We start from the raw sequence: 111,126 nt of genomic DNA, 5'->3' as shown, positions 1-111,126 counted from the left end.
AGGTCCGGGTGAACGACCGCCAGGGCGAGTGGACCGGCAGCGCCGGCATCGGCGAGCTCGGCTCCGACGCCCCGCCACCGACCGACGGGCACTTCCGGATAGGCAGCAACACCAAGACCTTCACCGCGACCCTGGTCCTGCTCCTGGTCGCCGACGGACTGCTCGGCCTGGACGACCCGGTCGACGACCACCTGCCCGGGTACGGGCTGGACCGCCGGATCACGGTGCGGATGGTGCTCCAGCACACCAGCGGCCTGTTCAACCACACCGGCGAGTACTACGAGGACGGCACCACCGCCCCCGGCATCCCCTGGCAGGGCCAGGAGTGGGTGGACAACCTCCTCCTCACCTACCGCCCCGAGGAGTTGCTCCGCCTCTCCCTCGCCAAGCCGGCCCGGTTCGAGCCCGGCACCGACTGGAGCTACTCCAACACCAACTACGTGCTGGCCCGCCTGCTGGTCGAGCGGCTGGCCGGCCGCCCCTACGCGGAGGAGATGCACCGCCGCCTGCTCGGCCCGCTCGGCCTCACCGGCACCCTGGTCCCGGACGCCTCGCCCGAGCTGCCCGGCCCGCACGCCCACGGCTACTACACCTACCGGGACGGCGAGGAGTGGCGGACCGTCGACGTCACCCGCTCCAACCCCTCGTGGATCTCCGCCGCCGGCGACATGATCTCCACCACCCGCGACCTGCACGTCTTCTTCTCCGCCCTGCTGGGCGGCCGCCTCCTCCCCGCCGAACTGATGGCCGAGATGCGCACCCCGCACACGAAGTTCGCCTACGGCCTGGGCCTGATCGTCGAGGAGACCGAGGCCGGCACCCTCTACACCCACAACGGCGGCTTCTGGGGCTGGGGCGCCCTGATGTACGGCTCCCCCGACGGCGGCACCACCCTGATCGCCTCGCTCACCACCGGCGACGCCCGGCTCGAGTTCGCCGAGACCGCCGCCGCCTTCGCCAAGGTCCAGCGGACCCTCCTCCCGCTGGTCTTCCCCCCGCGGTCCTGACCCGCCTCCCGCCGGTCCTCCCCGCGCAGTCCTGACCCGCCTCCCGCCGGTCCTCCCCACGCAGTCCTGACCCGCCCCCGATCCACCCCTACGGCCCCGGGCCGCGCCGGGCCTCCAGCCCGGCGCGGCCCGCCGACGCGTCGTCAGCCGCCGATCCCCTCCCGCAGTTCGGCCTCCACCAGCCGCGCCATGACCTTCTCCCGGTACGGGTGCCCGGGCTCGATCCGCTCGGCCCACTCCCTGGCCTCCGCCAGCAACGCCCGCCGCCGCCCGGGAAGTCCGGCCACCCGCTCCGAGCCGCTCGCCTCCACCAGCACCCGCGCCAGCCTCGACCCGTACGCCTCCGGGCTGACCTGCACCAGCGTCCGGTAGACCCACAGCCCGTCGGTCCCGCGCAGCAGCCTGCGGTCCAGGCTCAGCAACCTCATCCGGGCCCGCAGCACCCGCTCCTGATCCACCATCACGTCCCCCTTCGTCACCGCACGCCCGATCGCCGGACCCGACGGGGCCCGGTGGGAAAGGACGTGGAATGCGTCGAGTCTGGGCCCGCACCCCCGGCCCGGACAAGATCGGAAAAGGGTGTTCCGTGTCCTACCGGATCGATGGTCCGACGGGATACATTGGGGTCGCCTCACACCCCGCTTCGCGGACGTAGTACCCCGGTGACCACCGCCCGGGGCCCACGGGGCAGGATCCCCCGTCACACACCCCCCGCCGCGGATGCCGGTTTCGCATTGGTGTATGAATTCTCTGTCGCACTCAAGACATACACACTTTCTTTACCTTTCCTAGGGGGAACCATGCGTAAGAGCACGTACCAGCGTGCCGCCGCGCTCCTGGTCGGCATCGGCGCCGTCCTGGCCACCGCCGGGCCCGCAGCCGTCGCCGCCCCGGCACCGGGCCTCACCGGCAAGCCGGAGCCGATCACCCGCACCATGCCGAAGGCGCCCGCCGCCAAGGCCCTCCGGTCGGCGCCCTCCACCGCCCAGGCCGCCCCGGCCGCCGCCGCGCTCACCGCGGTGGTGCGCCCGGGCCAGGTGCTCGCCCCCGGCGACAGCGTGACGGCCGGCAGCACCACCCTGGTGATGCAGGCCGACGGCAACCTGGTGCTCTACCTGGTCGCCTCCAACGGCTCCCGGATCCAGGCCCTTTGGGCCTCCGGCACCTGGTGGAGCCCCGGCGCCCACGCCGAGATGCAGGCCGACGGCAACCTCGTGATCTACCGTCAGGGCGGCAGCGACGCCACCGGCGGTGCCATCTGGCACAGCAACACCTGGAACCACCCCGGCGCGGTCCTGGTGCTCGCCTGGGGCGGCCTGATGATCGGCGTCCCCGGCTCCGACGCCCCGCTGTGGGACGCCCGCACCGGCTTCGTCCCGACCGAGGTCAACGGCGAGTACACGGAGAACCCGTCGGACACCATCGGCACCGAGCAGGGCCTCGACCCCAACACCTGGGTGGAGTCCCGCAGCACCATCCTGATCATGCAGAACGACGGCAACCTGGTGCTCTACCGCAAGTCCGACGGCCGGGCCATCTGGGCCTCCGGCACGTGGAACCGTCCGGGCTCCTACGCCTACATGGACGAGGACGGCGTCCTCTTCGTCGCCGACGACAACAACCTCCACTGGCGCACCTACACCGAGGGCAACCACGGTGCCTACGCCATCGCCCAGGCGGACGGCAACTTCGTCGTCTACCGCCAGGGCGGCGGCCACGCCGCCGGCGGCGCCCTCTGGTCCTCCGGCACCTGGGGCAAGGCCTGAGCCACCGCGGCTCCGGAGCCCTCCCCCCACCTCGGTGATTCCCCCCGGCCCACCCGCCGGGGGGAATCACCCCTGGACTTCACCCCCTGGTCCCGAGCCGTTCTCCCGGCCCCGGGCGCCGGGAAAATCCCGTCCGGTTGTCACTCGGGTGGTGTAGAAACTCTCTGTCGAACACCAGTCTTCGACAGCTTCTTCACCTTTTTCCTAGGGGGACCCATGCGTAAGAGCACGCTTCAGCGTGCCGCCGCGCTCCTGATCGGCGCCGGCGCGATCCTGGCCACCAGCACCACCGGATCCGTCGCCGCACCCGCCGCGGGCAAGTCCGAGAAGCCCGCGCCGGTCGTCCGCACGATGCCGAAGGCGCCCGCCGCCAAGGCCCTCAAGTCCGCTCCCAACGCGGCCCCGTCCGACTCCGAGGCGCCTCAGGTCGCCTTCCTCATGCCGGGCCAGCGGCTGGAGTCGGGCAGCAGCCTGAACGCCGGCAGCACCACCCTGGTGATGCAGACCGACGGCAACCTGGTGCTCTACCTGGTCGCCACCGACGGCTCCCGCATCCAGGCCCTGTGGTCCTCCCGGACCTGGAACAACCCCGGCGCCTACGCCACCATGCAGACGGACGGCAACTTCGTCGTCTACCGCCAGGGCGGCGGCCCCACCACCGGCGGCGGCCTCTGGTCCACCAGCACCTGGAACCACCCCGACTCCTACTTCGCCCTCGCCCTCGGCGACCTGCTGGTCGGCCCCCGCACCGGCGGGGACCCGTTCTGGAGCAACGGGACCGGGGCCCTCCCCGAGGTCGTCAACGGCGCGTACACCGGCAAGCCGTCCAGCAAGATCGAGTCCGACCTGGGGCTCCTCGGCGGCATGTGGGTGGAGTCCCGCACCACCGTCCTGCTCAAGCAGAACGACGGCAACGTGGTGCTCTACCGCAAGTCCGACGGCCGGCCGATCTGGTCCACCGGCACCTGGAACCAGCCGGAGAGCTTCGCCTACATGAACCCGGACGGTGCCTTCGAGGTCCTCACCGAGTTCGGCACCCCGTGGAGCACCAACACCCACGGCAACCCCGGCGCCTACGTCATCGCCCAGGAGGACGGCAACTTCGTCCTCTACCGCCAGAACGGCGGCCCCAACGCCGGCGGCGCCCTCTGGTCCTCCGGCACCTGGGGCAAGGCCTGACCCACCCCGGGCCCCGGCACCGGGCCGTGAGGACTCGAACGGGCCGGAGGGCGCACTCCTCCCAACGGCCATGAGAAAGGCCCCCTGACCTGCGTATTAGCAGGTCAGGGGGCCTTTCCCCAGCTTGGCGGCGGACGAGTCGGCCTATACGCCGGGCACAGTCTCCGCAGATGTACTGACCTGCGAAAACGCCCTTGGCAGGGCCTCGATCGCCACGCCATCGCCACACCTCGGCGGAACGCCACGCTCATGCGGCCAACTCCACGTCGTCGTCGCCCACACTATCGGGGATCACCACGTCGGCGGTCTCCTCGAAGAACACCGCTTCCAGGGCGACGCGGTCGCGGGCTGCGGCCCCCTTCACCTGGTGGTGGTAGGTGGCGTCCAGCTCGGCTTCGGAGGCGTGGCCCATGTAGAGCTGCACCGTGGACTTGGAGAGCCCCTGGTCCAGCGCACAGGAGGCGAAGGTGTGCCGGAGGTCATGGAAGCGGAAGTCCGCTGGGAGCCCAGCCGCCGCCAGCGCCCTCTTGAAGGTCTTGTAGAAGGAGTCCCGACGGAAGAGCTGAGCCCGGGACGACCGGAACAGAAGTCGCTGTCCCCCTGGCAGCACGACCACCGAGTGGGCGTCCAGGTGATCGAGCAGTGCCCGGTGGACGAAGGCCGGGAGGGGCACCTCCCGCTCGTGCGACCTCTCGGTCTTGTTGTAGTCGACCAACACCGCCTGGGACTTCACCTTGATGACCTGCCGCCGAACCGTGACAGTGCCGGCTGTGAAGTCAACGGCATCCTGGCAGAGGCCGAAGGCCTCCCCGGAGCGAAGGCCGCAGCCAACTCCCACAAGGATCATCGCGCGCGAGTGCGAAGGCATCGCTCCGCACAGGGCCCACACCTGCTCTCCAACAGTGCGGCTCTCGAACCGAGTTGGAGGTGGATCACAAGATTCCGGTGGCCCAGGGCGGAACCTGGGAGCTGGAAAATCTGGTGACACTGTGCCGCTCGTGCCACAAACTCAAGACCTACGACCGCTCGTAGCTCAGATGCCAGAGCGCCGTCCTCAAGGCGGTGGTCACCGGTTCAAGTCCGGTCGAGCGGATCGTGCGGGTATAGCTCAATTGGCCAGAGCAGCCGCCTCCAAAGCGGCAGGCTGGGGGTTCAAGTCCCTCTGCCCGTGCTTCAACTACGGCTCCACGTAGCCGTTTCCAGGCCCGCCCCACCTCTGGGGCGGGCCTTCTTCATGCCCTCTTCCCTCTGGAGATCACCATGCTGGTGGACTGCGCCGGCCGCTGCGGCGACTGCCCGTCCTGCTCTGGCCCGGTACCGGGCCCTCTTCCGAACCGAGCTGCTGACCGCCGGTGGCGCCACGAAGCGAGCGCGGACCTGTACGACCTGGCCGACCTCTACGGCGTCGAGGTGCACCTGGCGGTGCTGCGGAATGAATTCATCTCCCGCCACGGCGTCCGTCTCTTCGCCGTCCTCGCCGCCTTGGTCTCGCTGCTGATCACCCGTCTGCCGGCCGTCCCATGGGAGGCCCTTCTCGCCGTGGCCGCCGCCGTGCTCGGTGTCGGTGAGGCCGCACAGCGGCACGAGGACACCAAGACCACTGTGGCCCTGCACAAGGCGTCTCCGTGGGACCGGGCTGCTGCCCGTCAGGTCGAGCTCACCGAGCAGGAGGCTGAGCTGACCGTGTGAGAACGGTAGGCTTCTGACGATCCGAAGGGGGCTTACTGTTGTCGCGAGCGCGACCCCTTCGGGCCCCAACTCGCCGCGAGGATCGGCCTGTCGGGCCTATGTCTTACCATGTGGCACATGGGGGATCATGCAGCGCGCCTATTGAAGTTGAGTCGGCATCTGCATGCCCTTCGCCCTGACTCGCAGGTCGCCATCAGGCCTTTAGCCCTGCGTGGACAAAAGCGCTCCTGACCTATGGCCATCAGCCGCACGTCGATCTGAAATTTGCCTCCTACGAGTTTGAGTCGTGGGTCGTCCAGTACACGCGTACTGCGGTCATGGCGGACTCCTCCGCCACACAGCACGGCCACCTAGACGGCGTAGAGCTCGACTGGGACCGCATTCGCACCGCCGATGCAGGCCCTGACGACCTCCTCACCACTTCCGTGGGGGTCACCTCTGCGGTAGACGCCCTCCGGGTCCACTCCTGCTGTGGCTGGTGGTCCGTTCAGGACTCCCTGGTGATCGACACGGTTGCGCTTGGCCATTGGGGCCTCTTCGACTACGTCGTTGAGTTCAAGACCTTCTCGCCCCCGCAGGACCCCCGTAAGGCACTCCAAGAGCTCCTCAGTCTGCTGACCCTGGCCCTGTTCAGCACGCAGGCGGGGCTCCGCCTTCTCGTGTCTGGGGCACGTCCAGCTTCCGTGGGTTACGTGCCTCCCGCGTGGGTCTGCGTCTGCGGTAGCGAACGACTGGCCGGCCCTGTGGTGCCCCGGGGACCGGGCTCGCTCCTGACGGCGTCCCGACGCCAGCCGGGGATGGCCCGGCTGACGTCCCGTCAGGGGCACTTCCAGGGCTTCGCTCTCGCCGCGTAGCTCGTGCCCCCCTGGGGACGGTGTAGTGCGTAGCTTTTTTGATCTTCTTCTGACCTTGGTCACCGTGATCCCCTGGTGGGGCTGGCTGATCTTGATCAGCCTGTTCATCGCCGCCTGGGTGGCTGACCGGTTCTTCGAGAAGTCCATGCCCACCGAGTCCGAGCACCGGCTCACCTGGTGGCAGGACCGCAACCGCTCGAAGCAACAGAAGCACGAGCAGAAGCGGCTGGAGCGCAAGCAGCGGCGCGACCAGAAGGCCCGTCAGAAGCGGTACGAGCTGCGGAAGTAGCCCGACAGCAAGCCCCCTCCCTCACGGGAGGGGGCTTGCTGTCATCGCGCGGATGCCCCTCTGGGCCTCAACTCGCTTTCATTGAAGTAGGTTTGTCTGACGGATGCCCTATCATCGGTCCCATGGGAGTTGGAGGCGTGGGCCACCTTGTGGAAGCAGTGCGGCGCGCTGGTCTCCTCAAGTACGCGCGCTCGGCGGTGAGCTTCGGCGGGACCAATGCAAACGTCGTAATTCTGGACAGCAGCGTCTACAACGGCATCCTCGACTCGTTCGACTCCGGGGCACCTGCCAGTGTCGAACGTTTGGTTCATCACCATCTGCGTGAAGCGGCCGCGGCCTCTGCCGTTGCCCCTCGGCACAGCTATCGGCGCGACCTCCTCCGCCAAGGTGCACAGCAGCTTGCCGAACTCCTGGCGGGTTCCCCCTGCCTAGAGCCCGCCGGCTTCGAGAGGGACGGTTCGTTCGATCCACTGGCAACCACCTCGGCGGTGGAGGCCTCGAAGCTGCTCTCCTGCTGTGACGTAGAAGCGCGACTTGGGCTGATCATCCGATCAGAGTGGCCTCAGGAGCTGATCATCGAGTTCCAGGGAGGAAGCGGCCCTCGTCCGCCACGAAATCCCATCGACGACCTGGCAGCCCTTCTGACTCTGCTGACGCTCGCCCTGTTCAGCGCCAGAGCGGCCTTCCGCTTGTTCGTCGTAGGGGCTCACCCCGCTTTCGTTGGCTACGTCCCGCCCACGTGGGCGTGCGTGTGTGGAACCGAACGACTAGCCGGCCCCGTCGTGCCCCGAGGGCCTGGCTCAGCCCTGACGGCGCTCAGGCGTCAGCCGGGTCCGATCCGGCCGACGCCCCGTCTGGGGCACGTCGACAGCTTCGTTCTCGCCGCGTAGCTGGTGCCCTCTCACCGAGAGGGTTCAAGATCATGTTCAACCTCCCGCCCGACACCCCTTGGGTCGCCGTGCTCTGCCTGGCCGGCCTCGCACTCTTGGGGGCTATCGTCCAGCGCATCCTTCGCGAGGTGCTCCCCGGCAACTCCAGGGACAAGTTGTCCTGGTGGCGTGACCGGCGCGAGCACAAGCAGCTTCGCCGCGAGGAGAAGGCGCGTGCCAAAGAGCTGAAGAACCGCCAGCGGCAGCTTGAGCGTAAGCAGAAGGAGCGTCAGAAGCAGTTCGAGCTCAAAAAGTAGCTATACAGAAGGCCCCCTCCCGTGGCGGGAGGGGGCCTTTCTGCGTTCCCGACCTATGCCGCCTTAGTGTTGTCGGAGTACCAGGTCGCCACCTTCCGGGTCCACCAAACGCGGGCGGACTCCGTGTCTGCTTCTTGCGCCATCTCCACCCAGTTCGCGGGAGCTGGGCCCCGCGCGCCAGCCGCAGGCCGCTCAGCGGCCGGCACGGCCTCCTCCTGCTCCTCAATCAAGTTCAGTAGCGAGGCGTCATCGCTGGCTGGTTGGCTCGCCTGGGACATGGGCGACTACGGGTCCGCTCGCTCTTGTACGGTCAGGCCGTTAAGGCCGCGCAGTCCGCCGGTGACCCTCTCCTGATCGCCTATCAGATTGGTTCGCTGGCCCAGTTCGAAGGCCAGGCGGGCAACGCCGCTCAGGCCCTCAACCTCGCCGAGCGGGCACGCAAGGCTCTCGGGACCAGCGGCCCTCAGATCGCGGATGCATGGCTTGCCAGCGTCGAAGCTCTGGCTCACGCCGCAGGCGGGGACCCACGGAAAGCAGATCGCTCTCTTGTTCACAGTCGCACCGTGGCGGCTGGCCTCAGCTCGGAGGAGCCTCCGCCTTGGCCTTGGGTCTTCGTCTTCAACGAGGAGAAAGTGGCGGCTGCGCGAGTCACTTGCGGGACGCAGCTCGGCCTGTCCGATTGGGTCCTGGGCGAGGACGTAGCAGCGCTCACCACCGGCCATGCTACGCAGCGAGCGCTACTGATCTTGGATGTAGCCCGGGGGCACATGGCTGCCGGCCACGTTGAGGCAGGCTTCGCCCCGGCGTCCAGCGCACTCGACGTGGGGCTGGAGTACCGGTCCGGTCGAATCGTGGAGAGGGCCCGAGCATTTCGGAGATCCTTCACGAGCTCGTCTCTGCACAAGGACTGTGCGCGACTTTGACGAACGCCTTCACGACGTCTACCTGCAGGAGGGGCACATGCGAATCGGGATCACTGGCCATAGGGGCCTCAACGCCGATGTGGAGGTCCAGGTTCGCAGGCTCCTGGCGGAAGCGCTCCGCGGCCGTGAGTCGGAGTTGGTCGGCGTGTCCTGCATCGCCGACGGACCCGACGCCTGGTTCGCCGAGATGGTCCTTGCCGCGGGCGGTCGGCTTGAGGTCGTACTCCCGGCGGACGAGTACCGCGAGTCTCTCCCCACAGAGCACCACCCGATGTACGACCGACTGATGCGGAACGCGTCCGAGGTCCACCGGACGGGGATGGTCGCCTCTGACTCTGCTGCGCACATGGCGGGCAGCGAGGTCTTGGTGGGCTTGGTGGGCTTGGTGGACGAGGTGTTCGCCGTCTGGGACGGCCTCCAGAACCAGCCCCCTGTGACGGCCATGAGAAAGGCCCCCTGACCTGCGTATTCGCAGGTCAGGGGGCCTTTCCCCAGCTTGGCGGCGGACGAGTCGGCCTGTACGCCGGGTTCTGTCTCCCGGGGTGCTTGCGCGGCCCGGGGAGGCGGCCATCCATCTAGGGCTGCCGTTGCCGACAGCCTCGTGCGGTCTACCCGCGGACTCGGGCGAGCAGCCCTCGTGCATCCGCGCACGGCGCCCGGGGGCGCCGATCTTGACCTTGCTCCAGGTGGGGTTTACCTAGCCGGCCGAGTCACCTCGGTCGCTGGTGGTCTCTTACACCACCGTTTCACCCTTACCACCGACCGGAGTCGGTGGCGGTCTGCTTTCTGTGGCACTGTCCCGCGGGTCACCCCGGGTGGGCGTTACCCACCACCCTGCTCTGTGGAGCCCGGACGTTCCTCGGCGAGCCCCCGAAGGGACCCGACGCGACCGCCCGGCCGGCTCGTCCGCCGTACTGGTCATCGTAGCCGGTCGGGCCGGGCGGTCAGGACAGCGGCTCGGGGGGCAGAGCGGCGTCCCGGGCGGCCATCACCTCGTCGCCGTGCTCGAAGGCCCACCCGCCGACCGCCTCGATCGGGGCCAGGAAGCTGCGGCCGAGCTCGGTGAGGCGGTACTCCGGGCGGGGTGACGGGCCGTCAGCGGCGTGCCGGTCGACCAGACCGTTGACGTGGAGACGGCGGAGGGTCTCGGTGAGGACCTTGGACCTGATGCCGCCGATGAGCTCGCGCAGTTCACCGTGGCGCCGGGGGCCGTCCCGGAGGGCCCGGAGCACCACGGGGTTCCAGGTGTTGGCGAGCAGGTCGAAGCCGAGCCGCGCGCGGCAGTCGGCGAGGAAGGGGTCGTCCGGCACGTACCGAATGGTGCCCGACCGGGTCCCTAGCGTGGTGGTGAACGGTCGAACCCACGTCGGAGAGGGAGCGGTTGATGAGGATCGGGGTGCTGGGTACGGGCGGCATGGCGGACGCGCTGGCGGCCCACTGGGTGCGGGCCGGGCACCGGGTGACGGTCGGCGGGCGGGACGCGGGCCGGGCGCGGCGGCTGGCGGAGCGGACCGGGGCGGCCGCGGACGGGCTGCGCGGGGCGGCCGCAGGTGCCGAGGCGGTGCTGGTGGCGCTGCCGTTCGGGGCCGGGGCGGAGGTGGTCGGCGGGCTGCGGGCGGAGCTGGCGGGCACGGTGCTGATCGACTGCTCCAACCCGGTCGGGCCCGGCTTCCGACTGCTGACCGAGGGCGGGGCCTCGGCCGCGCGGCTGTTGGCCGGGGCGGCGCCGGAGGCCCGGGTGGTGAAGGCGTTCAACCTCTGCCACCGGGACGTGTGGCGGATGCGGCCGCCGGTGTTCGACGGCCGTCCGCTGGCCGTGCCGCTCTGCGGGGACGACGGCGCGGTCGCGCTGGTGGCCGGGCTGGTGCGGGACGCGGGGTGCGAGCCGTTGCCGGCCGGTGGTCTGGAGCGGGCGGGGCTGCTGGAGGCGACGGCCGCGCTGTTCATCGGGCTCTGGGTCGGGGAGGGGGCCGACGTGCAGGCCATCGCGCCCCCGGCGGCGTACGCGGCCGGGCCTCCCGCGCGTTCCTGAGGGGTCGTCAGGCCGGGGCGAAGGCGACGGTGCGGGTGGTGGGGTCGGCGAGGGTGAGCCGGACCGTGAGGCGTTCGCCGAGCGGGAGCGGGCCGGGGCCCTCGCAGCGGCCGACCACGGCGGGCTCGCGGAGCTGGACGGTGCCCTTGGCCGGGTGGCGCTCGTCCACGTCGACGACCACGGCGTCGAAGCGCTCGCCCTCGCGGCCGTGCAGCAGCTCGGCCTCGACCAGGTCGACGCAGGCCCGCTCGATCTCCCGGGCCCGGCGGTCACCGCCCTCCAACAGGGCCGGGAGTTCTAGGAGTTGGTCGCGCACCCAGGCCGGGGGCTCGGTGCCGCCGGCGATCGCCAGGCAGAGCTCCTGGACGTAGCGATCGCCCAGCCGCCGCAGCGGCGCGGTGCAGTGCGCGTACGGCGCGGCCAGCGCGGCGTGGCCGGGGTCGGCCGGTGGCGCGACGCCGCGGGCCGCGTCGAAGGCGTGGTAGCCCGCGCCGCGCAACAGGCCGGTGCACTCCTTGAGGAAGGCCGCGTGGTGGGCCCGGGCCGGGTCGAGGGAGCGGATCAGGGCGGGGTACGGGGTGCCGGGCGGCCATTCCACGTCCAGCGCCTTGGCGGTCCGGCGCAGCCGCTCGTACGCGGACTCGGGGGCGGCGGGCAGGGTGCGGAGCAGGCCGACGCCGGCGTCCAGCATCAGCTCGGCGGCGGCCATACCGGTGAGCAGGGAGATCTGGGCGTTCCAGCCGTCGGCCGGGCGGGGCGCGCGGTAGGCCAGGCGGTAGCCGCCGTCGGCCGGTTCGACCTCCTGCTCGGGGATCGGCAGGCTGACGCCGCCGCGGTCCGCCTCGCGCTGCTCGCGCAGGCGGCCGACCTCGGCGAGCAGCCGGAGCTGTTCGTCGGCGGCACCGCGGTCGACGGCCTCCTGCACGCCCTGGTAGTCGAGGCGGCGGCGGGAGCGGACCTGGGCGCGGCGGACGTCGGCGAGCAGCACCACGCCGTCGGCGTCGAGGTCCAGCTGCCAGAGAAGGGCCGGGCGCAGCTCGCCGGGGAGCAGGCTGGCGGCGTCCTCGGAGAGCCGGGCGGGGTGCAGCGGGATGCGCAGGTCGGGGAAGTAGAGGGTCTGGGTGCGGCGGTGGGCCTCGGCGTCGACGGCACCGCCGGGGCGGACGAAGGCCGAGACGTCGGCGATGGCGTAGTGCACCCGGTAGCCGCTGCCGCGCCGGCCGAGGCCCATCGCCTGGTCGAGGTCGCGGGAGCCGGGCGGGTCGACGGTGAACAGCTCCAGGTCGGTCGCGTCGAACTCCGGCAGCCTCGGCACCCCCGCCGCCCGCTCCGCCTCCTCGGCGGCCTCGGGCGACCAGCCGCTCGGCAGCTGGAGCCCTTCGCGCAGCTCGGCCAGCTCGCGGTTGATCCGCGCGGAGTCGGCGGCCCTGATCCTCAGCTGTTGACGCGGCATGCTCGCAGCGTACGGCGCCGCCGACCTGACGGCCCGTCGGACCGCCCCGGGCACTCCCCCGGAGGGCGGCCCACCACCCGGGAGACAGAACCCGGCGTACTGGCCGACCCGCTGCCTGACGCCCCGTCGAGCGGGCGGACCCGCCGGACGGACTTACCCGCAGGGGGGTGGTGACCGGACCCGGCGCGCCGGGTCCTGCCACCACCTGAGGACCCTTCGGGGCCACCCCGGCACCCCGGCGGGCAGACCTCCGAACGGACACGCCCCCGCCAGGAGGCCCCGCCCGTCGCGATCCCCCCGCCTGACGACCCGTCGGAGCGCCTCCGGTGCGCCGCACGGCGGGCGGGATGCGGGGCGGCGGGCGGAGACTGGGGGCGTGGAGCTGGTGGAGCGGCGGGCCGTCCTCGCCGGGCTGGCCGGGTTGTTGGAGGCCAGGGCGGCGGAGCTCGGGCCGGCCGGGGCGGCGGAGGCGGCGGACCGGTGGCGGCAGGGTGGTGCGCTGCGGCGGGTGCTCGGCGACCGGGCCGGTGAGGGCGAGGACCTGCGGCGGGCGGCGCGTGCGCTGTGGCGGTGCGGGCGGGGTGAGGAGGCCGGGCGGGCGGGGCGGCGGGCGGCGGAGCTGCTGACGGGAGCGGCGGCGGCCCGGGCGTACCTGGATCTCGCGGAGGCGGCCGGGGCCGCGCAGGACCTCGTGGCGGTGGCGGCCTGGTCCCGGCGGGCGGTCGCCGCGGACGGGAGGGTGGCGGCGCGGGCCCGTTGGGAGCTGGCGCTGGCCCGGGTGGTGGCCGGGGGCGGGGAGTGGGGTGCGGTCGAGGCGGGGTGCGGGGTGGAGGACGTCGAGGAGGCCGTCCGGAGGGGTCTGGCGGTCGGGGAGCTGGCCCTGCTGCAGGGCGATCCGGCCCGGGCCGGGCGGGCCCTCGAACGGGCGGTGGCCCACTGCCGAGAGCATGGCCTGACGTGGCAACTCCAGGAAGCGGAGGCGCAGTTGGTGCACCTTCGACTGTTCGAGGGCCACTGGCGGGAGGCGGTGCGGGCGGCCGACGAAGCGCTGCGCGTGCCGGGGCTGCCGCTGACCGCCAGGGTGCGGGCGCTTCAGGTGGTGGGCACCGTGCGGGCCAGGTGCGGGGAGCCGGGGGTGTGGGGGCCGTTGGACGAGGCGGTGGCGGCGGCCGATCCGGTGGACCTGCGGCTGCTGGGCCCGGTGTGGGTGGCGCGGGCCGAGGCGGCCTGGCTCGGCGGTGACGAGGAGCGGGCGGCGGCCGAGGCCCGGCACGGCCTGGCGATGACCGGCGGACGCGGCGCCCCCTGGCTGGCGGGGGCGCTCGCCGTCTGGGTGCGGCGCAGCGGCGGCCGCGTGCCGCAGCTCCGGGCGGCCGGGCCGTACGCGGCGGAGCTGGCGGGCGCCCGAGCGGCTGCCGCGCAGGCCTGGGAGCGGCGCGGCTGCCCGTACGAGGCGGCGCTGGCCCGGCTGGGTGGCGATGCGACGGCGGTCCGCCGGGCCTTGGCCGGCTTCGAGGCGGCCGGGGCGCGGGCAGCGGCCTTCCGTGCCCGGGCCCGCCTGCGGGCGCTCACCGCTTCCGGCGGAGTGGCGCACACACCCTGAACGCGCCGGACCGTCGGTCTCGCGCCGCGGCCTTCCGTGCGCTCCCCCGGGCGCTCGGCGCCCCCGGCGGTGTGCCGTCCAGGCCCCGCGCCCGTCGGAGCAGGGGCGTCGACCTCCCGAGGCCCGGCACGGGGGCGGGCGGCGGGCCCGTACAGTTGCAGGGTCCGCTGCCACAGACTGTTGAAGGGTGTCGCCGTGCTGGTGCTGTTGCCGCCGTCGGAGGGGAAGGCCGCTGCGGAGGCCGGGGTGCCCTTGGAGTTGGACGGGCTGTCGCTGCCGGGGCTGACGGCGGGGCGGCGGGCGGTGCTGGACGCGCTGGTCGGGCTCTGCCGGGGAGACGAGGAGACGGCGCGCCAGGTGCTCGGGCTGAGCGAGGGGCTGCGCGGGGAGGTGGCGAAGAACGCCGGGCTGCCGACGGCGGGGGCGCTGCCGGCGGGCGAGGTGTACACGGGGGTGCTGTTCGACGCGCTGGGGCTGGCGAAGCTGGACGAGGCGGCGTACGCGCTGGCCGAGCGTTCGCTGGTGGTCTTCTCGGGGCTGTGGGGCGCGGTGCGGATCGGTGACCGGATCCCGCCGTACCGCTGCTCGATGGGCGTGAAGCTGCCGCCGCTGGGGGCGCTCGGGGCGTACTGGCGGCGGGAGATGGCCGAGGTGCTGCCGGAGGCGGCGGGCGAGGGGCTGGTGCTGGACCTGCGCAGTGCGGCGTACGCGGCGGCGTGGAAGCCGGCCGGGGCGGTGGCGGCGCGGACCGCGACCGTGCGGGTGCTCCAGGAGCGCGAGGTGAACGGGGAGTTGAAGCGCTCGGTGGTGAGCCACTTCAACAAGGCCACCAAGGGCCGGTTGGTCCGCGACCTGCTGAACGCGGGTCAGGAGCCGGCCTCCCCGGGCGAGTTGGTGGACGCGCTGACCGGGCTCGGCTACCGGATCGAGGTCCTGGCGGAGGGCACCGCCCGCAAGCCCTGGCAGCTCGACGTGGTGGTCACCGAGATCCACTGAGCCGGGGGCATTTGAGCCTCCGTACTCAGGCGCACCTGTCGGTGCCGGATGAGACTGTGCGGGTACGTCGGGCCGTCGGGGCCCGGCGTCCGGTACGAGGGGGACGAACATGAAGCACGCGGGAACGGTCCTGGCGGCGGCACTCACGACGGTGGCGGCGGTCGCGGCGGTGGCCGTCCCGGCCGTGGCCGTGGCCTCGGCGGGCGACGGGGCCGGGCAGGCGCCGTCGGGGACGTACGAGCAGGGCACCCCGGGCACCGGCGAGATCCTGCCGTACCCGGGCGCGGAGGGGCTGATCTGGATCCCGGACTGGATCGGCGACGGGGGCGCCGTCACCGGCGGGGCGTACGCGGCGGGCCCGCCGGTGACCGTCACGGTCGGCTGCCGGGGCACGTCGGCCGGGAGCACGGTGGCGGTGACCTTCACGCCGTACTACGGCGACCTCACCCCGACCACCTTCACCGTGGACTGCCCGGTGGACGGCACGGGCATCGCCTCCGCGCAGGTGACGGCCGAGCAGGGCCGGTCCTTCCACGTCGGGGTGGACGCCTCCGCGCCGGACGTGCACTGGGGCCTGACGGTCACTCAGCCGGACGCGTGAGCCGGCCGGACGCCTGAGCGGGTGGGGCGGGGCCGAGGCCCCGCCCCGGCTCAGCGCAGGTGCGAGGTGTCGTTCAGCAGGCGCAGCGAGGCGTTGCCGTCCGCGTAGTACTGGACGGCGCAGAGCGAGGCGGCCGAGAGCTCCATCCGGTAGAGCGCGTCCGGCGGGGCTCCCAGCGCCAGCCGGACCAGGGTCTTGATGGGGCTGACGTGGGAGACGACCAGGACGGTCTTGCCGGAGTAGCGGGCCAGGATCTTGTCCCGGGCCGTGCCCACCCGGTGGGTGAGGGTGGTGAAGCTCTCGGTGGAGCCGGTCGGCTTGGCCTTGGCGGAGCCGAGCCAGGCGGTCAGGTCGTCCGGGTACTGCTCCTGGGCCTCGGCGAAGGTGAGGCCCTCCCAGGCGCCGAAGTCCAGTTCGCGCAGGCCGTCCTCGATCCGCACGTCCAGCCCGAGCCGGGTGGCGACGGCCTCGGCGGTCTGCCGGGTGCGCAGCATCGGGGAGCTGACGACGGCCTGGACGGTGCCGCGCGCGGCCAGCGCCTCGGCGGCCCGCTCGGCCTGCCAGCGGCCCTTCTCGGAGAGCGCCGGGTCGCTGCCGCCGCTGCCGGAGAAGCGCTTCTCCGGGGTGAGCGGGGTCTCGCCGTGCCGGAGCAGGACGAAGGTGGTCGGCGTGCCGAGGTCGGCGGGGGCGGCCCAGCCGGCCCGGGGCGCGGCGGGCTCGGGCAGCGGCTCGTCCGCCGGGGCGGTGCCGGTGACCGGAGCGGCGGCGGACGGGCGGGCCTTGGGCTCCCACTGGCGGCCGGCCTTGCCCGCGTCCATCGCCTCGTTGGCCAGCCGGTCCGCGTCCTTGTTGCGCTCGCGCGGGATCCAGCTGTAGTTGACCTGGGCCCGGGGCAGCACGGTGGCGGCCTCGGCGGCCAGCGGCCGCATGTCGGGGTGCTTGATCTTCCAGCGGCCGGACATCTGCTCGACCACCAGCTTGGAGTCCATCCGGACGTCCACCCTGGCTTCCGGGTCGAGCTCGGCGGCGGCCCGCAGGCCGGCGATCAGGCCCTTGTACTCGGCCACGTTGTTGGTGGCGTGCCCGATGTACTCGGCGGCCTCGGCGATGATCTGGCCGGTGTCGCCGTCCCGGACCACCGCGCCGTACCCGGCGGGGCCCGGGTTGCCCCGGGAGCCGCCGTCCGCCTCGACGATGAACCTGCGCCCCGTCCCCGTCACCGGATCAGATGCCCGACTCGCTGGTGCGGACCAGGATCCGGCCGCAGTTCTCGCAGCGGACCACGGCGTCGGCGGCCTCGGCCTTGATGGCGTTCAGGTCGGCCGCGGCGAACTCGACCCGGCAGCCCTCGCAGCGGCGCTGGAACAGGCGGGCCGCACCGACGCCGCCCTGCTGCTCGCGCAGGCGGGTGTAGAGCTTGATCAGGTCGGCCGGGATGACCTGGGCGACGGCCTCGCGGTCCCGCTTGACCTTCTCGGCCTCGCCGTCGATCTCGGCGAAGGAGGCGTCCCGGCGGCCCTCGGCCTCGGTGAGCACCACGGTGGAGTGGTCCAGACGGGCCGTCAGCTCGGTGACCCGGGTCTGCGCCGAGTCGAGGCGCTCCATCACCTCGAGGACGACGTCCTCCAGGTCGGCCTGACGCTTCGCCAGCGACTCGTTCTCGTGCTGGAGGTTCTCCAGGTCGCGCGGGGAGCCGGTGCCGGAGTCCAGGCGCTGCTGGTTGCGGGCGGAGCGGGCGCGGACCTGCTCGACGTCCTGCTCGGCCTTGGTCTGCTCGCGCTCGGTGTCGCCGAGCTGGGCCTGGGCGGCGATCACCAGGTCCTTGAGGGCGGTGTGGTCGGCGGTGGCCCGGTCGATCTCGGCGTGCTCGGGCAGGCTGCGGCGACGGTGGGCCAGCTGGTCGAGCTTGGAGTCGATGGCCTGGAGGTCGAGCAGGCGGATCTGGTCGGCGGGCGCGGCGTTCACTGCGGGGGCTCCTGTGGGTCTGTCAGCTGGCGGCCGTCGGTGCGGCCAAGGTCTTCGGTGCGGCGCCGGGTCCGGCGGGTGCCGTTACGGGGTCAGCGAGGTCGGCGGGGTCAACGAGGTCGGCGGGGTCATCGGGGCGTGCGCGGTCCACGGGTCGGTGACCAGGTGCGAGACCCTGGTCTCCACGGTCCAGCCGCGGCCGGCCGCCGCCTCGGCGAGGCCGCGCTCGGCCAGCCGCAGCCAGGGCCACTCGGTGGCCCAGTGCGCGGCGTCCACCAGCGCGACCGGGGCGGCCTCGACCGCCTCGGAGGCGGGGTGGTGCCGCAGGTCGGCGGTGACGTAGGCGTCCACCCCGGCGGCCCGGACCTCGGCGAAGAAGCTGTCACCCGACCCGCCGCAGACCGCGACCCGGGTGATCACCCGGTCGCCGTCCCCGGCGACCCGGACCCCGGTGGCGGTGGCCGGCAGCCCGGCCGCCACCCGTGCGCCGAACTCGGTGAGGGTGAGCGGGGGCTCCAGCACGCCGATCCGTCCGGTGCCGCGGCGGCCCTTCGGGTCGGTCGGGTCCGGGATCAGCGGGCCGAGCACCCGCAGGCCGACGGCCTCGGCGAGTGCGTCGGAGACGCCCGGGTCGGCGTGGTCGGCGTTGGTGTGCGCGACGTGCAGGGCGATCCCGGCGCGGATCAGCGAGTGCACCACTCGGCCCTTGAAGCCGGTGGCGGCGACGCTGGTGGTGCCGCGCAGATAGAGGGGGTGGTGGGTGACCACCAGGTCCGCGCCCCACTCCGCGGCCTCGTCCACCACGGCCTGGACCGGGTCGACGGCGAACAGCACCCGGCGGACCTCGGCCTCCGGGTCCCCGCAGACCAGCCCGACGGCGTCCCAGGACTCCGCCCAGCTCGGCGGGTACAGCTCTTCGAGCGCGTTGATGACCTCGGACAGTTTCGGCACCTGTCGAGACTACCGTGCGCGGGCGCTTCCCCCGGCCCGGGGACCGGCGGGCCCGGGTCCGCGCCGGGCCCGCCGGATGCGGACCGGTGTGCGTCAACCGGCGTGCGGGGGCAGTCGGTGGTGAACGAAGGGGTGCGCGACCCCCCGACGGCGCGACACCGCTGCTCACACCGCCCCGGTCGCGCGTATTCGAAAACGATTCGGGATCACCCTTACGAGTGAAGTGACCCGGTCGGCGTTGAGTCCGCCCGTTTCCGAAAGTAACTTCTGTGGTGCGAACGGGAGTTACCCCGACCGGGGGGTCTTCGGGGCGCACCGCCGAATTCACGGCGGCGCGGCCGGGGGTGATTTCCGAGGCATCCGGAATTACCGGCCGTGGCGATCAGAAGGGGTGTGGAGCAGATGGGGGCGGGCACACCGCTGCGCACGGCCGGGGGGCCGGAGCCGATCGAGGGCGGGCCGGTGGCACTCGGCCCGCTGACGGACGTGGCGCGGTCGGCCTTGGCCGGCACCGGGGCCCGGGGAGGCGGCGGTGACTGGCAGTTCACCGTCGAGGGCCTCTGGTGCACGGCCCGGCCGGCCGCGTCCACCACCCCCGAGCAGGGGTGGAAGCTGCACGTCAGTGCCGCCACCCCGGCCGCCGCCGAGGTGCTCGCCGCAGTGGCGGCGGTGCTGGCCGCGGACCCGTGCACGTTCAAGTTCACCGCCGACGTGGAGAAGCTCCACCAGGTGAATTCGCGGAACAGCGAGCGGGGTTCGGCCGGGAAATTCCTGACGGTCTATCCGGAGGACGAGGAACAGTTCCTGCGGCTGGCCGGGGAATTGCACCGCGCCACCGCCGGATTCCCCGGTCCCGGGATCCTCTCGGACCGGGCGTACGCCCCCGGCAGCCGCGTGCACTACCGCTACGGGGTCTTCGCCCGCCGGGCCGAGTTGGGCAACGACGGCGCCTACCGCTCGCTGCTGCACGGGCCGGACGGCGGCGTCACCGAGGATGTCCGCGGCCCGAGCTACCGATGTCCGCCGTGGGCGGTCGACCCCGTCGAGGGGAAGGGGTCGACCGTACCCGCCGGTGGGGCGAAGAAGGGCGGAGGCGTCCTGCTGGGCGGCAGGTACGCACTGACGGCCGCCGTCCGGCACGGCACCAAGGGCGGCATCTTCCTGGGCCGGGACGTCACCACCGGGGCCGAGGTGATCGTCAAGCAGGCCCGCGCCTTCATCGAGGTGGACCGGGCCGGCACCGACGCCAGGGCCGCGCTGCGGCACGAGGCCGCGGTGCTGGAGCGGCTGGCCGGTACGGGGCTGACGCCGCGTCCGCTGGAGCTGGTGGAGCAGGGGGACGCGCTCTACCTGGCCGAGGAGCGGATCGACGGTGTGCCACTGGGTGCCTGGGTGGCCGGGAGGCTGACCGACGACGGGGCGCCGGACGTGCCCTGGGCCGAGGCGCGCGGGGTCGCGCTCGGGCTGGTCGAGCTGGTCGGGCGGGTGCACCGCGAGGGGTTGGTGCTGCGCGACCTCTCACCGGGGAACGTCCTGGTGCTGCCGGACGGCACGCTGCGCCTGGTCGACCTCGAACTCGCCGCCGAGGCGGGCGCGGTGGTCGGCACGGCCGGCACACCCGGGTACCGCGCACCCGAGCACGGGCCCGCGCTGACCGAGGCCGTGGCCGCGTTCGCGGTGGACGCGTACGCCCTCGGCGGCCTGCTCTTCCTGCTCGCCACCGGGCACGACCCGCTGCTGCCGCCCGGCGAGGGCGGCCTGGACGCCTGGCTCGCGGCCGCCGCCGGAGCCGGGGTGACGGCCCGTCGGCTGGCACCCGCCGTGCTCGGCCTGCGCGCCGAGGACCCGGCGGAGCGCTGGCCGCTCGACCGGGTGACGCGCTCACTGGACGAGGAGGCAGCACCACCGCTCCCCCGCCCGGCGGCCCCCGCCCTCGACCGGCCCGTGGCCCACCCGCTCGACCGCGTGCTGGCCGACGGCCTGCGCCGGATCGTCGACACCGCCGAGCACGGCCGCCCGGACCGGCTCTGGGAGACCGTCCCCGGCGGCCAGTTGACCGACCCGTGCAACGTGCAGCACGGCGCCTCCGGGGTGCTCGCCCTGCTGGCCCGCGCCGCCACCACCCCGGAGGGCGACCTGACGGCCGTCCGCCGGGCCGCCGACTGGGTCGAACGCCGGGCGGCCGCCGAGCCCACCGTGCTGCCCGGCCTGCACTTCGGCCGCTCCGGCACCGCCTGGGCCCTGCTCGACGCGGCCGAGGCCCTGGGCGATCCCGCCCTGGGCGCCCGCGCCGCCGGGCTGGCCCGCCGGGTCCCGCTGAGCTGGCCCAACCCCGACGTCTGCCACGGCGCGGCCGGCGCCGGGATGCTCCAGCTCCGGCTGTACCGGGCGACCGGCGACACCGGCTTCCTGGACCGGGCCGCCGCCTGCGCCACCGCCCTGCTGGCGGCCGCCGCGCGCGAGCCGTACGGGACGGTCTGGCCGGTGCCCAAGACCTTCGACTCCAGCCTGGCCGGGATCGTCCACCTCGGCTACGCCCACGGCGTGGCCGGAGTCGGCGCCTTCCTGCTCGCCACGGCCGAGGCCACCGGTGACCGGGCCGCGCTGGCCGGGGCCACCGAGGCCTTCGAGACGCTGACCGTGACGGCCCGTCAGGGCGGGGACGGCTCGGTCTGGTGGCCGCAGAGCGCGGGCGACCCGCCGCACGTGAGGCTCGCCCACTGGTGCCACGGCTCCTCCGGGGTCGGCAGCTTCCTGGTCCGCTACTGGCGCACCACCGGGGACGAGACCGCGCGCCGGCTGGCCCTCGCCGCCGGGCAGGCGGTGCTGGACGCCCGTTGGCACAGCGGGACGAGCGCCTGCCACGGCCTGGCCGGGAACGGCGAGTACCTGCTCGACCTGGCCGACGCCACCGGCGAGGAGCGGTTCCGCACCGGCGCCGAGGAGTTGGCCGCGCTGATCGCCGCCCGCGCGGTGCGGCGCGAGGGCCTGCTCGTCCTGCCGGACGAGACCGGCCTCGGCTCGGCACCCGCCTACGGCACCGGCACCTCGGGGCCGCTCGCCTTCCTGCACCGCCTGCTGCACGGCGGCCCCCGCCTCTGGCTGGACCCGCTCGCGGACACCCCCGCCACCCTGACCGCCCGCACCTGACCACCCGTCACCGACCGACCCCGTCATCGACCGACCCCGTCGTCAACCCCCTGGAGGAGGTGAGCCCGGATGAACACCGCCACCCGCACCACCGCCCAGGCGCTGCGTCGCCTGAGCTTCACCTTCGCCCTCGACGGCTCGCACGCGGCCTGCCTGGCCGCCGGAGCCGACGGCGGCTGGTACACCGAGGGCTGGCGCCTGCCCGGCACCGGGCCGGCCGTGCCGACCGCGCTGCCGCTGCCCGGCGGCCGCTCGGAGAGCCTGCACTCGCAGCTGATCGCGCTGCCCGACGGCCGGGTGCTGGTCTGCCGCCACGACGCCGACCGGCACGCCCTGCTGCTGCTCACCCCCGGCCCGGCCGGACAGCCCGTCACCGAGACCGAGCTGGCCACCCTGCGCCGCCCCGGCCTGCGCCTGCTGCCGATGCCCGGCGGCACGGCCGACGGACCGCTCCCGGGAGCACCGGTCGCGGTGGCGCTCGGCACCGACACCCGGCCGGCCACCACGGTCTGGCTGGTCCCCGCCGACGGCACGCCGCCGATCGAGGTGGCCGAGCTGCCGGGGCTGCACGGCGGCGGCGTCTGGCTGGACCGCACCGGCCGGCTGCTGGCGCTCGACCGGGTACAGGGCGGCCTGGTCCGCACCGTGGTGCTGGACCTCGAACTCGGCCAGGTCACCCCGCTGTTGGAGATCGGCGAGCGGAGCAACGACCGGCTGGCGCTGTACGACCCGGACACCCGCTTCGCGATGGTGCGCAGCGACGCCCCCGGCACCGACCGCCTCGGCTGGGGCGAGCTCGGCGGCCGGCAGCCGCTGCGCTTCCCGGAGAGCCTGCACCTGCCCGGACTGTTCCTGCGCCCGATCGCCCTGGACACCGAGGCCGGCCCGGACGGGCGGCGGGTGGTGCTCCAGATCGACCACGGCACCACCTCGGCGCTGACCCTCTGGCAGCCCGAGCTCAACCGCCTGACCCCGCTGCCCGTGCCGCCCGGCCGCCTCGGCGCCGTCGGCCACTGGTCGGCGGCGGGGCTGCGGATGCCGTACTCGGCCCCCGACCACCCGGCCGCGCTCACCACCATGGACGTGGACGCGCTGCTCGCCCTCGGGCGTCCCGGTGCCCCAGCCGCCGCCCCGCTCCCGCTGCGGCTCGCCCCGCTCGGCACCGAGCGCCCGGCCAGCACCCCCTGGCAGCACAACCACGGCTCCACGCCCGTCGGTTGGCGCCTCGACGGCTCCACCGGCCCGGGCGACGGCGGGCGCTGGCACCCGGCCCAGAGCCTCGAACTGGCCGGTCCCGCCGGCCCGGTGGAGGCCGTGGTCTACGGCGGCGACGCCTGGCTGAGCGCCCCGCACCTGGTGCTCGCCCTGCACGGCGGCCCGGCCGACGCCTGGCGGCTGGAGTTCGACCCGGCCCTGCAGCGGATGGCCGCCGAGGGCCTGGCCGTGCTCGCGCCCAACCAGCGCGGCTCCACCGGCTACGGCACCGAGCACGCGATGGCCATCCGCAGTGCCTGGGGCGGCCCCGACCTGGCCGACGTCCTGCACCTGCTGGACGGCATCGCCGGGCAGCGCGCCGCACTCGGCCTGGAGCCGCCCGCCCTCTTCGGGGTCAGCTACGGCGCCTTCCTGGCGCTGCTGGCCGCCGCCCACGCGCCGGACGGGCAGGTGGCCCGCTGCGCGGTGGTCGCCCCGTTCCTGTCCGGCGCCCGCCTGCTGGCCGAGGCCTCCGCCCCGGTCCGGGCACTCACCACCCGCCTCGGCGGTGGCGATCCGGTCGACGACCGGCTCGGCCCCCGGGACGTGCTCCAGCTGGCGCACCGCCTGACGGCACCGCTGCTGATCGTGCACGGCGACCGGGACGAGGTGGTGCCGGTCGGTCAGTCCCGCACCCTGCGGCACGAGTTGCTGCGGATCGGACGGACCGAGGGGGCCGACTTCCGCTACGTGGAGGCGGCGGGGGCCGGGCACGAGGTGCTGGTGGAGGAGGGCGCGGCCGTGCTGCACGAACTGCTGGCCGGCTTCCTGCGCACCGGCCGGCCCACCTAGGACTTCCCGGGCCCGACGGGTCCGGGGGAGCGTCGTCCGCACGGTGCGGACGGCGATCGTGACAAGGGGAGGAACCCATCATGGAGAACTTCGAGACCGACCTGGCCGCCCTGCAGGAGCTGCCGGAGACCGAGGCCGTCGAGCTCGGCGGGCACGGCGGCGGCTGCCAGTTCACCTGTCTGATCCTGACCTGCCTGATCTTCACCGTCAGCTAGTAGGTCACCGACCGGGGCCGTGCCGCACCCACCCGGGGGGAGCGGCACGGCCCCGGCGCCTTTTCCGAGGTCGCGCGGAAGGGCAGCGCCCCGCAGGGGCGCGAGGAACTGCGCGCAGGGGAACGGCACTACCTGCAACTGGCTCGCCTGCCCCGACCTAGCGGTGATCCGCCTTCCGAGTTCGCGCAGTTCCTCGCGCCCCCGGTGTAACCAATGTGGAGGTCAGCGTGCGTGGTTGGGCGACAGCCCTGGTGGTGGCGGTGCCGGTGGAGGCTGCGGCCGTGCTGGCGCTGCCCGGGGTGGTGGGGCGGGCGATCGACGGGGGGCCGGCCTGGGTGCCCGGGGTGGTGCTGGGGGTCGGAGCGGTGGCCGGGGTGGTGGCGACGGCGGCCGGGCCGGCGGTGGCCGCCGGGGCCACGGTGGAGCTGCGCAAGCGGCTGCTGCACCGCGTCCTGGCCAGGGGCCCCGTCCCCGACGGCCACCCCGCCGGTGACCTGACGGCCCGTCTGGTCGGGGCCGCCGCCGATGCGGGCGGCGCCCTGCCGTCCCGCGTCACGGCCGTCACGGCCCTGCTCACCTCCCTCGGCGCGATCCTCGGTCTCGGCCTGCTCTCCCCCTGGCTCGCGGCGGCGTTCTTCGCCGGCGTCGTCCCCGGTGTCCTCGTGATCCGCCTGTTCCTGCGCGATGCCACCGAGGCGTTCACCCGCTACCAGCAGGTGCAGTCCGAGCTGGCCGCCCGGATGACGGGAGCCCTCGCCGGGCTGCGCTCGATCCACGCCGCCGGAGCCCGCCGCACCGAGACCGAACGCGTCCTCGGCCCGCTCCCCCGTCTCGCCGACGCCGGCCACGCGCTCTGGGAGGCGCAGCGCCGGACGGTCTGGCAGGCCACCCTGCTGGTCGCCCTGGTGGAGCTCTCGGTGCTCGGCGCGGCCGGTCTGCTGCTCTCCCGCGGCGGCCTCGCCCCGGGCGATCTGGCCGCGGCGGCCGGCTGGGCGGCCCTCGGCCTCGGCCTGTTCGAGCAGGTGGAGGCACTGGCCGGGATCGCCCACGCCAAGTCCGGCCGGGACCGGCTCTCGGAGCTCCTCGACCTGCCCGCCCCACCCTCCGGCACCCGCGAACTCCCGCCCGGCCCCGGCGAGTTGACCCTGATCGGCGTCACCGTCAACGACGCCGACGGCTTCCCCCTGCTCGGACCGCTCGACCTCACCGTGCCGGGCGGCCGGACGGTGGCGCTGGTCGGCCGCTCCGGCTCCGGCAAGACGCTGCTGGCCGCCCTGGCCGGCGGGCTACGCTCCCCGGACTCCGGACTGGTACTGGTGGACGGCGTGCCGCTGGCCGAGCTCACCACCGAGCAGCGCCGCCTCGCCGTCGGCTACGCCTTCGAGCGCCCCGTCCTGGTCGGCGCGACCGTCGGCGAGGCCCTGGAGGGCGCGGGAGCCCGGGAGACCGGAGCGGCCCGGGCGGACGGCTTCCTCTCCCGCCTCCCGCAGGGCGCCGCCACCCCGCTCGCCGAACTCCGGCTCTCCGGCGGAGAGTTGCAGCGCCTGGGGCTAGCCCGACTGCTCGCCCAGCGACCCCGGGCGGTGATCCTGGACGACGCCACCTCCAGCCTGGACCTGGCCACCGAGCACCAGGTGACCACCGCCCTGGCCGAGGCCACCCGCGGCCACACCCGGCTGGTGGTGGCCCACCGTCCGCAGGCCGCCGCCCGGGCCGACCTGGTCGCCTGGCTGGACAACGGCCGGCTGCGCGCCCTGGCCCCGCACAGCACCCTGATCACCGACCCCGACTACCGCTCCACCCTGGCCGGCTCCTCCACCACGGCCACCCCCGCCACCACCCCTGCCACCACCCCTGCCCCCGCCCCGATACCGGGAGACCCCCGATGACCCCGCGCCCCGGCGTCGCCCTGCTCCGGGCTCACCTGGCCACCTGCCGCCCCGCCCTGATCCGGGTGCTGGCCTGGTCGGCCGGCGAGGCGCTGCCCGCGCTGCTCTCCGGGCTGCTGCTGGCCGCCGCCCTCGACCGGGGCTTCCTCGCCGGACGGCCCGGGGTGGGCTGCGCCTGGCTGGCCGGCTTCGGCGCGGCCGTCGCCGTCCGGGCGTACGCGGCCCGGGCAGCGCTGCCGTACGTGGCCGCCGTGGTGGAGCCGCTGCGGGACGTGCTGGTGCGCCGGGTGGTGGGCGGCGCCCTGAGCCGCACCGAACCCTCCGGGGCCGGGCCCGCCGAGGTGGCCCGGCTGACCGAACAGGTGGAGTCCGCGCGGCAGTTGACCGCCACCCTGCTGCGCACCCTGCGGGGGGTCGGGATCACCGTGCCGGCCGCGCTGGTCGGCCTGGCGGTGCTGGCCCCAGCCACGCTGCCGCTGGTGCTGCCGCCGCTGCTGGTCGGCGGACTGCTCTTCACCCGGCTGCTGGGGCCGCTGGTGGCCCGTCAGCGGGCGGTGGTACTGGCCGACGAGCGGGTGGCGGCCGAGGCCGGTGCGGCGTTCACGGCCGTGCGGGACATCACCGCGAGCGGGGCCCGGCCCCGGGTGGAGCGTTCGGTCGGCGAGGCGGTGGACGCCCAAGGCGCGGCGGTCCGCGCACTCGGCCGGGCGGCCGCGCTGCGCACGCTGAGCGTGGCGCTGGCCGGGCGGGCCCCCGTCCTGCTGGTGGTGCTGGCCGCCCCCTGGCTGCTGCGCACCGGACATCTGACGCTCGGTCAGCTCATCGGCGCGGCCGCCTACCTGCTCCAGCAGTTGGAGCCGGCGGTGCGCAGCCTGGCCGGGATGGTGGGCAGTTGGCTGCTCGAACTCGCCGTCGTCCTCGACCGCCTGGCCGCCCTCCCCGCTGCCCTCCCCGCCGCACCGCCCGCCGCTCCCGGCCGGTCCGCCGACGCCGCGCACGCCGACCCCGGCCCCGGCCCCGTCCCGCTGGCCGTCCGCTCCCTCCACCACACCCAGGGAGCCGCCGCCGAGCCCCTGTTCACCGCCCTGGACCTGGACCTCGGCCCGGAGGAGCACCTGGCGGTGGTCGGCCCCAGCGGCGCGGGCAAGTCCACCCTGGCCGCCCTGCTCGCCGGACTGCTTCCGCCGCAGCACGGCACCGTCACCGTCGGCGCCGTCACCGCCCCGCACGCCCTCCCCGGCCCCGAACGGGCCCGCCTGGTGGCCCTGTTGCCCCAGGAGGCCTACCTCTTCACCGGGACCGTCGGGGAGAACCTGCGCTGGCTGCGCCCGGACGCCACCGATGAGCAGATCACCCGCGCAGCGGCCGAGGTGGGCGCCGCCGAGCTGCTGCACCGGCTCGGCGGCCCGGCGGCCGCGCTGCCCGATCCGGCCGCGCTGTCCGCCGGGGAGCGCCAACTGCTGGCCCTGGTACGGACGTACCTCTCCCCGGCACCCCTGGTGGTGCTGGACGAGGCGACCTGTCACCTGGACGCGACGGCCGAGGCGGTGGCCGAGGCGGCCTTCGTCCGGCGGCCGGGCGCCCTGGTGGTGATCGCGCACCGGATCGGGTCCGCGCTGCGGGCCGACCGGGTGCTCCTGCTGGACTCCGGGCGGGCCCTGACGGCCCGCCACGGTGACCTGCAGGTGTTGTCCCCGCTCTACCGGGAGTTGGTCGGGCACTGGCTCGGGTCCACCGCGCAGCCCTCCCTGAGTGGGGCAATCGTGCCCGGCCCGTGATCGTCCCGGCGGGTCCCCGTCGGATCCGCTGGATAGGGTGGCCCTCGTAGTCCGGCTCGGGCAGAGCCGGGACCCTCGCACGGAAGAACGAACGCATGTCCGAGAACCGCACCGACACCAGCGACCACGAGAGCACCGGGCCCGGCGCCGACAAGGCCCCGACCGAGGCCGCGCACGGCCGTCACCGGGGCGGCACCGCCGCCGACGACCACGCCGACGCCAGCCCGCACGGCCGCCACCGCCGCTGACCTGCGGTCAGGCCCGCACCACCGGACGGCCCGTCCTCCGCACCCCGGAGGGCGGGCCGTCCGCGTGCTCACTGCAGCGGCGCGCCGCCGGTCTTGACCTTGGTGCAGCCGGTCTCGTCCGCCTGATGGACCTTCACCTCGGTGGGCACCGCCGTCGGCACCGGTGCGGCGGACGGCGCGGCCCCGCCCGCCCGGAAGTCGGCCCCGAGCAGGACCACCACCCCGCTGCCGGTGCCGCCCGCCGCCACCGCCGCCTCGGGCAGGCCGAGTGCCGCCGCCACCGCCCGGGCCGCGTCCCGCTGGTCGGCGCGCGCGTACGTGACGCTGCTGGTGGCCACGTTCTTCGGCGCTCCGGTGCCGGGCACCGCCTTGTACCTGAGCTTGGCCAGGGTCTCGGCCGTGGCGGTGGCGAGGCCGGCCGCCCCGGTGCCGTTGAGCACGGTGACGGAGACGGTCGCCGGGTTCACCGAAGGCGCGGGCGGCGCGGTGCTCGCGGCCGCCGCCGGCGAGGCCGGGGCGGAGGCCTGCGGGGAGGCCCCGTGGTCCTCGCCGCCGCTGAGCGGCTTGTCGGCCCGGATCAGCGCGAAGAGCTGGTTGGAACCGGGCTGGTCCAGCCGGTTCTTCGAGCGGAAGTCCGGGTTGGGGTGGTCCCGGGTGAAGGAGGTCGGGGGCTGGACGAAGTCCACCTCGGCGGGCTTGACGTCCTTGAGCTCGGTGGCGAGCGCGACCAGCTTGGTGGTCCCCGCGATGTTGTCCGAGACGGTCAGTGCCTTGGTCGCGGCCTCGACCACCCCGAAGGCGGTGGCCGGGTTGAGCAGGGTGCCCTTGTCGGTGATCTTGCGCAGCAGCGAGGAGAGGTAGGCGCGCTGCATCGAGAACCGGCCGATCGCGGTGCCGTCCCCGACGGCGTAGCGGGTGCGGACGAACTGCAGGCCCTGCTCGCCGGAGAGCTTGTAGGGCCCGGCCGGAATGTTCAGGTGCGATTCCTCGTCCTTCACCGGACTGCACAGGTTGACCTCGACGCCGTCCACCGCGTCGGTGAGGTCCTTGACGCCCTGGAAGTTGACGATCAGCCAGGAGTCCACCCGCAGACCGGTGATCGCCTCGACGGTGTCCTTCACGCACCCCGGCCCGCCCCGGCCCATCGCGGCGTTGAGCGGCCAACCGGTCTTCGCCGAGGCCACCTTCCCGTCCTTGCCGGTGCACGCGGGCTGGTCGACCAGCGAGTCCCGGGGCAGGTCCAGCGCGACGGCCGCCTTCCGGTCCGGGTAGACGTGCAGCAGGATGTTGACGTCGTTGTTGCCCAGGCCGGTGTTCTCCCGGTCGCCGTACGCACCGCCCAGGCCCTTGCGGCTGTCGGTGCCGATCACCAGGACGTTCATCGCCACCCGGCCCTGCGCGTCGGCCTGGCCGGCCGGCGGCGGGGCGTTGCCCGCGCCGAGCCGGTCGGACTGGATGTTGGAGTCCAGGTGCCGCAGGTAGAGGAAGGCTCCCCCGCCTGCGGCCACCACCAGCGCACCGGTGGTGACCAGCACGGGCACCAGGACCCGGCGGCGGCCCTTCTTCTTCCGGCGGCGCCCGCTGCTCGCGGCCGCCCGTCGTGCGGCGGCCCGGCCCTCCGGCTTCGGCTCGGCAATGGTCATGGGAACAGACACGCACCGGCGGCCGGATCGGTAACGCCACTGGCCGAAAAAACTTGCCGGAGTGACGAAGGCCACGCGCGGACGCCGCCGGTGCGGGCGGCTCCGCCGGTGCGGGCGGGGTGGGTTCAGTCGAGGGTGATGACCGTCCGCAGGGCCTCGCCGCTGCGCATCTGGCGGATCGCCTCGTTCACCCCGTCCAGGCCGAGCCGGTGGGTGATCATCCCGGCCAGGTCCAGGCGGCCGGCCCGCCAGAGGTCGACGGCCCGGGCGGCGGTGCGCCGCACGTCGCCGCCGCCGTACATCGAGGGGAGCAGACGCTTCTCGTTGAAGAACAGTTCACCCATGCTGAACTGCACCAGGTCGTCCCGGGCCCCCGCCCCGATCACCACGACAGCGCCGCCCCGCCGGGTGGCGTCGTACGCCGCCCGCACCGTGGCCCCGCGGCCTACCGCCTCGAAGACGTAGTCGAAACCGCCCGCCTCCTGACCCTTGGCCGCCGCCTTCAGTCCCTCGGGGGCGATCGCCTCGGTGGCGCCGAAGGCGAGCGCCCGCTCGCGCCGGGACTCCACCGGGTCGACCACGGTGATCCGGGCCGCCCCGCAGATCCGGGCGCCCTGGACGGCGGCCACGCCGACCCCGCCCGCGCCGATCACCGCGACCGAACTGCCGGGCTCCACCCGGGCGGTGTTCACCGCCGCGCCGAGGCCGGTGGTCACCCCGCAGCCGATCAGCGCGGCCTGCTCGTACGGCATGTCGGCGGGCACCGGGATCACCGAGTCGGCGGTGACCACCAGCTCCTGGGCGAAGGTGCCGGTGCCGTAGAAGCCGGAGACCTCGGTGCCGTCGGCCAGCGCGAACCCGGGGGTGCCGAGCCGCCGCAGGCTGGTGACGCACAGGTGGCCCTGACCCCGGCGGCAGTGCGGGCAGCTGCCGCAGGGCGGCATCCAGCAGAGCACCACCCGGTCGCCGACCGCGACGCCCGTCACGCCCTCCCCGACCTCGACCACGTCGCCCGCACCCTCGTGCCCGGGCACGAACGGGGCCGGCTGCGGCAGCACGCCGCTCATCGCGGAGAGGTCCGAGTGGCACAGGCTGGTGGCCCGCAGCCGGACCCGGACCTTGCCGGGGCCGAAGCCGACCACCTCGACGTCCTCGCGGACCTCCAGCTTGTCCTGGCCGGTCTCGTGCAGGATCGCTGCGCGCATGGGGCTCGCTCCCGGGGTCGCCTGTGGGTGATGGACAGCAGCGTACGGCCGCCGCGATCTAGAACAAGTTCCAGAAATCGGCTCCCAGATATACCCCATCCCCCGGCACCCCGGTAGCCCCCGACTACCGTCGAGTAGGGTTCGCACCGGCAGACCCGCACCGCACCACAGGGAGCAGCACCATGACGGACCTCCGCCCGGCCCCCGAGGTGCTCGCCTCCTTCGAGGCCGCGACCGGTTTCATGCCGGTGGACGAGGGCCTCGCGCTGTACGCCGCCGCCGTCGGGGCGGCCCGGGCCACCGGGCGGCCGGTGCTGGAGATCGGCACGTACTGCGGCCGCTCCGCGATCCTGCTGGCCGACGCCGCCCGGGCCACCGGCACGGTCGCGCTCACCGTGGACCACCACCGGGGCTCGGAGGAGCAGCAGCCCGGTTGGGAGTACCACGACACCTCGCTGGTCGACCCCGAGGTCGGCCGGATGGACACCCTGCCGAACTTCCGCCGCACCCTCTTCCACGCGGGCCTGGAGGAGCACGTGGTCGCCCTGGTCGGCCGCTCGCCGCAGATCGCCGCGCTCTGGTCCACCCCGCTGGCCCTGGTCTTCATCGACGGCGGCCACACCGACGAGCACGCGACCGCCGACTACCTGGGCTGGGCCCCGCACCTGGCCGACGGCGGCCTGCTCGCCGTCCACGACGTCTTCCCGGACCCCGCGGACGGCGGACAGGCCCCCTACCGGGTCTACCTGCGCGCCTTGGAGGACGGTTTCGAGGAGCTCTCCGTCACCGGCTCGCTCCGCATCCTCCGCCGCCGCACCGCCTGACGGACCGTCGGCCGGCTCGCCGTCAGACCGCGGTTCCGGCGGCGGCCGCCCGCAGCACCTCCGCCGCCCCGCCGACCAGTGGGTCGCCGTGGCCGAACAGCACGGCCTCGCTCCCCAGCGCGGCCAGCCGGTGGAAGGACTCCACCGCGCGGCCCCGGTCGGTGTTGAAGACCCCCAGCATGGTGAGCCCGTTGACGTTGGCCACCGCGTCCCCGGTGAACAGCACCTTGGGCTCCGGCAGCCAGAGCGCCAGCGAACCGTCGGTGTGCCCGGGCGCGGCCACCACCACGGCACCGCCCGCGAAGTCGAGCGCGTCCCCGTCCGCCACCTCGCGGTCCACCCGGCAGGGCGGGGCCGGCGGAAGCTTCGGCAGCGACTCCCAGATCGGTGTCTCGAACTCCTCCAGCACCGGCGGCGGCCCCGGCACCTCACCCCGGATCACGGGCGCCTCCAGCCGGTGCGCCACCACCTCCGCCCCGTGCCGCGCGGCCAGCTCGGCGGCCGAACCGCTGTGGTCCTCATGGAAGTGCGTCAGCACGATCCTGCGCAGCCGCCCCCCGTCCAACGCCTCCTCGATCTCCCCGGCCCGGTCCGCCGACCCGGTGTCCACCAGCGTCAACTCCCCGCCGTCGTCCCACAGATACGCGGCCCCGACCTCGAACCTCAGCATCCGCAGCCGCGGCACCACCTCGATGATCTCCATGCCAGGCCCGACGCCCGGCCACCGCACCGCGTTCCCGCGTTCGCCCTGGGCTCAGCGCGCGTGCGCTCCCCCGTGCGTCCTCATGGGCCGGTCGGGGACGGTCGAACGGGTGAACGAGCCCCGAAGATCGTTGTCATCCTGCGGGCACGATCGGCGATGCTCTAACGTCATCCCGAATGCCGGGTGGACCGGGTGCCCGCGTTGGTGCGCCCGAGAACTGCCGGTACCGTGTCGCCGAACGAACGGACGATGCGAACCCAGGACGCACCACTTCCACAGCGGGGGCGAGGCCAGGAATGACCGAGCAGGACAGCACCGCGCCGGCGGTCTGGGACCCGACCGCCCGGAACGGCGCCGGCGGGTGGATCCGTCCCTCGCCCGCCCAGGCTGCCCCACCGGCCGCACAGCCCCCGCAGGCGCAGCAGCCCGCACCCCCGCAGGTGCCCTTCGGCAAGCCCGGCGCTCCCGGCGCTCCCGCCTCTCCGCTCGCACCCGGGCAGCAGCCGCTGGACGACGGGCCCAGCACGGCGATCTTCCAGCTGGCCGCCCCGGCCCCGGCCCCGCCGGGCGGTCAGCCCGGACCTGGGCAGCAGCCTCTGACGCCTCCTCAGCCGGGCCACCCCCAGCCGCCCGCCGCGCCGGGCAGCTACGGCTACCCGGCGCAGACCCCGCCCGGCACGGTCGGCGACCAGGGCCCCCCGATCGGCGGCCGCCCCTACCTCCCGCAGTCCGGGGCGGTACCCGGCGCACCCGGCGGCTACGGCTACCCCGCCGAACCCACCCCCGGCGCACCCGCCGCTCCGGGCGCCCCCGGCGGCTACGGCTTCCCGCAGGCCGCGGCCCAGCCGCAGCCCGGCGCCTTCCCTCCGGCCGCCCAGCCCCAGCAGCCCGGTTTCCCGCAGGCCGCACAGCAACCCCAACCCGCGCCCACCGCACCGCAGTTCGGCCCCCCGCAACCCCCGGCCCAGTCGCAGCCCGGCGGCTACGGCTTTCCGCAGGCCGCAGCCCCCGGTGCCTTCCCCCCGGCCGCCCAGCCCCACCCGCAGCAGGCGCACGCCCAGCCGCAGCCCGGCGCCTTCCCCGGCCCGGCCCCGGCCGGAGGTTTCCCGGCCGCCGCCGGTGCCGCCCAGGGCGCCGCCCCGGGCCAGTTCCCGGCGTTCCCCCAGCAGCCGCACCAGCAGCCGCAGTTCCCGCCCCGCTACCAGGACTACGACTACGAGGAGCTCCCCGAGGAGAGCCCGCGCCGCCGCGTGCCGCTGCTCGCGGCGATCGGCGTGGTGCTGGTCATCGTGATCGGCGTCGGCGTGGCCTGGGCGGTGCGCAACTCCGGCGACGAGGGCGGCGGCACCGCCAAGTCCCCCTCGAAGAGCGCCACCGCGCCGCAGCCCGCCCCGGCGCAGAGCGGGGACGGCTCCGCGGCGAGCCCGACCGCCCCCGCCGCCACCGACCCGAGCCCCTCTCCGAGCCCCTCGGCCGGCGGCGGCCCGCAGGCCGCCGCCCAGGCCAAGGCGCTGAACGACCTGCTGGGCCGGGGCGAGGGGGCCAAGGCGCCGATCGGCAACGCGGTGGCCAAGGTCAACAGCTGCCCGGGCAAGCCGGAGATCGACGCGGCGGTGCAGGTCTTCGAGACCGGCGCCGCCCAGCGCGACCAGTTGGTGGCCGATCTGGCCAAGCTCCAGTTCACCGACCTGCCCGGCGGGCCCGAGGCGGCCGCGCAGCTGAAGACCGCCTGGCAGACCTCCGGCGACATCGACCGGGCCTACGCGGCCTGGGCCAAGACCGTCGGCGCCCAGGGCTGCGTCAACAACGCCGCTCCCAACACCGCCGACCGCAAGCGGGCCAACGAGCTCAATCCTCAGGCGACCCAGGCGAAGAAGGACTTCGTGGCGAAGTGGAACGGCTTCGCCAACACCTTCGGCCTGACGCCGCGCACCTGGGACAGGATCTGAACCACCCGTGACCCGCACCACCATCCCCCACGCCTCCCCCACCACCGGCCGGGGCCGCGCCGCCGCGCTGGCCGTCCTCGCCTGCGCCACCGCCCTCGCCCTGACCGCCTGTCAGGGCGCCGAGGCGGAGAGCTCCCGGAAGGCCGCCCAGGCCGCCCCGCCCGTCTCGGACCCGGAGGCGCCGATGCCGAGCAGCTGGCCGACCGAGCTCCCGCCCTCCGCGACCCCGGCCCCCGGCACCGGCACGCCCACCCCGGCCCCGCCCGCCGGGTCGGCCGGGATCCCCACCGGCGCGGGCGTCCTGACGGGCCGTACGGTGCTGCTGGACGCCGGTCACAACCCCGGCAACGTCAAGCACACCTCCCAGATCAACCGCCAGGTGGACATCGGCAACGCCCGCAAGGAGTGCGACACCACCGGCACCAGCACCGACGCCGGCTACTCCGAGGCCGCGTACAGCCTGGACGTCTCGCGCCGGGCCCGGGAGATCCTCACCGCCCGGGGCGCCAAGGTGGTCTTCACCCAGGACGACGACCGCGACTGGGGCCCGTGCATCGACGAGCGCGCCCGGATCGGCAACGAGGCCAAGGCGGACGCGGCGGTCTCGGTGCACGGCGACGGGGCCCAGGCCTCCCGCAGCGGCTTCCACGTGATCATGCCCGCCAAGGTGAAGGCCGGAAAGGCCGACACCTCCGCGATCGTCGAATCCTCCCGCCGCCTCGGCACCCTGCTGCGCGACCGGTTCAAGGCCGCCACCGACGAGCCCTATGCCGACTACATCGGCGAGCAGGGCCTGGACACCCGCAACGACCTCGGCGGGCTCAACCTCTCCAAGGTCCCCAAGGTCTTCATCGAGTGCGGCAACATGCGCAACGAGGGCGACGCCCGGCGGATGACGGACCCCCAGTGGCGCCAGCGCGCCGCCCAGGGCATCGCCGACGCGGTCACCGCCTTCCTCACCACACCCGCCTCCGCCGCTACCAAGAGCTGACCCGGCAGGCAGGCGTCTTGGGCGTTTTGCCACGACACCGGCCGTTTTCCGGCACCCGCCGTGCAGCGCGGAACGGCTTGGCCCTAGGCTTTTGCACCGTCCAGAACCACACAGCCGTCCACGACACACACCGACGAGGGGAACGTTAGTGAATCTGCGCGCTCTCACCAGGGGAGACGCCGCCGTCGCAGGTGCGGCCGTCCTGCTCTTCATCTCCTCCTTCCTGCCCTACGTGACCGTCGAGTACTGCCTCGGCAACAGGGCCTGCAGCTCCTCCTCCCAGAGCGCCTGGTCGACCGCGCTCTTCCCGGTGCTGCCCTCGGTCTTCCTGCTCGGCCTCATCGGCGCGGCCCTGATCCTGGTCCAGCGCTTCCAGGGCGAGGCCGCCAACGGCCGCCAGATCCTCGGCCTGCGCCTGGACCAGTGGGGCACCGCGCTCTCCTTCGCCGCCCTCTGGTCCGGCCTGTGGGCCCTGGCCGGCGGCGGCGACAGCAGCGCGGTCGGCCACGGCTTCGGCGCCTGGCTCAGCGTGCTCGCCCTGCTGGTGCTCGCCGGGGCCGCCGCGGCCGCCCCGCTGGTGCCCGCCCTCCAGGCCCCGCTGCTGACGGACAAGCCGGCCACCCCCGCCGCCCCCGGATCCCCGTTCGCCCCCGGCGGCGCCTTCCAGCCGGGCCAGCCCGGTCAGGTCGGCCAGCCCGCTCCGGGTGCCCCCTTCGGCTACGACCAGGCGCAGGGCCAGGCGGGCCAGCCGGTCCCGGGCGGTGGCCTCCCCGGCTACGCCGCCCAGCCGCAGCCCGGTGGTTACGGCTACCCGACCCCGAGCGGCGCCGGCACCACCGCTCCGCTGCCGAACCCGGCCTCCCACCAGGAGCCGACCCAGGTCCAGCCCGCCGTCCCGGCCGCCGTGACCGCCCCGCTGCCGAACCCGGCCGCCCCGGTCGCCGACTTCGCGCCGTTCTGGTTCGCCGTCCCGGCCCCCCGCCAGCTCTCGCCCAAGGAGAACCCCGCCGGCCCGCCGGTCGGCGAGCTCCTTCCGGGCACCTGGTACCTGGCCGTCGAACAGCGCGGCACCGCCCTGGTGGCCCAGCTCCAGGACGGCTCCCACGGCCTCCTGAACGACGTCACCGGCATCCAGCGCGGCTGACCAAGAACGTCACACCGGGGGCGCGAGGAACTGCGCGAAGGGGAACGGCAGCACCGGCAACTGACTGATGGTGGCTCAGTTGCACGTGCTGCCGTTCCCCTTCGCGCCCCGCGGCGGAGCCGCAGATCAGCAGAGCCTCGCGCCCCTGCGGGGCGCAACCGTCCTCGCCCCCGGGTGATCAGCCCCGCTTCAGCAGCAGTCCTCGACGACCAGCCCCGCGGGCAGCTGGTCCCCGCCGAAGACGGCGACCGTCGCGTGGTCCCCGCCCAGCGCCGCCACCGCGAGCAGCAGCGCGCCCGCCGTCCAGGTGGTCCGCTCCTCCGGCCAGATCGCGTCGTCCTCGAAGACGTACCCGGTCCAGTAGGACCCGTCCTCGTGCCGCAGGTGCTGGATCCACCGCAGGATCTCCACCGCGCGGTCGGACTCGCCCACCGCCCAGAGCGCGAGCGCCAGTTCGGCGCTCTCGCCGCCCGTCACCCAGGGCCGGTCGCTGACGCACCGCACCCCCAGCCCGGGCACCACGAACTTCTCCCAGTCCTTCTCGATCCTGGCCACCGCCTCCGCACCGCGCAGCGCGGTCCCGAGCACCGGGTAGTACCAGTCCATCGAGTAGCGGTCCTTGTCGAGGAACCGCTCCGGGTGGTGGGCGACGGCGTGCCGCAGCCGCCCCGCCGCCAACTCCCAGTCCGGCTGCGGCTCCTCGAGGTAGTCCGCGATGGCGAGCCCGCACCGCAGCGCGTGCAGGATGCTGGAGGACCCGGTCAGCAGCGCCTCCTCCGGCGCGGTGCCGTCCTCGTCCTGCCGCCAGGCGATCGGCCCGCCGGGGAGCCGCAGCCCGACCGTGAAGTCCAGCGCCCGCCGGACGACCGGCCAGATCCACTCCAGGAAACCGTCGTCACCCGTCGAGAGGTGGTGGTGCCAGACCCCGACCGCCACGTAGGCGCAGAAGTTGGTCTCCTTCGCCCGGCTGGTGACCTCGCCGTCCACGTACGCGGCGTACCAGGAGCCGTCCGGGTTCTGACGCCCCGCCAGCCAGCGGTACGCGGCCTCGGCGGCGGCGTGCTCGCCGGCCGTGTCGAGGGCCATCGCGGCCTCGGTGTGGTCCCAGGGGTCCAGGTGCCCGCCGCCGAACCACGGGATGGCGCCGTCGGGCAGCTGGTCGGCCAGGATGGAGCGGACGGTGTCGGCGGCCTGCCGGGCGTCCAGCACCCCGTCGAGCAGCAGCGCCTCGGGGATCGCGGCCGTCATGCGCCGGCCTTCCGCGGCTTGCTCGCGTACACCACGAAGCTCTTGCCGATCACCGGGTTGAGCGCCTTCTCGGCGGCCTTGGTGATCTTCGAGATCACCGGCGTCCCGACGATGTCCCAGACCAGCAGCTGGTGGTAGGCCTTGACCGGCAGGGCCTTGTCGTTGTTGACGCCGACGGCGCACTTGATCCACCAGTACGGCGAGTGCAGCGCGTGCGCGTGGTGCTGGCCGTACGGCTCCAGGCCGGCCTCCCGCACCCGCTCCACCAGCTCGTCGCCCTTGTAGATCCGGATGTGCCCGCCCTCGACCTCGTGGTACTCGTCGGAGAGCGCCCAGCAGATCTTCTCGGGCAGGTAGCGCGGCACGGTGACGGCCAGCAGACCACCGGGCTTGAGCACCCGGACCATCTCGGCGAGCACGCCCTTGTCGTCCGGGATGTGCTCCATCACCTCGGAGATGATGATCTTGTCGAAGGTGTCGTCGTCGAACGGCAGGTTGAGCGCGTCGCCCTCCATGGCCACCGCCGAGGCGCCGGCCGGCGCCTCGCCGGCCTGCTCCATGGCGGCGAACCACTTGCGCACCTCGGCGATCTCCTCGGCGTTCTGGTCCAGGGCGACCACGTTCGCGCCGCGCCGGTAACACTCGAAGGCGTGCCGGCCCCCACCACAGCCCAGGTCGAGCACCCGGTCGCCGGGGGCGAGCGGGAAGCGGGAGAAATCGACGGTCAGCACTGCGGGGCTCCCATTCGTTGGTGCGGTGGTACGACGAGAAAGTGATCGGCCGTCAGCTCACGGCCGCGCCGGGGCTGCTCAGGCGACGTAGCGCCACCCGGCGCCGGCCCGGGCCCGCTGCCCGACTCCGGTGGCGATCGCCGCGCGGTACTGCTCGGCGGTGAGCTCGGCGGCCCGCTGCCAGGTGAACCGGGCCAGCACCCGCTCCCGCCCGGCCGCGCCGAGGCGGGCCCGCAGCGCGGGGTCGTCCAGCAGGCGCCCCAGCGCGGCGGCCAGCGCCCCCGCGTCGCCGGGCGGCACCGCGAGGCAGGTCTCGCCGTCCGGCCCGGCCACCTCGGGGATGGCACCGCCGGTGGTGGCGACCAGCGGGGTGCCGGTGGCCATCGCCTCGGCGGCGGGCAGCGAGAAGCCCTCGTACAGGGACGGGACGCAGGCCACCTCGGCCGAGCGGTAGAGGTCGACCAGCTCACGGTCCGTCAGCCCGGTGCGGAACTCGACGTGCGCCTCCAGGCCGAAGCGGCGGACGGCCTCGGTGACCGGCCCCTCGCCCTTCTGCGGCTTGCCGACCACCACCAGGTGCGCCGGGCGCTCGGTCCGCACCTTGGCCAGGGCCTCCACCAGGTGGACCAGGCCCTTCAACGGGACGTCCGCACTGGAGGTGGTGACGATCCGTCCGGGCACCACGGCGACCTCCTCGGAGGGCGACCAGAGCCGGGTGTCGGCGCCGATCGGCACCACCGCGATCCGGCCGGGCGGGGTGCCCAGGTGCTCGGCGATCTCGGTCTTGGAGCTGCCGGAGACGGTGATCACGTGGTCCAGCCGGGCGGCCACCCGGCGCTGCATCCGGACGAAGCCGTACCAGCGGCGCTTGCCGAGCCGCTCCAGCCGGGTGGCGGCCGCGTCGATCTCCAGCTGCCGGTCCACGGTGATCGGGTGGTGCACGGTGGTGACCAGCGGGAAGCCGTGCCGGGCCAGGCCGAGCAGGCCGTAGCCGAGGGTCTGGTTGTCGTGCACCACGTCGTAGCGGCCCTTGTGGGCGGCCAGGTACTGCCGGGCCCGGAGCGAGAAGGTGAGCGGCTCGGGGAAGCCGCCGGTGCGCATCCCGGCCACCTCCAGCACGTCCACCAGGCTCCGGTACTCGCGCAGCGCGGGGGTGCGGAAGGGGTCGTCCGCCCGGTACAGGTCCAGGCTGGGCAGCTCCACCAGCCGCACGCTGCCGGGGCCCTCGACCTCGTCCAGCACGGGGTAGGGCTGGGCGCCGATCACGTCCACGTGGTGGCCGAGGCGGGCCAGCTCGCGGGAGAGGTGGCGCACGTACACGCCCTGGCCGCCGCAGTACGGGTCGCCCCGGTAGGAGAGCAGGGCGATGCGCAGCGGTCGCGGCGGCAGCGCGGTCATCCGGGGCTCCTGTCCCCTACTCTCCGTCCGCGCGGGCGGCGGGAAGTAGATCACGTTTCATGCTTGTTCGGGCCTCGAAGATACCCGGCCCCGGACCCGGGAGCGGCCGGGCGGCCCCCGCCCGGGGAGACGCCGGCTACTGACGGGTACGTCAGCACCGGAGAGCTCCATTCTGACTGCTCCACGGGGCGCGCCGACCCGGCGTTCACTGTGACATAGCTCTCCCGACGCCTCCCCGCCGACGTGTCCTCACCTGCCGCCCCATGGTTCAATCACCCCCGTCCGGAACTACCGCGCACCCGTCCGGGGAGGCCCGCCTTGACCACCACCGCCGCCCCCGGCGCCGGGCTCACGCCCCGTCAGGCCGAGCGCCGCCGCCGCATCCTGCGGGCCTCCACCGCGCTGGCCGCCCGGGGCGGGTACGAGGCGGTGCAGATGCGCGAGGTGGCGGAGACGGCGGAGGTCGCGCTCGGCACCCTCTACCGCTACTTCCCCTCCAAGGTGCACCTGTTGGTCGCGGTGATGCAGGAGCAGCTCCAGCACCTCCACGAACAGGTCCGCCGTCACCCGCCGACCGGGGACGACCCGGCGGCCAGGGTCGCCGAGACCCTGACCCAGGCCTTCCACGCGCTCCAGCGCGAGCCCCGGCTCGCGGAGGCCATGGTGCGCGCCCTCTCCTTCGCCGACCGCTCGGTGAGCGCCGAGGTCGACGCCGTCTCCGCCGTCACCTCCGCCATCGTGCTGGACGCCGCCCAGCTCGGCCCCACCCCCACCCCCGCCCAGCAGGCCGCCCTCCGCGTGGTCGCCCACACCTGGCACGCCACCCTGCTCGCCTGGCTCTCCGGCCGCACCTCGCTGGCGGAGGTCCGCGCCGACCTCCACACCGCGGCCCGCCTGCTGACCCTCTGAGACCCTGACCGCCCGTCAGGGCGCGGTGTACCCCTTGGGCAGGACGATGCTCTTGGTCTCCAGGTACTCGGCGAAGCCCTCGGGGCCGAACTCGCGGCCGACGCCGGACTGCTTGTAGCCGCCGAAGGGGACGCCGCAGTCGAGGTTGAAGGTGTTGACCGCGTAGGTGCCGGTGCGGATCCGGCGGGCCACGTCCAGGCCGCGTTCGACGTCGGCGGTCCAGACGCTGCCGGAGAGGCCGAACTCGGAGTCGTTCGCCAGCCGGACGGCCTGCTCCTCGTCCTGGTAGGGCGTCAGGCAGACCACCGGGCCGAAGACCTCCTCCTGGGCGATCCGGCTGGAGTTGTCGACGTCGCCGAAGAGCGTCGGCTCGACGTACCAGCCGCGCTCCAGGCCGGCCGGCACCCCGCCACCGGTGAGCAGCTTGGCGCCCTCCGCCTGGGCCAGCGCGATGTAGTCCAGGCTGCGCTGCCGCTGACGCGCCGTCACCAGCGGGCCGACGGCCGTGCCCGGGTCGAGCGGGTCCCCGACCGGGAGGGCGGCGACGGCGGCCGTGAGGCGCTCGGCCAGCTCCTCGTAGTGGGAGGCGGGGGCGAGGATCCGGGTCTGGGCGATGCAGGCCTGGCCGTTGTTGAGGTAGGCGGCGGTGGTCAGGGAGCGGACGGTGCGGTCCAGGTCGGCGTCGGGGAGCACGATCGCGGCGGACTTGCCGCCGAGCTCCAGGGTGACCTTCTTGAGGGTGCGGGCGGCACCGGCCATCACCAGCCGCCCGGCGGCGACCGAGCCGGTGAAGGAGACCTTGTCCACGCCGGGGTGGCCGACCAGGTACGCCCCGGTCCCCCGGTCGGCGGGCAGGATGCTCAGCACGCCCTCGGGCAGCCCGGCCTCGCGGACCACCTCGGCCAGCACGTAGGCGTCCAGCGGGGTCTCCGGGGAGGGCTTGAGCACCACGGTGCAGCCCGCCAGCAGGGCGGGCGCCAGCTTGGAGGCGGCGGCGAACTGCGGGACGTTCCACGGCACCACCGCCGCCACCACCCCGGCCGGCTCGCTGCGCACCAGGGCCCGGCCGAAGGCCCCGTCCCGCAGCTCCTCGAAGGGGTGCGCCTCGGCCACCCGGATGTACGCGTCCCAGATCGCCACCGGCCCGTACGCCTGGGCGGGCACGCTCCAGGAGATCGGCGAGCCGTTCTGAGAGGTGATCAGCTCGGCCAGCTCCCGCGCCCGGGCGGCCAGGCCGTCCTTGATCCGGCGCACCACCGCGATCCGCTCGGCCGGAGAGGTCCGGGGCCAGGGGCCCTCGTCGAAGGCCCGGCGGGCGGCGGCCACCGCGCGGTCCACGTCCGCCTCGGCGGCGTGCGGCACCCGGCCGATCACCTGCTCGGTGTGCGGGGAGACCACCTCGATCACCGCGTCCCCGGCCGGGGCGCTCCACGCGCCTCCGATGAACAGCTCGCCGTGCTCCACTACCCCGGTCATCCCCGACTCCTCCGCCCGACGGACCGAAAAACTGGTACCAGTTCTAGTCCGTGGGGAGGGGTGGCGTCCAGACCGTGTCGGTACGGAGCGCGACGGCCGGAAGGTTAGAGTCTTGAACCGCTGGTACAACTTCATCCGCTCCTCGTCGGGGGAAGCCGGTGGTACTCCGGCACTGACCCGCAGCCGTGAAAGTCGGAATGCCCGTCCGGGAGCGAGCGGCCACGTCGAGGTCTACGGGCGGTTCCCCCACCGCCGCACAACCGCTCAGCGAAAGGTCCACCCACCGCCATGCTCACCACTGCCCGCGCGGGCGCCGCCGCCCTGGCCACCACCGCCTTGGCCACCGCCGCCCTGCTGGCCGGCACCGCCGCCCCCGCCCTCGCGGACACCCCGTCGGCCTCCCCCTCCCCGGTCGCCGCCCCCGCCGAGGTCTACGGCAAGGGCGACCCGACGTACGACGGCGTGTGGCGCCAGTCGCTGGCCCTCACCGCGCTCGCCGCCACCGGCGTGGTGCCCGCCGACGCCGCGGTGAACTGGCTGACCGGCCAGCAGTGCGCGGACGGCGGCTGGCCCTCGTTCCGCGCCGACACCTCCTCCGCCGCCGCGACCACCGGCGCCTGCGACCCCAAGGCCGAGGACACCAACGCCACCGCCATGGCCGTCCAGGCGCTGAGCAAGCTGGACGGACACCAGAACTCCGTCAGCCGGGGCGTCGAGTGGCTGAAGAAGGTCCAGAACGCGGACGGCAGTTGGGCCTACAACCCCGGCAACCCCGGCGACGCCAACTCCACCGGACTGGCCGTCAGCGCCCTGCTCACCGTCGGCACCGACCCGGCCGCCGTGGCCAAGGACGGCAAGACCGCCTACGACGGCCTGGCCCTCTTCCAGCTCGGCTGCGCCGCCCCGGTCGGCGAGCGCGGCGCCTTCGGCTACCAGCCCCTCCCGGACGGCTCGCTCGCCCCGAACGGGCTGGCCAGCGCCCAGGCCGCGCTCGCCGCGGCCGGCGGCAAGCTGCCGGTCACCAACACCAACCGGGCGGACGCCGCGCCCAAGCCGCTCGACTGCTCCGCCACCACCTCAGGACCGGTACCGCGGGCGGCCTCCGCCGAGGCCGTCTCCGCCCACCTGGTCGCGCAGCTGGCGGCCAACGGCCAGCACCTGATGCTCAACACCCCCGGCGCAGCGCCCACCCCCGACTACAACGCCACCGCCTGGGCCGCGCTCAGCCTGATCCAGGCCGGCCACCCCACCGAGGCCGCCGGTGCCGCCGACTGGCTGGCCGGCAACGGCTACGCCTGGGCCGCCAAGGGCGCCTCCGGCACCGACGCCTCGGCCGCCGCCATCCTGGTGCTGACCGCCCAGGCGTCCGGGCGCGACCCGCTCAACTACGGCGGCAGCAACATCCTCCAGCTGCTCATCGACGCCGGCCCGGCGCCCAAGTCCGTCCCGCCCGCCGCGAGCGCCGCCGCCTCGGAGTACCCCAAGGGCACCAAGGCCCCCGGCTCCTCCATCACCGAGGCCGACGACAACGGCGGCTTCTCCCCGTTCTGGCTGATCGGCGTCGGCCTGCTGATCGGCATCGGCGGCGGCCTGCTGCTCAGCCTCCAGCGCAAGCGCGGCGCCCACGCCCCGGGCGGTGGCGAGCCGGCCGCCGAGCCCGCTGCCGGCTCCGCCGCCGAGCCCTCCGCCGAGCCCGCAGAGAAGGCCACGGAGAAGCCCGCCTCCGAACCCACCGCGAAGGACCGGCCGGACACCGACGAGGGCGACGGGCAGAAGTGACGCCCCGTCGACCCGGCGCGGCGGTGACGGCCCCGGCCCTCACCGCCGCGCTCGCCCTCCTGCTGGCCGGCCTGCTCACCGTCCTGCTCCCCTCCCCCGCGCACGCCACCGGCTACCGCTACTGGTCGTTCTGGAAGGCGACCGGCTCCGGCTGGACCTACCAGCAGCAGGGCCCCGCCGTGTACGTGCCGCCGGACGGTGCCGTGGACGGCTGGCGCTTCGCGGTCAGCCCCGACGGCGGCCAGGACGCCGCGCGGCCCACCGGCTCCGGCGACTTCGCCGCGCTCTGCGCCGCCACCCCCGCCCAGCCCGGCAAGAAGCGGGTCGCCGTGGTGCTCGACTTCGGCACCCCCGCCGACGCCCCGTCCGGCGAGACCCCGCCCACCCCCTCGCCGCGCACCGGCTGCGCCGCCGTACCGGCCGCCGCCACCTCGGCCGAGGTGCTGGCCACCGTGGCCCCACCGCTGCGGTACGACTCGGCCGGCATCCTGTGCGCCATCTCCGGCTACCCGAAGGCCGGTTGCGGCGACGCGGTGAACGCCGCCGGGTCCGCCACCGCCTCCGGCGACCAGGGATCCGGCGACAGGGGATCCGACGGCTCCGGCCCGGCGCTGGGCGTGGTCGCGGGCGCCGCACTGGTGGCGGCACTGGCCGGGGCGGCCGTCTGGCAGGCCCGCCGCCGCCGTTCCTGACCCACCGTCACTCCCTCCCCTCCCCTCCTCGCGTCCCGAAGGTCCTCCCCGTGTCCCGAGCCACCACCCGCTCCGCGATCGGCCCGCGCCGTCTGCACCCCGGCGCGTGGTGGCTCTGGGCGCTCGGCCTCGGGGCGGCCGCCTCCCGGACCACGAACCCGCTGCTGCTCCTGCTGATCGTCGCCGTCGCCGGGTACGTGGTCGCCGCCCGCCGCTCCACCGAGCCGTGGGCCCGCTCCTACGGAACCTTCCTGCGGCTCGCCCTGGTGGTGCTGGGGATCCGGCTGGTCTTCACCGTGCTGCTCGGCTCGGCCGTCGGCGGCACCCACGTCGTCCTCACCCTGCCCCAACTCCCGCTCCCCGACTGGGCGCAGGGGGTGCGCATCGGCGGCCGGGTGACGCTGGAGGCACTGCTCTTCTCGCTCTACCAGAGCCTGCGGCTGGCCACCCTGCTGATCTGCGTCGGCGCGGCCAACTCCCTCGCCAGCCCCTCCCGCCTGCTGCGCACCCTGCCCGGCGCGCTCTACGAGGCGGGGGTGGCCGCCGTGGTGGCGATGACCTTCGCGCCGAACCTGGTCGCCGACGTCCAACGGGTGCGCACCGCACGGCGGTTGCGCGGCCGCTCGGACAAGGGGGTGAAGGCGCTGCTCAGCGTCGGGCTGCCGGTGCTGGAGAGTGCGCTCGAACGGTCCGTCGCCCTGGCCGCCGCGATGGACAGCCGGGGCTTCGGCCGGACCGCCGACGTACCGCCGAGGATCGCCCGGACCACCGCGGCGCTGACCCTGCTCGGCCTGATCGGCGTCTGCGCCGCCTGCTACGGGCTGCTCAGCGCGGACGGCGGCGGCTGGGCGCTCCCGGTCCTGGTGCTCGGCCTGCTGGCCGCCGGGGCCGGGCTGGCGCTCGGCGGCCGCCGTTCGGTGCGCACCCGCTACCGGCCGGACCCGTGGGCCTGGCGGGAGTGGGCGGTGGCCGGCTCGGGCGCCGCCGTGGCCGGGCTACTGGTGCTGCTCTCGCTCCACGATCCCACCGGCTTCAACCCGACCGTGGTGCCGCCGAGTTGGCCCACCCTGCCGCTGCTCCCCGCACTGGCCGTCCTGCTCGGCCTGCTCCCCGCCTTCGTCGCCCCCACTCCCACCCCGAGGCAGCCGTGATCACCTTCGACCAGGTCTCCGTCCGGTACCAGGACGCCGCCGCCCCGGTGCTGCGCGAGGTGAGCCTGAGCGTCCCGGAGGGCGAACTCTGCCTGGTGGTCGGCCCGTCCGGGGTCGGCAAGTCCACCCTGCTGGGCACCGTGAGCGGCCTGGTCCCGCACTTCACCGGCGGCGTGCTGACCGGCCGGGTCACCGTGGCCGGCCGGGACACCCGGGAGCACCGCCCGCGCGAACTCGCCGACGTTGTCGGCACCGTGGGCCAGGACCCGCTGGCGCACTTCGTCACCGACACCGTCGAGGACGAACTCGCCTACGGCATGGAGTCCCTGGGCCTGGCCCCCGAGGTGATGCGCCGCCGGGTGGAGGAGACCCTCGACCTGCTGGGCCTCGCCGAGCTGCGCGACCGCCCGCTCTCCGCCCTCTCCGGCGGCCAGCAGCAGCGCGTCGCCATCGGCTCCGTGCTCACGGCCCACCCCCGGGTCCTGGTGCTGGACGAGCCGACCTCCGCCCTCGACCCCGGCGCGGCCGAGGAGGTGCTCGCCGTGCTGCAGCGCCTGGTGCACGACCTCGGCACCACCGTGCTGCTCACCGAACACCGCCTGGAGCGGGTGGTCCAGTACGCCGACCAGGTGCTGCTGCTCTCCCCCGACTCCCCTCCCCTGCTGGACGATCCGGCCGCCGTGATGGCCGTCTCGCCGGTCCACCCGCCGGTGGTCGGCCTCGGCCGGGCGGCCGGCTGGAGCCCGCTGCCGCTGACCGTCCGGGACGCCCGCCGCAAGGCCGCCCCGCTGCGCGCCGCCCTCGACGGCCGCACCCCGCCCGCCGCCTCCGCCACCTCCGGCCCCACCCTGGCCGAGGTCGGCCGCCTGGTGGTCCGGCGCGGTCCGAACCCGGTCCTGCGGGGCGTCCAACTCGCCCTCTCCGCCGGGGAGATCACCGCCCTGATGGGCCGCAACGGCGCGGGCAAGTCCACCCTGCTCGCCACCCTCACCGGCCTGCACCGCCCCGACTCCGGCACCGTCCGGCTCGGCGAGCTGGCCACCGCCCCGCACAGGGCCAAGCCCCGCGAGCTGATCCGCCACGTCGGCCTCGTCCCGCAGGACCCGCGCGACCTCCTCTACGCCGAGACGGTGGCCGCCGAGTGCGCCGGGGCCGACGCCGACTCCGGCGCGGAGCCCGGCAGTTGCCGCGCCCTGGTGGCCCGGCTGCTCCCCGGCATCGACGACGCCCTGCACCCCCGCGACCTCTCCGAGGGCCAACGGCTCACCCTCGCCCTGGCCGTCGTCCTCACCGCCCGCCCCCCACTGCTCCTGCTGGACGAGCCCACCCGCGGCCTGGACTACGCCGCCAAGGCCCGCCTGGTCACCGTCCTGCGCGAACTCGCCGCCGACGGCCACGCCGTCCTGCTCGCCACCCACGACGTGGAGCTGGCCGCCGAACTCGCCCACCGCACCGTCATCCTGGCCGACGGCGAGATCGTCGCGGACGGCCCGAGCGCCGAGATCGTGGTCTCCTCCCCGGCCTTCGCCCCCCAGGTCGCCAAGGTCCTCGCCCCGCTCCCCTGGCTGACGGTCCCCCAGGTCACCGCCGCCCTCGCGGAGTCCGCCTCGTGACCGCCCCCGCGACCTCCCTCGACCGCCCCGTCCCTCTCGGCCGCCGCTCCATCGCCCTGCTCCTGCTCATCACCGTCATCGGCGTGATCGCCTTCGGCTGGCCGCTGCTCGCCGACCCCTCCTCCACCCTGGCCTACCACTCCGCGGACGCCCCGTGGCTGTTCGCGCTGCTGATGCCCCTGCTCATCGGCGTCGTCATCGCCCAGATCTCCGAAGGCGGCGACGGGCAGGCCGGGTTGGACGCCAAGTCGGTCGCCCTGCTCGGCGTGCTGGCCGCGGTCGGCGCGGCGCTGCGCCCGCTCGGCGCGGGCACCGCCGGGCTGGAGCCGATGTTCTTCCTGATCGTGCTCTCCGGCCGGGTGCTCGGCCCGGGCTTCGGCTTCGTCCTCGGCGCGCTCACCATGTTCGCCTCCGCCCTGCTCACCGCCGGCGTCGGCCCCTGGCTCCCGTTCCAGATGCTCAGCATGGGCTGGGTCTGCCTCGGCGCCGGCCTCCTCCCCGGCCCCGCCACCCTCCGCGGCCGCCGCGAACTCGCCCTGCTCGCCACCTACGGCGCCCTCTCCGCCCTCGCCTACGGCACCGTCATGAACCTCCAGGGCTGGCCCTACCTCGGCGCCGGCCTCCCCCCGGCCCTCTCCTACTCCCCCGACGCCCCCCTCACCACCAACCTCGCCCACTTCCTCGCCTACTGCCTCACCACCTCCCTCGGCTGGGACCTCCCCCGCGCCGCCCTCACCGCCACCCTCTGCCTCACCATCGGCGCCCCCGTCCTCCGCACCCTCCGCCGAGCCACCCGCCGCGCCGCCTTCACCACCCCGGCCACCTTCGAGCCCACCGACGGCAGGGCCGTTGTCCCGACACGCGAAGGCCCCGGCGCGCCCTAGGGGCGGGCCGGGGCCGGTGGGGGCAACTCGCCTGGCGTCAGGCCTGCTTCGGGCCCGCCGACTGGACGACCTCGAAGGACCAGAGCTCGGCGCCGGTGGCGGCCGGGCGGGGCTGCTCGCCGTCCTTCGGGGCACCGCCGCCGTGGGCGGCGCGGGCCGGGCCGTCGGCCCAGGCCTGGTAGTGCTCCTCGCTGGCCCAGCGGGTGTAGACGAGGTAGCGGTCGCTGCCCTCGACCGGGCGGAGCAGCTCGAACCACTCGAAGCCGTCCGAGCCCTCGACCGAGCCGGCCCGGGAGGCGAACCGCTGCTCCAGCGTCTCCCGCATCTCGGCGGGCACCGTCAACACGTTGATCTTCACGACAGACATGCCACCCACCTTACGGGGCAGTGCGCCACCCTCAGTGCGGGAGCACCGGGGGAAGGTTCCCGAGGACGTTCCCGGGCACCGCCATCGCTCCTTCCGCTCCGCTCGCGCCGAGGACGCCGTCGGCGAAGGCGATCGCCCCCGCGTCGAGGTCCATGATGTCCGCGAAGCTCCTGGCGGCGCGGTGGTCCTGGCCGGACCGCTGCGCGGCCTGGACGGGGGCGGACAGGAACAGGGGAAGGGTGGCCGCGAGGGCGAGGGCCCCGAGCACGGTGCGCGTTCTCATGCCGCGATCGTCGTACCCGGGGCGGGCCACCCGCCAGCCCGCTACTCCGGATGCCAACGAGGCTCCCCCGAACGGTGGTTCGCCCCTCCCGCAGGACGTCAGGAGGCGACCGCGAGCGCCAGGGCCGCCGCCGAGAGCAGGGTGAAGAGCACCGAGCCGGGTGCGCCCTTGGTGTCGCCGACCCGCAGGTGGGCGACCACCGCGCCGAGGAAGTAGAGCACCAGGCCGACGGCGGCGGCGATGCCGAGCGGACGGAAGGCGATGCCCGCGAGCAGACCGAGCGCGCCCGCCGCCTTGGCGGCGGCCAGCAGCGGGAGACGACTCTCGGGGACGCCGAGGGCGGGGAGGCCGCCGACGATCTTGGGGTCCTTCGCCAGGAAGGCGCGGGCCGAGAAGCTCAGGCCGACCGCGAGCAGGACGGCCAGCACGACGTACGCGATGAACACGGGGACTCCAGGGGGATCATTCATGGATGGACGGCAATCATTGAACACCATCAACGATATAAGTCAACCAATGATTCTCCCCCAGCTACGATGGGCCCATGGAGAACGCCGAGGGACCGGCCGACGGTCCGATGGACCGACTCGGGTTCGTGCTGGCCTGGCACGGCGCGGCCACCGACACCCGCATCCGCCGCGCCCTCAGCACCAGCGGCCTCGGCCCGCGGCACACCATGACCCTGATGCACCTCGGTTCCGCCCCGGTCGGCCAACGGCAGCTCGCCGAGCGGCTCGGCGTCGACCCGAGCGTGCTGGTCGCCCTGCTCAACGACCTGGAGGGCGCCGGTCTGGTCGAGCGCCGCCGCGACCCGGCCGACCGCCGCCGCCACATCGTCGAGATCACCCCGGCCGGGACCACCACCCTCGACCACCTCGACCGCACCCTCACCGAGGTCGAGTCCACCCTCTTCGGCGACCTCTCCGAACGCGAACGCACCACCCTGCGGAAGCTGCTGGGCCGGATCAACACCTCCCCCGGCGACCACGCCTGCGAGGCCTGACACCCGCCCGGTAATTCACTGCCCATCGGCGGGCCCCGCTCCTAGGGTGGCCCGATGACCGACTATCAGGTAGCGAGCGACCGAACCGTCTGGCAGGCCGACTTCGCGCGGCGGACGCTGGCCGCCTACCAGGAGGCCGGATGCTCACCCGCCCTCGCCCAGGCCCTCCTCGACCGCAGGACCAAGCGCCTCCCCGACTGGACCGTCCTCACCGACGGCACCCACTGGCTCGCCCTCTCCGTCGTCGACGGCTTCGGCGGCGTCCACGACCTCACCGACCCGGCCGCGCTCCCCTTCGCCGAACGCTGGTGCGCCGAACGGGGCGCCACCCGGATCGAGACCCGCCGCACCGGCGGCCCCGGCCCGTTCGCCGACTACCCCGTCATCGGCCAGAACCGGATGCGCACCTTCTCCATCACCGAACCCCCGCAGCCGCCACCCGGCCTGACGGTCCGTCCGCTCACCGAGGCCGAGTTCCCCGCCTGGCGCGCCTCGGAAGAGGCCGCGTACATCTTCGACATCCTCCGGGCCGGCGCCCTCACCCCCGAGGAGGCCAAGGCCAAGTCCGACCGCGACTTCGCCGAGGAGCTCCCCCAGGGCCAGCACACCCCCGGCCACGGCTTCTACGCCTTCGAAGCCGCCGGCGAGGTGGTCGGCACCGGCTGGGTCCAGCACTCCTTCCTCCCCGGCACCACCTTCGGCTTCTCCCTGGAGATCCACGAGCAGCACCGCGGCAAGGGCCACGGCCGCGCCGCCATGGCCGCCGGCGAGTGGATCACCCGCCAGGGCGGCGACGACTCCCTGATGTTCAACGTCTTCGGCGGCAACGAGGTCGCCATGAACCTCTACGACGCCACCGGCTTCACCGTCATCGACGAGTCCCGCTCCCGCCCGGTCAACTGACTCAGGGATTCCGGGAGTTCATACTGCCGCGTCCCGCAGCAGGTCGTGCAGGGTCTGGGCGTGGGCCAGGTACTCGTCCCCGTCCCGGGCCGCGAAGTGCAGGTCGATCAGCGGCTCGGCGCCCAACTGCCGTACGGCGGAGGCGAGGTAGGCCGCGAGCTGGTGCGGGGTGCCGCGGCCGGGGGTGCGGTCGTCCTCGGTCGGGGTGAGGACGGGGTTGACACGCAGGACGAGGCGGAGGGCGTCGGGGTCGCGGCCGGCCGCCTCGGCGTGGCCGCGGACGGTGGTCCAGAGGGAGGTGAGGGCGGGGAGGGGGAGGCCGACGCCGAGCCAGCCGTCGGCGCGGCGGCCGGCCCGCTCCAGGGCGCCGGGGCTGGTGCCGCCCAACAGCAGGGGCGGGCGCGGGCGTTGGACGGGCTTGGCCTGGATGGCGGAGGGCGGGACGGTCCACAGGTTGCCGGTGTGGGAGACCTCCTCGCCGTCGGCCCAGATCCGTTCCAGGACGTCCAGCGTCTCCTCCAGCCGCGCCGCCTGGCCCCGCCAGGGGACGCCCACCGCCTGGTACTCGTCCTTGGACCAGCCCAACCCGAGCCCCACCTCCAACCGCCCGTCGCTGACCACGTCGAGGGTGGTGAGGGTACGGGCCAGCAGGACCGGCGGGTACCAGAGGGCGTTCAAGGTGCTGGTGCCCAGGCGGGCCCGCCGGGTCGCCCCGGCCGCGACGGTGAGCAGGGTCAGCGGGTCCAGGAAAGTCCGGTGCTCGTCGGGTGCCACACCCGTCCCGCCGGGGTAGCGGTTCTGCGGCTCGCGCGGGACCAGGATGCGGTCGCCGACCCAGAGGCTGTCGTAGCCGATCTGCTCCGCGTCGGCCGCGAGCCGGGCCGACAGCCCGGGGCCGGCGAACCGGCCGTACTGGGGAATGGACAGTCCGATGCGCATGACGGGTGAGGCCCTCCGGATCAGTGGCGGCGGGAACAGACCCTATCGACGGAGTGCGTACCCACCTCCGCCAGTTGACGTACTCCCGGGCAGTGTCCGTCGGTCACCGGGGCAGTCCGGCCGTCCCTCACGGGCACCTGCGGCGGGCCGCCTCAGTACGTCCGGCCCTCGCCGCGCTGCGGCGGCTGCGGGGCCCGGTCGGGCCGGTCGCCGCCGAGCTGGGAGCTGAGCTTGGTGAGCAGGTCGGCGAGTTCGGTGAACTGCTGCTCGTCGTAGTCGCCGAGGAGCTTGGCGAGTTGGGAGCGGCGGGCGGCGACCAGCCGGTCCGCGACCTCGGCCCCGGCCTCGGTGAGGCGCAGCGGCAGCCCGTTGCGGACCGCCAGGCCGCGGCCCTCCACCTCGCGGGCGGCCTCCTCGATGACGGCCACCGGCACGGTCTTGTGCTCGGCGAGTTCGGCCGGTTCGGCGTAGCCGTGGCGGTGCATCTGGAGGATGAGCCAGCTGGAGGCGGGTTTGAGGTCGAGCCCGGCCTCGGCGGTGATCCGGCGGAACAGGTCGCGGCGGGCGTCCCGGGTGCCGAGCACCGACAGGGCCCGGGCGATCTCGTCCAGCGAGGAGCGCTCCACCGGGTTGACCCCGATCGACTCGCTGAGGTCAGGGGCGGTGACGGTGGTGCGCAGCGGCTGCTCCCGCAGGAAGAGCGCGAGCACGAAGGCGAGCACCGCGACCGGCACCGCGTAGAGGAAGACCTGGGTGATCGACTCGGCGTAGGCGTGGTAGATCCCGGCCTGGGCGGGCGCGGGCAGGGTGGCGATCGAGCGCGGGTCGGAGGAGATCGCCTCCGGGCTGAAGCCGGGCGGCAGCTGAACGCCGGTCAGGTCCTCGACCAGGCGCCGGTTGAGCCCGCTGGCGAAGATCGTGCCGAAGATCGAGACGCCGAAGGAGGCACCGATCGAGCGGAAGAAGGTGGCGCCGGCGGTGGCCACGCCGAGGTCCTCGTAGCCGACCGAGTTCTGCACGATCAGCACCAGCACCTGCATCACCAGGCCGAGCCCGAGGCCGAAGACCAGGAAGTAGAGGCTCATCTCGGTGGTGGAGCTGTGCTCGGTGAGCCGGGAGAGCAGCCAGAGGCCGACCGCCGTCACGGCGGTGCCGGCGATCGGGAAGACCCGGTAGCGGCCGGTGCGGGAGACGATCTGGCCGGAGCCGATCGAGGTGAGCAGCATGCCCAGCACCATCGGCAGCATGTGGATGCCGGACATGGTCGGCGAGACCTGCATGACCACCTGGAGGAAGGTCGGCAGGTAGGTCAGCGCCCCGAACATCGCGAAGCCGACCACGAAGGAGATCACCGCGACCAGGCTGAAGGTCGACGAGCGGAACAGCCGCAGCGGCAGCACCGGCTCCACCGCCCGGCGCTCCACCTGGACGAAGACCGCGAGCAGCAACAGTCCGAGCACCCCGAGGCCGATGATCTGCCAGGAGCCCCACTCCCAGGTGGTGCCGCCGAGCGAGGTCATCAGCACCAGGCAGGTGGCGACCGCGGCGATCAGGACGGTGCCGAGGTAGTCGATGGTGTGCTGCCGCTTCACCTCGCTGCCGTGCAGCACGGCGGCGATCACCAGCAGCGCCACGATGCCGATCGGCAGGTTGACGTAGAACACCCAGCGCCAGCTGAGGTTGTCGACGAAGACGCCGCCGAGCAGCGGCCCGAGCACGCTGGTGACGCCGAAGACCGCCCCGAACAGGCCCTGGTACTTGCCGCGGTCGCGCGGCGGGACCAGGTCGCCGACGATCGCCTGCGAGAGCACCATCAGACCGCCGCCGCCCAGGCCCTGGAGCGCGCGGAAGGCGATCAGCTCGCCCATGTTCTGGGCCAGTCCGCAGAGGCCGGAGCCGATCAGGAAGAGCACGATCGAGGCCTGGAAGAAGCGCTTGCGGCCGTACATGTCGCCGAGCTTGCCCCAGAGCGGGGTGGCCGCCGTGGAGGCCAGCATGTACGCGGTGACCACCCAGGAGAGGTGCTCCAGGCCGCCCAGGTCGCTGACGATGGTGGGCAGCGCGGTGGAGACGATGGTCTGGTCGAGCGCCGCCAGCAGCATCGCCAGCAGCAGGGCGCCGATCGGCACCCACAGCTTGTGGACCGTCTCCCCCGGGGGCTCCGGCTCCCCGGACCGCACCGGCGTGGCCGCCTCCGCCATGCCCGCTCCTCGCTGCTGGGGGCCCGCACGGTACCCGCACCGCACCCGGAATGATGATCAGACAGATTCCCCCATGATGTCAGAAATGTCTGATTCGGCATCAGTTCGCTGCGCCATCCGTACCGCTGACGGCCACCGATCCTTCACCTGTCCGGATTCGGCACCAACCCGGACAAGCTCCCCTGCGTCCCTGTCCACCCACCGGAACCTCCTGCATAATCAGCCCCGTTCGAGCGCCACCACCACCGAGGAGGCCGGCCCATGCCGGGAGAGCACCACGAGGGGCCGCTGGTCCGGCCGTACGTGCCCGCCCCGGCCGCCCCGGCGGACGACCCATTCGCCACCCAGGTCATGCCGCCCGTCCCGCCGGACGGCTTCGCCACCCAGCTGATGCCGCCCGCGCCGCCGACGGTCGCGCCGCCGACGGCCGCCCCGCCGATGGCCGCGCCGCCGCAGGACGCCGCCGCCACCCAGCTGCTCCCCCCGGTTCCGCCCGCACCGCCCGCGCCGCCCGGGTACCCGGTGCCGCCCGCGCCCACCCAGCAACCGATCCCGGTCCAACAGATCGCGGACCTCCAGCTGGTGCCCGGCCCGCCCCCGCCGCCGCCCACCGCCGAGGCCGACCTCGGCGTCTTCGGCTTCCGCAACGTGCCCCAGGGCGCTCCCGGCGGCCGGGCCGAGCGGCGTCAGCAGGAGCAGGAGTCGGCCGGGCGCAGACGCACCGTCATCATCGGCGCGGGCGTGGGCATCGCGGCGGTCGGCGCCGGCCTGGCCTTCCTGCTCGCCCCCACCGAGGCGAAGGACTCGAACGACAACGCCCTGCCCGTCCCGGTCGGCTCCTACCAGCCCAGCCCCACCCCCACCCCCGAGTCGGCCGCCGAGACCCCCTCGGCCACCGGCTCCCCGAGCGCCACCCGCACCACCGCCAAGCCCAAGCCCACCCAGACCCGCACCACGACCGCCGCCCCCACCACCACGGCCCCGGTCGCCCCGGCCCCCGTCACCTCGGCGGCGCCGACCAGCGCGGCGCCGAGCACCACCACTCCCGCACCGCCGCCGACCCCCCGGGTGCTGGAGCTCCACATGGAGGGCCCCGACGTGGCCGAGCTCCAGCAGCGCCTGCTCACCGCCCTCCCCTGGATCGCCTGGGACGTCGACTTCACCGAGGGCGTGTACGACGAGGAGACCGTGCGGGCGGTCAAGTACTTCCAGGACAACGTCCCGCGCGAGGTCAAGGGCGACCCCAGGGGTGTCTACGGTCCCAAGACCCGCGCGGCGCTGGAGAAGCGGAGCTGACCGTCAGCCCGTGGCGGCCTTGAAGAGGCTGAAGGCGGACATCGCCAGCATGATGCAGGCCGCCACCCGGATGATCACCTTCATCGGGACGTACTGGAGCAGCTTCTGCCCGCCCAGGATGGCGATGGCGCTGACCGAGCACAGCGCCAGCCAGGCACCGATGCCGACGGAGAGCGGATCCGCGTACTTGGCGGCCAGGTTGGCGGTCATGATCTGGGTGAGGTCGCCGAACTCGGCCACCGCGACCAGCAGGAAGCTCGCGCCGGCCACCTTCCAGAAGGAGCCGGAGGAGGGCTGCTTGGCCTCGTGGCCCTCGTCCTCCTCCTCGCCCTTGGGCCAGAGCAGCATCACCGCGCCGGCCAGGAAGAGCAGACCGGTGACGCCCTCCACCCAGCGCTGCGGCAGCAGCGAGAGCAGGTGGCCGGCCACCAGGGCGATGCCCACCTGGAGGGCGAAGGCGGCGGCGATGCCCGCGAAGACGTAGCTCGCGCGGTACTTGGTGCCGAGCACCAGGGAGGCCAGCGCGGTCTTGTCGGGGAGTTCGGCGAGGAAGACGATGCCGAAGGTGATCGCGGCGACGGTGATACTCATCGGAGCGTGTGGCCCTTCATCGGGTCGGGGCTGCCCGCCGCGATGACCCGTGGAAGGGGACGCCTCGGCACGGCAGCACTGGTCAATGTTCACAGCACTGCGGCCGAAGGTCTCGCCGACACCCGCGAACGGGTGTCCCGGGCACCGGGCTCCCGTAAGGGCGAGCCAGTATGTCGACGCTCCGGTGGAGGGCTACTCCCCTTCAACAACCCGGCAAGCCTACCTGCTGACCGCGCCCCGGCCAACCAGCTCCAGCACCACCACGACCGCCACCGCCTCCACCACCAGCAGCGCGACCAGCACGAAGAGCTGCACCGCCCCGGCCTCCACCGCGCTCGCCCCGCCCAGCAGCATCCCGACGAAGGCCCCGGGCAGCGTGACGAGCCCCACCGTCCTGGTCTGGTCGAGCGCCGGGACCAGCGAGGTGGCCGCGGCCGTGCGGCAGATCTCCAGCCGGGCGTCGCGCTCCTCGAAACCGAGCGCCAGGGCGGCCTCCACCTCTCCCCGACGCTGCGTCAGCTCGTCCAGCGCGCGGCGCCCGGCCAACGAGGTGGCGGTCAGCGCGCCGCCGGTCAGGATGCCCGCGACCGGGATCACCGAGAGGCCCTGGAAGGGCAGCAGCCCGGAGCCGAGCAGGAGCAGCAGCACCGGGAACACCCCCGCCCCGATCGGCACCGCGGCCCACCCCCACCCACGGCCGGCCGGGACCATCCGCCGCCCCGCCGTACGGACCGCCACCGCGAACATCAGCAGCACGAAGGCGGCCGAGGTCCACATCGACCCGGCCACCCAGGTGATCACCAACGCCACCGCGGCCAGCTGGAGCACCGCCCGCAGCCCGGCCCGCAGCACCGCCGCCCCGTGCCCGAGCCGGCCCAGCCCGGCCACCGCGACGCCGGCCGCGAGCAGCAGCGCCGTCGCCACCCCCAGCGCGGGTCCGACGGGCAGCAGTTGAGCGGCCATCAGATCCAGGTGGTGAACCACATCCGGTCCTGCCAGTCCGACATCGGGATCACCTCCGCCGTGTAGAGCGGCAGGAAGAACGCGAAGCATCCCACCACGGCCAGCACGATCGCCCCCGCCCCCGCCGCTCCCCAGCGCCTCCGCTCCGCCGAGCAGCCCTCCGGCCCGAGCAGGGCGCCGAGCATCTGGGCCACGGCCAGGCAGAGGAAGGGCACCAGCACCACCATGTAGAAGGAGAAGGTGGTGCGCCCCTGGTAGCCGAACCAGGGCAGGTAGATCCCGGCCACCGCGCAGAGCACCGCGCCGGAGCGCCAGTCACGCCGGAAGAACCACCGCCACAGCGCGTACAGCAGGGCGAAGCAGCCCGCCCACCAGAGCAGCGGGGTGCCGAGGGCGAGGATCTGCGAGGCGCAGCCGCCGGAGCTGGTGCAGCCCTGCTGGCCGTTGGGCACCTGCTGCCAGTACATGGAGACCGGACGGCCCTGGACCAGCCAGCTCCAGGCGTTGGACTGGTAGGTGTGCGGGGTGGAGAGGCCGGTGTTGAAGTCGTACATCTGCTGCTGGTAGTGCCACCAGCTCCGCAGCGCGGCGGGCACCCAGGACGACCCCTGGGCCCACTGCCGGTCGTAGCCGCCGTCGGTGACGAACCATCCGGTCCAGGAGAGCGGGTAGACCAGGGCCGCGACGCCGACCGTGGAGAGGAAGGCGGGCACCGCGTCGCGGCGCAGCATCGAGGGCCAGGGCCGGCGGGCCCCGGCCCGGCGGCGGGCGGCCTGGTCCCAGAGCACGGTCAGCAGGCCGAGGGCGGCCAGCACGGGGAGGCCGTTCCACTTCACCGAGCAGGCGCAGCCGAGCAGCACCCCGGCGGCCAGCCGCCAGGGCCGCCACCCGAGCCGGGTGCGGTCGCCGTCGACCGCACCCTCGGTGCGGTACGCGGGCAGCCGCTCGCGCGTCCGGTCGCGGTCAACCAGCAGGCAGCCGAAGGCGGCCAGCACGAAGAACATCAGCACGCCGTCCAGCAGGCCGACCCGGCTCATCACGAACTGGAGGCCGTCCACCGCCATCAGCAGCGCCGCGGTGCAGCCCAGCAGGGTGGAGCCGAACAGCCGGCGCCCGATCCGGGCCAGCATCAGCACCGTGACGGCGCCGAGCAGGGCGACCGCGAACCGCCAACCGAGCGGGTGCAGGCCATAGGCCCACTCACCGAGCGAGATGACCCACTTGCCCAGCGGCGGGTGGGCGATGAACTCGGGGGCGCTGGTCAGCGGGATCTGCTGCGGGACGCCGAGGATCAGCGCGTTGGCGTCGTCCGGCCAGACGCCCTCGTAGCCCTGCTGGAGCAGGGACCAGGCGTCCTTGGGGTAGTACGTCTCGTCGAAGACGAAGGCGTTGGGGTACCCGAGGTTCCAGAACCGCAGCAGCCCGGCGAAGAGCGCCACCGCGAGCGGCCCGAGCCAGCCCGAGTGCCGGGCCGGCCAGGACTGCTGCACCCTCTCGACGACGGTCCTGCCCACGTCCGCTTGCGTCGTCGCCGTCATGCCCTCGCCGATTCGTCGCCTGGCCCTGCGCCCTGACCGTCCGACAGTTTTGTCGGCTTTGCCGGGAATCCTAGCCGTGACGGCGGGTCAGGCGAGGACGATCACCTCAGGCCGGGACGATGTTGTGGTTCAGGTGGAAGACGTTCTCCGGGTCGTAGGCCGACTTCACGGCCGCCAGCCGGCGGGCGTTGCCGGTGCCGAGCCCGGCGGCGACCCGGTCCGGGCCCTCGTCGCCGATGAAGTTGAGGTAGACGGCGCCGATCGACCAGGGCTTCATGTCGTCCCGCACCGCGTGCACCCAGGCCGCGCCCCGCGCGTCGTCGGCCGGGTCCTCCCAGACCCCGAACGGGTGGACCGCCCAGGGGGCCACCCGCCAGGGCACCGGGTGGTCGCCCGCGCCGCGGGCCACCGCGCCGCCCATCGGGAACACCACGTGGATCGAGGCGGAGGGGCAGATCATCTCCGGCGCCCGGGCGCAGAACAGGTCGGCGGCCTGCCCGGGGAACTCGCTCAGGTACTCGGCCGACCAGTAGTTCCGCTCCCCGGGCGGGTCGTCCAGCATGCACTGGACGTCCGCGTACGGGAGCTCGGCGATCATCTCCCCGGCGTGGCCGTCGGCCAGCATCGGGGCGAACGCCTCGCGGGCCGCCGCCTCGCCGCCGGTGTAGGTGAGCAGCACGGCGACGGTCAGCTTGCCGACCAGCTGCTCGGGGACGAAGGGCTCGGGCGGGCCGGTGAGGTAGACGAAGCCGCCGCCGACCTCGTCGGGCGCGGCCGCCATGTACTCGGTGTAGCGGCGCAGGACGGTGGGGCCGGCCTCCGGCGGCCAGAGCAGCATGGCCATCGTGAAGTTGGGCAACTCGTGGAGCTTGAAGGTCAGTTGGGTGGCAACGCCGAAGTTCCCGCCGCCGCCGTGCAGGGCCCAGAACAGCTCGGGGTGACGGTCCTCGTCGGCGGTGACCAGTTCGCCCTCGGCGGTCACCAGGGTGACCGCGAGCAGGTTGTCGCAGGCCAGGCCGTACTTGCGCTCCAGCCAGCCGGAGCCGCCGCCGAGGGTCAGCCCGGCCACGCCGGTGGAGGAGTCCCGGCCGCCGGTGGTGGCCAGGCCGTAGGGCTGGGTGGCCCGGTCCAGGTCGGCCATCACCGCTCCGCCGCCGACCCGTACGGTGCCCTCCTCCGGGTCGACCACCACGGAGTTCATCCGGCGCAGGTCGACCACCAGGCCGTCGTTGACGGAGGCTCCGGTGACGGCGTGGCCGCCGGCCCGGACGGCGATCTCCAGGCCGTTCTGCCGGCCGAAGGCGATCGCGGCGGCCACGTCGGCCGGGCTCTCGCACTGGGCGATCACCCGGGGATGACGGTCGATCATCGAGTTGAAGACCGTGCGGGCCTCGTCGTACCCGGCTCCGTCGGGGGTGATCACCTCACCGGCGAAGCCGGCGCGCAGATCGGCCAGCAGTTTGGGGTGGAGTTCGGCGGCCATGGCACTCGCCCTCTCAGGAGGGGCGCCCCTGCTGTTGGTCCGGCGTGCCGCCCTCCCCCGGCGCCGGGACGGCGGGACACCCCGCACGGCCGTACCGACGCGCTCCACGTCCCTCAAACGTAGACCCGGCCGTCACCCGACGCATTCTCGGGTGACGGCCGGGCCGTGGGGCTCGCGAGGGGCCGGATCAGGCCGCGGTGCCGAGCTTCTCGACGGTGATCCGGGCGTTGTCCTGAGCCGGCGTCAGCTCGACCCGCAGGCGCAGCGCCAGCACCACGATCAGCACGGTGCAGAGCGTCATCGCGGCCAGGTAGACCGGCCAGGTGCCGGAGCCGACCAGCAGCACGCCGACGGCGGGGCCGACCGCGATGGCGATCTGCTTCACCAGCGCGTAGCCGGAGTTGTAGGTGCCGAGCAGCCGGGCCGGGGCCAGGTCGGCGACGATCGGGCCCAGGGTCGGGGCCAGCAGCGACTCGCCGACGCCGAACAGCGCGTAGACCGCGATGATCGCGACGGTGGCGGCCACCGCCTCGCCCCGGACCAGTCCGGCCACCAGGGCCATCAGCCAGGCGCCCAGCCAGACCACGCCGGCGGCGGCCATCGCCGTGGTGCGGCGGCGGCGCTCGGTGATCTTCACGACGAACATCTGCAGCACCACGATGGTCAGCGCGTTGGCGCCGATCGCCAGGCCCAGGGTGGACGGGGCGGTGCCGACGGTGTCGGTGGCGAAGGCCGCGACGCCGGACTCGAACTGGCCGTAGCAGGTGAAGAAGATCAGACCCGCGAGCAGGCAGAGCCGCAGCATCGCCTTGTCCTTGACCAGCGCGGTGAGCCCCTGCGGGCCCTTGGAGCCGCCGGCCGGGGTGAGCACCGGCTCGGCGGCCGGGATCCGGGCGGTGCCGGTCACCAGGGCCAGGCCGAGGAAGGTGAGCGCCTCGATGGTGAACAGGCGGGTCAGGCTGGCCGGCTCGGCCACGTCCACGATCTGGCCGCCGACCAGGGCGCCGATGCCCATGCCGAGGTTGATCAGGGTGAACTGGAGCGCGAAGGCCCGCGAGCGGCTCGCCTTGGTCGAGCAGCGCACGATCATCGTGGCCAGCGCGGGCTGACAGGTCGTCACACCGGCGCCGAACAGGAAGGAGGAGACCATCAGCGCGGCCGTGCCGGTGGCGTGCCCGAAGGCGAACGCGCCGGTGGCGGCCATCGCGGCACCGGCCAGCAGCACCGGCCGCGGCCCGTACCGGTCGATGCCCCGGCCGGTGAACGGCAGCACGGCGAGCGCGGCCAGCGCGAAGACGGTGAACACCATCCCGGCGGCCAGCGAGCCCAGCCCGCGCACCTGGTCCACGTAGACGAACATGTACGGCATCGTGAACCCGCTGCCGAACGCGCTGAGCGCGTTTCCGATCTGGACGCGGCGCAGCGGACCGCCCGCCCCGAGACGCCTGCCCTGCTGCTTCACCGTGCCGGCCACCGTGCACACCCTTTCAAGAGATACTCTTAAGCCCAGAAGATTTCAGACCTAAACTCTAAGGACTGGAAGCCTTGCTTGTCAAAGTCTTAACAGGTGCACCGAGCCGTGGGAGGATGGAGCCATGAGCGCACCCAGACCCGCTACGCCGAACCCCGGCGAGCTGGCCATCGCCGAGCAGGTGGCCGTCTACCAGCGGGAGTTCCCCACCGTGGACCCTCAGGTGGAGACCATCGTGTCCACCCTCTCCCGGGTCGCCCGGCGGATGAGCGTCGCCTACGGCCGCCAGCTCACCGTGCTCGGGATCACACCCGCCGAGTGGGAGGTGCTCAAGGCGCTGGTGGTGGCCGGCAGCCCCTACCAGCTGGGGCCCGGCGACCTGGCCAAGCGGCTGGGGCTGACCCCGGCCGCGATGACCCACCGGATCGACCGAATGGTGGCCGAGGACCTGGTCACCCGGGAGCGGGACGAGGCCAACCGGGTCCGGGTGATCATCGAGCTGACCGCGAACGGGCGGGCCAAGTGGCTGGAGTCCATGCGGATGGCGGCGGTCTTCGAGGAGGAGCTGCTCCAGGACATCACCGCCGGCGAACGCCCGGCGCTCTCCGAGATGCTCGGCCGGATGCTGCGCCGGATCGAGGAGAGCCAGCCGGACGCCCTCGGCCGCACCGAGGACCTCTGATCCCGTCCCCGCCCCGAACGCCGGAAGGCCCCGGACTCCAGTGGAGTCCGGGGCCTTCCTGACGAGTGCTCAGATCACGGGGTCGCGACCACGACGCAGGCGCCGTTGTCGGTCCAGACGCCCCACTGACCGCTCAGCGAGGGGTCCTCGTTGGTGGTCCACCACTTGTTGGTGTAGTTGTGACCCTTCCAGGAGACCTTGGTCGGGGTGGCGTACACCGCACCGGCGCTCCACGACTGGGCGCAGGCGTTGGCCGGCGGAGTCGGGTAGGTCACCGTGGAGGACGGGGAGCTGGTCACGCTCGGGCTGGCCGACGGCGAGGCCGAGGTGCTCGGGGAGGCGCTGGCCGACGGGCTGGCCGACTGGCTCGGGGACGGCGAGGCGGTCGGCGCGGCCGGGCAGTCGGCGGCGGAGCCGTTGGTGGCCGACACCATCTTGTCGAACAGGGCGGTCTTGGTGCCCAGGTCGTAGAGGGAGAAGGCGAAGGAGCCGCCCAGGCCGTTGCAGTGCGCGTAGTCGACCTTGGCCTGGATCGAGCGGGCGTCCTCACCGGACCAGAAGGTGGAGCCGTCGTAGAAGTACGTGGTCTTCGCCTGGTCGTCCCAGAAGGTCTTCGCCGGGTTGTCGACGAAGCCCGCGAGCTCCTTGTACATCTGGATGCCGGGCACGTTGCCGCTCATCGCGGCACCGGCGGCCGGGCCGGTCGCGGTCTGGAACAGGCCGTTCTTGCCGTTGTTCGGCACGCCGGTCCAACCGCGGTAGTAGAACGGGATGCCCATGTTGATCTTCTTGGCCGGGAAGCCGCCGGGGATGCCGTACTCGGCGTCACCCACGGTCCACGCCTTGATGGCCGCGTCGATCGAGTACTTGCCGGTGCCCGGCTTGACCGGGGTCATCGGGTCGTTCGGGCCCGAGTACAGCGGCGCCTGGTGGTTCGTCGGGCCCTTGGCGTCCCAACCACCGTGCATGTCGTAGGTCATGACGTCCAGGAAGGTCAGGTACTGGCCGACCTTGTCCGTCTCGATGTTCTTGATCTTGTCCTGGCCGGCGCCGACCGCGGCAGCGAGGCCGTAGGTCTTCTTGTCCGCCGTGCCCTGGGCGTCCAGCTGCTCGCGGAACTCCTTGAGCAGCAGGGTGAAGTTCTGCTTGTCGGCCGCCGACTCGTGGTTGCCGGTGTGGCCGCCGCCGCCCGGGTACTCCCAGTCGATGTCGATGCCGTCGAAGATCCCGGCCGCCGTGCCCGCGCCGCCGTAGCCGGCGTCGACGGGCAGGTTGCCCTTGATGAACATGTCGATGCAGGAGGAGACCAGCTTCTTCCGGGAGGCGTCCGTGGCGGCCGCGTCCGAGAAGTACTTCGAGTAGGTCCAGCCACCGATGGAGATCAGGATCTTGAGGTTCGGGTTCTTCGCCTTCAGCTTCTTCAGCTGGTTGAAGTTGCCCGCGATCGGCTGGCCCCAGGCGTCGGCGACGCCGTCCACCGCGGTGTTGGCGTCGAAGGTCTTCTGGTAGTCGGCGAACGCGTCGCCCGCACCGTCACCCGCGCTGCCGTTGTTCTCGTCCTGGGACGCGGCCTTGGTGGCCTCGAAACAGGTGAGGTTGGTGGGGTGGATGTTGGCGAACGAGTAGATCATGTAGTCCAGGTTCTTGGCGACGCCGGTGTCCTGGATGGTCTTCGGGTAGTACGCGTTCGCGTAGATCGACCACTGGTCGAAGTAGGCGACCTTGATGCCGCCGCTGGTCGCCGGGGCACCGGTGCTGTTGCCGGCCGCCGCCTGGGCGGTGGTGCCCGCGGTCAGCGCGAGGCCCGCGCCCAGCAGCAGCGAGGCCGCCGTGCCGACCGCCAGCGCGGCCAGGCCCTTCGGGCGCCGACGGGTCGCCGGCTCCTGGATAACTCGGTTCATGTGCTCGTGAACCTCCGGGTCGTGGGGGAACTGCCGCGCCGCCCGTGGGTTCCTCCCGCGCGGGGTGGGGCCGCGAGGGCTGGCGGGCACGCCAGTGGAGGTGGAACGGGAACAGGGGCGCCGAACCGGCACCGGAGGTCTGGACCACCGGCGCCGGATCAGGGGCTCCCTGCACCTGGGCACCAAAAATGGACTAGACCAACTCCCCCGTCAAGACCCGAAGTTCCCCCTTGAGCTCCCCTTAAGGTTCTTCCTGCCCGTGAACAGCCAAAAGCCGGTCCCACCTGGGTGGGACCGGCTTCAAACCCCTCACATCCGCTCGATCTCCGTCAAATCGATCTCCACCCCGAACGGCACCTCCACCTTGAACCGCCCCCGGTGGATCCCCGTCCCCACGTACCGCCGCGTGGCCGGTTCCAGCTCGAACGCGTAGACGACAGCGCTGAGCCCCTCCTCCTTCTCGACGCGCCAGAAGTACGGAATGCCCGCTTCTGCATACTTGCGCGGCTTCAGCTCCCTGTCCCGCTCCACCGAATCCGGCGACACCACCTCGACCGCGAGGACGACCTCGGCCGCCTGGTAGGCGGTCTCCTCGCCCGAACCCGTGACCGCTGACGCCTCGACCACCGCCAGGTCCGGCTCCGGCCGGTCCCGCCGCCCCAGCACGACGCTCATCTCCCGGACCACCCTGAGCCCTTCCGGGCAACCACGCCGAAGGGCCCAGACCAGGAGATCCACAACGACGCTGTGGAAGTGCTTCTGCGGACTCATGAAGACCAGGCTCCCGTCGAGCAGCTCCGTGTGCGGCGGGAGGTCGGGCATGGTGTCGAGGTCTTCGGCCGTGAAACCGCCCTCGGGCGGGATCAGCCACTCCGGTACGGCAGTCATCGTCGCTCCCATGGGGTGATCCTCGCCGACCCATCCAGCGTATCCACCTCAAACGGGATCAACCCCACCCTTGTGAGTGACCGTCAGTAGCGGAGGGCGCTGCCCACCTTCGCGGTGACGGTGCCGGAGAGGGCGCGGTTGGACTTGGCGGTGGCCTGGGTGGTGGCGCCGGCGGCGGTTTCGGGGACGGTGAGGACGGCCGCGTCGAGGAGGTTTCCGGACGAGTCCTGGAAGTTGACGGTGAGGGTGTACTTGTAGGGCTGGGAGCCGGAGTTGGTGACGGTGACCGGGACGCTGGACTTGCCGTCGGGGTCGGTGGTGACGTCGCCGAGCTTGACGTCGTCCTTGGCGTCCAGTCCGCCCTTGACACTGGCCAGCGCCGAGGAGGCGGCCGCCTGGGCCGAGGCCACCGCGGAGGAGGCCGAGGAGGCGAAGCCGCTCGCGGCACTGTTCGCCGCCGAGGCCAGCGCCGAGGCCCCCGACTGCACCGCCGCCGAGGGCGACTTGTCGCCGTCCGACGAACACCCCGTCAGCAGCAGCCCACCCGCGAGCACCACACCCAGCACGACACGACGACCCACGACGGCCTCCAGAGCAGTCAACGGAACCTGCCCTCACCCTTGGCCGCCCCGCCACCGGCGGCCAGCAGGACGGTCCGGACGGGTGACTACGATGGGCGCCATGGTGGTGCGCAGCCTCGGGGACCTGGAAGCCGAGATCATGGACCGGCTCTGGCGGTGGGGCCGGCCGGCGACCGTGCGCGAGGTGGTGGACGACCTCAACGCGACGCGGCCGGTGGCGTACACGACCGTGATGACGGTGGCCGGGATCCTGCACACCAAGGGGCTGCTGCACCGTCACAAGCAGGGCCGCACCTGGGTCTACGAACCGGCCCGCAGCCGGGAGGCGTACACCGCCTCGCTGATGCAGGAGGCGCTCGGCTCCACCCCGGACACCCCGGCCGCGCTGGCGCACTTCGTGGAGCGGATCGGCCCGGACGAGGTGGCCGCGCTGCGGGCGGCGCTGGCCGCCCTGGACGGGCCGGGGGGCCGGGAGTGACGGCCGCCGCGCTGCTGGCGCTCTGGGCGGTGCTGGTGACCGCCGTGCTGCCGCCGCTGCTGGCCGGTGCGCGGTGGACCAGGCGCAGCCCGGTGCTGGGGGTGGTGACCTGGCAGACCCTCGGGCTGTCGGCGGTGCTCTCGGTGGCGATGGCGATCCGTCAGCTGGTGGACCCTTCGCCGCACCACCACGGTGGTCTGCTGCACCTGTGCGGCTTCTCCCCCGAGGCGGTCTCGGGCACGGCCCTGGCGGTGGCCGCGCTGACCGCCGCCCGCCCGCTGGCGCTGCTGCTGGCCGCCCTGCACACCTCCCACCGCGAACGCCGCCGCCACCGCGAGCTGCTGGACCTGGCCGCCCACCGCGGCCGGGTGCCGGGCGGGGCGCTGCTGCTGGACCACCCGACGCCCGCCGTCTACTGCCTGCCCGGCCGCCGCTCGCGGATCGTGGTCAGCCGGGGCGCCCTGGCGGCGCTCAGCCCCGAACAGCTGGCCGCCGCGCTGGCCCACGAGCGCGCCCACCTGACCGGCCGTCACCACCTGGCCGTCTGCGCGGCGCAGGCCCTGGCCCGCACCTTCGGCCGGCTGCCGCTGGGCCGGCTGGTCCACGCCGAGGTGCGCACCCTGCTGGAGATGGCCGCCGACGACCGGGCGCTGCGCCGCCACTCGACGAGGGCGCTGGCCACCGCGATGGGCGTGGTGGCCGGGGCGGGCGCTCCCGCCTCGGCCCTCACCGCCGGGCACCAGGCGCTGGCCCGGATCGAGCGGCTGGCCACCCGCCGCCACGCCTCCGGCCCGGCGCTGGCCCTGACCGCCGCCGCCCCGGCCGCGCTGCTGCTGCTCCCCCTGCTGCTGGTCTGCCTGCCCCACCTGGCCTGACCGCCACCCGGGTGACGCTCCGTCCCCGCCTCCCGGCCCGGCAGCCGGGCGGTCGATAGCCTCCGCCCGACGTCCGTACACGGAAGGGCAGTTCATGAGCGTTCGACCCACCATCGTGCTGGTCCACGGCTTCTGGGGCGGGGCCGCCCACTGGGCCAAGACCATCGTCGAGCTGGACCGCCTCGGCCACACCGGCATCCGGGCGGTGGAGAACCCGCTGACCTCGCTGGCCGACGACGCGGAGCGCACCCGGAAGATGGTCCGTCAGGTGGGCGGTCCCGTCCTGCTGGTGGGCCACTCGTACGGCGGCGCGGTGATCACCGAGGCGGGCGACCTGCCGAACGTGGTCGGCCTGGTCTACATCGCCGCCTTCGCGCCGGACGCCGGGGAGAGCCCGGGCGGCCTCACCCAGGAGCACCCCCCGGCCGCGGCCGCCAACCTGGAGCCGGACGGCGACGGCTACCTCTGGGTGAAGGCCGACAAGTTCCACGAGTCCTTCGCCCAGGACCTCACCGAGGCCGAGGGCCTGGTGATGGCGGTGACCCAGAAGGCCCCGCTGGCCTCCACCTTCGGCGACGCGATCACCGCCCCCGCCTGGCGCGCCAAGCCGAGCTGGTACCAGGTGTCCGCCCAGGACCACATGATCCACCCGGACAACCAGCGCCGGATGGCGGCCCGGATCGACCCCCGCAAGACCATCGAACTCCCCACCGGCCACGCCTCCCTGGCCTCCGACCCGGTGTCGGTCGCGGCCCTGATCGACGAGGCCGCGTCCTCCTTCTGACCCGGCCCTCCGGAACGACCGCCCGCCGCTACCGGCCCCCGGCCGGTGCCCGGACCGCCTCCGCCTCGACCTCGAACAGGACGTCGGGCGCGGCCAGGGCTGCGACGCCGATCAGCGTCTGCACCGGCGGGCGGTCGCCCCAACCCTCCTTCACCGCACCGGAGACCGCCCCGAGCCGGGCGAAGTCGTGGTCGACCACGTAGGTCCGGATCCGGACCACGTCGCCGAGACCGAGCCCGTGGGCGGCGAGGGCGGTGGCCAGGTTGCGGAAGGCCTGCCGCACCTGCTCCTCGAAGCCGCCGGGGACCACGGCACCGTCCGGTCCGGAGCCGTACTGCCCCGCGACCAGGACCAGTTCCGCGCCGGCCGGGACGGCGGCGGTGTGGCTGTAGCCGAACGGGACCGGGTCGTGCAGGCCGGCCGGGTTGACGAAGGTGAGCTGTGCCATGCGGGTTCGCCTCTTCCTGGGAGTGGTGGCTCCGTGCGGTGCCGGGAACGAGCCTCGCAAGCAATCACGACACCCTCTGTCGGGTATCCCCGACGGGATTCCGGACGGACCTTCCGGCGGGTCCCCGGTAGGTTCGGCGGATGCGCGCCGATCGGCTGGTCTCCCTGGTACTGCTGCTGCGGCAGCACGGCCGCCTCTCCGCGACCGCCCTGGCACGGGAGTTGGAGGTCTCCACCCGCACGGTGCTGCGCGACGTCGAGGCGCTCTCCGCCTCGGGCGTCCCGGTCTACGCCGAGCGCGGCCGGCACGGCGGCTTCGCGCTGCTGCCCGGCTTCCGGACCGAGCTCACCGGGCTGAACCACGACGAGGCCCTCGCCCTGCTGGTGGCCGGATCGCGGCGCGGGGCGCAGGCGTTCGGCCTCGGCGCGGCGCTCGCCTCGGCGATGCTCAAGGTGGTCGACGCCCTCCCCGCGGGCCAGCGGGACACGGCGGCCGGCGTCGCGCAGCGCCTGCTGGTCGACCCGGAGACCGATCTGCTGGAGCGCCGGCTGGTCACCGAGGAGGCGCCCGACGCGGTGGTCGCCGAGGTGCTGCGCGCGGTCTTCGCCGGGCGGCGGCTGCGCATCCGGTACGCGGCCCCGGACCAGGAGGCCCGGTGGCGGACGGTGGACCCGATCGGCCTGGTGTCGGTCCGCGGCCAGGGCTACCTGCTGGCCACCCGGGCCGGCTCCGGCGAGGAACGCACCTACCGGCTCGCCCGGACGCTGGCCGCCGAGGTTCTGGCGGAGGCCGCCGAACGCGACGGGCGGGTCGACCTGGAACGGGCCTGGCGGGAGCGCGGCAGCCGGTTCCGGACGGGTGGCGAACAGGTCACCGCGGAGCTGCGGCTGGCCCCGGCGCGGCGGGCCGAACTGGTGGGCACCGCACTGGCCGTGCTCGCGGAGACGGCCGAACCGGACGGACGGCTGCGGCTGGAACTGACCTTCCAGGACGCCCGCCACGCCGAGTGGGCCCTCTGGCAGGCCGGCCCGGACGCGGAGGCGCTGGCCCCGCAGTGGCTGCGCGAGTCACTGCGGGACCGTGCCGCGGCACTCCTCGCCCGCTACGGCGGGACGACCTGACGGAGCCCCGGACGGCGTCGGCCGGAACCGGACGGTCCGGCCAGGGCTCGGGGCCCGGGCACGGCGGCCGAACGGGGCGGAGGCCCCGGCCGTCTGACGCCCCGTCCGGTGGGCCCGCCCCGGAGGGGTGCCGGGCGGGCCCGGTGGACGGTGGTCCCGAGCGGTGCCGTCGGCCGGGGGATCTGGCCGGACCGGCGGAGGCGTCAGGCCAGGCCGACGCCGGCCTCGTCGTCGGCGGCGCGGGCCTCGCGGCGGCGGACCACGTCCTGGCGGCGGGAGACCACCGCGGCCGCGCCGACGGCGGAGGCGGCGAAGGCGAGCAGGCCCAGGCCCGCGCCGTCGAAGCGGTGCCGGGTGAGGTGGTCGAGGGAGTAGCAGCCGGCTCCGGACAGGCCCAGGGCCAGACCGCAGGCACCGAGCAGGGCCGGGTACTCGTAGCCGCCGCCCATCGCGAAGAAGCCGCTGGGGGCGTGCACGGAGATGGCGCCGGCCATGGTGCCGGCCACGATGGAGCCGGCCGCCGGGGTGGCGAGGCCGGCCACCAGCAGGGCGCCACCGCCCGCCTCGCCGAGGCCGGAGGCCAGGGCGCTCTGGTGGCCCGGTTCGAAGCCCATGTGCTCCATGGCCTTGGCGGTGCCCTCCAGGCCACCGCCGCCGAACCAGCCGAACAGCTTCTGGGTGCCGTGCGCGATGAGCACACCGCCGACCGCCGCGCGCAGCGCCAGCAGTCCTAGGTCCTTACGGTTCAGACACGCCATGATGGGGCCTCAGTTCTCGCTCAACAGCAAAGCGGGACAGCAAGGCCATCCCACACCGGGCCCGGCGCCCCCTCACCCGGGGGACGCCATCCGAGCGAAGGACAGTCATGCCGACGAACCCGACCTTCCACCTCAGCAGCGCCGCCATCACCGACGAACCGTCCTTCTGGACCGCCCTCGCCGACGCCCTGGACGCCCCCGACGGCTACTACGGCCGCAACCTCGACGCCCTCGCCGACTGCCTGCGCGGCGGCTACGGCCCCGAGGCCCCCTTCACCCTCGTCTGGCACGACGCCCCCCGCGCCCGCAAGGCCCTCACCCGCCCCCTCCCGCACTCCGGCGAGCCCTACTTCGACGCCGTCCTCGACGTCCTGCGCGCCGGCGGCGTCACCGTCACGCTGGCGTAGCCCCGGCCGCGGTCCCGGCCAGGGTCTCGGCCGGCCAGCTCCCCTGGATCCACGACCGCAGCAGCGCGGCGTGCGAGAGCGGGGTGCGCGGGTCGGCCACGTCGCCGTTGACGGTGTAGTCGAGCAGCACCACCTCCCCCGCCCCGTCCGCCCGGCGCAGCCGCTCGACCAGGTCGGCCACCCGGTGCTCCAGCACCCAGCGGTACGAGGGCAGGTAGACCAGCCGCCGGGCGGCCTCGTACGGCAGCAGCTCCGTACCGGTGAGGCCGGTGCGGTGGCCGAGCACCGGGCCGTGCCGGCGGACGGTGCGCTTGATGCCGCGCATGCCGGTGACGGCCAGCTTGGCCGGGTCGACGTCGGCGGTCGCGAAGACCTTGAGGGCCTGCCAGATGCCCTCCACCGACTGGCCGGTGACGCCCTCGGAGTACGGCACGGGGATCCCGCCGTGCGGGTAGAAGGGGCTCAGCCGCACCCACGGCTCGGCCGCCCGCGAGGTGACGTCCACCACCTCCGCCCTGGGGAAGGCCGCGGCGAGGGAGGCGGCGGTACGGCGGCGGCTGGCGACGTGGATCGGCATCGGGCTGCTCCGGCCTGTGCGGTGACGGGCCGTCGAGTCTGCTTCACGCCACTGACAGCCCGAGGGCCTTCCGGTGGGCGGCGAGCGCGGCGGGCTCGTCCGCGAGGGGGAAGCGGGCGGCGAGGTGGCCGTCGGGGCGGATCAGGAAGCCGGTGGGGCCGTCCGGGTGGTAGAGGCGGGCGAACTCTCCCGCGGTGTCCCGGTAGCCGGGGCCGTGGCCGTCCGGGCCCAGGAGGGTGACGGTGTCGAGGCCGTCGGCGGGTTCGGGGGCGGCCGGGGCGTAGCGGAGCAGGACGTGGCCGGGGCGGCCGCGCAGGACGTCGAGCAGGCGCAGCGGGTAGGCGGCGAGCGGGGTGGTGAGCCCGGAGCAGTCGGGGGCGCGGTCGCCGGGGCGGGGGCCGCCGGAGCCGGGCGGGGCCGGTGGTCCGTCGTGGTACCCGACCAGGAGCTGCGCCTGACGGAGCATCAGGATGGCGGGGTCGTCGGGGTCGCCGTCGGTCCCCTCGGTGGCGTGCCGGAGCGTGCGGCCGACCACCTCCTCGCCGACCGGGCGGCGCTCCGCGTCGTAGCTGTCGAGCAGGGCCGGCCCGGCCTCCCCGCGCAGCACCAGGGCGAGCTTCCAGGCCAGGTTGACGGCGTCCTGGATGCCGGTGTTCATGCCCTGGGCGCCGGTCGGCGGGTGGATGTGGGCGGCGTCCCCGGCCACGAAGACCCGGCCCTCGCCGTAGCGGGGGACGATCCGGTGGCTGATCCGGAAGAGCGAGGACCAGCGCAGCCGGGAGACCGTGGCCGGCCCGGGGCCGAGGCGGTCCACCACGGTCTGCACCTGCGCGAGGTCCGGGCCGCGGCTGCCGTCGATGCCGTGGGCGGGGCCATCCGTTCCGGCGAGCTCGGGCGGGACCACCGTCGAGAGCCGGTAGCGGCGGTGGCCGGGCAGCGGGACGGCGACCAGCAGGTCCTCGCTGCCGTCGACGGCCCGGGCGGTGGAGCGCAGGGTGAAGCCGGGCTCCAGGTCCCAGTCGACCTCGACGTCGGCCAGCATGTACCCGGCCGGGAGGGCCCCGCCCTCGAAGGGGAGCCCGAGCCCCTTGCGGACGGTGCTGTGCGCCCCGTCGCAGCCGATCAGGTAGCGGGCCCGGAGCTCCTCCTCGCCGCCGCCCGCGGTGCGCAGCACGGCGGTGACGCCGTCCGGGTCCTGACGGAAGGCCAGCAGTTCGGTGCCCCGCTCGATGCCGGCGCCGAGGCCGGCCAGGTACTCCTCCAGCAGCCGTTCGGTGTCGTACTGCGGCAGCGCGGCGAAGCCGTACGGGACCTCGGGCGGCAGCGCCAGCACCGTACGGGCCCGCTCCCGGCCGCCGTCGAGCAGCAGCTGACCGCGCAGCGGGACGGCGGCCTCCAGCACGGCCCGGGCGAGCCCCATCCGGTCCCAGAGCTCCAGGGTGCGGGGCTGGATGCCGACCGCCTTGGCGTACGGCAGGCGCCCGTCCAGGCGCTCGACCAGCCGGCAGTCCACGCCGTGCCGCCTCAGCTCGGCCGCCGCGCTCAGCCCGACCGGGCCCGCGCCCACGACCAGGACGCCCGTGCTGCCGCCCATGATGACCTCCGCGTGTGCCGGTCCCCCGGGGTCAATCCTGGCCCCGGGGTCAGGCGGCGGCCATCGCGGGGAGCGGGTGCCAGTCGGCGGGGACCTGACGCATCAGCAGGGCGCAGTCCAGCTCGGCGGTGCCGGGCGGGAAGCGGTCGGCGTCGTCGAAGTAGCTGGAGGCGGCGGAGCGGACGGTGCAGGCCTCGATCCGCCAGCGGTCGGTGCGCAGCTCCATGCCGTCGAGGCGGTCGCCGGCTCCGGCGGGCGACCAGCCCTCGGCGCCCTGGCGGAAGAAGCGGGAGGCCTCGGCGAGGTCGGCGAAGAGGGCGCTGCCGTGCAGGTCCTCGGCCGGTTCGACGGTGACGTCCACCCGGAGCTCGCCGTCCCGGGTGGCGAGGGCGACCCGGATCTCGTCCTCGGTCTCGCGCACCCGGAAGTCGGCCCGGCCGTGCTCGCCGGGGAAGATCCGGCCGCCGGCCCAGGCGTTGAGCGCCGAGCCGGTGTCGCGGCGCGGGATGTAGACGCCGGTCCGTACGCCGTCCGGGCCGTCCCACTCGACCGCGATGCGGTGGGCGGCGTTCTCGCTGCGCAGCCCGATCGCCCGGGGCAGGCCGAGCGGCCGCACCTCACCCAGGCGGAGCAGGCAGATCCCGGCGACGGCGTGGCCGTTCACCAGCTGCGGGCGGAGGGCGGCGGGCAGCAGCGCGGCGGCGGCCTCCGGGTCGACCCGGTAGTTGACCAGCAGGCGGCGCTCGATGGTGCTGGCGAGGCGGGGAGCCCTCATGACGTCTCCTCAGGAGCGTTGGCGGGGCGCCACTTGGTGTGGCGGAGCACGATCTGCTCGGGGCAGACGGCGCTGAGGAAGCGGCCCACGCAGGTGGCCAGCCGCTCCTCGGCCAGGGAGTAGAGGATCCGGTTGCCGTCCCGGCGTTCGGTGACCAGCCCGGCGCCCTTGAGGATGCCGAGGTGGCGCGAGATGGACGGCCCGCTGATGGCGAACCGGCCGGCGATCTCGCCGGCCGCCAGCTCTCCGCCGCGCAGGTCCTCCAGGATCTGACGCCTGGTCGGGTCGGCGAGGGCGCGGAAGGCTCCGGCCTCGTCCTGGGCTTCTGTCATGGTTAGATATTTAGCACCATAGCTAAATACCTGGCAAGGCGCGGGCGACCGCGCCGGCCGATGCTGGGGTGGTGATCGCGTTCAACCTGAGCAGTGCGTTCGTCGCCCTCTTCGCCGTGGTCGGGCCGCCCAAGGTGCTGCTCACCTTCGCGCAGCTGGCACGCAGCCGGACGCACCGGGAGCTGGTGCGGCTCACCCTGGTGGCCACCGCACTGGCGGCGGTGGTCGGGGCGGCGATGGCCTACTCCGCCGACTTCCTGACCGACTTCTTCCACGTGGACGACTGGTCGATCCAGCTGGCCGGCGGGCTGATCTTCTCGATCTACGCGGTGGCCCTGGTGCTCGGGGTGCACCTCGGCGGCGGAGACGACGGGGAGCACCTGGAGAACCAACTCGCCGAGGGCATCCGGGAGTTGCTGGTGCCGTACATCGCCAGCCCGCTGGGCATGACGGCGGTGCTGGTCAGCTCGCTGGAGGAGGACAGTTGGGGCTGGCACTCCACCATCGCCGGGGCCTACCTGGCGGTGGTGGCGATCAACTGCTTCTGTGTCCTGGTGCTCTCCAAACCGCTGCGCCGGGCGCACCGGACCTCGCTGGAGGTGCTCTCCCGGCTGCTCGGGCTGCTGCTGGCGGCGGTCGGGGTCGAGCTGTTCGTCACCGGGCTGGAGAGCCTGCGGAAGATGTACTGACAGCCGGTCAGGGGCGTGGTCAGGGCAGCTGGACCGGGCGCCAGGGCACCGGACTGGAGAGCACCATCGAGCTGGACGGCTGGCCGTACCCGGCGAGCCGGTCGATCAGCCGCTCGAACTCGGCCATCCCGGCGACCGCCACCAGCAGCGCGCAGCAGGCCCCGCCGGTGACGCGGTGCAGCTGGAGCACCTCGGGCCACTCGGCCACCGCCGGGTCGCGGAGCACGCAGCGCGGGCCGTAGCACTGGATCTGCACCAGCGCGGTGACCTTGAGCCCGGCCCGGTCGAGGTCGACGTGGGCGTGGTAGCCGCTGATCACCCCGTCGGCCTCCAGCCGGCGGACCCGTTCGGCGACGGCCGGTGAGGAGAGGTTCACCCTGCGGGAGAGCTCGTTGTAGGAGAGCCTGGCATCGGCCTGGAGTTCGGCGAGCAGCAGGCGGTCCACGGCGTCCAAGGGGTGCTCCTTTGCGTTCGGCAGGCCGGGGCCGCCCAAGACCTTCCGTCCGGAAGGCGGCGGGGCCGATCCGGCATCCGTCGCCCATTCAATCCGGTGCCGCGCCGACCGCACAATGGGGGCCGTCCGCAGGCGGGCAGGAGCAGCAGTACGGAGCAGCAGGAGGAGCCATGGCGGCAGATCCCCAGGTCAGTACCCCGAAACTCGCCTTCGGCGACGCCGAGGAGCCCGAGGCCACCACCCCGTACGCGCAGTACGCCAAGCTGGACGTGCTGCACAGCCTCCAGCAGCCGCGCAGCAAGGTGGACGCCGAGCTGTCGTTCATCATCACCACCCAGGTGATGGAGCTGCTCTTCGACCTGCTGCGGCACGAGTGGACCACCGCGCGGCACGCGCTGCGCGAGGACGACCTGACGGCGGCTCACGCGGCGCTCAAGCGCGGCCACCACGTGCAGGACGTGCTGGCCAACTCCTGGGACCTGCTGGCCACCATGACGCCGATGGAGTTCGCGGCCTTCCGCCCGGTGTTCGGCGAGGCCAGCGGCTTCCAGTCCTCGGCCTTCCTCCGCCTGGAGTTCATGATCGGCAACAAGAGCTCCCGGCTGCTGACGATGTACCAGGGCATGCCCTCGGTGCACGCCGAGCTGACCGCCGCACTGCACGCGCCCGGCCTGTACGACGAGGCGCTGGCCCTGCTGGCCCGCCGCGGACTGGACGTCGACGTGGTGCCCGGCCCGGAGCGGCACCGGGAGAGCGAGCAGGTCACCACCGCCTGGCACCGCGTCTACACCGACCCGGCGCTGGCCGACCTGGCCCTGCTGGGCGAGGCACTGCTGGACACCGCCGAGCGGGTCACCCGCTGGCGGCAGCGGCACTACTCGGCGGTCAAGCGCTCGATGGGGGCCAAGCCGGGCAGCGGCGGCTCCAGCGGGCTGAGCTGGCTGAAGCAGTCGGCCGACCAGGACGTCTTCCCCGAGCTGTGGAACGTGAGGAACGAGCTGTGACCACCACCGGCCTGACCACCCGTGAGCAGTGCGCCGCGCTGGACGCCGCCGACCCGCTGGCCGCCTTCCGCTCCGAGTTCGTCCTCCCCGAGGGCGTGGTCTACCTGGACGGCAACTCGCTCGGCGTGCTGCCCGCCCGCACCTCGGGCCGGGTCCGCGAGCTGGTCGAGGTCGAGTGGGGCGAGCGGCTGATCCGCAGCTGGAACGAGGCCGGCTGGTTCGAGCAGCCGCACCGCCTGGGCGCCCGGGTCGCGCCGCTGGTCGGAGCCGCCCCGGGCCAGGTCGTGGTCTGCGACACCACCTCGGTCAACCTCTTCAAGGTGCTGGCCGCCGCCCTGCGGCTGCGCCCGGGCCGCTCCACCGTGCTGGCCGAGCGGGCCGCCTTCCCGACCGACCTCTACATCGCCGAGGGCGTCACCTCGCTGGCCGGCGGCGGAGCGCACACCGTGCTGCTGGACTCCGCCGAGCAGCTGGAGACCGCGCTCGGCGAGGACACCGCCGTGGTGGTGCTCTCCCTGGTGGACTACCGCACCGGCGAGCTGCTGGACATCGCCTCGATCACCCGCCGGGTCCAGGCGGCCGGCGCCCTGATGGTCTGGGACGTCTGCCACGCGGTCGGCGCCCTGCCGGTCGAACTCGACGCCTGCGACGTGGACTTCGCGGTCGGCTGCACCTACAAGTACCTCAACGGCGGCCCCGGCTCGCCCGCCTTCCTGTACGTGGCCGAGCGTCACCTGGGCGTCGCGGAGCAGCCGCTGAGCGGCTGGTTCGGCCACGCCAAGCCCTTCGACTTCACCCCGGGGTACGAGCCGGTGGCGGGCATCGGCCGCTTCCTGACCAGCTCCCCCTCGCTGCTCGGGCAGGCCGCGCTGGGCGCCTCGCTGGACGTCTGGGAGAAGGCCGACCTGGCGGCGGTGCGGGCGAAGAGCCTGGCGCTGACGGACCTGTTCATCGAACTGGTGGAGCCACTGGCGGCGTACGGCGTCGAGGTGGTGACGCCGCGGGAGCACGCACGGCGCGGCAGCCAGGTCGCGCTGCGGCACCCGGACGGGTACCCGGTGGTGCAGGCGCTGATCGAGCGCGGGGTGATCGGTGACTTCCGGGCGCCGGACCTGATGCGGTTCGGCTTCACGCCGCTGTACCTGTCGTACACCGAGGTGTGGGACGCGGCGCGGCACCTGACCGAGGTCCTGGAGAGCGGCGAGTGGCGCGAGGAGCGCTTCTCCCGCCGCGGCGCGGTCACCTGACACGACCACAGGTGGGCCCCGTAGGGGCGCGAGGAACTGCGCGCGGGGGAACGGCAGCACGTGCAACTGGCTGACGGAGCCTCAGTTGCAGGTGGGCCGCCTTCCGATTCGCGCAGTTCCTCGCGCCCCCAGAGGGGTGACCACTAGCCGCGGGCCGGGCGGTCGGCGAGGTGGACGATCCTCTCGGCGATGCGGTGGACGGCCAGGTCGTAGGAGGTGCGGTCGAGCGCGCGGAGGCCCTGGTCCGCGTAGCGGGCTCCGAAAGCGCGGTCGCGGTAGTCGAACTGGCGGGCCGGAGGCGGGAGTTCGCGGTGGTCCAGCGGGTCCCAGAAGACCGGGACGGTGGCGCGGCGGTGGCTGCCGAAGGCGGACCATTCGCGGGTGGCCCGGAGGCCGCGGAAGCAGCCGTGCCCGTAGAGCGGGACGAACACCTCGCAGTGCCGGACGGCGTCCGGCTGGCCGGCCACCCCGGCCAGGTCGGAGAGCTGCCAGACCTCCTCGCAGAGGTCCTCGAAGAAGCGGTCGGCCCGCGGGTCGGGTTCGGTGTCGCGAGCCAGGTAGAAGTGGCGGCGCCCGGCCGCCGGGTTCCGCATGAAGACCAACTCCTGCTGACTCCCCAGGAGTTCGGTGCCCTCGTCGGCCCGGGCCGCCGCCTCGGCGAGCAGCTCGCCGAGGGTCAGCTCGGGCGGGCCGCCGGGCCAGCCGAAGCGGAACACCTCGTTGCAGAGCGAGGCCAGCGAGCGGGCCCCCCGGGGGCGGTCGAACCAGACCTGGGCCGAGACCCCGGCGTCCCGCTCGGCCAGCACCAAGGTCCGGGCCGGGCTCTTCACCAGGGCCCGGGCGGCCAGTTCGGCGCCGGGGTCGAACCCGGGCGCGGTGGCCAGCAGCACCAGCAGGGTGTCCTCCGCGCTGCGGGCGGCCGTGCGCAGCGCGGCCCGGAAGCCCTCCGGGTCACTGCCCGCCCAGACCTGGCCGCGCGGCAGGCCGACCAGCTCGCGGTCGGTCAGGTGGGCCGCCAACTGGTCGATCTCCTCCGCCTCTTCGGAGTACAGCACCGCCCAGGACCGGGCCGGGTCGATCCGGGCCGCCTGACGCGGCACCTCGACCCCGACGATGCCCAGCGCCGCCGGGCTGACCAGGGCGAACGGGCGCCGCTCGGCGGTCAGCGGAGCGCCCTCGGTGTCGGTGGCCGCGATGGCCGCGATCTCGTCCGGCACCCGCCCGGCCCGGGCCGCCACCTCCTCCCCCACCCGCACCAGCAGGCCGACCGCCTGGTGGGTGACCGAGCGCGGCAGCGTGTGCACCAGCAACTCCCGCACCCCCGGCCGGAAGTCGAATCGCTCCGGCTGGCCGGGCCGCGCCACCAGCAGGCCGCTCACCACCAGCTCGGCCAGCTGCTGCGGCCGGGGGCGCGGGATCGCGGCGTGCTGCAGCAGCCGCAGCACCGGCAGCGCCGGGGTGGTCAGCGCGGCCAGCCCCGCCAGGGTGTACGCCTCGCGGGAGGCGGTGGCCCGGAAGCGGCGCACCGCCTCGGCGGGCGTCAACTCCCCCGGGGCCGGGCCGCCGTGACGGACGGGGGCCGGGGCGGCGCCCAGGCGGACCGCCGCGCCGACCACCTCCGAACCGCCCGGGCTTCCCACCAGCTGCGCCCAGTTGGCCAGCCAGGCCGGGTCCGCCTCCAGCACCGGGAGGACCAGCCCCGGCTCCCCCTGCCGCTGCGGCCGGCAGTCGGGGAGGTCCGGAGGCTCCAGCGGGGTGAAGCCGTACGCCGGGTTGGCCGCGCCGGCCTCCGGGGCGGTGAGCAGGCCGGCGGCGGCCGGGAGCGCGGTGAGCGGCCAGAGGCGCTCCGGGAGCGGCTGGACCAGGGCGACCGGGCCGAGGCGGGCCAGGCCGGCGAGCGTCCGGTGCCACCGCTCCCCCGGCCGGCCGGGGCGCCACTGCGGGCCCATCGCGTCGCTGAGGACCAGGGTGGCGGTCCGGGGGCCCGGCTGACCCCCGGTCAGGGTGCCGTCGGGGGCCAGCCAGGCACGGGTGACCTGGCGGAAGGCGCCGGTCTGCCGCAGCAGGGCCCGCAGTTCGCGGGCCAGCGGGCGCCAGAGCGCCATGGTCGGGCCGGTGTCCAGCACCAGACGGAGCGTCAGCCAGCGTTCGCTGCCCGGGCGCAGCACCGGGAGCCAGTGCACCGGCCCGGGGCCGCGGAGCGCCTCGGCCAGGCGGTTGGCGGTGGCGGTCTCGTCCAGCACCGTCCGGTGCGGGTCCGGGACGTGCCGCTTCAGCGGGCGCAGCGCGCGTTGGAGGTCCAGCGGGCGGGCCAGCATCGGGGCGCTCGGCGCCGCGACGGTGCTGCCGCCGGGCAGCCCGCCGGACGGCTCGGCGGCCGGCAGGTGGAGCGCCAACAGCGAACCTGCGGGGCCCGCCTCCTGACGGACCGTCTCCGGCCGCTCGGGCACCTCCTCGACCACGGGATCGGCGGCCTTCCCCGGCAGGACGGTCCGTCCGCTGACGGGTGCCGAGCGGGCGGCCAGCCAGAGGAGCTCGGCCAGCTCCACCGCGTCCGCCCCGGGCCGCCCGAGCCCCCCGAGCACCTCCGCCAGGCGGTCCACCTGCGCACCTCCGAGCAACGAGGCTTGCCCTGCGGGCGGCTGGGCAGGGGACGACGAAGCCGCGGGCCCAGGTGCCGCCGACTCCGCCGCGCCGGCTTGCCCTGCGGGCGGCCGGGCAGGGAACGGAGCGGACTGCCCTGCGGGCGGCCGACTCGACGACGGACCGTCAGCCCCTGCGGGCGGCCCGGACCCCGGCTCCGGCGCAGGTGGCACCAGGGGGCCCGAGGGGTCCGGGGCCGGGGGTTCAGAGGTCATCGTCGTCCCGGCCTCTGCTGAGGTAGGCCATGACGCGGGCGGCGAGGGCGGCGCGGTCGGCCCGGTCGGTGAGTTCGGGGCGGGTGGTGAGGTAGATGGCGTTGAGCAGCTGGTCGGTGGCCAGTTCGCCTTCGCCGCGGCGGTCCAGGAAGACCTGGAGGATCTCGGCGACCACGGCACGGTCGGCCTCCGGCAGGTGGGAGCGGACGATCTCGGCCAGCTCGCTGCCCTCGGGCCGCTTGAGCTCCAGCACGACGCAGCGCCGCAGGAAGGCCGCCGGGAACTCCCGCTCGGCGTTGCTGGTGAGCACCGTGAACGGGAAGGCCCGGCACCGCACCCGCCCCCCGGTCACCGGCGCCCGCCCGTGCCCGTCGGCGGTGAGCACCTGCGCCACGGGCTGCTGCGGTGCCGCCCGCACCAGTTCGTCGATCTCGTACTGCCCGTCCTCCAGGACGTGCAGCAGGTCGTTGGGCAGGTCGAGGTCGCCCTTGTCGATCTCGTCGATCAGCAGCGCCCGCGGCCGCGCGTACGGGAGCAGGGCGGTGCCCAGCGGCCCGAGCCGCAGGTGTTCGTCGAGCCCGGCGCCGGTGGCCTCGGGGCCGGCCTGGTTGGCGGCGTAGAGGCGGGAGAGCGGGTCGTACTGGTAGAGGCCGTCGCGCAGGGTGGCCCGGCTGGTGATGTTCCAGCGCAGCACCGGTCCGAGGCCCAACTCCCGTGCCACCGCGTACGGGAGGCTGGACTTGCCGCTGCCGGGCGGGCCGGTGACCAGCAGCGGGCGCCGCAGGTGGAGCGCGGCGTTGACCAGCTCGACGGTCTCCGGGGTGGGCCGGAAGGTGGCGGCCCGGTGGCCGGCCGAGGCGGCGGAGGGGTCGGCCTCGGGGGCGGGGGTGTCCAGCGGCGGGCCGCCGTCGAAGGCGCGCCAGGGCGGCGGGGCGGGCAGGGCGGCGAGGCCGTCGTGGGGCTGCTCGGCACCCCGGTAGATCCGCTGCAACGGCATGGGACTCTCCTGCGGCTGGCCCCGCCGCGCGGGCGGGAGGTGACGGACGGTCGGGGAACGGGAGTCAGACCTCGGACGGCGGGTCGGTGGGCGGGAGCGGGTACGGCCGGTGCGGGCTGGGGAGGAGTAACGGGTCCTCCCAGAGCAGCACCAGGCCGGCCGCCCAGTGCCCGGCCGGATCGCCGCCCTCCTCCGCCTGGTGGCGCAACTGCTTGATCCGCTCCGGTAGTTCGGACGGCGAGGTGCCGGCCAGCTCGACCGCCAGTCTGGCAGTGAAGGACCTCCCCCGGCACGCGCGGCCGGGCTGGTGCCGCTCCGAACAGGTCCACTCCGGCCAGATCACCGCGTGCACCCCGGCACCGAGCGCGGCGTCCAGCAGCGGGGCGTAGCGGCGGGCCTTGGGCGAACCGGGCAGCACCGGCAGCTGGGGGCGCTCGACCGGGCGGAGCAGGTGGTAGAGGGTGCGGGCCTCGCCGGGCTCGGCGCAGTCCAGCACGTGGGCCAGGGTGCGGCGTTCGTCGCGCCGCAGCGCCCAGTTGAGCTCCAGGGTGCGGCGGTCGGCGGCCGAGTCGCGGCGCTGGCGGTCGACCACCACCACCGGGTGGTCGGCGCCGAGCGGGCCGAAGGAGTGCTTGCCGGTCCAGGCGTGCACCGGCACGGTGAGCAGCTTGCGGGGCAGCACGAAGACGACCAGCTCGGCGCCGTCCGACTCCAGCCGGCCGAGCTGCTGCTCGATCTCGCGGAGCACCTCGGCCTGGAGGTCACCGCCGGAGAGGGTGCGCGGCACGGCCGGCCCCGGCTCGCCGTCGCGCACCGTGCGGACCGCCACCGTGTACCGGCCGCGCCCGGCCCCGCTGTGGCCGATCTCGACCAGGATCGGCCGCCAGCGCCGGGCGGCGGCCCGGCCGGGGTGGACGAGCCGGATGCCGCCGTCGGCGAGCCGGAGCAGCCTGGTCCGGCGCTCGCGCTGCTCGGGGGTGGCGTCCCCGGCCGACTCGGCGAGCAGCGCGGCGAACTCGCGCACGGGGTGACGGCTGGTCAGCGGGCCGGTCACCTCGGAGAGCAGGTACCAGCAGGTCTCCCAGAGGCTGCCCGGCCTGGTCGGCGGGTCCAGCAGCCCCTGGGCGGCGGTGGCGGTCCGGTAGAGCTCCAGCGGGTCGCAGGCCCCCGGCCCGGCGGTGGCACCGACCCCGGCCACCAGCTCGCGCAACTCCCGTACCTGGTCCGGCGGGAGGGCCGCGCCGGGGATCAGGTCGGCCAGTTCGGGGACGTAGCGGGCCAACGCCCCGGCGGGCAGCATCTGGCCGATCCGCAGCGCCGGCGGGGTCCGGCCGTCCGGGCCGGGCGGCAGCTGCCGCCCGAGGGTGTCCTGGGCGGCCGTCACGATGCCGACCAGCTCGCCGGTGTCGGAGTCCACCACCGGGCCGCCGCTGAAGCCGGGCGAGAGCGGCATGCCCTGGCCGTCGTGCTCCAACTGCACCAGTTCGCCGCCGATCAGCAGCCCGGCCCGGGTCGGCCGGATCTCGCTGCTGCGCCCGGCGTCGTGGCCGAACGGGAAGCCGTGCGCGGTCAGCCCCGGGTAGGGCGGGCGGTCCCAGTGGTGCAGCGGGGCGAACGGCGCGGGCCTGGCCACCCGGTCGGGCACCGGCTCCGCCAGCTCCAGCACGGCCACGTCCCCGGTGCCGTCCCGGCCGTGCCGCCCGCTGGGCCAGGGCCCCCGGCGCAGCACGGTGGCGGGCAGGGCCGGATGGTCCGGCCGGTGGGCGAGGCGGACGGTGACGGCCGCGTGCCCGTGCACCACGTGGGCGCAGGTCAGCACGTGCCGGTCGGTGACCAGCACCCCGGCGCCCACCGTGGGCTCCGGGCCGCCGGTGTCGATCCGGGCCAGCCAGTACGGGTACGCCATCGCGGCTGCTCCGGCCCGTCGTCCGCCGGCCCGCTCAGGCCGAACGGCCGGGCGTCCAGCTGAGCCTGACGGTCAGATGGGCCTCGGCGGCGGTCTTGGCGATCAGCGCCCCGGCCTCGGCGGTGAGCTTCACGCCGAACTCCAGCTCCACCTCGTCCGGCGCCAGGCTGCCGCCCCGGAAGACCGCCAGCGCCGACTCGGCGGCGGACCGCACGCCCGCCAGCGCCTGCTCGAAGGTCTCCCCCGCCCGCTCCACGGCCTGGGCCGCACCCCGGCCGACCGGCTGCATGCCGTACGGGTCGGCAGCGGCGGCACCGGCGGCCTGCTCGACCCGGACCACGGCCCCGTCGGCTGTCACGAACTCCGCGTACTGCGCCAAGACTTCCCCTCCCGGGCACAGGTCCGGCTTCTCCCGGACCGAACGCTCCGCGATCGTCGCACAGCACGGCCCGCCGCGCACCGGCTTCCGTCCGGTCGGGATCGAACCGGTAGGCGAACGAGTTCCGTCATTCTCCGTACATGACGTGTCATCAGACCGTAGGGTCTGGTGCATGGACATCGGACCTTTGGAGCCGAGCAAGGCTCAACTCCTGGTCGGACTCCTCGCGTTCTTCCTGATATTCGTCACGCTCGGCCGTCTCCTGCTTCCGCGCGCGGAGCGGGTGCTGGCCGAGCGGTACGAGGCCACCGAAGGGAAGCTGGAGAAGGCCGAGGCCCTGCGGGCCGAGGCCGAGCAGGTGTACGCGGAGTACCGGCACGTGATCACCGAGGCCCACCACGAAGCAGCCCGGTTGCGTCAGCAGGCGGCCGAGGAGGGCGCCGCGGCGGTCGCAGCAGCACGGGCCGAGGGACAGCGCGAACGAGAACGGCTGGTGGGGTCCGCCCGGGCGTCCATCGCGATGGACGCCGACCTGGCCGCACTCGAACTGCGGGTGCACGTCGGCGTGCTGGCGATCGACCTGGCCGGGCGGGTGGTCGGCGAGCCGCTGGAGGGCTTCTCCGACCGGGCGGGCGTGGTGGAACGGTTCTTCGCGGAACCGCGCTGACGCCTCCCCTCTGACAGTACGACGGTGCCCCGGACCCTGGGTGGGTCCGGGGCACCACTGCGTTCAGGGGACGGGTCAGCCGTGGCGGCCGCGGCGACGGCGCGACAGCCAGAAGGTCAGACCGCCGGTGCCCAGCAGGGCGCCCGCCCCCAGGGCGGCCGGGAAGACGACATCGGCACCGGTGATCGGCAGTTGGCCGTCGTCACCGCCACCGCCGCCACCGCTCTCGGTCGGAACCGCCCCCGATCCGGTCGGGCCCGGAGTGGTGGGCACCGGAGTCGAGCCGGACGGACTGGGACTCGGCTCCGGAGGCACGGGACCGGAGTGGGTCGGCTCCGGAGTCGGCGTCGGAGTCGGAGTCGGAGTCGGGGTCGGAGTCGGAGTCGGAGTCGGGGTCGGCGTCGGAGTCGGAGTCGGGGTCGGCGTCGGAGTGGGAGTCGGAGTAGGCGTCGGCGTAGGAGTCGGAGTGGGGGTCGGAGTGGGGGTCGGCGTGGGAGTCGGAGTGGGAGTCGGCGTCGGCGTAGGAGTCGGCGTCGGAGTAGGCGTCGGCGTCGTGCACTCCGGCATGTCGCCGTCGAACGGGTAGTTGTGGATCTCGCTGCCGCTGCTGCCCGTCTGGACCAGGTTCCCCGCGACGTACACCCGGCCGTTGAAGCCCGGGGTCTGGATGGTGGTGGTACCGGTCTTGCTGGCGCTCATCAGGGAGCCCTGGAACTGGGCGCCGCCCATGATGGTCGTGGTGGCGGCGTTCGGGAAGTTCCACAGCAGGTTCGGGCGCAGCTCGGTGAACGGGTCGCCGTCGAGCCCGTTGCCGGTGTTGGTGTTGATCACCGGGTTGGTGCCCAGCATGTTGATGATGACCGTGGCCCCGGCCGGGATGCCGGTGATGACGAAGTCGGCCGCGCTGGTGGTCGAGCCCAGGTTGCCCGGAACGTTGAAGATCTGCCGGGCGCTGGTGCCGTCGCCGGTGAAGGTGACCTGGTTCCCGCTGGTGGTCACGGTGCCGGTGGCGGTCTGGGTGGAGGCGCAGGTGGAGAGCCCGGCCAGCTGGTCCGGGATGCCGGAGTACTGGTCCCCCGCCGTCGGGTCCTGGATCGCCTGCCCGGTCGGCACCACGTTGACCGTGCCGCTCAGCGTGCTGCCGTAGCGGAGGTTGCCGTAGGCCAGGGCGCCGAAGGTGTCCGAGGTCCCGCCGACCTCGACCGTGTTGCCGGAGGCCACCGTGACGCTCCCGCCGACGGTCACGAAGTCGGTGCCGTTGGAGGGCACCACCCGCGAGCCGACGCCGGCCACCGCCATGTTGAAGAGGCCGCCGCCGTTCTTGTTCACCGAGAAGTCCCCGAGCGTGACGACCTTGCCCTCGGCCTCGGCGGCCCGGCCGGCCACCGAGTAGTTCCCGCCGACGAAGACGTTGATGGTGTCGTCGCGGCCGACCACGTTGCCGTTGTTCGGCGGGGGCCAGGTCGCCGGGCAGTCGGGCCCGCTGCAGGGGCCGAGCGGCGGCGAGAGCGGGGCCGCCGAGACCAGCACGCTGACCAGCACCACCGGCAGCACTGCCGCCGCGGCCGCCAGGCCGAGCCTGCGGGCCGTCGGCCGCGGGCCGCTCCGCTCCTGACGTTCGGTCACTCGCACGGGGAACCCCTCTGTTCGGCTACGGCCACCCACGAGCAGCGGCATGACCGACCCATTGAACGCCTCCAAATCGGGACAAGACGGATGCCACGCCAGATTCCCTGACAGATGCTCACAGATGTGCGATCGGTGACCGCCCGTCAGAGGACACCCCGACCGGTCGGCGTGGGCCACTCGGGTGTTAGCGTGCTGGCGTCCCGCCCCGTCGCCGCTAAGGAACCGCCCCATGACCAAGCTGCTGCTGAGCCTGCACGTCCTGGCCGCAGTGCTCTTCATCGGGCCGGTGGCGGTGACGGTGAGCATGTTCCCGCGCCGGGCGAAGGCCGCGCTGGCGGGCGGGGAGGACCGACCGCAGGCCGAGGCCTCGGTGCGACTGCTGCACCGGATCACCCAGGTCTACGCGCTGCTCGGCCTCGCGGTGCCGCTGCTGGGGATCGGCACCGCCCAGGTGATGGGCGTGATGGGCGACGTCTGGCTGATCACCTCGATGGTGCTCACCGGCCTGGCCGCGGCCCTGATGCTGCTCTTCGTGGTGCCCGGCCAGCAGGCCACCGTCGACGCCCTCGACGCGCCGCAGGACCAGGCCGAGCAGGACCGCGCCGTCAAGGGCCTGCGCCTGCTCCCGATGACCGCCGGCCTCTTCAACCTCCTCTGGGCGGTGGTCACCGTGCTGATGGTGATCCGCCCCGGCTCCACCACCGGCGCCTGATCCGTTCGCACTCGGCTTCACATCTGCGGGTTCGCGTTCCGCTCGATCACGGTACCTCTCTGTGCAGTGACCGTGACCGGAGGGAGCGCAAGGCATGAAGGAGTGTTCTATACCCGCAGTGGCCGCCGCGGTGCGGGCGGTCGGTGAGTTCCTGACGGAACGCCAGTCGGCCCGGCCCTGGCCGGGCCGGACGACGGCCGAGGCCCTGGCCGCCCTCGCGTGGGTGGAGGAGCCCGCCACGGCGCAGCTGCGGGAGCGCCTCGGAGCGCTGCGCCCCGGGGCCGGCTGGCTGGACGGGGAGTCCGCCACCGCCGTGCCCGAGGACGGCGAGTGGTGGTCCTGCGACACCACCGACGGGGCCGCGCAGTACCTGAACGCGCTGCCGCACTGGGCCGTCACCGCCACCCTGCTGCGGGACGGCGAGCCGGTGCTCGCGGTGGTGCACGCCCCGTCCCTGCGCGCCACCTACACCGCCGAACTCGGCGGCGGCGCACGCCTCAACGGCCGGGCGATCGCCCCGCCCGAACGGGATCCGGACACCTGCGTGATCGGCACCGGCCGGCCACCGGCGGCCGGCCGGGAGGAGCTGCGCCGGGCCGGGGAGTCGCTGACCGCCGTCGCGGCCCGGGTGCTGGCCGTGTGCGACCTCGGCCCGGTGGCCCTCCAGCTGGCCCAGGTCGGCTCGGGCCAGCTGAACGGCTTCTGGGAGTACGGCCCGGATCCGGTCGGCCTGCTGCCCGGAGCCCTGATCGCCCGCGAGGCGGGCGCCCTGGTGACGGACACCGAGGGAAAGCGCTGGACCCCGGATGCGGACGGCCTGCTGGCCGCGCATCCCCTGCTGCACCCGGGGCTGTTGGACGCGCTCGCCCTGGCCGGGCAGCTCGGTCCCTAGAAGCGGTCTGACGGACCGTCCGGGCCGGACCGGGCCGAGGGTGTCGCCACACCCCCGGCCCGGTCCGGGCGGCACACCGTGCGGACCCCGGTCGGCTTCGGCAGGGCCGGGCCGGGGCAGGGGACCTTCCGGCCGCCTTGTGTACGGAGCGGCCGGTGACCGCTGCGAGGAAGTCCCGGACCCTGGGGGGATCGTGCCGCCGTCCGCACTGCGCGCCTTGGCCGAGCTGCTCGACCGCTCGTTCGCCCGGATCGCCGACGCTGCCGTCGACGCCCGGACGCTCGACCGGCAGTCGATCCGCCGTGAGACCAGCCCCTGGCATCCGCACGGAGGGGACCACACCCGCCTGTTCTTCACCGCCGCGGCCACCCGGCCGGCCCCGGCCGGGGAGTGGCTCGCCCGCAGGACGCTGCGCCGGATGGCGGGATTCGACGGCGACCAGCACGCCTGGGCGTCGGAACTCCCGGACGCGGCGGGCCTGCTCGCGCCCGCTCCGGCCGTCGATCCGACCGTCCCCGAGCGGGGCTGGGACGGGGAGCTCCAGCCCCCTGCGGTCCAGGCGCTCGGCCGCGCGGCCCTCGCGCCGTACGACCCGGCGGCCGCCCGGTTCACCGGCCTGTCCCTGGAGTCCGTTCCCGGCGGGGTCGACGCGTCCCTCGGCCTGGTACTGCCGCGCCGCTACGCCGTCAACGGGCCCGTGCGCCAGCCCGCCAGGATGGCCGTCCGCCTGACCGGAGTCACGGAGTCCGCCTTCGAGGGGGGCCGCGGCTCGTCGGGCGAGCTCGGCTGGTCCACCGACGAGGGCCGCACCGAGGTCCTGACGGGCGGTCACGGCCGCCTGGTCGCGGAGCGGTCCGAGTTCCGCAACGGCGACTGGTACTGGCACGACAGCGAGGAGGGTCTCGCCGCCGCCCTGCTGCACCCGCCGGTCCCCGAGGGGCGGCGCGAACGGCGGCGCCGCCGGACCGACCGGACCGAGCGGTGGCCGCTGCCCCCGGACCGGAGCTCCCACCTCGCGGCCGCACTGGTGCGACAGGCACTGGCGAAGGCCTCGCTAGGTGCCTGCACCGACCGGAACGACCAGCGTGCGGTCCTCGACGTCTGTCGGGTCTTCCAGGGTGCGGGGACGGATGCCCTGGCGGCCGGCCGGCTGGGCGGGAAGGGCTTCCGGGCTCTGATCCACCGATGGGTGGAGCTCGGTGGTGACTCCCTGGTGAACTGGTTCGCCAACGTGCTCCACGTGAACAGCGGCACGGGCCCGGCCGGGGCCTGGGGCCGGCGGCTGGCCCTGGAACTGAGCCGACGGCCCTGGCCGACGGCCTTCGACCTCCCCACCCTGCCGCCGGCGGCCGCGCTGCGGCTGCTGACGGCCGACTTCGAGGGGATCCGGCTGCACCGCCAACCGGGCACGGCCGTGCTCCAGTTCGCCCTCCCGCCCCAGGACGGCGGCGGGCGCCGGGAGGGCTGGGACCTGCTGACGGTGGTGGTCGAGGGGATCACCCACCTGCGCGTCACGCCCGGCGCCTTCGCCGAGCCCGGGCGGGTCGACCGCCTCCGACGCAGGCGCCACGCCCTGGAGTGGGGCTCCGACCTCTCCGTCTCGTGGCACCCGAGGACCGGGCTGATGCGGACGGTGGGCCGGGAGCCGGAGATCCGCCTGGTGGGGCGGAGCGACGCGTGACGCCGCCGCGCCCCACCGCGGTCAGCTCCGAACCCCCGGCGGCAGGCCGAACAGGCGGGCGCCGTTGTCGTGGCAGACCGCCCGGAGCCAGTCGTCGCCCAGCCCGAGGTCCGCGAGGGCGCGGAGCTGGGCGAGGTACGGGTAGGGGATGTTCGGGAAGTCGCTGCCGAGCAGCACCCGGTCGCCCAGGTCGGCCAGCCGGGGCAGCAAGTCCCGGGGGAAGGGCGCGAGTTCCTCGCTGAACTCGGTGAAGGCCATGGTGGTGTCCAGGTGCACCCCGGGGTGGCTCTCGGCCAGCTCCAGGAACTCCCGGTACTCCGGCAGGCCCAGGTGGGCGACCACCAGCCGCAGGCCGGGGTGCCTGGCCAGCACCTCGGCGATCGGACCGGGCCCGGTGTGCTTGCCCGGCGTCGGGCCGGAGCCGCAGTGCGTCACCACCGGCACGCCGGCCTCGGCCAGTTGACCCCAGACCGGGTCGAGCAGCGGGTCGGTGGGGTCGTAGTCGCCCACCTGGACGTGGCACTTGAAGACCCGGGCGCCGTCGGCCAGGGCCTTCGCCACGTACTCGGCCGCCTCCGGCTCGGGGTAGCAGGTGGCGGTGTGCAGGCAGTCCGGGGTGCGGGCGGCGAACTCCGCCGACCAGGAGTTCAGCCAGGCGGCCATCCCCGGCTTGTGCGGGTAGAGCATCGAGGTGAACGCGCGCACCCCGAACTCCCGCAGCCGGGCGACCCGTTGGTCCTCCTCCTCGCGGTAGGTGATGGGCCACGGCCGCCCGGTCAGCGGACCGACCTGGTCGAAGTAGGCCCACACCTTGGCCAGCACCCGCTCCGGCATGAAGTGCGTGTGCACGTCGACGAGGCCCGGCAGGCCCAGACCCCGCCAGAACGCCCGGACCTCCTCGGTCTCGCTCATGCGGGCAGGGCCGCGGCCCGGGCCAGCACGGCAGCCGTGTCCACACCGGTCGGCAGGGTGCCGAAGGCGCCGCCGTGCTCGCCGCCCAGCCGGGAAGCACAGAACGCGTCGGCCACCGCCGGGTCGCCGTACCGGACCAGCAGCGAGCCCTGGAAGGCCAGCGCGATCGACTCCACCAACCGGCGCGTGCGGTACTCGAGTTCGGAGGTCTCGCCGAGCTGCTTGCGCAGGGCGGCCACCGCCGCGTCCAGCCGCCGGTCCGCCCCGGCGGCCGCGTCCAGCTCGCCGAGCAGCGCCTCCACCGTCTCCGGGCGCCGGGCCATCGCGCGCAGCGCGTCCAGCGCGGCCACGTTCCCCGAGCCCTCCCAGATGGAGACCAGTGGGGCCTCCCGGTAGAGCCGCGGCATGCCGGACTCCTCGGCGTAGCCGTTGCCGCCGAAGCACTCCAGCGCCTCGGCGGCGTGCATCGGACCGCGCTTGCAGACCCAGTACTTGGCCGCAGCCAGCCCCAACCGCCGCACCAGCGCCTCCTGCTGGTCCCCCGCCAGCGCCCGGTCGGTGGCCTCGGCCAGCCGCAGGGCGACGGCGGTGGCGGCCTCGGACTCCACCACCAGGTCGGCCAGCACGTTGCGCATCAGCGGCTGGTCGACCAGCGCGGCGCCGAACGCCCGGCGGTGGGTGGTGTGGTGGAGTGCCCGGACGGCGCCGAGCCGCATCCCGGAGGCGGCGCCCAGGGTGCAGTCCAGCCGGGTCATGTTCACCATCTCGATGATGGTGGGCACGCCCCGGCCCTCCTCGCCGACCAGCCAGCCGACCGCGCCGTCGTACTCCAGCTCGGCGGAGGCGTTGGAGCGGTTGCCCAGCTTGTCCTTGAGCCGCTGGATCCGCAGCCGGTTCCGCTCGCCGTCCGGCAGTACCCGGGGCAGCACGAAGCAGCTGAGCCCGCCCGGGGCCTGGGCCAGCGTCAGGAAAAGGTCGGACATCGGGGCGGAGGTGAACCACTTGTGGCCGGTGATCCGGTAGGTGCCGTCGGCCTGCGGCTCGGCGGTGGTGGTGTTGGCCCGGACGTCCGAGCCGCCCTGCTTCTCGGTCATCGACATGCCGGCGATCAGGCCGCTCTTGCCGTGCGGCTCGCGCAGCCCGAAGTCGTAGGAGCGGGCGGCCAGCAGGGGTTCGTACTGCTCGGCCAGCGCCGGGGTGGCCCGCAGCGCGGGCACCGAGGCGTAGGTCATCGAGATCGGGCAGCTGTGCCCGGCCTCGACCTGGCCCCAGACGTAGAACTTGGCCGCCCGGGCGGTGTGCGCGCCGCGGCGCCCGTCCCGCCAGGGGGCGGCGTGCAGGCCGTGCTCCACCGCGACGGTCATCAGCTCGTGCCAGGCGGGGTGGAACTCCACCTCGTCGATCCGGTGACCGTAGCGGTCGTGGGTGCGCAGCACCGGCTCGTACTCGTTGGCCAACCGGCCCCACTCGGCGGCCCGTTCGGTGCCCGCCAGCCGGCCGAGGGCGTGCAGCTGCTCCTCGGCCCAGCCGGCCCCGGCCCGGTGCAGGGCGGCCAGCAGGGTCGGGTCGGCGGCCACGTCGTGGCCGTACAGGTCGGGCACCTGGTTGGTGACCTCGTGCGTGTCAGGCATCGTGCTGCCCCCCAAGGGCGCGTCGGGTGAAGGAGATGAGCGCCGGGATCACGTCGTCCCGGCCCAGGCCCGCGGCGAGCGGGCCGACCAGGGCCTCGCCGATCGCACCGACCAGCGCGGCGGCGGTCAGCTCGGCGTCCTGCTCGGGCAGCCGGCCGTCGGCGACGGCCGGGGCTATCTGAACGGCCATCAGGTCGCGGAAGGCCCGGCGGAACACCAGCCGCTCGGCGTCCACCACCTGGTCGGCCGGCTCGGCGAGCAGCGCGTAGGCCAGCCGGGGTGCGGCCAGCGCACGGGCGGCGAAGGTCTCCACCACGGCGGCGACCAGCCGGTGCGGCCCGGCCCCGTCGGCGGCCGCCTTGCCCACCGCCGCCTCCACGGCCGCGAGCTCACCGGTCACCACCGTGCGGAACAGCTCCACCGACAGCTCGGCCTTCCCGGCGAAGTGCCGGTACATCGACCCGGTCGCGATCCCGGCCCGCTCCGCCACCGCCGCCATCGAGCAGCCCGCGTACCCCCGCTCGGCCAGCAGCGCCACGGCCGCGGCCAGCACCGTCTCCCGCTGGGCGTCGAGGCGGGCTTGGACGGCGGGGGTGCGACGGTAGGCCATGCCAAGGATTGAAGCACCGATTCACTGCTTCGAAAAGACCCGCGCGCAGGGTGCGCCGGGCTAGCGTGGGGCGATGATCGTATGGCTGAACGGAACGCACGGGGCGGGCAAGAGCACCACCGCGCCGCTGGTGCAGGAACTGGTACCCGACTCCCGGGTGTTCGACGCCGAGAAGGTCGGCGAGACCTTGATGGACATCTCCCCCGGCCTGCCCGCGACCGACAACTTCCAGCACTGGCCGCCGTGGCGACCCCTGGTGGTGGAGACCGCGCGGCGGGTGCTGGAGTACACCGGGGGCACGCTGGTGGTGCCGATGACCGTGCTGGTGGAGCAGTACTGGCGGGAGATCAGCGCGGGCCTCGCCGAACACTCCATCCCGGTACGGCACTTCGTGCTCCACGCCGACCAGGACACCCTGCGCGCCCGGATCGAGAACGACCGCGTGCTCGGCCCCGGCCCGTCCCCGTTCCGCCTGCGTCACCTGGAGCCGTACGCCGAGGCGGCCGCGGGCTGGCTGCACGCCGAGGCCGAAGTGATCGACACCACCGAGCTGACGCCCCTCCACGCCGCCCGCCGGATCGCCTACTCGGTCACCAACTGAGCCCCCTCAGGAACCGAGCCCGCTCAGCCCTCGGCCGACGGCAGCCGCAGCTCCGCGAGGGCACCGCCCTCCGGGTGGTTGGCCAGCGTCAGCGCGATGCCGAGGGCCTCGGCGTGGCCCTGGGCGATGGTGAGGCCGAGCCCGTGGCCGTGGCCGCGTTCACGGGCGCCGGTGCGGAAGCGCTGCGGCCCCTCGGTGAGGATGTCCTCCGGGTAGCCGGGGCCGTGGTCACGGACCGTCAGCACCGGGCCCTCGACCCGGACCAGGACCGGGCCGCGGCCGTGCCGGTGGGCATTGGCCACCAGGTTGGAGAGTACCCGGTCGAGCCGGCGGACATCGGTGGTGACCAGCGCGTCGGACTCGATCCGCAGCTCGGTGGGGGCCGTCGCGGCCGCCACCACCCGGGCGGCCACCGGGCCGAGCTGAACGGCCGTCAGCTCCGGCCGGTCGGCCCCCGCGTCCAGCCGGGAGACCTCCAGCAGGTCCTCGGTCAGGCTGCGCAGCACCCGCACCCGGTCCTGCACCAGCTCGGTCGGCCGCCCCGGCGGCAGCAGCTCCGCCGCCGTGAGCAGCCCGGTCAGCGGGGTCCGCAGCTCGTGCGCCACGTCGGCGGTGAAGCGCTGTTCGTTGGCCAGCTTGCTGCTGAGCACGCCCGCCATCGAGTCCACCGCCGAGGCGAGTTCGGTCACCTCGTCGCGGGGGCCGCCGATCGGTCCGATCCGGGCCGTCAGGTCGCCCTTGGCGATGGTGCGGGCGGTGCGGGCGGCGGTGCGCAGCCGTCCGCTGATCCGGTCGGCGGCGAAGACCCCGGCCAGCACGGTGACGGCCACCGAGAGCGCGGCCGAGACCTGGATGGAGCGGTCGAGCTGGGCGATGGCCCGCTCGTCGTCGGCGTAGTCGATCCGGACCGAGAGCACCTGCGCCGCCGCGCCGTCGTTGCCGGTGCCGGGGCCGAGGCCGAGCGGGGCGGCCGCCCACATCACGGTGCCGTTCGGCCCGGCGCCGAGCACCGAGCCGTGCCGGCCGCGCTCGGCCAGCCGGCGCAGCTCCTCGGGGAGGGCGGGGTCGCTGGTCGACGCGCCCCAGGCGAGGCCGAGGTCGCCGCCGCGCGCGTAGCCGTCGAGCACCGACTCCAGCGCGTTCTCGGCGGCCTTCCTGGCCTGCCCGGTGTGCTGCGCGACGGAGGCCCGGTGCACCAGCAGGCCGACCGTGATGGCGACCAGCACGGAGACCAGGGCGACGGTCGCGGCGATCTGACCGCGCAGGTTCACCCGGACCGCCGCAGCTTGTAGCCGAAGCCACGGATGGTCTCGATCCGGCCCGCGCCGATCTTGGCGCGCAGCCGCTGCACGTGCACGTCGACCACCCGGCTGTCGGCGTCCCAGGAGTAGTCCCAGACCCGCTCCAGCAGGGTCTGGCGCTCCAGCACCACGCCCGGCGCGGCGGTGAACTCCAGCAGCAGCCGCAACTCGGTCGGGGTGAGCGGCACCTGACGGCCCGCCACCCGGACCTCCATCGCCTCGGTGTCCAGCTCCAGGTCGTCGATCACCCGCACCGCGCGCGACGGCTCCGGCTCGGGCGGCGGCCCGGCGGCGGGCACCGGTTCGGCGACCGCCCTGGTGCGGCGCAGCACGGTGCGGATCCGGGCCACCAGCACGGCGCTCTCGAAGGGCTTGGTGATGTAGTCGTCGGCGCCCGCCTCCAGCCCGGAGATGACGTCGATCGGCTCGGTGCGGGCCGACATCATCAGGATCGGCAGCTGGCTCTCCTCGCGGATCCGGCGGCACAGGCCGACCCCGTCGAGCAGCGGCAGCATCACGTCGAGCAGCAGCAGGTCGGGCCGCCGCGCGCGGAACCGCTCCAGGCCGTCCAATCCGTCCACGGCGGTGTCCACCGGGAAGCCGTAGCGCTCCAGCGCCATCCGGGTGGCCTCGCGGATCACCTCGTCGTCCTCCACCAGCAGGATGCGCGGGGCGGCGGGGGCGGTCTCGGGCACGGGGACGCTCCGGGGTGCGGGGCCGCTCACGCGGCCGACCTGGACGGGACGGGGCTGGGGAGCACCGGCTTGGGCGCGGGCTTCTGCGGGGCCGGGGTGGGGGCCGTCGAGACCTTCGGCTCGGAGCCCTTCTCGATCTTGGCGGTGGGCGCCGCGGTCGGATCGCAGTACGCGCCGTCGGCCCCGGGGCCGGTGATCTGCCGGTCCTCCACCAGCAGCCGGTCCTCGTCCCAGGCGTAGGTGGTCCTGGTGCGGTCGGGCTCGCGCACCACCAGCTTCGGCCCGACGGTCTCGGCCGTGAAGCCGCTCTCCACCTGCTGGGTGAGCACCGGGTAGAGGCGGCCGCCGCGCAGCTCGTAGACGTGGAGGTAGGAGGAGCCGGAGCCCGAGCCGAACTGCACGGCGGTGAGCAGCTCCGGGCGGCCGTCCCCGTTCAGGTCGCGGAGCTGGGCGGGGCGGACGGCGCAGCCCTGACAGCCCGTCAGGGCCTTGCTCTCCTCCGGCCGCAGCTCGGGGTCCTTGGTCAGCAGCGCGCGCAGGTCGACGGAGCGGAGGTCCTCGTTCGCGACCGTGATCCCGGGCACCGGGGAGAGCGGCGGCCGCGAGCCGGAGGGCGAGGGAGAGGGCTCGGCGGAGGCCACGTCCTCGGGCCAGAGCGGTTCGGAGACGGGGTGCAGCGCCACCGCGCGGGCCGGGCCGGCGTCGTGCAGCTGCCCGGCGCCACCGCAGCCGGAGAGCGCGGCGACCACCACGAGCAGGACGGCGCCCCAGCCCGGGGCGGTACGGCGGGGCCATCGGCTCACGGTGCTGGTCGCCTTCCGGTGCGGTCGGTGATCGGTGATCGGTGGTCAAGTCTGCCCGACGGCGCGTCCGCACCGTCCGCCCAGGTCGGACGGACGGCGCGGACGTGCCGACGGTGCGGAGGTGCGGACGGGTCAGGCCTGGAGGTCGGCGAGCACGATGATGTTGTCCTTGTAGTGCCCGTCGCCGCCGAGCGCACCGCCACAGGTGATCAGCCTGAGCTGCGCGGTGCTGGTGTTCCCGTAGACCAGCTCGGTCGGGAACCCGTCCTTCGGGTACTGCTTCAGCTCGCGCACCCGGAACGCGACGGTGCTGCCGTCCTCCCGGCGCAGCTCGATCCGGTCGCCCGGGGCGAGCTGCGGCAGCCGGTGGAAGACCGCCGGACCCTTGCGGGTGTCCAGGTGACCGAGCAGCACGGCCGGGCCGGTCTGGCCCGGGGCCGGTCCGTTGCGGTACCAGCCGACCTGCTCGGGGCGGTCCATCGGCGGCACCTCGACCGTGCCGTCCGGGTTCAGGCCGGTCGCCCCGACGGGCGCGTCCACCCCGATCCGGGGGATCACCAGCCTGTTGGGCGGAGCCACCGCGCCCTGTGCCGCCGCGTCCTGACGCTTCGTCGGGGTGGTGGCGGACTGCGCCGCTCCCCCGCCCGCCGGTCCGGACTGGACCGACTGCCCGGACTGGACCGACTGCCCGGCGGCCGCGATCCGCACCGGTGGCCGCTCGGCCGAACAGCCACCGATCAGGACCGCACCGGCGCCCAGCGCCAGCGCCCCCGCCACCGCGGCCGGTGCCCAGCGCGGGCGGCGGCGACGGCGGTGCCGCGGCTGCCGGATCACGTCGGCCCGGTCCTCGTGCGGCTCCGCCGCGTCGGCGGGCGTCTGCGGGCCGCGCGCCCGGTCGCGCGCCGCCCGGCGTGATCCGGCGCTCACGCCTTAGCCCCGGGCGCCGGCACGGCGACGCAGCACCGCGAAGCCGATGCCGGCCGCACCGGCGGCGGCCAGGCCGGAGCCGAGGACCAGGGTGGCGGTGGAGTCCTTGCTCTCGCCCTCACCGGTCTGGGCGCCGCCCTTGGGGACCACCTTGACCTGCGGGTCGGCGCTGCCCTTGCCGGCCGGCAGGCTCGCGGAGGCGGTGGGCTTCTCGACGGCCGGGCCCGGGGAGCTGGGGACGGCGGTGGGCTTCGCGGCCGGCGAGGAGACGGACGCCGAGGGCTGCGGGGCCGGGGTGCTGCCGTCGGCGTGGGCGGCCGCGCCGGAGAGGGCCACCGCACCGGCGACGCCTGCGGAGACCAGGGCGAAGCGCAGCGCGCGGCGGATGTTCGTGGTGCCTGCCATGGGGGTTCCTCCCGATTGCTCGCCACCCCCGGCCCGGTGGCCGGGAGTTGGTACGGCAGACGTTAGGAACCGCACCTCACGGTGGTCGGCCGGTCGTGTAACAGCCACCGCGAGGCTCTGTAACAGTCCGTCCGGCCCTGCGGCGGGCGGCGTCTTCCGCCCGGCGGATCCGGCGGCTACTCTCCGGTAACAGTCGCGGCGCCGTTCCGGTGCCGCCCGCCCGGCCCGGGAGGCCACGTGTCGTCCACGCGTTCCGCCAAGCTGCTGAGCGGCCTGCTGCTCGGGGCCGGCGTCGCCCATTTCGTGGTGCCGCGCCAGTTCGACGCCATCGTGCCGCGCTCGCTGCCGGGCGGCCCCCGGCTCTGGACCCAGGTCAGCGGGGTGGCCGAGCTGGCGGTCGGCGCGGCGGTGGCGCTGCCCAGGACCAGGCGGGCGGGGGCGCTGGCCGCGGCCGGGCTGTTCGTCGCCGTGCTGCCCGCCAACGTCAAGATGGCGTACGACTGGCGGCACCGCCCGGCCGCGCTGCGGGGCGCCGCGCTCGCCCGGGTGCCCGCCCAACTTCCCTTGGTGCTCTGGGCGTTGCGGGTGCGGCGGAACGCCTGACGGCGTGGCCCCGGGCAGCGGGGCCACGCCGTCGGCCAGGAGACGGCCGCTGGAGGAGGGTCGGTCAGGGCTTGGGCAGGGCGCAGCCGGCGAGCGAGAGGTTGAGCACGTTGCCCGGGCCGAAGCAGCCGGGGATCAGGTAGGTCTGCTGGGCGTAGTTGATGCCCTGGCGGACCGTGACGTTGCCGGCCTGGTCGACCTCGCACGGGTTGTTCACCGTGCAACGCTGGCCGTCCTCGTTCCCGGTGTTGTTGACCGCGACCACCTGGCCGGTGTTGGCGTCCACCACCGGGGAGCCGGAGGTGCCGCCGATGGTGTTGCAGCTGGAGGTGTAGCGGACCGAGTCCTTGAAGGTCCAACTCCCCTCCTTCAGACGGTAGACGAAGCCGTCGACGTTGCAGGAGTAGATCCGCTTCCAGTAGCCGGAGACCACCTTGATCGCGGTGCCCGCGGTCGGGTGGCTCGCCGAGACGGTGAGCGGGCTGATGTTGTACGAGCTCTTGATGGCGGCGTAGGTGGTGTTCAGCTGGTAGATCGACACGTCGGTGTCGGTCATGGTGCCGTAGACCATCTTGCTGGCGCGCAGCGTGGCGACCTTGGTGCCGGCCGAGTTGAGCAGCGAGAAGGTGCGGCTGGAGGAGCGGTTCACCAGCACCTGGCCCGCGGTCGGCATGCCGGTGTCCAGGCAGTGGCCGTTGGAGAGGATCAGGGCCGGGTCGCCCGCCTGGGAGTTGGGCAGGCGCACCAGCGAGCCGGAACAGTTGCTGAGCGCCACGGTGCCCGCGAAGTCCACGGCCGCGAGCGGAGCGGAGGGGGCGGCCGAGGCCGGGGTGGCGGCCAGGACCGGAGCGCCGGCGAGCACGAGCGCGCAGGCGGCGCCGAGGAGCGGCTTCTTCATGAGAACTGCCTCTCGAGTGTGGGGGTGGGACCAACTTGGCGTGCACATGACTCAAAAGTCAAGAGCACTGCATCACTTGACAGTTGGCCCCACCCGTCGCACCCGCCGTGCCTCAGGCCGGCAGCGTCCAGCGCTGGTTGGCCCCCGCGAAACAGGTCCAGAGCTGGACCGGCGTCCCGTTGACGGAGGTGTTGCCGGTCACGTCCAGGCACTTGCCGAGCGCCCGCAGGGTGCCGTCCCCGGTCGGCGTCCAGCGCTGGGCGTCCGAGCCGTTGCAGTCCCAGAGCTGCACCTTGGTGCCGTCCGCGCTCGAAGCCCCGTTCACGTCCAGGCACTTGCCCAGCGCCCGGACCGTTCCGTCGGTGGCGACCGTCCAGCTCTGCGCGGCGGTGGAGTTGCAGTCGTAGAGCTGCACGGCGGTGCCGTTGGCGGTGCCGGCCGCCGCCACGTCCAGGCACTTCCCGGCCAGGCCGGTCACCTGACCGGTGCGCCCGCCACCGCCGCCCGGCGTGCCGGCCCAGGTGAAGGTGGCCGAGGTCTTCGCCGGGAGCTGGTACCCGAAGCTCTGGCCGCCCCAGTTGACCCGGACGGTCTGCGCGGTGCCGCTGTCGTTGTACGCGATCAGCGCCTTGGAGCCGTCGGGATTGCGCCACGCCACGTTCGGCACGGCCGAGTTGGCGGTGGAGGCGATCCGGTAGGCGCCCGGCTTCACGAACTTGGTCAGGTGGCCCATGGTGTAGTACTCCACCGTGTAGTCCACCTGCCCGGCCCGCGAGCCGCCGTTCTGCACCGTGACCAGCCCGGTGCAGGTGCCGCAGCCGCCGAAGTGCGGGCCGCCGTTCTGGTCCACCGCGAGGCTCCACTTGACCACCGACTTACCCCAGTTCCGGGTGTAGTCGATGATGTTGCGCATGTCCTCGCGCTGCTGGTCGGCGATCCAGGTGCCGCCGGAGTGCTCGGTGCCGAAGGCGTCCACCCCCGGGTACTGGTCGTGCACCGCGGTCTGGGTCGCGACGTCGCCGCCGTAGCCGTGCCAGGCGATGCCGCCGAAGTTGGGGTGGTTGCGGATCGCCGGGTCGTCCACCACGGGTGCGCCGTAACCGGCGTACTGGTCCCAGTTCCAGTCCAGCGCCAGCACCTTGCTGCTCAGCCCGGCTCCGGCCAGGGCGGGCAGCAGGTTGTTCTTGGTGAAGTAGGCGAGGCCGGAGCCGTTCCAGCTCATCGAGGGGTAACCGCCGCAGCAGGTCGGCTCGTTCTGCACGGTGAGGTAGTCCACCGGGACGCCCTGGGCCTGGTACGCCTGCACGTACTTCACGAAGTACTGGGCGTAGGAGCCGTAGTGCTCGGCCTTCAGCCAGCCGCCGTTCAGCGAGCCGCTGTCCTTCATCCAGGCGGGCGCGGTCCACGGGCTGGCCATCGTGGTGAGCGCGGGGTTGAGCTGCTTGGCCTGCTTCGTCAGCGGCAGCACGTCCACCAGGTCGTGGGCGACGGAGAAGTTGGCGAGGCCCGGGTCGGTCTGCCCCGCCGGGCGGTCGTCGTAGGTGTAGCCGTAGCGCGCCAGGTCGGAGGCGCCCATCGGGTTGCGGATCATCGACAGCCCGATGCCCTCGGTGGGCGAGAACAGCTTGCGCATGGTGGCGTCCCGAGTGGCCGCGGGGACGCCGCTGCTGTTCAGCAGCCAGGCGGCGGTGTCGGTGAACGAGGCGCCGCCACCGGTGAACTGCTGGTACCGGACCGACTCGTCCACGGTGATCTGCTGACCGGCGCCGGAGCCGGCCGCGAAGGCGGTGGCGGCCTGCGGCTGCAGGCCGCGGGTGACGTGCCGGCCGCCCGCGTCGTCGGTGGTGGTGAGCCAGGCCGACACGGTCTCTCCAGCGGCGGAGGCGGTGGGTGCGGCGGCCAGCAGACCGCCGGCCGCGAGCACGCCGGAGAGCAGCGCCGTGGCGGCGCGACTGGTTCGGAGCATGGGGGACTCCTCGGGGGTGGGGGGATGGCCGCAGATTCAACTCCTGTACGCAGCAGGGCGTCAAGGCCTAGACCAATGCCTGATTTACCGTCAACTCGTGAATGGTGTGGACGATGCAGGTCAAGCGGACTCTTCGGCTTCCGATCTGTTGCCTTTCCTTCCAGACCTCTTGACGCTCCGTGGTCTACTCCAGTTGACTCCGTGCTGCTCTCCGGAGAGCGCTCCCCCCACACGTCCCCTGGAGTCCCCCATGCTTCGTCGCGCCCTCGTCGCAGGGGCGGTGCTGGCCACCGCCCTCGGCGCCCTGCCCGGCACCGCCCACGCCGCCGCCAACCCCGGCCCGGGCTTCCCGGCCCAGTACGCCGCCCCGTACGTGGAGACCTGGAAGTCGCCCAACGCCCTGGCCGACGCCCGCAACGCCACCGGGCTCAAGTACTTCACCCTGGCCTTCGTGATCAGCGACGGCAGCTGCAACGCCACCTTCAACGGCAACACCCCGATCGGGGACGCCGGTTGGACCTCGGCGGTGAACTCGTTGCGGGCCGCCGGCGGCGACGTGATCGCCTCCTTCGGCGGCGCGGCGGGCACCGAGCTCGGCCAGGCCTGCACCTCCGTCAGCTCGCTCAAGGCCCAGTACAAGCGGGTGGTGGACACCCTCAACCTGACCAAGATCGACCTCGACATCGAGGGCGGCGCCCTCAACGACACCACCGCCAACGACCGGCGCAACCAGGCACTGGCCCAGCTCCAGCAGGAGTACGCGGCGGCCGGGCGCAGCCTCGCCGTGCACTACACCCTCCCGGTCAACCCGACCGGCCTGGAGGGCAATTCGATCAGCCTGCTGAACAACGCCAAGAGCCGCGGGCTGAACGTCGGCGTGGTCAACATCATGACCATGGACTACGGCCCGGCCATGGACATGGGCAAGGCCGCCACCGACGCCGCCACCGCGCTGCACGGCCAGCTCGGCTCGATCTGGACCGGCAAGACCTCCCAGCAGCTCTGGGCGATGGAGGGCAACACCCCGATGATCGGGGTCAACGACACCCAGGCCGAGGTCTTCACCACCGCCAACGCCACCACCCTCACCGACTTCGCCCGGGCCCGCGGCATCCAGCTGCTCGCCTTCTGGGCCCTCGGCCGGGACAAGGCCTGCGCCAGCAACGGCACCCTGTCGGACTCCTGCAGCGGCACCTCGCAGAGCCCGTACCAGTTCGCCCGCACCTTCAACGGCGTGACCGGCGGCGGGAGTTCGCCCCGCCCGACCGGCCGGATCACCGGCTACGGCGGCAAGTGCGTGGACGTTGCGGCGGCGGCCACCGCCAACGGCACCGCGATCCAGCTCTACGACTGCAACGGCACCGCCGCGCAGAACTGGACGGTGGCCGCCGACGGCTCGCTCCAGGCGCTCGGCAAGTGCCTGGACGTCACCAGCGCCGGCACCGCCAACGGCAGCAAGCTCCAGCTCTGGGACTGCAACGGCTCCGGCGCGCAGAAGTGGCAGCCCGGCTCCGGCTCCACCCTGGTCAACCCGGCCTCCGGCCGCTGCCTGGACGCCACCGGGCCCAGCTCCGCCAACGGCACCCGACTGCAGATCTGGGACTGCTTCGGCGCCGCCAACCAGCAGTGGCTGCTGCCCGCCTGACGCACCGAGAGGACCCCGCCATGCTCCGTCGCGCCCTCGCCGGGGCGGCCGTGCTCGCCACCGCCCTCGGCCTGCTCCCCGCCGCCTCCACCGCCGCGCACGCCGCCCCCGCCACCTTCACGCACCCCGGAGTCCTGGTCTCCGCCGGGCAGTTGGACTTCGTCCGGGCCAAGGTCCAGGCCGGGGCCCAGCCCTGGAAGGCGGCCTACGACCAGATGCACGCCTCCAAGTACGCCTCGCTGAGCCGCACGCCCAAGCCGCGCGCGGTGGTCGAGTGCGGCTCCTACTCCAACCCCAACATCGGCTGCACGGACGAGCGGGAGGACGCCATCGCGGCGTACACCCTCGCCCTGGAGTGGTACCTCACCCGGGACGCCCGCTACGCCGAGAAGGCGATCCAGATCATGGACGCCTGGTCGGGCACGATCACCGACCACACCAACAGCAACGCCCCGCTGCAGGCCGCCTGGTCCGCCTCGGTCTGGCCCCGGGCCGCCGAGATCGTCCGCTACACCTACGGCAAGTGGGCCCCGGACCGGGTCACCCGCTTCGGAACCATGCTGCGCACCGTCTACCTGCCCGAGGTCGCGAACGGCTCGCGCTCCAACGGGAACTGGGAGCTCAGCATGGTCGAGGCCTCGATCGGCATCGCGGTCTTCCTGAACGACCGCGCCGCCTACGACAAGGCCGTCTCCCTGTACCGCAACCGCGTCCCCGCCTACGTCTACCTCGCCTCCGACGGCCCGCTCCCCCGCACCGTCCCCGGCAGCGGCCTGGACACCCGGGACGAGATCGTCGGCTACTGGCAGGGCCAGTCCACCTTCGTCGACGGCCTCACCCAGGAGACCTGCCGCGACCTCACCCACACCGGCTACGGCCTCTCGGCGATCTCGCACGTCGCGGAGACCTCCCGGATCCAGGGCCAGGACCTCTACCCCGAGGTGGCCGACCGGCTGCGGCACGCCCTGGGCCTGCAGTCCAAGTACCAGCTGGGCACCGCCGTCCCGTCCTGGCTCTGCGGCGGCACCCTGGAGCAGTCCCTCGGCCCGGTCACCGAGGTCGGCTACAACGCCCTGCACGACCGCCTCGGCTACGGCATGACCAACACCCAGCTACTGACCGAACGTCAGCGCCCGGCGGGCACCAACAACCTCTTCACCGCCTGGGAGACCCTCACCCACGCCGGCAACCCGGCCTGAGACGCACCGCTGCCCGGCACCGTAGTGGGCGGTGCCGGGCAGCGGTGTGCTGATGGTGGATCAGACCTGGAGGGCCTTGATCGCGGTCGGGGCGTGGCCGGGCTCGGTGGCGAGCTCCTCGAACTCGGTGACGTCCGACATGTCGACGGTCTTGCTCATCGAGATGTTGGTGACGCGCTCCAGGATGGCCTCGACGACGACCGGGACGCGGTACTCGGCGGCCAGCTTCTTGGCCTCCTCGAAGGCTGCGCCCAGCTCGTTCGGGTCGGTGACCCGGATCGCCTTGACGCCCAGGCCCTCGGCGACCTTGACGTGGTCGACGCCGTAGACGCCGAGCTCGGGGGCGTTGATGTTCTCGAACTCCAGGTTGACCTGGAAGTTGATGTCCAGTCCGGCCTGGGCCTGGCGGATCAGGCCGAGGTAGGCGTTGTTCACCAGGACGTGGACGTAGGGGACCTTGTGCTGGGCGGCGACCGCCAGCTCCTCGATCATGAACTGGAAGTCGTAGTCGCCGGAGAGCGCGACGATCGGGGTCTCCGGGTCGGCGACCGCGGCGCCGATCGCGGCCGGGATGGTCCAGCCGAGCGGGCCGGCCTGGCCGCAGTTGATCCAGTTCCGCTTGTTGTAGACGTGCAGGAACTGGGCGGCGGCGATCTGCGAGAGGCCGATGGTGGTGACGTAGCGGGTCTCCGGGCCGAAGGCCTTGTTCATCTCCTCGTAGACGCGCTGCGGCTTGATCGGCACGTTGTCGAAGTGGGTGCGGCGCTGCAGGGTGGCCTTGCGCTCCTGCGCGGAGGCGGCCCAGGCGGTGAAGTCGGGCAGCTTGCCCTCCGCCTTGAGCTCCTTGGCGACCTCGATGAAGAGCTCCAGCGCGGCCTTGGCGTCGGAGACGACACCGTAGTCCGGCGGGAAGATCTTGCCGATCTGGGTCGGCTCGATGTCGACGTGGACGAACTTGCGGTCACCGCGGTAGGCGTCCAGGTTGTAGCCGGTGTGGCGGTTGGCCCAGCGGTTGCCGATGCCGAGGACGAAGTCCGACTCCAGGAAGGTCGCGTTGCCGTAGCGGTGCGAGGTCTGGACGCCGACCATGCCGGCGGCCAGCTCGTGGTCGTCCGGGATGGTGCCCCAGCCCATCAGGGTGGAGATGACCGGAACGCCCGTCAGCTCGGCGAACTCGACCAGAAGCTCGGTGGCGTCGGCGTTGATGACGCCGCCGCCCGCGACGATCAGCGGGCGCTCGGAGGCCAGCAGGAAGGAGAGCGCCTTCTCGATCTGGGCCTTGGAGGCGGCCGGCTTGTAGACCGGGAGCGGCTGGTAGGTCTCGGGGTCGAACTCGATCTCGGTCAGCTGGACGTCGATCGGCAGGTCGATCAGGACCGGGCCCGGACGGCCGGAGCGCATCAGGTGGAAGGCCTGCTGGAAGACGCCGGGGACCTGGGCCGCCTCCAGGACGGTGGTGGCCGCCTTGGTGACCGGCTTGGCGATCGAGGCGATGTCGACCGCCTGGAAGTCCTCCTTGTGCAGCTTGGAGACCGGCGCCTGGCCGGTGATGCACAGGATCGGGATCGAGTCGGCGATGGCCGAGTAGAGCCCGGTGATCATGTCGGTGCCGGCCGGGCCGGAGGTGCCGATGCAGACACCGATGTTCCCGGCCTTGGCCCGGGTGTAGCCCTCGGCCATGTGCGAGGCGCCCTCGACGTGGCGGGCCAGCGTGTGGCCGATGCCACCGACCAGCTTCAGCGCCTTGTAGAAGGGGTTGATCGCGGCGCCCGGCACGCCGAACGCGACCTCGACGCCCTCGAGCTTGAGGATCTCAACTGCGGCTGCGGCGGCTGTCATACGAGGCATCGGTTCACTCCTGCGTCCGTCGGGCTCCAGCAACTTCCACGATGCGGAAGCATTGTTCTGGGATACGAAAGACAAGCTAGGATGCCTTCAACAAAACGTCAAGAGTGGGTCCGAAGGACGAACCACGACGCGGGCATGCGAAAGGCCCCCGGGGCATCCCGGGGGCCTTCGGATCAGCTGTCGGTACGGCTCCTGCGACCGGTACGGCCGGTACGGCCGGAGCGGCCTAGAGGGCGGCGGCCAGCCTGGTGCCCTGGTCGATCGCGCGCTTGGCGTCCAGCTCGGCGGCCACGTCCGCACCGCCGATCAGGTGCACCGAGGCGCCGCCCGCCACCAGGGCGTCGTGGAGCTCGCGGCGCGGCTCCTGCCCCGCGCAGAGCACCACGGTGTCCACCGCGAGCACCCGCTCCTCGCCGTCCACCACCAGGTGCAGGCCCTCGTCGTCGATCTTCCGGTACTCGGCGCCGGAGACGGTCACCACGCCCCGCTTGGCGATCTCCTGCCGATGGATCCAGCCGGTGGTCTTGCCGAGGCCCGCGCCGACCTTGCCGGCCTTGCGCTGGATCAGGTGCACCTGACGGGGCGGCAGCTCCTTCTCCGGGGCGCGCAGCCCGCCGCGCTCCCGGTGCTCGGTGTCGATGCCCCAGCTGGCGTAGAAGTCGGCCCCCGAGTCCGTCAGGTACTCGGCCACGTCGAAGCCGATGCCGCCCGCGCCGATGATGGCCACCCGCTCGCCGACGGCGGCGGCGCCGCGCAGCACGTCCAGGTAGCCGAGCACGCTCGGGTGGTCCACGCCGGGGATGTCGGGGGTGCGCGGGGTGACGCCGGTGGCGAGCACCAGCTCGTCGTAGCCCTCGGCCAGCAGCTGCTCCGCACTCGCCAACTCGCCGAGCCGCAGCTCGACCTGACGCTCCGCCAGCTGGTGGCGGAAGTACCGCAGGGTCTCGTCGAACTCCTGCTTGCCGGGCACCTGCCGCGCCACGTTGAGCTGCCCGCCGATCCGGTCGTCCGCGTCGAAGAGGGTGACGGCGTGGCCGCGCTCGGCGGCCGCGACCGCGAAACCGAGCCCGGCCGGGCCGGCCCCGACGACGCCGATCCGCTTCTTCCGCTGGGTCGGACCGAGCACCAGCTCGGTCTCGTGGCAGGCCCGGGGGTTGACCAGGCAGGAGGTGATCCGGCCGCTGAAGGTGTGGTCCAGGCAGGCCTGGTTGCAGCCGATGCAGGTGTTGATCGCCTCCGGCGCCCCGGCCGCGGCCTTGGCCACGAACTCCGGGTCGGCCAGCAGCGGCCGGGCCAGCGAGACCAGGTCGGCGTGCCCGTCGGCGAGCAGCTGCTCGGCCAGCTCGGGGGTGTTGATCCGGTTGCTGGTCACCAGCGGGACGGAGACCTCGCCCATCAGCTGCTTGGTCACCCAGGCCCACGCGCCGCGCGGCACCGAGGTGGCGATGGTCGGGATGCGGGCCTCGTGCCAGCCGATGCCGGTGTTGATGATGGTCGCCCCGGCCGCCTCGACCGCCTTGGCCAGCTGCACCACCTCGGGCAGCGTGGAGCCGCCGGGGACCAGGTCCAGCATGGAGAGCCGGTAGATCAGGATGAACTCCGGCCCGACCCGCTCGCGCACCCGCCGCACGATCTCCACCGGGAAGCGCATCCGGTTCTCGTACGAGCCGCCCCAGCGGTCCTCGCGGTGGTTGGTGTGGGAGGCGATGAACTCGTTGATCAGGTAGCCCTCGGACCCCATGATCTCCACGCCGTCGTACCCGGCCGACTGCGCCAGGGCCGCCGCGTCCGCGAAGTCCTCGATGGTCCGCTCGACCTCCTCGTCGGTGAGCGCACGGGGCGGGAAGGGGCTGATCGGGGCCTGTACGGCGCTCGGCGCGACCAGGGCGGGGTGGTAGGCGTAGCGGCCGAAGTGCAGCAGCTGCAGGGCGATCCGGCCGCCGGCCCCGTGCACCGCCTCGGTGATCACGCGGTGCTCGGCGGCCTCCTCGGCGGTGGTCAGCTTGGCCCCGCCGTCCCAGGGGCGGCCGGCCTCGTTCGGCGCGATGCCGCCGGTGACGATCAGGCCGACGCCGGCCCGGGCCCGGGTGGCGTAGAACTCCGCCATCCGCTCGAAGCCGTGCTCGGCCTCCTCCAGGCCGACGTGCATCGAGCCCATGATCACCCGGTTCGGGAGGGTGGTGAAGCCCAGGTCCAGCGGGCGCAGCAGGTGCGGGTACGAGGTCATGCCAGCACGGTAGGGGCGCACCCCCTGCTATGCAACTAGTTGCACATTGACCATGGCGCAGATCACCCCGCCCCGCATTGGTCCTACCAACGGACAAGCAGGTGATCCAACGTCACCCTGATGGCCCGTTTCCGCAGGTACCCGTTCTGGTGACACTCAGGGGGATGGGTTGAAGGGTGGTAGGGCGCACGAAACAGCGGGAGGACCGTCCGGTGGACGGTCCTCCCGCTGTCGTCTGTCCTGCCGCGCGTCAGACCCGCGCGGCCTCCTGCTCGTCCTCGGGGACGGTGATCACCCAGCGGGTCTCCTGCCGGGGGCGGAGGTAGAGCAGCCAGTAGAGGGCGGCGAGGACGGTGATGCCGCCGGTCCAGAGCAGCGCCTTGACGTCGAGCTGGGTCAGCACGTAGCCGAGCACCAGGATCAGGATCACCGGCAGCGCGGGCCAGAGCGGCTGGCGCCAGGCCGGGACGTGCTTGTGCTGGCCCTTGCGGGCGAACAGCGCGGCCACCGCGACCAGCAGGTAGAGCGCGGCGACGGCGACACCGGTGATGTTGGTCAGCAGGTCCTGCGGGACGAAGCAGAGCGCCGCGCCGGGCAGGCCGACCGCGAGGGTGGAGATCCACGGGGCGCTGAAGCGGTTGAGGGTGCCGAAGGCGTTGTTCACCGGCTGCGGCCAGGCGCGGTCACGGCCGGAGGCGAAGAGCACCCGGGAGTTCTGGATGACCATCACGATGCCGGCGTTGACGATGGCCAGCGCGATGCAGAGGCTGACGAAGGTGCCGACCGAGGAGCCGGCCCAGCCGTCCACCAGGGCGGAGACGTTGCCCTCGCTCAGCGCCGCCAGGTCCGGGGCGCCGACGGTGATGGCGACGACCGGCACCAGGATGATCACGGCGGAGAGGCCGAGGGTCCACAGCACGGTGCGGGCGACGTTGCGGCGCGGGTTCTCCAGCTCCTCGGAGAGGTAGATGGCGGTGGAGAAGCCCTGGGTGACGAAGAGCGCGGTGCCCATCGCGGCCAGGATCAGCGAGAGGCCGACCGGGCTGGTGGCGCCGTCGGTGACCACCTGACCGTGGGTCAGGCTGGAGAGGCCGCGCTCGCTGTTGGAGAAGCCGAGGAAGGAGACCACCGCACAGGCGATCACCTCCAGCACCAGGAAGATGCCGGTCAGCCAGGCGTTGGCCCGCAGGTCGAGCAGGCCGGCCACGGTGGCCGCGATCATCACGGCGGCGCCCGCGATCGCGGGGTCGATGTGGATGATCGGTTCGAGGTAGTCCGCGGTGCCCATCGCGATCAGCGAGGGCACGATCATCACCACGATCAGCGACTGGATGAAGACCAGCCAGCCCGCGAAGCGGCCCGCCAGGGTGCCGACCATCGCGTACTCGCCGCCCGCGCTGGGGATCAGGGTGCCGAGCTCGGAGTAGCAGAACGCCACCGCGATGCAGAGCAGGGTGCCGATGCCGATCGCCAGCGCGGTGTAGGTGCCGAGCGAGCTGAACAGGTCCGGGACGATCACGAAGAGCGAGGAGGCCGGGGTCACGCAGGAGAGCGTGAGCAGCGTGCCGCCGACCACACCGAGCGACCTGGCCAGCTTCTTGGGGGAGCCGGCGCTCTGATCGGTGGCCACCGCCGTGGAGGCGGACGGCGGGTCGAGGATGTCGGTCATGGCGGCTTCCGATCGGCTCGGCGCTGGGGGACGCGCTTCGTGGGTGGTGCTGGTGCGGGAGCGGATATCTCCTCCAGGCAGGTCTGCCGGTGCTTCGTGGTTTCGGTCGCTCCCGGCGGCCATGGAAGCGGGCGAAAGGGGCGCAGTCAACGACGGAAGTGCTGCGGAATCCGTTGTCATAAGGGGCCGTGCGCGGCGCGCATGCCCCGAGGCCTTCCCTCCCACTCCTGCCGATCGAAGGAGTGTGACCAGCCCCACATGACCATGCATCACTTCAACACTTAGTTGACCTTGGAATCAATGATCGCGGCACGGCCCAGGGCAAAGAGTGCCCCAAACGGCGGCCTCCCCGGGCCGCGACGATAACCGCAGCCGGGGTGGGGGAATTGATCCATAACATTTCGGCCACCCCGGCCGCGGTCTCAGTACTCGGCCGAACGGCCGTCCTCCCAGGTCAGCGGGGTGCGGCGGCCACCGCCACCGGCGAGGAGGCACCCGGCACCGTCAGCCGCGGCTCGCCGCTCCCGTCCGCCGGCACCGCCCAGACGTCGCTGCCCTTGCCGTCCTTGCCCGGCAGCGCGTACCCGACCGTCGCCCCGTCCAGCCAGGCCGCCTGGTCGTCCACGCTGCGTGTCTCCGCGAGCGCGTGCTCCTTCATCCCGTCCAGCTCCAGCACGTACAGCCGCCAGGGCGCGACCGGGTCGGCGGACACCTTCTTCTTGAAGGCGATCCGGGTGCCGTCCGGCGAGAGCGAGGGGCACTCGACGTTCTCCCGGAGCGTCCGGGCCGACCAGGCGTGCAGGTCGCCCTCGACCAGGTGGGTCTTCCCGGCGGAGGAGACGGTGGCGTAGAAGCGGTTGTCGTCGGTCGCGAAGTTGACGCCCCAGTAGTTCACGTCGGCCGCGTGGTAGCGGACGCCGTCCACGGTCAGCGGGATCGACTCGACCGACTTGATCAGGTAGCCGGTGCGCAGGTCCAGGACCGAGGTCCGGGTGGAGAAGCCGCTGGCGGCGTACGAGTCCCCCACCGCGAAGGAGGTCCAGGAGAGCACCTGACCCGACGGTGAGACCCGGGCCCGGTTCGGGATGCCCGGCACGATCACGGTCTGCAGCTCGGAGAACCGGCGGTCGTACACCACCGCCTGGGTCCGGGCCGGCACCCCCGGCATCGCCCGCAGGCAGAGCGCGCGGTCCCCCGAGGCGTAGAACCGCTCGCAGGACGGCCCGTCCGGCGGCCCGCCCCGCCGCCCGACCCGCCCGGTGGCGGTGTCGCGGTAGTAGAGGCCCGCCTCGTCCAGGGTGAACGTGCTCGCGGCGGCCAGGACTTGGTGGCCGCCGTCCCGCTGACGGGCGTGCAGCACGTACCCCAGCGAGCCGCCCAGCAGCACCAGGACGGCGACGGTCAGCACGATCAGACGCGCCTTCATGCACCCAACTCCTCTCCACCGGTGCCCGGTTCGGGCAGGATCCGCCAGGCGGCGGCCACCGCGACGGCCAGCAGCACCGCCGCCACGGCCAGCGCCGGACGCGGCCCCCACCACGTCCAGGCCGCGCCGAAACCCGCCGCACCGCAGAGCCGGGCCAGCGCCTGGCCGGTCTGCAGCACCGCGAGACCGCCGGCCCGTCCCTCCCTCGGCAGGGCCGGCCCGGCCAGTGCCATCAGCACGCCGTCGGTGGCGGCGTAGAAGACGCCGAGCAGGGCCAGGGTGAGCACCACGGTCGGCCAGCCCATCGGCAGCAGCAGTACCAAGTAGGCGGCCAGCAGCGCTCCGTGGCCGTAGAGCAGCGGCATCCGGCGGCCGATCCGGTCCGCCAGCCGACCGGCCGGGACGGCCAGCAGCAGGTAGCCCGCCGCCGCGCCGAGCGGCAGCAGCGGGAAGAGCGCGGGGGTGAGGTCCAGGCCGCGCTGGAGCAGCAGGTAGAGGAAGGAGTCGCCGATGGTCGCGGCCCCGAGCAGCGCGGCGGCGTACACCACCCGACGGAAGGCGGGGTCGGCGAGCACCTTCGGCCCGGCGCTCGTCCGGGGCTTCGGCGCGGGCGCGGGCATCGAGGCGTCCGGCAGCCCGGCCGGGACGAAGAGCACCAGCAGCAGCACCCCGAGCAGCCCGGTGGCGAAGCTGACCACGAACACCGCGTCGTAGGCGTCCGCCGTCACCCAGAGCACCGCGAAGGCGACCAGCGGCCCGAGCAGTGCCCCCGTGGTGTCCATCGCCCGGTGCACCCCGAAGGCCCGGCCGAGGGCCTGCGGCGGTGCGCTGAGGGTGATCAGCGCGTCCCGGGGGGCGGTGCGGACTCCCTTGCCCAGCCGGTCCGTTGCCATCGCCGCGGCGATCCCGCCGGCCGCCCCGCCGGCCAGCAGCAGGCCCAGCCGGGAGAGCGCCGAGAGCAGGTAGCCGGCTCCGGCGACGGCCTTGTGCCGTCCGCCGCCGCGGTCCGCGAGGCGGCCGCCGAGCAGCCGCACCAGCGCCGTGGCCCCGTTGAACAGGCCGTCCAGGAAACCGAATTGGAGCGGTGAGAGGCCGAGGCCCAGCACCAGGTAGAGCGGCAGCACGGCGGTGACCATCTCCGAGGAGACGTCGGTGACCAGGCTGACCGCCCCGAGCGCGACGACCGTGCCGGGGACGCGCAGCCCCGCCCCGGCGGGGCGGGGCGGGGCGGGCCGGGGCCGGGCGC

The 111,126-nt window shown here is 73.9% G+C and carries 103 protein-coding genes, 1 tRNA gene, 1 other RNA gene, 1 pseudogene and 1 riboswitch (1 of these 107 only partly in view); of the genes and pseudogenes, 50 read left to right on the top strand and 56 right to left on the bottom strand.

The features are described from left to right. Positions 1 to 1,007 carry the 3' portion of a serine hydrolase domain-containing protein gene (locus ACWEPF_RS08720; protein WP_452171982.1) on the top strand. It extends 115 nt beyond the left edge of the window, so only the last 1,007 of its 1,122 coding nucleotides appear in the window; its start codon lies off the left edge, out of view; it ends in the stop codon at positions 1,005 to 1,007. Positions 1,008 to 1,150: 143 nt separating this feature from the next. On the opposite strand, the gene ACWEPF_RS08715 is transcribed toward ACWEPF_RS08720, so the two are convergent. Next, a complete protein-coding gene (locus ACWEPF_RS08715; RefSeq protein ID WP_345282779.1) occupies positions 1,151 to 1,468 on the bottom strand; it encodes a hypothetical protein in 318 nt (105 codons plus the stop codon). A gap of 339 nt (positions 1,469 to 1,807) precedes the next feature. Between ACWEPF_RS08715 and ACWEPF_RS08710 the strand changes: the two genes are divergently transcribed. Then, entirely contained in the window at positions 1,808 to 2,773 is a 966-nt protein-coding gene (locus tag ACWEPF_RS08710) for a hypothetical protein (RefSeq protein ID WP_345282782.1), read from the top strand. A gap of 216 nt (positions 2,774 to 2,989) precedes the next feature. Next, the gene (locus tag ACWEPF_RS08705) at positions 2,990 to 3,952 is read left to right on the top strand and encodes a hypothetical protein (RefSeq protein ID WP_452171981.1); all 963 of its coding nucleotides are present in this window, start codon (positions 2,990 to 2,992) and stop codon (positions 3,950 to 3,952) included. 247 nt (positions 3,953 to 4,199) lie between these two features. On the opposite strand, the gene ACWEPF_RS08700 is transcribed toward ACWEPF_RS08705, so the two are convergent. Beyond that, the gene (locus ACWEPF_RS08700; protein ID WP_452171980.1) at positions 4,200 to 4,841 is read right to left on the bottom strand and encodes a tyrosine-type recombinase/integrase; all 642 of its coding nucleotides are present in this window, start codon (positions 4,839 to 4,841) and stop codon (positions 4,200 to 4,202) included. Positions 4,842 to 4,861: 20 nt separating this feature from the next. Between ACWEPF_RS08700 and ACWEPF_RS08695 the strand changes: the two are divergent. The 6 genes and pseudogenes from ACWEPF_RS08695 to ACWEPF_RS08670 form a co-directional block, all read left to right on the top strand. Continuing rightward, positions 4,862 to 4,984 (top strand): annotated as a pseudogene (locus ACWEPF_RS08695) (HNH endonuclease); the annotation flags it as partial. A 65-nt stretch (positions 4,985 to 5,049) separates the two neighbouring features. Then, a tRNA-Trp gene (locus tag ACWEPF_RS08690) sits at positions 5,050 to 5,123 on the top strand. Between the two features lie 89 nt (positions 5,124 to 5,212). Then, complete coding sequence (locus ACWEPF_RS08685) at positions 5,213 to 5,641, top strand: hypothetical protein (RefSeq protein ID WP_452171979.1); 429 nt, start codon at positions 5,213 to 5,215, stop codon at positions 5,639 to 5,641. Between the two features lie 909 nt (positions 5,642 to 6,550). Continuing rightward, positions 6,551 to 6,784 carry a hypothetical protein gene (locus tag ACWEPF_RS08680; RefSeq protein ID WP_452171978.1) on the top strand — a complete coding sequence of 78 codons (234 nt, stop codon included), beginning with the start codon at positions 6,551 to 6,553 and terminating at the stop codon, positions 6,782 to 6,784. Positions 6,785 to 6,921: 137 nt separating this feature from the next. Beyond that, positions 6,922 to 7,674 carry a hypothetical protein gene (locus ACWEPF_RS08675; protein ID WP_452171977.1) on the top strand — a complete coding sequence of 251 codons (753 nt, stop codon included), beginning with the start codon at positions 6,922 to 6,924 and terminating at the stop codon, positions 7,672 to 7,674. A 32-nt stretch (positions 7,675 to 7,706) separates the two neighbouring features. Then, complete coding sequence (locus tag ACWEPF_RS08670) at positions 7,707 to 7,970, top strand: hypothetical protein (protein ID WP_452171976.1); 264 nt, start codon at positions 7,707 to 7,709, stop codon at positions 7,968 to 7,970. A 284-nt stretch (positions 7,971 to 8,254) separates the two neighbouring features. On the opposite strand, the gene ACWEPF_RS08665 is transcribed toward ACWEPF_RS08670, so the two are convergent. After that, a complete protein-coding gene (locus ACWEPF_RS08665) occupies positions 8,255 to 8,524 on the bottom strand; it encodes a hypothetical protein (protein WP_452171975.1) in 270 nt (89 codons plus the stop codon). Between the two features lie 406 nt (positions 8,525 to 8,930). Here ACWEPF_RS08665 and ACWEPF_RS08660 point away from each other — a divergent pair, with 406 nt between their 5' ends. Then, positions 8,931 to 9,353 (top strand): hypothetical protein, encoded by a 423-nt coding sequence (locus ACWEPF_RS08660; RefSeq protein ID WP_452171974.1) that lies wholly within the window; start codon positions 8,931 to 8,933, stop codon positions 9,351 to 9,353. A gap of 43 nt (positions 9,354 to 9,396) precedes the next feature. Here the strand turns inward: ACWEPF_RS08660 and rnpB are convergent. Together rnpB and ACWEPF_RS08650 are read right to left on the bottom strand one after the other, a co-directional pair. Then, positions 9,397 to 9,798, bottom strand: an RNA gene (rnpB, locus tag ACWEPF_RS08655) — RNase P RNA component class A. A gap of 39 nt (positions 9,799 to 9,837) precedes the next feature. Then, positions 9,838 to 10,203 carry a winged helix-turn-helix transcriptional regulator gene (locus ACWEPF_RS08650; RefSeq protein WP_452171973.1) on the bottom strand — a complete coding sequence of 122 codons (366 nt, stop codon included), beginning with the start codon at positions 10,201 to 10,203 and terminating at the stop codon, positions 9,838 to 9,840. Positions 10,204 to 10,277: 74 nt separating this feature from the next. Between ACWEPF_RS08650 and ACWEPF_RS08645 the strand changes: the two genes are divergently transcribed. Beyond that, the gene (locus tag ACWEPF_RS08645; RefSeq protein WP_452171972.1) at positions 10,278 to 10,925 is read left to right on the top strand and encodes an NADPH-dependent F420 reductase; all 648 of its coding nucleotides are present in this window, start codon (positions 10,278 to 10,280) and stop codon (positions 10,923 to 10,925) included. A gap of 7 nt (positions 10,926 to 10,932) precedes the next feature. Here the strand turns inward: ACWEPF_RS08645 and ACWEPF_RS08640 are convergent, their stop codons facing one another. Beyond that, complete coding sequence (locus tag ACWEPF_RS08640) at positions 10,933 to 12,378, bottom strand: RNB domain-containing ribonuclease (RefSeq protein ID WP_452171971.1); 1,446 nt, start codon at positions 12,376 to 12,378, stop codon at positions 10,933 to 10,935. 376 nt (positions 12,379 to 12,754) lie between these two features. Here ACWEPF_RS08640 and ACWEPF_RS08635 point away from each other — a divergent pair, with 376 nt between their 5' ends. The 3 genes from ACWEPF_RS08635 (at position 12,755) to ACWEPF_RS08625 (ending at position 15,578) form a co-directional block, all read left to right on the top strand. Then, positions 12,755 to 13,981 carry a hypothetical protein gene (locus ACWEPF_RS08635; protein WP_452171970.1) on the top strand — a complete coding sequence of 409 codons (1,227 nt, stop codon included), beginning with the start codon at positions 12,755 to 12,757 and terminating at the stop codon, positions 13,979 to 13,981. A gap of 195 nt (positions 13,982 to 14,176) precedes the next feature. Continuing rightward, the gene (yaaA, locus tag ACWEPF_RS08630; RefSeq protein WP_452171969.1) at positions 14,177 to 14,977 is read left to right on the top strand and encodes a peroxide stress protein YaaA; all 801 of its coding nucleotides are present in this window, start codon (positions 14,177 to 14,179) and stop codon (positions 14,975 to 14,977) included. Positions 14,978 to 15,086: 109 nt separating this feature from the next. Beyond that, positions 15,087 to 15,578, top strand: coding sequence for a hypothetical protein (locus ACWEPF_RS08625; RefSeq protein ID WP_452171968.1), 492 nt, complete (start codon positions 15,087 to 15,089; stop codon positions 15,576 to 15,578). A gap of 50 nt (positions 15,579 to 15,628) precedes the next feature. Here the strand turns inward: ACWEPF_RS08625 and ACWEPF_RS08620 are convergent, their stop codons facing one another. The 3 genes from ACWEPF_RS08620 to ACWEPF_RS08610 form a co-directional block, all read right to left on the bottom strand. Next, positions 15,629 to 16,798, bottom strand: a complete 1,170-nt coding sequence (locus tag ACWEPF_RS08620) for a bifunctional RNase H/acid phosphatase (RefSeq protein ID WP_452171967.1) — start codon at positions 16,796 to 16,798, stop codon at positions 15,629 to 15,631. A 4-nt stretch (positions 16,799 to 16,802) separates the two neighbouring features. Further along, positions 16,803 to 17,543: a zinc ribbon domain-containing protein gene (locus ACWEPF_RS08615; protein ID WP_380150162.1), complete on the bottom strand. Its 741-nt coding sequence runs from the start codon at positions 17,541 to 17,543 to the stop codon at positions 16,803 to 16,805. Between the two features lie 84 nt (positions 17,544 to 17,627). Continuing rightward, positions 17,628 to 18,494: a Nif3-like dinuclear metal center hexameric protein gene (locus ACWEPF_RS08610; RefSeq protein ID WP_452171966.1), complete on the bottom strand. Its 867-nt coding sequence runs from the start codon at positions 18,492 to 18,494 to the stop codon at positions 17,628 to 17,630. A 375-nt stretch (positions 18,495 to 18,869) separates the two neighbouring features. On the opposite strand from ACWEPF_RS08610, the gene lanL reads away from it, so the two are divergent. The 6 genes from lanL (at position 18,870) to ACWEPF_RS08580 (ending at position 27,820) form a co-directional block, all read left to right on the top strand. Continuing rightward, positions 18,870 to 21,644, top strand: a complete 2,775-nt coding sequence (gene lanL, locus ACWEPF_RS08605) for a class IV lanthionine synthetase LanL (RefSeq protein ID WP_452171965.1) — start codon at positions 18,870 to 18,872, stop codon at positions 21,642 to 21,644. Between the two features lie 69 nt (positions 21,645 to 21,713). Further along, positions 21,714 to 23,690 carry an alpha/beta hydrolase family protein gene (locus ACWEPF_RS08600; RefSeq protein WP_452171964.1) on the top strand — a complete coding sequence of 659 codons (1,977 nt, stop codon included), beginning with the start codon at positions 21,714 to 21,716 and terminating at the stop codon, positions 23,688 to 23,690. A gap of 80 nt (positions 23,691 to 23,770) precedes the next feature. Further along, on the top strand, positions 23,771 to 23,905 hold the full coding sequence (locus ACWEPF_RS08595) for a VenA family class IV lanthipeptide (RefSeq protein WP_345289080.1): 135 nt from the start codon (positions 23,771 to 23,773) through the stop codon (positions 23,903 to 23,905). Positions 23,906 to 24,132: 227 nt separating this feature from the next. Next, positions 24,133 to 25,794, top strand: a complete 1,662-nt coding sequence (locus ACWEPF_RS08590) for an ATP-binding cassette domain-containing protein (protein ID WP_452171963.1) — start codon at positions 24,133 to 24,135, stop codon at positions 25,792 to 25,794. Next, positions 25,791 to 27,572 carry an ATP-binding cassette domain-containing protein gene (locus ACWEPF_RS08585; protein ID WP_452171962.1) on the top strand — a complete coding sequence of 594 codons (1,782 nt, stop codon included), beginning with the start codon at positions 25,791 to 25,793 and terminating at the stop codon, positions 27,570 to 27,572. The genes ACWEPF_RS08590 and ACWEPF_RS08585 overlap by 4 nt, the downstream gene beginning before the upstream one ends. Before the next feature lie 95 nt (positions 27,573 to 27,667). Continuing rightward, on the top strand, positions 27,668 to 27,820 hold the full coding sequence (locus tag ACWEPF_RS08580) for a hypothetical protein (protein ID WP_452171961.1): 153 nt from the start codon (positions 27,668 to 27,670) through the stop codon (positions 27,818 to 27,820). A 68-nt stretch (positions 27,821 to 27,888) separates the two neighbouring features. On the opposite strand, the gene ACWEPF_RS08575 is transcribed toward ACWEPF_RS08580, so the two are convergent. Then, complete coding sequence (locus ACWEPF_RS08575; RefSeq protein WP_452171960.1) at positions 27,889 to 29,463, bottom strand: LCP family protein; 1,575 nt, start codon at positions 29,461 to 29,463, stop codon at positions 27,889 to 27,891. A 125-nt stretch (positions 29,464 to 29,588) separates the two neighbouring features. Further along, entirely contained in the window at positions 29,589 to 30,668 is a 1,080-nt protein-coding gene (locus ACWEPF_RS08570) for an alcohol dehydrogenase catalytic domain-containing protein (protein ID WP_452171959.1), read from the bottom strand. Between the two features lie 182 nt (positions 30,669 to 30,850). On the opposite strand from ACWEPF_RS08570, the gene ACWEPF_RS08565 reads away from it, so the two are divergent. Next, positions 30,851 to 31,492 (top strand): class I SAM-dependent methyltransferase, encoded by a 642-nt coding sequence (locus ACWEPF_RS08565; RefSeq protein WP_449795382.1) that lies wholly within the window; start codon positions 30,851 to 30,853, stop codon positions 31,490 to 31,492. Positions 31,493 to 31,514: 22 nt separating this feature from the next. Here the strand turns inward: ACWEPF_RS08565 and ACWEPF_RS08560 are convergent, their stop codons facing one another. Then, complete coding sequence (locus ACWEPF_RS08560) at positions 31,515 to 32,195, bottom strand: MBL fold metallo-hydrolase (protein WP_452171958.1); 681 nt, start codon at positions 32,193 to 32,195, stop codon at positions 31,515 to 31,517. A 296-nt stretch (positions 32,196 to 32,491) separates the two neighbouring features. Here ACWEPF_RS08560 and ACWEPF_RS08555 point away from each other — a divergent pair, with 296 nt between their 5' ends. The 3 genes from ACWEPF_RS08555 to ACWEPF_RS08545 all read left to right on the top strand — a co-directional run bounded on the left by ACWEPF_RS08555 (position 32,492) and on the right by ACWEPF_RS08545 (position 36,279). Beyond that, on the top strand, positions 32,492 to 34,144 hold the full coding sequence (locus tag ACWEPF_RS08555; RefSeq protein ID WP_452171957.1) for a hypothetical protein: 1,653 nt from the start codon (positions 32,492 to 32,494) through the stop codon (positions 34,142 to 34,144). Positions 34,145 to 34,151: 7 nt separating this feature from the next. Then, positions 34,152 to 35,135, top strand: a complete 984-nt coding sequence (locus tag ACWEPF_RS08550) for an N-acetylmuramoyl-L-alanine amidase (protein ID WP_452171956.1) — start codon at positions 34,152 to 34,154, stop codon at positions 35,133 to 35,135. A gap of 148 nt (positions 35,136 to 35,283) precedes the next feature. Further along, positions 35,284 to 36,279 carry a hypothetical protein gene (locus tag ACWEPF_RS08545; RefSeq protein ID WP_452171955.1) on the top strand — a complete coding sequence of 332 codons (996 nt, stop codon included), beginning with the start codon at positions 35,284 to 35,286 and terminating at the stop codon, positions 36,277 to 36,279. Positions 36,280 to 36,468: 189 nt separating this feature from the next. On the opposite strand, the gene ACWEPF_RS08540 is transcribed toward ACWEPF_RS08545, so the two are convergent. The 3 genes from ACWEPF_RS08540 to ACWEPF_RS08530 all read right to left on the bottom strand — a co-directional run bounded on the left by ACWEPF_RS08540 (position 36,469) and on the right by ACWEPF_RS08530 (position 39,656). After that, positions 36,469 to 37,527: a prenyltransferase/squalene oxidase repeat-containing protein gene (locus ACWEPF_RS08540; protein WP_380150155.1), complete on the bottom strand. Its 1,059-nt coding sequence runs from the start codon at positions 37,525 to 37,527 to the stop codon at positions 36,469 to 36,471. After that, the gene (locus ACWEPF_RS08535; protein ID WP_345285022.1) at positions 37,524 to 38,258 is read right to left on the bottom strand and encodes a class I SAM-dependent methyltransferase; all 735 of its coding nucleotides are present in this window, start codon (positions 38,256 to 38,258) and stop codon (positions 37,524 to 37,526) included. The genes ACWEPF_RS08540 and ACWEPF_RS08535 overlap by 4 nt, the downstream gene beginning before the upstream one ends. 78 nt (positions 38,259 to 38,336) lie before the next feature. Continuing rightward, complete coding sequence (locus ACWEPF_RS08530) at positions 38,337 to 39,656, bottom strand: glycosyltransferase family 4 protein (RefSeq protein ID WP_380150154.1); 1,320 nt, start codon at positions 39,654 to 39,656, stop codon at positions 38,337 to 38,339. A 318-nt stretch (positions 39,657 to 39,974) separates the two neighbouring features. On the opposite strand from ACWEPF_RS08530, the gene ACWEPF_RS08525 reads away from it, so the two are divergent. Next, positions 39,975 to 40,565, top strand: a complete 591-nt coding sequence (locus ACWEPF_RS08525) for a TetR family transcriptional regulator (RefSeq protein WP_345285020.1) — start codon at positions 39,975 to 39,977, stop codon at positions 40,563 to 40,565. Positions 40,566 to 40,580: 15 nt separating this feature from the next. Here ACWEPF_RS08525 and ACWEPF_RS08520 read toward each other — a convergent pair whose 3' ends face one another. Next, on the bottom strand, positions 40,581 to 42,041 hold the full coding sequence (locus ACWEPF_RS08520; protein WP_452171954.1) for an aldehyde dehydrogenase: 1,461 nt from the start codon (positions 42,039 to 42,041) through the stop codon (positions 40,581 to 40,583). 104 nt (positions 42,042 to 42,145) lie between these two features. Then, positions 42,146 to 42,264: riboswitch (cobalamin riboswitch) on the top strand. A gap of 65 nt (positions 42,265 to 42,329) precedes the next feature. Between ACWEPF_RS08520 and ACWEPF_RS08515 the strand changes: the two genes are divergently transcribed. Genes ACWEPF_RS08515 through ACWEPF_RS08495 form a run of 5 tightly spaced genes read left to right on the top strand, consistent with a single transcriptional unit; the run spans position 42,330 to position 48,160 of the window. Beyond that, the gene (locus ACWEPF_RS08515) at positions 42,330 to 43,820 is read left to right on the top strand and encodes a prenyltransferase/squalene oxidase repeat-containing protein (protein WP_452171953.1); all 1,491 of its coding nucleotides are present in this window, start codon (positions 42,330 to 42,332) and stop codon (positions 43,818 to 43,820) included. Then, on the top strand, positions 43,817 to 44,512 hold the full coding sequence (locus ACWEPF_RS08510) for an SCO2322 family protein (RefSeq protein WP_452171952.1): 696 nt from the start codon (positions 43,817 to 43,819) through the stop codon (positions 44,510 to 44,512). The genes ACWEPF_RS08515 and ACWEPF_RS08510 overlap by 4 nt, the downstream gene beginning before the upstream one ends. Positions 44,513 to 44,562: 50 nt before the next feature. Next, complete coding sequence (locus tag ACWEPF_RS08505) at positions 44,563 to 45,663, top strand: energy-coupling factor transporter transmembrane component T (RefSeq protein ID WP_345285012.1); 1,101 nt, start codon at positions 44,563 to 44,565, stop codon at positions 45,661 to 45,663. After that, on the top strand, positions 45,660 to 47,276 hold the full coding sequence (locus ACWEPF_RS08500; RefSeq protein WP_452171951.1) for an ABC transporter ATP-binding protein: 1,617 nt from the start codon (positions 45,660 to 45,662) through the stop codon (positions 47,274 to 47,276). The genes ACWEPF_RS08505 and ACWEPF_RS08500 overlap by 4 nt, the downstream gene beginning before the upstream one ends. Continuing rightward, positions 47,273 to 48,160 (top strand): ECF transporter S component, encoded by an 888-nt coding sequence (locus ACWEPF_RS08495; RefSeq protein ID WP_452171950.1) that lies wholly within the window; start codon positions 47,273 to 47,275, stop codon positions 48,158 to 48,160. Before ACWEPF_RS08500 ends, ACWEPF_RS08495 begins: the two co-directional genes overlap by 4 nt. A 37-nt stretch (positions 48,161 to 48,197) precedes the next feature. Here the strand turns inward: ACWEPF_RS08495 and ACWEPF_RS08490 are convergent, their stop codons facing one another. The 3 genes from ACWEPF_RS08490 to ACWEPF_RS08480 form a co-directional block, all read right to left on the bottom strand. After that, positions 48,198 to 48,527: an antibiotic biosynthesis monooxygenase family protein gene (locus ACWEPF_RS08490; protein WP_345285002.1), complete on the bottom strand. Its 330-nt coding sequence runs from the start codon at positions 48,525 to 48,527 to the stop codon at positions 48,198 to 48,200. 31 nt (positions 48,528 to 48,558) lie between these two features. Continuing rightward, positions 48,559 to 48,810 (bottom strand): hypothetical protein, encoded by a 252-nt coding sequence (locus ACWEPF_RS08485; protein ID WP_452171949.1) that lies wholly within the window; start codon positions 48,808 to 48,810, stop codon positions 48,559 to 48,561. Between the two features lie 98 nt (positions 48,811 to 48,908). Then, positions 48,909 to 49,256, bottom strand: coding sequence for a DoxX family protein (locus tag ACWEPF_RS08480; RefSeq protein WP_452171948.1), 348 nt, complete (start codon positions 49,254 to 49,256; stop codon positions 48,909 to 48,911). Between the two features lie 98 nt (positions 49,257 to 49,354). Here ACWEPF_RS08480 and ACWEPF_RS08475 point away from each other — a divergent pair, with 98 nt between their 5' ends. Both ACWEPF_RS08475 and ACWEPF_RS08470 read left to right on the top strand, forming a co-directional pair. After that, complete coding sequence (locus ACWEPF_RS08475) at positions 49,355 to 49,813, top strand: MarR family winged helix-turn-helix transcriptional regulator (protein WP_452171947.1); 459 nt, start codon at positions 49,355 to 49,357, stop codon at positions 49,811 to 49,813. Between the two features lie 54 nt (positions 49,814 to 49,867). Continuing rightward, positions 49,868 to 50,716: an N-acetyltransferase family protein gene (locus tag ACWEPF_RS08470; RefSeq protein WP_452171946.1), complete on the top strand. Its 849-nt coding sequence runs from the start codon at positions 49,868 to 49,870 to the stop codon at positions 50,714 to 50,716. An 18-nt stretch (positions 50,717 to 50,734) separates the two neighbouring features. Here the strand turns inward: ACWEPF_RS08470 and ACWEPF_RS08465 are convergent, their stop codons facing one another. Next, a complete protein-coding gene (locus ACWEPF_RS08465; RefSeq protein WP_452171945.1) occupies positions 50,735 to 51,655 on the bottom strand; it encodes an LLM class flavin-dependent oxidoreductase in 921 nt (306 codons plus the stop codon). 152 nt (positions 51,656 to 51,807) lie between these two features. After that, positions 51,808 to 53,856: an MFS transporter gene (locus ACWEPF_RS08460; protein ID WP_345284984.1), complete on the bottom strand. Its 2,049-nt coding sequence runs from the start codon at positions 53,854 to 53,856 to the stop codon at positions 51,808 to 51,810. A gap of 261 nt (positions 53,857 to 54,117) precedes the next feature. Between ACWEPF_RS08460 and ACWEPF_RS08455 the strand changes: the two genes are divergently transcribed. Continuing rightward, positions 54,118 to 55,152, top strand: a complete 1,035-nt coding sequence (locus ACWEPF_RS08455; protein WP_452171944.1) for a peptidoglycan-binding domain-containing protein — start codon at positions 54,118 to 54,120, stop codon at positions 55,150 to 55,152. A 3-nt stretch (positions 55,153 to 55,155) separates the two neighbouring features. Here the strand turns inward: ACWEPF_RS08455 and ACWEPF_RS08450 are convergent, their stop codons facing one another. The 5 genes from ACWEPF_RS08450 to ACWEPF_RS08430 form a co-directional block, all read right to left on the bottom strand. Further along, on the bottom strand, positions 55,156 to 55,743 hold the full coding sequence (locus ACWEPF_RS08450) for a TMEM165/GDT1 family protein (protein WP_345284980.1): 588 nt from the start codon (positions 55,741 to 55,743) through the stop codon (positions 55,156 to 55,158). Positions 55,744 to 55,962: 219 nt separating this feature from the next. Continuing rightward, positions 55,963 to 56,706 carry an ABC transporter permease gene (locus tag ACWEPF_RS08445; protein ID WP_345284978.1) on the bottom strand — a complete coding sequence of 248 codons (744 nt, stop codon included), beginning with the start codon at positions 56,704 to 56,706 and terminating at the stop codon, positions 55,963 to 55,965. Next, entirely contained in the window at positions 56,706 to 58,220 is a 1,515-nt protein-coding gene (locus tag ACWEPF_RS08440) for a dolichyl-phosphate-mannose--protein mannosyltransferase (RefSeq protein WP_452171943.1), read from the bottom strand. Before ACWEPF_RS08440 ends, ACWEPF_RS08445 begins: the two co-directional genes overlap by 1 nt. Before the next feature lie 130 nt (positions 58,221 to 58,350). Next, on the bottom strand, positions 58,351 to 59,727 hold the full coding sequence (locus ACWEPF_RS08435) for an FAD-binding oxidoreductase (RefSeq protein ID WP_452171942.1): 1,377 nt from the start codon (positions 59,725 to 59,727) through the stop codon (positions 58,351 to 58,353). A gap of 187 nt (positions 59,728 to 59,914) precedes the next feature. After that, positions 59,915 to 61,201: an MFS transporter gene (locus ACWEPF_RS08430; RefSeq protein WP_452171941.1), complete on the bottom strand. Its 1,287-nt coding sequence runs from the start codon at positions 61,199 to 61,201 to the stop codon at positions 59,915 to 59,917. Positions 61,202 to 61,322: 121 nt separating this feature from the next. On the opposite strand from ACWEPF_RS08430, the gene ACWEPF_RS08425 reads away from it, so the two are divergent. Continuing rightward, complete coding sequence (locus tag ACWEPF_RS08425) at positions 61,323 to 61,880, top strand: MarR family winged helix-turn-helix transcriptional regulator (RefSeq protein WP_452171940.1); 558 nt, start codon at positions 61,323 to 61,325, stop codon at positions 61,878 to 61,880. Positions 61,881 to 61,954: 74 nt separating this feature from the next. Here the strand turns inward: ACWEPF_RS08425 and ACWEPF_RS08420 are convergent, their stop codons facing one another. The 3 genes from ACWEPF_RS08420 to ACWEPF_RS08410 all read right to left on the bottom strand — a co-directional run bounded on the left by ACWEPF_RS08420 (position 61,955) and on the right by ACWEPF_RS08410 (position 65,250). Then, on the bottom strand, positions 61,955 to 63,781 hold the full coding sequence (locus tag ACWEPF_RS08420) for a glycosyl hydrolase family 18 protein (RefSeq protein WP_345284968.1): 1,827 nt from the start codon (positions 63,779 to 63,781) through the stop codon (positions 61,955 to 61,957). A gap of 309 nt (positions 63,782 to 64,090) precedes the next feature. After that, on the bottom strand, positions 64,091 to 64,681 hold the full coding sequence (locus ACWEPF_RS08415) for a Uma2 family endonuclease (protein ID WP_452171939.1): 591 nt from the start codon (positions 64,679 to 64,681) through the stop codon (positions 64,091 to 64,093). A gap of 71 nt (positions 64,682 to 64,752) precedes the next feature. Beyond that, a complete protein-coding gene (locus ACWEPF_RS08410) occupies positions 64,753 to 65,250 on the bottom strand; it encodes a hypothetical protein (RefSeq protein WP_452171938.1) in 498 nt (165 codons plus the stop codon). A 106-nt stretch (positions 65,251 to 65,356) separates the two neighbouring features. Between ACWEPF_RS08410 and ACWEPF_RS08405 the strand changes: the two genes are divergently transcribed. The 3 genes from ACWEPF_RS08405 (at position 65,357) to ACWEPF_RS08395 (ending at position 67,387) form a co-directional block, all read left to right on the top strand. Then, a complete protein-coding gene (locus ACWEPF_RS08405) occupies positions 65,357 to 65,728 on the top strand; it encodes a BlaI/MecI/CopY family transcriptional regulator (protein WP_452172037.1) in 372 nt (123 codons plus the stop codon). Continuing rightward, positions 65,725 to 66,603, top strand: a complete 879-nt coding sequence (locus tag ACWEPF_RS08400) for a M56 family metallopeptidase (protein ID WP_452171937.1) — start codon at positions 65,725 to 65,727, stop codon at positions 66,601 to 66,603. Before ACWEPF_RS08405 ends, ACWEPF_RS08400 begins: the two co-directional genes overlap by 4 nt. A gap of 94 nt (positions 66,604 to 66,697) precedes the next feature. Next, positions 66,698 to 67,387 (top strand): alpha/beta hydrolase, encoded by a 690-nt coding sequence (locus ACWEPF_RS08395; RefSeq protein ID WP_452171936.1) that lies wholly within the window; start codon positions 66,698 to 66,700, stop codon positions 67,385 to 67,387. Positions 67,388 to 67,415: 28 nt separating this feature from the next. Here the strand turns inward: ACWEPF_RS08395 and ACWEPF_RS08390 are convergent, their stop codons facing one another. Then, on the bottom strand, positions 67,416 to 67,835 hold the full coding sequence (locus tag ACWEPF_RS08390; protein WP_452171935.1) for a RidA family protein: 420 nt from the start codon (positions 67,833 to 67,835) through the stop codon (positions 67,416 to 67,418). A 140-nt stretch (positions 67,836 to 67,975) separates the two neighbouring features. On the opposite strand from ACWEPF_RS08390, the gene ACWEPF_RS08385 reads away from it, so the two are divergent. Then, positions 67,976 to 68,956, top strand: coding sequence for a helix-turn-helix transcriptional regulator (locus ACWEPF_RS08385; RefSeq protein ID WP_452171934.1), 981 nt, complete (start codon positions 67,976 to 67,978; stop codon positions 68,954 to 68,956). Positions 68,957 to 69,159: 203 nt separating this feature from the next. On the opposite strand, the gene ACWEPF_RS08380 is transcribed toward ACWEPF_RS08385, so the two are convergent. Next, positions 69,160 to 69,714: a DoxX family protein gene (locus tag ACWEPF_RS08380; protein ID WP_345284956.1), complete on the bottom strand. Its 555-nt coding sequence runs from the start codon at positions 69,712 to 69,714 to the stop codon at positions 69,160 to 69,162. 107 nt (positions 69,715 to 69,821) lie between these two features. Here ACWEPF_RS08380 and ACWEPF_RS08375 point away from each other — a divergent pair, with 107 nt between their 5' ends. Continuing rightward, positions 69,822 to 70,121: a barstar family protein gene (locus ACWEPF_RS08375; protein ID WP_452171933.1), complete on the top strand. Its 300-nt coding sequence runs from the start codon at positions 69,822 to 69,824 to the stop codon at positions 70,119 to 70,121. Here ACWEPF_RS08375 and ACWEPF_RS08370 read toward each other — a convergent pair. The 4 genes from ACWEPF_RS08370 to ACWEPF_RS08355 are packed head-to-tail and all read right to left on the bottom strand — an operon-like array spanning position 70,108 to position 73,399. Then, entirely contained in the window at positions 70,108 to 70,698 is a 591-nt protein-coding gene (locus tag ACWEPF_RS08370) for a DUF6939 family protein (protein WP_452171932.1), read from the bottom strand. The genes ACWEPF_RS08375 and ACWEPF_RS08370 overlap by 14 nt on opposite strands. Before the next feature lie 43 nt (positions 70,699 to 70,741). Continuing rightward, complete coding sequence (locus ACWEPF_RS08365) at positions 70,742 to 72,292, bottom strand: FAD-dependent monooxygenase (RefSeq protein ID WP_452171931.1); 1,551 nt, start codon at positions 72,290 to 72,292, stop codon at positions 70,742 to 70,744. A 49-nt stretch (positions 72,293 to 72,341) separates the two neighbouring features. Further along, the gene (locus ACWEPF_RS08360; RefSeq protein ID WP_452171930.1) at positions 72,342 to 73,067 is read right to left on the bottom strand and encodes a DUF2071 domain-containing protein; all 726 of its coding nucleotides are present in this window, start codon (positions 73,065 to 73,067) and stop codon (positions 72,342 to 72,344) included. Next, entirely contained in the window at positions 73,064 to 73,399 is a 336-nt protein-coding gene (locus tag ACWEPF_RS08355; protein WP_345284951.1) for a metalloregulator ArsR/SmtB family transcription factor, read from the bottom strand. Before ACWEPF_RS08355 ends, ACWEPF_RS08360 begins: the two co-directional genes overlap by 4 nt. Positions 73,400 to 73,470: 71 nt before the next feature. Here ACWEPF_RS08355 and ACWEPF_RS08350 point away from each other — a divergent pair, with 71 nt between their 5' ends. Beyond that, entirely contained in the window at positions 73,471 to 74,088 is a 618-nt protein-coding gene (locus ACWEPF_RS08350) for a MarC family protein (protein ID WP_452171929.1), read from the top strand. A gap of 19 nt (positions 74,089 to 74,107) precedes the next feature. Here ACWEPF_RS08350 and ACWEPF_RS08345 read toward each other — a convergent pair whose 3' ends face one another. Beyond that, the gene (locus ACWEPF_RS08345; protein WP_345285028.1) at positions 74,108 to 74,533 is read right to left on the bottom strand and encodes an Lrp/AsnC family transcriptional regulator; all 426 of its coding nucleotides are present in this window, start codon (positions 74,531 to 74,533) and stop codon (positions 74,108 to 74,110) included. 179 nt (positions 74,534 to 74,712) lie between these two features. Here ACWEPF_RS08345 and ACWEPF_RS08340 point away from each other — a divergent pair, with 179 nt between their 5' ends. Both ACWEPF_RS08340 and kynU read left to right on the top strand, forming a co-directional pair. Next, complete coding sequence (locus tag ACWEPF_RS08340; protein WP_452171928.1) at positions 74,713 to 75,546, top strand: tryptophan 2,3-dioxygenase; 834 nt, start codon at positions 74,713 to 74,715, stop codon at positions 75,544 to 75,546. Then, positions 75,543 to 76,793 carry a kynureninase gene (kynU, locus tag ACWEPF_RS08335; protein WP_452171927.1) on the top strand — a complete coding sequence of 417 codons (1,251 nt, stop codon included), beginning with the start codon at positions 75,543 to 75,545 and terminating at the stop codon, positions 76,791 to 76,793. The genes ACWEPF_RS08340 and kynU overlap by 4 nt, the downstream gene beginning before the upstream one ends. Before the next feature lie 143 nt (positions 76,794 to 76,936). Here the strand turns inward: kynU and ACWEPF_RS08330 are convergent, their stop codons facing one another. The 4 genes from ACWEPF_RS08330 to ACWEPF_RS08315 form a co-directional block, all read right to left on the bottom strand. After that, positions 76,937 to 79,396 carry an SAV_2336 N-terminal domain-related protein gene (locus ACWEPF_RS08330; protein WP_452171926.1) on the bottom strand — a complete coding sequence of 820 codons (2,460 nt, stop codon included), beginning with the start codon at positions 79,394 to 79,396 and terminating at the stop codon, positions 76,937 to 76,939. 244 nt (positions 79,397 to 79,640) lie between these two features. Beyond that, entirely contained in the window at positions 79,641 to 80,648 is a 1,008-nt protein-coding gene (locus ACWEPF_RS08325) for an AAA family ATPase (RefSeq protein WP_452171925.1), read from the bottom strand. 64 nt (positions 80,649 to 80,712) lie between these two features. Continuing rightward, a complete protein-coding gene (locus ACWEPF_RS08320; protein ID WP_452171924.1) occupies positions 80,713 to 82,554 on the bottom strand; it encodes a VMAP-C domain-containing protein in 1,842 nt (613 codons plus the stop codon). Between the two features lie 34 nt (positions 82,555 to 82,588). Beyond that, entirely contained in the window at positions 82,589 to 82,933 is a 345-nt protein-coding gene (locus ACWEPF_RS08315) for a CU044_2847 family protein (protein ID WP_452171923.1), read from the bottom strand. Between the two features lie 172 nt (positions 82,934 to 83,105). Here ACWEPF_RS08315 and ACWEPF_RS08310 point away from each other — a divergent pair, with 172 nt between their 5' ends. Beyond that, entirely contained in the window at positions 83,106 to 83,600 is a 495-nt protein-coding gene (locus tag ACWEPF_RS08310; protein WP_452171922.1) for a F0F1 ATP synthase subunit B family protein, read from the top strand. 75 nt (positions 83,601 to 83,675) lie between these two features. On the opposite strand, the gene ACWEPF_RS08305 is transcribed toward ACWEPF_RS08310, so the two are convergent. Beyond that, entirely contained in the window at positions 83,676 to 85,226 is a 1,551-nt protein-coding gene (locus ACWEPF_RS08305) for a choice-of-anchor A family protein (protein WP_452171921.1), read from the bottom strand. Positions 85,227 to 85,458: 232 nt separating this feature from the next. Here ACWEPF_RS08305 and ACWEPF_RS08300 point away from each other — a divergent pair, with 232 nt between their 5' ends. The 3 genes from ACWEPF_RS08300 (at position 85,459) to ACWEPF_RS08290 (ending at position 88,514) form a co-directional block, all read left to right on the top strand. After that, the gene (locus tag ACWEPF_RS08300) at positions 85,459 to 85,941 is read left to right on the top strand and encodes a DUF2269 family protein (RefSeq protein WP_345284928.1); all 483 of its coding nucleotides are present in this window, start codon (positions 85,459 to 85,461) and stop codon (positions 85,939 to 85,941) included. A gap of 94 nt (positions 85,942 to 86,035) precedes the next feature. Further along, complete coding sequence (locus ACWEPF_RS08295; protein WP_452171920.1) at positions 86,036 to 86,833, top strand: inositol monophosphatase family protein; 798 nt, start codon at positions 86,036 to 86,038, stop codon at positions 86,831 to 86,833. Between the two features lie 193 nt (positions 86,834 to 87,026). Next, a complete protein-coding gene (locus ACWEPF_RS08290; RefSeq protein WP_452171919.1) occupies positions 87,027 to 88,514 on the top strand; it encodes a hypothetical protein in 1,488 nt (495 codons plus the stop codon). Between the two features lie 21 nt (positions 88,515 to 88,535). On the opposite strand, the gene ACWEPF_RS08285 is transcribed toward ACWEPF_RS08290, so the two are convergent. From ACWEPF_RS08285 to ACWEPF_RS08275, 3 genes are read right to left on the bottom strand one after another with little or no spacing between them, the layout of a single operon-like run. Beyond that, entirely contained in the window at positions 88,536 to 89,426 is an 891-nt protein-coding gene (locus ACWEPF_RS08285) for an amidohydrolase family protein (protein ID WP_452171918.1), read from the bottom strand. After that, entirely contained in the window at positions 89,423 to 91,057 is a 1,635-nt protein-coding gene (locus ACWEPF_RS08280) for an acyl-CoA dehydrogenase family protein (protein ID WP_452171917.1), read from the bottom strand. Before ACWEPF_RS08280 ends, ACWEPF_RS08285 begins: the two co-directional genes overlap by 4 nt. Beyond that, the gene (locus ACWEPF_RS08275) at positions 91,050 to 91,667 is read right to left on the bottom strand and encodes a TetR/AcrR family transcriptional regulator (RefSeq protein ID WP_452171916.1); all 618 of its coding nucleotides are present in this window, start codon (positions 91,665 to 91,667) and stop codon (positions 91,050 to 91,052) included. Before ACWEPF_RS08275 ends, ACWEPF_RS08280 begins: the two co-directional genes overlap by 8 nt. Before the next feature lie 73 nt (positions 91,668 to 91,740). Between ACWEPF_RS08275 and ACWEPF_RS08270 the strand changes: the two genes are divergently transcribed. Next, the gene (locus ACWEPF_RS08270; protein ID WP_452171915.1) at positions 91,741 to 92,268 is read left to right on the top strand and encodes an AAA family ATPase; all 528 of its coding nucleotides are present in this window, start codon (positions 91,741 to 91,743) and stop codon (positions 92,266 to 92,268) included. A 23-nt stretch (positions 92,269 to 92,291) separates the two neighbouring features. On the opposite strand, the gene ACWEPF_RS08265 is transcribed toward ACWEPF_RS08270, so the two are convergent. The 5 genes from ACWEPF_RS08265 to ACWEPF_RS08245 form a co-directional block, all read right to left on the bottom strand. Then, positions 92,292 to 93,539 (bottom strand): ATP-binding protein, encoded by a 1,248-nt coding sequence (locus tag ACWEPF_RS08265; protein ID WP_452171914.1) that lies wholly within the window; start codon positions 93,537 to 93,539, stop codon positions 92,292 to 92,294. Further along, positions 93,536 to 94,189 (bottom strand): response regulator, encoded by a 654-nt coding sequence (locus tag ACWEPF_RS08260; RefSeq protein WP_380150486.1) that lies wholly within the window; start codon positions 94,187 to 94,189, stop codon positions 93,536 to 93,538. The genes ACWEPF_RS08265 and ACWEPF_RS08260 overlap by 4 nt, the downstream gene beginning before the upstream one ends. 101 nt (positions 94,190 to 94,290) lie before the next feature. Next, the gene (locus ACWEPF_RS08255) at positions 94,291 to 95,067 is read right to left on the bottom strand and encodes an FG-GAP repeat protein (RefSeq protein ID WP_345287509.1); all 777 of its coding nucleotides are present in this window, start codon (positions 95,065 to 95,067) and stop codon (positions 94,291 to 94,293) included. Positions 95,068 to 95,199: 132 nt separating this feature from the next. Continuing rightward, on the bottom strand, positions 95,200 to 95,994 hold the full coding sequence (locus tag ACWEPF_RS08250; protein ID WP_452171913.1) for a class F sortase: 795 nt from the start codon (positions 95,992 to 95,994) through the stop codon (positions 95,200 to 95,202). A gap of 3 nt (positions 95,995 to 95,997) precedes the next feature. Beyond that, entirely contained in the window at positions 95,998 to 96,399 is a 402-nt protein-coding gene (locus tag ACWEPF_RS08245; protein WP_452171912.1) for a hypothetical protein, read from the bottom strand. A 237-nt stretch (positions 96,400 to 96,636) separates the two neighbouring features. On the opposite strand from ACWEPF_RS08245, the gene ACWEPF_RS08240 reads away from it, so the two are divergent. Beyond that, positions 96,637 to 97,002 carry a DoxX family protein gene (locus ACWEPF_RS08240; RefSeq protein ID WP_452171911.1) on the top strand — a complete coding sequence of 122 codons (366 nt, stop codon included), beginning with the start codon at positions 96,637 to 96,639 and terminating at the stop codon, positions 97,000 to 97,002. A 64-nt stretch (positions 97,003 to 97,066) separates the two neighbouring features. Here the strand turns inward: ACWEPF_RS08240 and ACWEPF_RS08235 are convergent, their stop codons facing one another. After that, the gene (locus ACWEPF_RS08235) at positions 97,067 to 97,900 is read right to left on the bottom strand and encodes a S1 family peptidase (protein WP_452171910.1); all 834 of its coding nucleotides are present in this window, start codon (positions 97,898 to 97,900) and stop codon (positions 97,067 to 97,069) included. 112 nt (positions 97,901 to 98,012) lie between these two features. Further along, positions 98,013 to 99,866, bottom strand: coding sequence for a ricin-type beta-trefoil lectin domain protein (locus ACWEPF_RS08230; protein ID WP_452171909.1), 1,854 nt, complete (start codon positions 99,864 to 99,866; stop codon positions 98,013 to 98,015). A 250-nt stretch (positions 99,867 to 100,116) separates the two neighbouring features. Between ACWEPF_RS08230 and ACWEPF_RS08225 the strand changes: the two genes are divergently transcribed. Further along, positions 100,117 to 101,511 (top strand): ricin-type beta-trefoil lectin domain protein, encoded by a 1,395-nt coding sequence (locus tag ACWEPF_RS08225; RefSeq protein WP_452171908.1) that lies wholly within the window; start codon positions 100,117 to 100,119, stop codon positions 101,509 to 101,511. A gap of 20 nt (positions 101,512 to 101,531) precedes the next feature. Then, entirely contained in the window at positions 101,532 to 102,710 is a 1,179-nt protein-coding gene (locus ACWEPF_RS08220; RefSeq protein ID WP_452171907.1) for an alginate lyase family protein, read from the top strand. Positions 102,711 to 102,770: 60 nt separating this feature from the next. On the opposite strand, the gene gcl is transcribed toward ACWEPF_RS08220, so the two are convergent. From gcl to ACWEPF_RS08195, 5 genes are all read right to left on the bottom strand, one after another. Then, complete coding sequence (gene gcl / locus ACWEPF_RS08215) at positions 102,771 to 104,558, bottom strand: glyoxylate carboligase (RefSeq protein ID WP_452171906.1); 1,788 nt, start codon at positions 104,556 to 104,558, stop codon at positions 102,771 to 102,773. Between the two features lie 226 nt (positions 104,559 to 104,784). Continuing rightward, positions 104,785 to 106,785, bottom strand: a complete 2,001-nt coding sequence (locus ACWEPF_RS08210) for an oxidoreductase (protein WP_452171905.1) — start codon at positions 106,783 to 106,785, stop codon at positions 104,785 to 104,787. 250 nt (positions 106,786 to 107,035) lie between these two features. Further along, positions 107,036 to 108,454, bottom strand: a complete 1,419-nt coding sequence (locus ACWEPF_RS08205) for an APC family permease (protein ID WP_452171904.1) — start codon at positions 108,452 to 108,454, stop codon at positions 107,036 to 107,038. Between the two features lie 454 nt (positions 108,455 to 108,908). Continuing rightward, positions 108,909 to 109,880: a TolB family protein gene (locus ACWEPF_RS08200; protein WP_452171903.1), complete on the bottom strand. Its 972-nt coding sequence runs from the start codon at positions 109,878 to 109,880 to the stop codon at positions 108,909 to 108,911. Further along, positions 109,877 to 111,126 (bottom strand): MFS transporter (locus ACWEPF_RS08195; protein WP_452171902.1); only part of this gene is annotated, 1,250 nt, incomplete at its 5' end. The genes ACWEPF_RS08195 and ACWEPF_RS08200, both read right to left, overlap by 4 nt.

The organism is Kitasatospora sp. NPDC004289, from assembly GCF_053602875.1.
Note: the sequence above shows the minus strand (reverse complement) of the source record. Positions and strands in the feature narration are given on the sequence as shown.

Excerpts from the sequence above, each read along its gene's own strand:
- ACWEPF_RS08715 (WP_345282779.1), bottom strand. The coding sequence starts at position 1,468 with ATGGTGGATCAGGAGCGGGTGCTGCGGGCCCGGATGAGGTTGCTGAGC.
- ACWEPF_RS08710 (WP_345282782.1), top strand. The coding sequence starts at position 1,808 with ATGCGTAAGAGCACGTACCAGCGTGCCGCCGCGCTCCTGGTCGGCATC.
- ACWEPF_RS08705 (WP_452171981.1), top strand. The coding sequence starts at position 2,990 with ATGCGTAAGAGCACGCTTCAGCGTGCCGCCGCGCTCCTGATCGGCGCC.
- ACWEPF_RS08685 (WP_452171979.1), top strand. The coding sequence starts at position 5,213 with ATGCTGGTGGACTGCGCCGGCCGCTGCGGCGACTGCCCGTCCTGCTCT.
- ACWEPF_RS08670 (WP_452171976.1), top strand. The coding sequence starts at position 7,707 with ATGTTCAACCTCCCGCCCGACACCCCTTGGGTCGCCGTGCTCTGCCTG.
- ACWEPF_RS08660 (WP_452171974.1), top strand. The coding sequence starts at position 8,931 with ATGCGAATCGGGATCACTGGCCATAGGGGCCTCAACGCCGATGTGGAG.
- ACWEPF_RS08645 (WP_452171972.1), top strand. The coding sequence starts at position 10,278 with ATGAGGATCGGGGTGCTGGGTACGGGCGGCATGGCGGACGCGCTGGCG.
- ACWEPF_RS08640 (WP_452171971.1), bottom strand. The coding sequence starts at position 12,378 with ATGCCGCGTCAACAGCTGAGGATCAGGGCCGCCGACTCCGCGCGGATC.
- ACWEPF_RS08625 (WP_452171968.1), top strand. The coding sequence starts at position 15,087 with ATGAAGCACGCGGGAACGGTCCTGGCGGCGGCACTCACGACGGTGGCG.
- ACWEPF_RS08600 (WP_452171964.1), top strand. The coding sequence starts at position 21,714 with ATGAACACCGCCACCCGCACCACCGCCCAGGCGCTGCGTCGCCTGAGC.
- ACWEPF_RS08595 (WP_345289080.1), top strand. The coding sequence starts at position 23,771 with ATGGAGAACTTCGAGACCGACCTGGCCGCCCTGCAGGAGCTGCCGGAG.
- ACWEPF_RS08585 (WP_452171962.1), top strand. The coding sequence starts at position 25,791 with ATGACCCCGCGCCCCGGCGTCGCCCTGCTCCGGGCTCACCTGGCCACC.
- ACWEPF_RS08580 (WP_452171961.1), top strand. The coding sequence starts at position 27,668 with ATGTCCGAGAACCGCACCGACACCAGCGACCACGAGAGCACCGGGCCC.
- ACWEPF_RS08575 (WP_452171960.1), bottom strand. The coding sequence starts at position 29,463 with ATGACCATTGCCGAGCCGAAGCCGGAGGGCCGGGCCGCCGCACGACGG.
- ACWEPF_RS08570 (WP_452171959.1), bottom strand. The coding sequence starts at position 30,668 with ATGCGCGCAGCGATCCTGCACGAGACCGGCCAGGACAAGCTGGAGGTC.
- ACWEPF_RS08565 (WP_449795382.1), top strand. The coding sequence starts at position 30,851 with ATGACGGACCTCCGCCCGGCCCCCGAGGTGCTCGCCTCCTTCGAGGCC.
- ACWEPF_RS08560 (WP_452171958.1), bottom strand. The coding sequence starts at position 32,195 with ATGGAGATCATCGAGGTGGTGCCGCGGCTGCGGATGCTGAGGTTCGAG.
- ACWEPF_RS08555 (WP_452171957.1), top strand. The coding sequence starts at position 32,492 with ATGACCGAGCAGGACAGCACCGCGCCGGCGGTCTGGGACCCGACCGCC.
- ACWEPF_RS08540 (WP_380150155.1), bottom strand. The coding sequence starts at position 37,527 with ATGACGGCCGCGATCCCCGAGGCGCTGCTGCTCGACGGGGTGCTGGAC.
- ACWEPF_RS08530 (WP_380150154.1), bottom strand. The coding sequence starts at position 39,656 with ATGACCGCGCTGCCGCCGCGACCGCTGCGCATCGCCCTGCTCTCCTAC.
- ACWEPF_RS08520 (WP_452171954.1), bottom strand. The coding sequence starts at position 42,041 with ATGACCGGGGTAGTGGAGCACGGCGAGCTGTTCATCGGAGGCGCGTGG.
- ACWEPF_RS08515 (WP_452171953.1), top strand. The coding sequence starts at position 42,330 with ATGCTCACCACTGCCCGCGCGGGCGCCGCCGCCCTGGCCACCACCGCC.
- ACWEPF_RS08490 (WP_345285002.1), bottom strand. The coding sequence starts at position 48,527 with ATGTCTGTCGTGAAGATCAACGTGTTGACGGTGCCCGCCGAGATGCGG.
- ACWEPF_RS08485 (WP_452171949.1), bottom strand. The coding sequence starts at position 48,810 with ATGAGAACGCGCACCGTGCTCGGGGCCCTCGCCCTCGCGGCCACCCTT.
- ACWEPF_RS08475 (WP_452171947.1), top strand. The coding sequence starts at position 49,355 with ATGGAGAACGCCGAGGGACCGGCCGACGGTCCGATGGACCGACTCGGG.
- ACWEPF_RS08470 (WP_452171946.1), top strand. The coding sequence starts at position 49,868 with ATGACCGACTATCAGGTAGCGAGCGACCGAACCGTCTGGCAGGCCGAC.
- ACWEPF_RS08465 (WP_452171945.1), bottom strand. The coding sequence starts at position 51,655 with ATGCGCATCGGACTGTCCATTCCCCAGTACGGCCGGTTCGCCGGCCCC.
- ACWEPF_RS08460 (WP_345284984.1), bottom strand. The coding sequence starts at position 53,856 with ATGGCGGAGGCGGCCACGCCGGTGCGGTCCGGGGAGCCGGAGCCCCCG.
- ACWEPF_RS08455 (WP_452171944.1), top strand. The coding sequence starts at position 54,118 with ATGCCGGGAGAGCACCACGAGGGGCCGCTGGTCCGGCCGTACGTGCCC.
- ACWEPF_RS08450 (WP_345284980.1), bottom strand. The coding sequence starts at position 55,743 with ATGAGTATCACCGTCGCCGCGATCACCTTCGGCATCGTCTTCCTCGCC.
- ACWEPF_RS08445 (WP_345284978.1), bottom strand. The coding sequence starts at position 56,706 with ATGGCCGCTCAACTGCTGCCCGTCGGACCCGCGCTGGGGGTGGCGACG.
- ACWEPF_RS08435 (WP_452171942.1), bottom strand. The coding sequence starts at position 59,727 with ATGGCCGCCGAACTCCACCCCAAACTGCTGGCCGATCTGCGCGCCGGC.
- ACWEPF_RS08425 (WP_452171940.1), top strand. The coding sequence starts at position 61,323 with ATGAGCGCACCCAGACCCGCTACGCCGAACCCCGGCGAGCTGGCCATC.
- ACWEPF_RS08420 (WP_345284968.1), bottom strand. The coding sequence starts at position 63,781 with ATGAACCGAGTTATCCAGGAGCCGGCGACCCGTCGGCGCCCGAAGGGC.
- ACWEPF_RS08415 (WP_452171939.1), bottom strand. The coding sequence starts at position 64,681 with ATGGGAGCGACGATGACTGCCGTACCGGAGTGGCTGATCCCGCCCGAG.
- ACWEPF_RS08395 (WP_452171936.1), top strand. The coding sequence starts at position 66,698 with ATGAGCGTTCGACCCACCATCGTGCTGGTCCACGGCTTCTGGGGCGGG.
- ACWEPF_RS08390 (WP_452171935.1), bottom strand. The coding sequence starts at position 67,835 with ATGGCACAGCTCACCTTCGTCAACCCGGCCGGCCTGCACGACCCGGTC.
- ACWEPF_RS08385 (WP_452171934.1), top strand. The coding sequence starts at position 67,976 with ATGCGCGCCGATCGGCTGGTCTCCCTGGTACTGCTGCTGCGGCAGCAC.
- ACWEPF_RS08380 (WP_345284956.1), bottom strand. The coding sequence starts at position 69,714 with ATGGCGTGTCTGAACCGTAAGGACCTAGGACTGCTGGCGCTGCGCGCG.
- ACWEPF_RS08375 (WP_452171933.1), top strand. The coding sequence starts at position 69,822 with ATGCCGACGAACCCGACCTTCCACCTCAGCAGCGCCGCCATCACCGAC.
- ACWEPF_RS08370 (WP_452171932.1), bottom strand. The coding sequence starts at position 70,698 with ATGCCGATCCACGTCGCCAGCCGCCGCCGTACCGCCGCCTCCCTCGCC.
- ACWEPF_RS08365 (WP_452171931.1), bottom strand. The coding sequence starts at position 72,292 with ATGGGCGGCAGCACGGGCGTCCTGGTCGTGGGCGCGGGCCCGGTCGGG.
- ACWEPF_RS08360 (WP_452171930.1), bottom strand. The coding sequence starts at position 73,067 with ATGAGGGCTCCCCGCCTCGCCAGCACCATCGAGCGCCGCCTGCTGGTC.
- ACWEPF_RS08355 (WP_345284951.1), bottom strand. The coding sequence starts at position 73,399 with ATGACAGAAGCCCAGGACGAGGCCGGAGCCTTCCGCGCCCTCGCCGAC.
- ACWEPF_RS08340 (WP_452171928.1), top strand. The coding sequence starts at position 74,713 with ATGGCGGCAGATCCCCAGGTCAGTACCCCGAAACTCGCCTTCGGCGAC.
- ACWEPF_RS08325 (WP_452171925.1), bottom strand. The coding sequence starts at position 80,648 with ATGCCGTTGCAGCGGATCTACCGGGGTGCCGAGCAGCCCCACGACGGC.
- ACWEPF_RS08320 (WP_452171924.1), bottom strand. The coding sequence starts at position 82,554 with ATGGCGTACCCGTACTGGCTGGCCCGGATCGACACCGGCGGCCCGGAG.
- ACWEPF_RS08310 (WP_452171922.1), top strand. The coding sequence starts at position 83,106 with ATGGACATCGGACCTTTGGAGCCGAGCAAGGCTCAACTCCTGGTCGGA.
- ACWEPF_RS08300 (WP_345284928.1), top strand. The coding sequence starts at position 85,459 with ATGACCAAGCTGCTGCTGAGCCTGCACGTCCTGGCCGCAGTGCTCTTC.
- ACWEPF_RS08295 (WP_452171920.1), top strand. The coding sequence starts at position 86,036 with ATGAAGGAGTGTTCTATACCCGCAGTGGCCGCCGCGGTGCGGGCGGTC.
- ACWEPF_RS08285 (WP_452171918.1), bottom strand. The coding sequence starts at position 89,426 with ATGAGCGAGACCGAGGAGGTCCGGGCGTTCTGGCGGGGTCTGGGCCTG.
- ACWEPF_RS08280 (WP_452171917.1), bottom strand. The coding sequence starts at position 91,057 with ATGCCTGACACGCACGAGGTCACCAACCAGGTGCCCGACCTGTACGGC.
- ACWEPF_RS08275 (WP_452171916.1), bottom strand. The coding sequence starts at position 91,667 with ATGGCCTACCGTCGCACCCCCGCCGTCCAAGCCCGCCTCGACGCCCAG.
- ACWEPF_RS08270 (WP_452171915.1), top strand. The coding sequence starts at position 91,741 with ATGATCGTATGGCTGAACGGAACGCACGGGGCGGGCAAGAGCACCACC.
- ACWEPF_RS08260 (WP_380150486.1), bottom strand. The coding sequence starts at position 94,189 with ATGGCGCTGGAGCGCTACGGCTTCCCGGTGGACACCGCCGTGGACGGA.
- ACWEPF_RS08245 (WP_452171912.1), bottom strand. The coding sequence starts at position 96,399 with ATGGCAGGCACCACGAACATCCGCCGCGCGCTGCGCTTCGCCCTGGTC.
- ACWEPF_RS08235 (WP_452171910.1), bottom strand. The coding sequence starts at position 97,900 with ATGAAGAAGCCGCTCCTCGGCGCCGCCTGCGCGCTCGTGCTCGCCGGC.
- ACWEPF_RS08230 (WP_452171909.1), bottom strand. The coding sequence starts at position 99,866 with ATGCTCCGAACCAGTCGCGCCGCCACGGCGCTGCTCTCCGGCGTGCTC.
- ACWEPF_RS08225 (WP_452171908.1), top strand. The coding sequence starts at position 100,117 with ATGCTTCGTCGCGCCCTCGTCGCAGGGGCGGTGCTGGCCACCGCCCTC.
- ACWEPF_RS08220 (WP_452171907.1), top strand. The coding sequence starts at position 101,532 with ATGCTCCGTCGCGCCCTCGCCGGGGCGGCCGTGCTCGCCACCGCCCTC.
- gcl (WP_452171906.1), bottom strand. The coding sequence starts at position 104,558 with ATGCCTCGTATGACAGCCGCCGCAGCCGCAGTTGAGATCCTCAAGCTC.
- ACWEPF_RS08210 (WP_452171905.1), bottom strand. The coding sequence starts at position 106,785 with ATGACCTCGTACCCGCACCTGCTGCGCCCGCTGGACCTGGGCTTCACC.
- ACWEPF_RS08205 (WP_452171904.1), bottom strand. The coding sequence starts at position 108,454 with ATGACCGACATCCTCGACCCGCCGTCCGCCTCCACGGCGGTGGCCACC.
- ACWEPF_RS08200 (WP_452171903.1), bottom strand. The coding sequence starts at position 109,880 with ATGAAGGCGCGTCTGATCGTGCTGACCGTCGCCGTCCTGGTGCTGCTG.